This is a genomic window from Streptomyces sp. NPDC101132 (assembly GCF_044759225.1).
GTDB lineage: Bacteria > Actinomycetota > Actinomycetes > Streptomycetales > Streptomycetaceae > Streptomyces.
This window is the reverse complement of sequence record NZ_JBIVYX010000011.1, coordinates 1-113259: the sequence shown is the minus strand read 5'-3', so window position 1 is coordinate 113259 and position 113259 is coordinate 1. Positions and strand designations below refer to the sequence as shown.

Genomic DNA, 113259 nt, shown 5'->3' with positions numbered 1-113259 from the left:
TCCTCGCCGATCTGCGACTGCGTCATGTTGGCGAAGAACCGCAGCATGATGATCTGCCGCTCCCGGGGCGGGAGTTTGGCCAGCAGCGGCTTCAGCGACTCGCGGTACTCGACGCCCTCCAGCGCCGTGTCCTCGTACCCCAGGCGGTCGGCCAGCGAGCCCTCGCCGCCGTCGTCCTCGGGCGACGGCGAGTCCAGCGAGGACGCGGTGTACGCGTTCCCCACCGCGAGGCCGTCGACGACCTCCTCCTCCGACACCCCGAGCACGGCGGCCAGTTCGGTCACAGTCGGCGAGCGGTCCAGCTTCTGGGCCAGCTCGTCGCTCGCCTTGGTCAGGGCCAGGCGCAGCTCCTGGAGCCGCCGCGGGACGCGGACCGACCAGGAGGTGTCGCGGAAGAAGCGCTTGATCTCGCCCACGACGGTCGGCATCGCGAACGTGGGGAACTCCACGCCGCGTTCGCAGTCGAAGCGGTCGATGGCCTTGATCAGGCCGATCGTGCCGACCTGGACGATGTCCTCCATCGGCTCGTTCCGGCTGCGGAAGCGGGCCGCGGCGTACCGGACCAGCGGGAGGTTCAGCTCGATCAGGGTGTCGCGTACGTAGGCCCTTTCGGGGCTGTCCGCGTCGAGAACGGAGAGCCTCAGGAACAGGGAGCGGGAGAGGGTGCGGGTGTCGATGGCTTCCGAGCGGTCGAGCACGGCAGGAGCCTCGCTCTTGACGAGCGTAAGCACCTTGGAGCTGCCCTGTTCTGCGGACATGCCACCCCCTTGAGGTCGCGGACGGTCGCGTACGGCGCGCCCGTCGGAGGAACGCAGCCTCCACCTGAATACCGGAGGCGGGGCTGCGGCAAACGCGGTTCCAGCAGAATGTCACATGTCGGCAACACGCTGTAGCGCCAAGTCGACATATCTGTGCAGCAACAAAGGGGTGTGTGCCGGAACTGTCGGGAAAGGCGCCCCGCGATCTCCACCCGTTCTGATTACGCTTCGATCCGGTTTGCGGATCTGAGCCGGGCGAAGCTCCGGGCGAGCAGCCGGGACACGTGCATCTGCGAGACGCCGAGCTCCGCGCTGATCTGGGACTGCGTCAGGTTGTTGTAGTAGCGCAGGAGAAGGATCCGCTGCTCGCGCTCCGGCAGCTGGACGAGCAGGTGCCGTACGAGGTCCCGGTGCTCCACGCCGGCCAGCTCGGGGTCCTCGTACCCCAGCCGGTCCAGCAGTCCGGGCAGCCCGTCGCCCTCCTGGGCGGCCTCCAGGGAGGTGGCGTGGTACGAGCGTCCCGCCTCGATGCAGGACAGCACCTCCTCCTCGGTGATCCGCAGCCGTTCGGCGATCTCCGGGGTCGTGGGGGTGCGTCCGTGGGCCGTGGTGAGGTCCTCGGTGGCCGCGTTGACCTGGACCCACAGCTCGTGGAGCCGGCGCGGCACGTGCACGGTGCGGACGTTGTCCCGGAAGTACCGCTTGATCTCGCCGACGACGGTCGGCATCGCGAAGGTGGGGAACTGCACGCCCCGGTCCGGGTCGAACCGGTCGATGGCGTTGATCAGGCCGATGGTGCCGACCTGGACCACGTCCTCCATCGGCTCGTTGCGGCTGCGGAAGCGGGCGGCCGCGTACCGGACGAGCGGCAGGTTCGCCTCGATGAGGGCGCCGCGCACCCGGTGGTGCTCGGAACTGCCCGGTTCCAGGCACTTCAGCTGCCCGAAGAGCACCTGGGTGAGGGCCCTGGTGTCGGCGCCCCGGCTCTGGGTCCGCTCCCGGGCGGGGGGCTCGTCCTGCTGGGGCGGCACCTGAGGCGCAGTACTGGCCGACACGGTCACGCCACCCCTTCATGTCCACTCATCGATCAAAAGCGGTCATAGCATCACAAGAGATGTGCACTGTGTGCAAGCACCGTATATCGCCGTGTTGAGGGCAAGTTGGACATATCGGGAAGGGGGGACGCGGAAAGGCCCCCCACCCGTCGGATGGGGGGCCCGAAGTCCGGAAACCGCTTCAGCGTACGGGTTCAGCGCACCAGTTCGGTCATGAACTCGCCGATGCCCTGGGCGGCGTCCGAGATGCCCTGGAAGCCTATTTGGACGAAATCGGCGGCTTTGGCCGGCTGGGTGATGATCGTGTACAGCACGAAAACGACGAGGGCCCCCAAGATGATCTTCTTGGTGTCCATGATCGATTCGGCCTCCCCTGCCGCGCCCTGCGAAGTCGCGTGAGTCTATCGGGTCTGGTAATGGACCTCACCAGACCTTTAAGGACCAATGACCTGGCGGTCCAGGCCCTTTGCCGCCGCTTCTCGGGGTGTGACAGGAGCAGGATTGTTGACGAGCCCCCCGGTTCTGGCAGGAAACCGGAGGGTGGAGGGACAGGACCTCACTGCGGGGTCCGAGCCGCAAGCTTCCCCCCTGACTGCGGCCCGGACTGGCAGGTCCGTCCTCATCGGGGGGAGCGGCTTGTCCCCCCGATGCCGCTCCCTCCGTCCCCACGTCAGAAGGCCCCGGCCCCCAGGTCGGGGCCTTCTGCGCGTCTCGGGGAGGGCGGGAGGCCGGAGGGGCCGTCCGGGGGGGGGGCGTCCGCTACTCGAAGGCGCCCAGCAGGTTCAGCACCGGCGCCGCGGGCTCGACCACCGGCATCAGCTGGTCGGGGACGCTCATCAGCTGGTTCAGCTCGTTGAGCTTGTTCAGACCGCCGCCGATGTCCTGGACGGAGGGCGAGGCCTCGGCGGGCATGTCGGGTGCCGCGGTCGGGAGGAGTTCCTCGACCGGCAGGGGCGAGGCCGCGGCGGCGGGGGCGGCGAGGCCGGCCGCGGCGCCCGCGAGGGCGATGGCGGCCAGGATGCGCTGGGTCTTCGTCATGCCGTGACAACGCGGCGACGGGGTTCCCGGAAACGGAAGAGAGCCCCGATTCGTCCGAACCGGGGCTCTCGTTCACAGAGCGGTGGTGGAGGGATTTGAACCCCCGATGGGTTGCCCCATACTCGCTTTCGAGGCGAGCTCCTTCGGCCACTCGGACACACCACCGAGAGAGATCCTAGCCCACGATGGGGAGTGCTCCGCAACTTTGCCCGCCGTGGCCCTCCTCACGGCCCGCCAGGGTCCCCGTCCGTGCGGGTGGTGCCCGGGCTCAGCGGTCCCTGAAGAAGGCCGTGAGCCGAGTGGAGCACTCCTCGCCGAGCACTCCGGTGATCACCTCGGGGCGGTGGTTGAGCCGGCGGTCGCGGACCAGGTCCCAGAGCGAGCCGGCCGCCCCGGCCTTGTCGTCGGCCGCTCCGAAGACCACCCGGGCCACCCGCGACTGGACGAGCGCGCCCGCGCACATGACGCAGGGCTCCAGGGTCACGACGAGCGTGCACCCGTTCAGCCGCCACTCGCCGAGCCGTGCGGCCGCCCGCCGCAGGGCGAGCACCTCGGCGTGGGCGGTCGGATCCCCGGTCGCCTCGCGTTCGTTGTGCCCCGTCGCGAGTACGGAGCCGTCGGGTGCGAGTACGACGGCGCCGACCGGTACGTCACCGGTCAGCGCCGCCTTCGCGGCCTCTTCCAGGGCCTGGCGCATGGGTGCGCGCCAGGGGTCCCGCACGGGGTCGGGCCGGTCCTGCTGAGCGGGCACTATCGGACGGTCTCCAGCACCTCGGAGGCGCCGAGCGCGTCCGCGATCTCCGCGAGCGCGTCGGAACCGAAGGAGAACAGCTCGCGGGCGGAGACCCCGAGGTCGGCCAGGATCCCCGGGTCGCCGAGCGGTCCGGCCGGCACGGCCGGGGTGTCGGCGGACCCCTCGGCCGCCTCGTCCTCGTCGAAGCCGGCGGAGGGCTCCGGTTCGCCGTCCTCCGTGCCGTCGAGGTCGACGAGTTCGTCGAGGTCGTCGTCGGACGCCGGTTCACGGCCGAGCAGTTCGTCGGTCAGCAGGATCTCCCCGTACGAGCTGCGGGACGCGGCGGCCGCGTTCGACAGGAAGATGCGGGGGTCGTCCTCGCCGTCGACGCGGACGACGCCGAACCAGGAGTCCTCCTGCTCGATGAAGACGAGGACGGTGTCCTCGTCGGCCGAGGCTTCACGGGCCAGTTCAGTCAGATCGGACAGCGTCTCGACGTCGTCGAGATCCGTGTCGCTCGCTTCCCACCCGTCTTCGGTGCGCGCGAGCAGTGCGGCGAAGTACACCGTGACTCTCCCACTGGTCATAGGCGTGCCGGTTGGGGGTCCCCCCGGCCGGAGGTGGGGGAGGTGGAACGGCCGTCTCGCCGTTCTGTGCCCCGCCCAATCGGCATCGTGGCAGAAACGGCGGCTCTGCGAGAGGTCTTCCGCGCTTGCGTCGCGTGGCGCCGTCCGGGCCTCCGGCCGGATCAGGGCAGGTGGGGCGCGGCGAAGGGCCCCGGGAACGGGTCCGAACGGCGTGCGAAAACCTTTCGCCGGACGGCCCGGGGACGGCCCGCGGCGCGGTGCCGCACGGCGTGGCGGGGCAGGGCGCACCGGCGCGGCGGTGCCGGGCGCGCGGAGCGCGGGCGTACGGGTGGGCGTACGCACGGGCGTACGGGCGGGCCCAAGGGCAGGCGTACGGGACGATCGGCGCGGCGGTGCCGGGCGTACGGCCGCGGCGTCCCGCGCCTCACCAGCGGAAGGTGCGCATCCGCATCTGCTGGCGCATCCGGGCGGCGCGGGCCCGGCGCGGCTGGACGCGGTCCCGCAGTTCCCGGGCCTCGTGGAGCTCGCGGAGGAACTGGGCGCGCCGCTGTCTGCGCTGCGCGGCCGTCTCCTCCGGTTCCGCCTCCGCGGTTCCCCGGTCTTCCCTCAGTTGCTCGTCGGGCATCGGCACCACCCCGGGCTGGTCCGTCGTCCTCCTCCGCGACGCGAGGGAGACCCCCGGCTCCCACCTTCCCCCGGACAGCCCCGTTGATGCCAGTGCCGGAGAGCACTCGGCGGGCTTCCCGCCCGGTTACTGTTGGGTCCATGCGGATCCATGTCGTCGACCACCCGCTGGTGGCGCACAAACTCACCACCCTGCGCGACAAGCGCACGGACTCCCCGACCTTCCGGCGCCTCGCCGACGAGCTGGTCACCCTGCTCGCGTACGAGGCCACCCGCGACGTGCGCACCGAGCAGGCCGACATCGAGACCCCGGTCGCGCCGACCACGGGCGTGAAGCTGTCGACCCCGCGCCCGCTGATCGTCCCGATCCTGCGGGCCGGCCTGGGCATGCTCGACGGCATGGTCCGGCTGCTGCCGACCGCCGAGGTGGGCTTCATGGGCATGGTCCGCAACGAGGAGACCCTGGAGGCCTCCACGTACGCGACCCGGATGCCCGAGGACCTCTCCGGCCGCCAGGTGTACGTCGTCGACCCGATGCTGGCGACGGGCGGCACGCTGGTCGCGGCCATCCAGGAGCTGATCAAGCGGGGCGCCGACGACGTCACGGCCGTGGTGCTGCTGGCGGCCCCCGAGGGCATCGAGGTCATGGAGCGCGACCTGGCCGGCCAGCCGGTGACCGTCGTGACCGCCTCGGTCGACGAGCGGCTCAACGAGCACGGCTACATCGTGCCGGGCCTGGGCGACGCGGGCGACCGCATGTACGGCGCGGCCGAGTAGCCGTACCGTCCTGCCGTCCCGGTGCCCGTCAGGCGCGCCGGGACGGGTTCAGCACTTCCGGGAGGGCGCGGGAGCGGGGTGGGCCAGTGCGGCCAGGACCCGGTCCGCGTCCTCCTTCTTGCTGAGCTCCTTGAAGGCGGTGCCCAGGATCAGGTCGACGTCCGCGGTCTCGCGCGTGTCGGTCTGCTGGGTGACCCCGGCGAGCTGGGCGCCGAGCACGGAGTACATGGCCTTGTCGGTCTTGGGCGAGCCGAGCAGTATCCCGGTGCCGGCGACCTTCTTGTCGAAGGTGGCGGGCGCGTTGCCGACCTTGCCCACCCGGAAGCCGCGCTTGCGCAGCTCGTCGCCGACGGCCTTGGCGAGGCCGCTGCGCGGTGTGGCGTTGTAGACGTTGACCGTGATCTGGCCGGGCTTCGGCAGCGCGACGGCCGGGGCGGCGGAGGCGGCCGGTTTCCCGGGCCTGCCCGTCACGCAGTCCTCGGCGCGCCCGGCGGCGGTCTTCTTCTCGTCGCCCCTGAACACCCCGATGAGCTGCAGCGTCCCGTATCCGAGCAGGCCGAGGGCCAGTATCGAGCCGAGGAGTGCGAGCACGATCCGGCGGCGGCGCCGGGGGCGGCGCATGCGGGGGTATGCGGTACCCGTGACGCGGTACTTTCCGCCCATGCCTGGGGGAGTGAGCATGCTCATGGGCGCAGCGTAGTGCGACCCGGTGACGATGCCTACTAAATGATCTATGAATAGCCCAGGGCCGACCCGAAAGGATCAATCGGCCTGCTCGGAGGGGCGGACCGACGGGTTCCGGGGACGGCTGCCGGGCCGCTCAGCCCAGTTCGAGGACGCGCGCGTGCAGCACCTGGCGCTGCTGCAGGGCGGCGCGGACGGCGCGGTGCAGCCCGTCCTCCAGGTAGAGGTCGCCCTGCCACTTCACGACGTGCGCGAAGAGGTCGCCGTAGAACGTCGAGTCCTCCGCGAGGAGGGTCTCGAGGTCCAGCTGGCCCTTGGTGGTGACGAGCTGGTCGAGCCGTACCGGGCGCGGCGCGACGTCCGCCCACTGCCGGGTGCTTTCCCGTCCGTGGTCGGGGTAAGGCCGCCCGTTTCCGATGCGCTTGAAGATCACACGGAAAGCCTACCGGGCAAGTCCCTGCGGGCGCAGCCTCGGGACGTTGGTGCAAAGGTGGCGAATAGCGCTAATTCGGGAGTGATAGATGACGGGAAGCACCCCCTCGGCCGAGCCGGAGGCCACCCCGGGGCCGGCCGCGGAGATCGCCGCCGGGTACGCGTTCACCGGCCCCGCCCTCGACCTGGGCGCCCTGCTCTGGGACGGAGCCTGCCTGCCGGAGCACCAGATCCGCATCCCGCTGGCCATGCTGAACCGGCACGGACTGGTCGCGGGAGCCACCGGCACAGGCAAGACGAAGACCCTCCAGCTGATCGCCGAGCAGCTGTCCGCCAACGGGGTGCCCGTCTTCCTCGCCGACATCAAGGGCGACGTCTCGGGCGTCAGCGCCCCCGGCACCCCCAATGACAAGGTCGCCGAGCGCGCCCGCGACGTCGCCCAGGACTGGGAGCCCGCCGGCTGCCCCAGCGAGTTCTACTCGCTCGGGGGAATCGGGCCCGGCATCCCGGTCCGCGCGACGGTCACCAGCTTCGGCCCCGTGCTGCTCTCCAAGGTCCTCCAGCTCAACCAGACCCAGGAGCAGTCCCTCGGCCTGATCTTCCACTACGCCGACGCCAAGGGGCTGGAGCTGGTCGACCTCAAGGACCTGCGGGCCGTGGTCGCCTTCCTCGTCTCCGACCGCGGGAAGGCCGAGCTCAAGGGCATCGGGGGGCTCTCGACCGTCACCGCCGGGGTGATCCTGCGGGCGCTGACCGCCTTCGAGCAGCAGGGGGCGACGCAGTTCTTCGGCGAGCCGGAGTTCGACACCAGCGAGTTCCTGCGCACCGGCCCCGACGGCCGGGGCGTGGTCTCCGTACTGGAGCTGCCCGCCGTCCAGGACAAGCCGCAGCTCTTCTCGACCTTCCTGATGTGGCTGCTGGCCGACCTCTTCAACGACCTGCCGGAGGTCGGCGACCTGGACAGGCCCAAGCTCGTCTTCTTCTTCGACGAGGCGCACCTGCTCTTCAACGGCGCCTCCAAGGCCTTCCTGGAGTCGATCACGCAGACCGTGCGGCTGATCCGCTCCAAGGGCATCGGCGTCTTCTTCGTCACCCAGACCCCGAAGGACGTGCCGGGGGACGTGCTCGCCCAGCTCGGCAACCGGGTGCAGCACGCGCTGCGGGCCTTCACCCCGGACGACGCCAAGGCGCTGAAGGCCACGGTGAAGACCTTCCCGCACTCGCCGTACGACCTGGAGGAGCTTCTCACCGGGCTGGGCACCGGCGAGGCCGTGATCACCGTGCTGAGCGAGAAGGGCGCCCCGACACCGGTCGCCGCCACCCGGCTGCGCGCCCCGCGGTCGCTCATGGGGCCGGTCGACGCGGCGGCGCTCGACCAGGCGGTCAAGGCCTCGCTGCTGTGGTCGCGGTACGCCGAGGCCGTCGACCGGGAGTCGGCGTACGAGAAGATCAGCGCCGAGCAGGCCGCCGCCGAGGCCGCGGCGGAGGAGGCGGCCCGGGCGGCCGAGGAGGAGAAGCAGGCCAAGGCCGCGGCGCGGGCCGCTCCCAGGGCCCCGAAGGAGGACCGGTCGCTGGCCGAGCAGGTGGTCGGCAGCGGCCTCTTCCGCTCGCTGGCCCGCTCGGTCGGCACCCAGCTGGGCCGGGAGATCTCCCGGTCGATCTTCGGCACGGCACGCCGCAGGCGCTGACCGCGGTCGCTGACCGCGGTCGCCGGGCCGTAGTCGCCGGGCCGTACGGAAGGCCCCCGCCCGGTCACCAGGGCGGGGGCCCTTCCGTGTCCCTCACGGGCCGCCGGCCCGGTTACGCCGGCACCCGCCCCTTCCGCAGCGCCGACCCGTACGTCACGTCCGCCGTCAGCCGCCGCAGCTCCTCCGAGATCAGCTCGGCCGTCGTACGGATCTTCAGCGCCACCTTGCGGTCGGGCTGGCCCGGCACGCCCAGTGTGGCGAGCGCCCCGCCGGGCCGGTCGACGGATATCTCGCCGGCCTCCGTCGTCATCCGTACGCAGGTGATCACCGGCCCTTCCGTGACCACCCGCTCCACCCGCACCCCCAGCCGGTCGGCCAGCCAGCGCGCCAGCAGCTCCGCGCTCGGGTTGTCCGCCTCGCTCTCCACGGTGGCACCGGTCACCCGGTCCTGCCGCTGGTCGAGCGCGGCCGCCAGCAGCGAGCGCCAGGGCGTGAGCCGGGTCCAGGCCAGATCGGTGTCCCCGGGCGCGTACGAGGCGGCGCGGTGCTCCAGTACCGCCAGCGGGTCGAGGTTCGCGTACGCGTCGGTGATCCGGCGCTGCGCCAGGGCGCCCACCTCGTCCCGCGCCACGTCCGCGGGCGCGTCCGCGGGCCACCACGCCACCACCGGCGCGTCCGGCAGCAGCAGCGGCAGCACCACGGAGCCGGTGTGCGAGGTCAGCTCCCCGTGCAGCCGCAGCAGCACGATCTCGCCGCTGCCCGCGTCCGAGCCGACCCGCAGCTCGGCGTCCAGCCGGGTCTGGCGCAGCTTGTGGTGGCCGCGGGCGGTGCGCTTGATGACGGCGAGGATGCGACAGGGGTGTTCGCGCGATGCCTCGGAGGCCGCCTTGACCGCGTCGTACGCGTTCTCCTCGTCGGTGACCACGAGGAGGGTGAGGACCATGCCCAGGGTGGGGCTGCCGATGGCCTGGCGGGCCTGCAGCAGGGCGGCGTTGACCTTGCTTGACGTCGTATCGGTGAGTTCGGTCTTCATGATCTGGGAGTCTCGCAGCCCTAGGAGGCCGGCTTGGTGGTCTTGGCGGCTTTGGCGGCGGCCTTGGCCTGCTGTTTGTACGCGCGGACCTTCGCCAGCGACTCGGGTCCGGTGATGTCGGCCGCGGAGCGGTAGCAGTCCTTCTCCCCGTAGGGGCCGGCCGCCTCCTGCCAGCCGCGCGGCCGCACGCCGTACTGCTTGCCCAGCAGCGCGAGGAAGATCCGGGCCTTCTGGTCGCCGAACCCGGGCAGCTCCTTCAGCCGCGCGAGCAGGTCGGCCCCGCTGCCGGCGCCCTCCCAGACCGCCGCCGCGTCACCGTCGTAGTGCTCGACGAGGAACTGGCAGAGCTGCTGGATCCGCTTGGCCATCGAGCCCGGGTAGCGGTGCACGGCCGGCTTCTCCGACAGCAGCCCCGCGAAGGCGTCGGGGTCGTACGCGGCGATGGCGTGGGCGTCGAGGTCGTCCGCGCCCATCCGGGTGGCGATCGTGTACGGCCCGGAGAAGGCCCACTCCATGGGCACCTGCTGGTCCAGCAGCATCCCGGTCAGCGCGGCCAGCGGGCTGCGGCCGAGCAGGGCGTCCGCGTCGGGCTGCTGGGCCAGGTGGATCTGGATGTCCATAGCTCCATGTTCGACTGATTTCGGTTTCCACGCGCGGGAGGGGCGCCGGATGGCTAGCGTGTGAACCCGGACACACCCACCCATGGTGATCAAGCGAGACGGAGTCATGATCATGACGGCTTTCCCCGAAGGCACGCCGTGCTGGGCCGACGCCATGTTCAAGGACGTCGAAGGCGCCAAGGCGTTCTACGGCTCGGTGCTGGGCTGGACCTTCACCGAGGCCGCGACGGAGTACGGGGGCTACACGCAGGCCTACTCGGACGGCAAGGCGGTCGCGGCCGTCGTCCCGCCGATGCCGGGCCAGGAGGACGAGGCGCACTCGGCCTGGTGTCTCTACTTCGCCTCGCCGGACGTGGCGGCGACGGCGGAGAAGATCAAGGCCGCGGGCGGCGAGATGCTGATGGAGCCGATGCAGGTCGGCCCCTTCGGCTCGATGCTGCTGGCGAAGGAGCCGGGCGGCGCGGTCTTCGGCGTCTGGCAGGGCGGCGAGCACAAGGGCTTCGAGAAGCAGAACGAGCCCGGGGCCTTCGCGTGGGCCGAGGTCTTCTCGCGGGAGCCTGGCGGCACGGACGCCTTCCTGACGTCGGTCTTCTCGTACCGCAAGCAGAAGATGGCCGACGAGACCATGGACTACGCGGTCTTCGACCTGGGTGAGCAGCCGGTGCTGGGGCGGATGGAGATGGGCGACGACTTCCCGCCGCACATGCCCTCGTACATCTGCGTGTACTTCGCGGTCGACGACTGCGACGCGGCGGTCAAGAAGGCCACGGACCTCGGCGCGAAGCTCCAGTTCGGACCGATGAGCAGCCCGTTCGGCCGCTTCGCGGCCCTGACGGACCCGCAGGGGGCCAACTTCTCGGTCATCGACGTGAACACGACGGAGGGGGACATGCCGAACTTCACGGACGCGTAGGCGCCGCGCCGCCGCGGCCGCACCGCGGGCCGCCGCGCCGCGGGGCCGCTGTGCGGCACGCCGTGCCGCAGGGGCCGCGCCCGGGTCGTACGGACGACCCGGGCGCGGCCCGTCTCCGGCTGAAGCCGGACCTGCCGGTCAGAGCATGGGCTCGACGCGGACGACGCCCTTGGGGAACCCGGCGTCTCCCAGCACCCCGGGAACTCCTCGCAGGGTGAGCCGCCGCAGCGCCGGCAGCGTGGCGAGCGCGGACACGTCCGGTGCCTGGGCCGTCCTCGTGGGGCGCAGCCGCAGGGACCGGGCGCCCGGGAACAGCGCCGCGAGGGCGCCCGTCGGGCCGTCGTAACCCTCCACGTCCACGTGGGTGACCCAGGGCATGGCCGTGATGAAGGAGACGGCGGGGTTCGCCAGGTCCAGCGACTCCAGGGTGAGGTGCTTCAGGCGCGGCAGTCGGAGGGCATCCGCCTGCTCCAGGAACACGTCGCCGGGTACGCCCAGGTGCCGGAGTGCGGGCCAGCGGTTGAGGAAGTCGAGCCGTCCCGGGTTCTCCATGCTCAGTTCGCGCAGCCCCCGGTGCGGAGGGACGTCGGACAGCAGGGTGAGCGCGTCCCTGATCTCCAGGGTGCGCAGGCTTTCCAGGTCCTCCAGCGCGCTCAGGTCCAGCAGTCCGGTCGTCGCTTCCACCGCCAGGGCGACGAGGCCCGTGCCGACCACCCCGCCGAGGTCCTCGAAGTACGGGCAGCGGAGCACTTCGAGGACGCGCAGCCGGGGGAAGACCGGGCCGAGCCAGTCCAGGTCGGTGACGAGGTCGTTGTTCTCCAGGACGAGCGCGGTGACGGCCTCCGGCCGGGGGAGCCCCGCCATCAGCCGGGTCGGGTGGCTGCCGGTGAAGCCGACCGCGGACATCCGTACCGGCCCCAGCGCGCCCACCTGCCCCTCGTCCCCGACCTCGACCAGCCGCAGCCTGCCCAGCGGCGCCAGCACCTCGGCCACGTAGTCCTGCGGGTCGAACCGCGTCCACTCCTCTCCCAGTGCCCGGCGCACCCGGGCGTTGGCGGTGCCGACGAACGACTTGAGGTACGCGAGGGCGCCGTCCCCGCCGACGCGCTGCGCGGTCTGGATGGAGCGGACGGCCGTCAGGGGGGAGAGCCGGCCGGGCTCCGGCAGCAGGTCGAGCACCAGGGGCCCGATCTCGGCCAGTGCCTCCACCTCGTGGCGGGTGCGAGGCGGCACCAGGGACTGGGCGCGCGACTCCACCCGTTCCCTGGTGGCCGGCGGCAGCTCGGTGGCGTGCTGGAGGCAGGCGAGGGCCAGTGCGCGCAGGCGGCGCTCCAGCCGCGGCTCGCTGTCCGCCCGTTTGGTGATCGCCTCCAGCAACTGCGCCCGCTCGTCCGGCCGGGCGTGCGCGACGGCCATCCGGACCACGTCCTCCCACTTCTCGTCGTGGGCGTTGCGGACGATCAGCCCCAGGTCCAGGGACTCGACCGCGGCCTTGGCGCCCAGGAAGTCCTGGAAGGTGCGGTGCACGAAGTCGACGGTGTCCAGGGTGGGGGAGCGCAGGAGTCCGGTACGGGCGATCAGGTGGTTCAGCACCGTCGCGGCGTCGCCCTGGGCCGCCACCGCGTGCATGGCCTCGAGGGCCTCCTCGATCTTGGCGAGCGCGGTCTCCCTGCGCAGCTCCACCTGGTCGTTCCTGATCAGCCAGTAGGCCAGCTTCTGCAGGAGCTGGACGCTCTCCTTCTCGCTCAGCTCGATGCCCTCGGGGGCGATCACCTCGCGTTCCTGGTCCCGTCGGGTGATCAGCATCGAGAGGGCCGCCTGGTAGAGCTCCACCCGGTCGGACGGCAGCCGGCCGCGCCGGTCCCGGTGCAGCGCGCAGACCAGCGCGCACAGCAGGGGGGTGGTGGTGAGCAGGGCGAGGTCGCGCTTGACCCGCACCTTGTCCTTGAGGTCGGACTCCAGCGCGTCGAGGTGGGCCGAGACCTCCGGGTCCGTCGTGCCCGCCCGCGCCGCGGCGTGCCAGCGGGACACGAAGATCCCGACGTCCCGGCGGCCCATCGGGCGGACGGTCAGCTCCCGGAAGCCGGCCGCGAAGAGCCAGCCCTCGGCCACGGCGCTGGGCCGCGTGGTGACGACGAAGCGCGAGTGCCCGTACGCCGAGACCAGCTCCCGAAGCCAGTCCCCGGCCCGGTCCCGCAGCCCCTTCGGCACCTCGTCCAGGCCGTCGACGAGGACCAGGCCGCGCCCCTCGGAGAGCACCCGGTGCGCCCAGTCGGCGGGCTGGTAGGCGGCGAGGGAGCAGTTCACCGCGGCCAGGAAGCCCGCCGGGTCCGCGGGCAGGCCGCCGGTGCGCGCGAGGGTGCGCAGCGGCAGCACGAAGGCGATGCTGCCGCTCAGCTCGACCAGCGCGTCGGGGAGTTCGCCCTCGGCCGTCGCGCAGGCCAGCCACTGGAGCAGGGTCGTCTTCCCGCTTCCGGCCAGCCCCCTGACCAGGGTCCTGGACCGGCCGGCGAGGGCCCGCTCGGCCCGGTCCACGCGCTGTGAAGGGCCGTCGTGCCCGGCCAGCTCCAGGCTCAGGTACGCCGTGTCCAGCGGCCAGCTCGCGGCGGCCGGGCCGCGCAGGTCCAGGCCGACGATGGTGAGCCGGCCGTGGCGCTGGAGGAGGTAGTCGCGGTACCGCGCCTCGAAGGCCGCGTCGACCGCGTCCTGTCCCCCGCGCCCTTGGGGGTCGTACCGCTCCGCGGCCGCCCTGTTCCGCAGCTCCAGCACGTCCTCCACGAGGAGGCCCAGCACCGGGGCCAGCCGGGCGAGGGTGTCCTTGGTGGGAACGCGCCGGGAGTTGAAGGCCTGGCTCACGGTCGTCCTGCTCAGCCCGGAGCGGCGGGACAGTGCCGCCATGCCGAGCCCGCGCTTCAACCGGGCCACGTTCAGTACCTGTTGTAAGCGGCTCAGCGGATCCTCATCGGTCATCCGATCACCCGTCGTCCCCAAGGCCCGTGGTGTTCAAGGACGTTCATTCTCGTTCGCCCGAACGCCGCTGAACAGCCGAACCCGCAAGGTCGGGGGTGAGCCGGGACAACGGCTCGCACCCGGACCGCACATCGCGGCTCCGGTGACCCAACTCGCCGGAAGCGGAACCGACATGAACTCCACCACGCCCCTGCTGGCCGACGACACCCTGCTCGCCATGGCCGTCGTCATCGCGCTGCTGGTCTCCCTGCTGGCGGCCGTGGTCGCCGGCGTCCTGGCCCGCGCCGACGGCGCCACCCTCCCGGCGGCCGCCTCCCGCGCCGGCACCGCCTTCGCCGCCTCCCTGGCCCTGGCCACGGCCCTCGTGGCCCTCCTCAGGTGAGGGAGCCGGCCGGGGTCAGGAGGGCGTCCGCGACCGCCGTGCGTGCGTACAGGACCGAGCGGCCGCTGCGGTGGGCGGTGACCAGGCCCGCGTCCCGCAGGGCGGTCAGGTGCTGCGAGACGCCCGCCGGGGACAGGCCGCTGGACCTGGCCAGCTGCGTCGTCGAGGCCGGGGTGTCCAGCTCGGCGAGCAGCATCGTGCGGGAGCGCCCCAGTACGGCGGCCACCGCGTCCGTGGCGGTGGTGGCCCGGGGCTCCCACAGGTTGCCCACGCCGCGCGCCGGGTACGCGAGCTGCGGGGACTCCCCCGCGATCGAGCGGGTCAGCACCCGGGGCCAGGCGAACGCCGACGGCACCAGGAGCAGGCCGGAGCCGGGCTGGTCCCGGGTGAGCGAACACTGGCGGTGGACCAGGCCCAGGGTGCCGTCGTCCCACCGGACGGTCTCGTGCAGCTCGTTGAGCACGTGCGCGGCGCCGTGTTCGGCCACCTGCCGGGCGCGGTGGAAGACGTCGGCCTCCAGCAGCTGCCGGACCCGGGCCCAGTACGGGGCGAGGGCGAGCTCCCAGTACGCCTCGATCTCCGCGGCCACCTTCTCCAGGCCGGCGTCCGGTTCCTCGTACAGCAGCCGCATCCGCGGCGAGGAGGTGCCGAGTCTGTCCAGGTCGCGGCGCAGCTGCTCCGGCGTGCCGGCCCGCATCGCGGCGAGCTCGGCCGCCAGGGTGGGGAAGGGCGTGGCGGGCACCGGGTTGAGGAAGTCCGCGAGGTAGCCGCGGGGCGGGATGAGGTCCGACAGCCAGCCCGCGTCGAGCCCGGCGCGTGCCACGCGGGGGCGCACCTGGGCGGCCCAGCACTGGTGCAGCGGTGACGCCGCGGGGTCGCGGAGCAGGCGGAAGCTGGTGACGACCTCCCACATCGGGGACACCGCGAAGCGCATCTGCGCCAGGTCGGCGGCGGAGAAGTCGAGCAGGAACTCCATGCGCCGTGCCCCCCGTCCGGCCCGTGGCGGGCGCTCGCGGCCGGCGGCCGGACGCCCACGGGCCCGTTTGGATTCGGTCTGAGCTTAATCAATTCGCCTGCGGGCGTGCGGGGCGCAGGCTCCTCGCATGTTCTCGACCTTCCGCGGACTCCCGCCCACCGTCTGGACCGTCTTCGCCGGCTCGATCGTCAACCGGATCGGCTACCTCGTGACGCCGTTCCTCGTCTTCTTCCTGGCCGACCGCGGGGTGACCGGGGCCGGCGCGTCGTACGTCCTCGGCGCGCTCGGCGCCGGCAACCTCCTCGGCCCGGCCCTCGGCGGTGTGCTCGCCGACCGGTTCGGCCGCCGCCCGACCATGCTGCTGGGGCTGACCGCCGCGAGCACGGCGCAGGGCGCGCTGTTCGTCGCGCCCGGCGTGGTCACGATGGCCGCCGCCGCGCTGCTGCTCAGCGCGGCGGGTGCGGTGGTGGCACCGGCCGCGTACGCGCTGATGGCGGACACCGTGGACGCCGGGCGCCGGCGCGGGGCGTACGCGCTCTTCGGCTGGGGCGTGAACATCGGCACCGCCGTCGCGGGCGTCCTCGGCGGCTTCCTCGCGGAGCGCGGGTACTGGCTCCTCTTCGCCGTGGACATCGGCTCGATGCTGGTCTACGCGGCCATCGTGGCCACCCGGCTCGCCGAGCCGCCGCGCACGGTGAAGGCGGCGGACGGGGCCGGGTACGGCGTCGTCCTCCGCGACCGGCTCGCGCTGCTGCTGCTCGCGGTGCTCGGCGCGCAGCTCTTCGTCTACTCGCTCACCGAGGTCGCCCTGCCGCTCGCCGTCCGCGACAGCGGGCTGTCCCCGGCCGTGTACGGCGCGATGGCGGCGGTCAACGCGGTGCTGGTCGTGGCCCTGCAGCCGCTGGCCACCGCCCGGCTGGCCGGGCTGCCGCAGCTGCCGGTGCAGGCCGCGGGCGGGGTGCTGGTCGCGGCCGGCGTGGCGCTGACCGGGCTGGCCGACGGTGTCGTGGGGTACGCCCTGTCGGTGGTGGTCTGGTCGGTGGGCGAGCTGGTGGTGGCGGGGATCGCGGCCGCGGTGGTGGCCAACCTGGCGCCGGCTCACGCCCGCGGGCGCTACCAGGGCGCGTACAGCTGGGTCTGGGGCACGGCCCGCTTCGCCGCCCTGACCCTGGGCGTGGCCGTGTACACGGGCCTGAGCCCGGCGGCCCTGTGGTGGACGGCCCTCACGGTGGGCCTCGCGGCCTCCGCGTCCCTCCTGTCCCTGACCCCCCGCATCACCACCCGCCTCACCCACGACCTGGCGGCCTGACCCGCCCGGCGCGCCGGCCGGGAAGGCGGGAGCGGAAACGCCAGAGGGCCGGACCGCTTGCGCGGTCCGGCCCTCTGAGCTGGCGGAGGATACGAGATTCGAACTCGTGAGGGGTTGCCCCCAACACGCTTTCCAAATGTTCGTACGGGGGTCCGGCTGGGGTCGTGGGTGTCCTGACCTGCGGCGGAGCGTTCGGGGTGGCCCCGTCCGGACGGGCCCGGACGGGGGCGAATGAGACCAGAACTGAGACCAGCACCGCTGGCTGCTCTGCGGCGTGAGCTTGGCGAGCTGTTTTCGTTGGCTCGCGCTGCCTTCGGCCCTGAAGTGGCCGCAGCGCGATCCCGGCTGCCGGGGGAGCCTCTACTTTGGGTCGTAAGAGATGGTGCTTAGGCATGCGCGTCGAGCCCGAGGCGCTGGCTCCCGCCGCGTTTGGGCGCGGGCGTGGGTCACCGTCCGGCCGGCCCGTGGGGGCCTTTTGCCAGGCGGCGCAGGGAGTCGAAGGCCAGCATCCCGTGCGTTTCCACTACGATTCCGGTCGTTTGGGCCGCCTGCGAAGCCGTCCTGTCGAACATAATTGCTAGTCGGCTGCAGATCTTGACCGTCGACAGCTGCCGTAGTTCGTGGCCTGCCGGTGGACGGTACCAACTCAAGTACGTCAAAGCGTTCTCCTCGCCGCGTACGCGTTCCAGCAAGATGAAGCAGAGGGCGGGGGCGTCCTTGGTGGTCTGGTCGCCGGTCTGGGCGTTCAGTGCTGCGGCCGACCTGGCGAGGCTCACCAGCGCGTAGCCGGCCCGATCCGCGTCGAGCGCATAGCCGAGCCGGTCGTCTAGGGCGAGAGCTGCCAGACCGGCCGACGCCTGGGCTTCGCCTTCGTCTCTGAGTGAGATCGAGAACTCCACCAGGAACGCCCTGACGGCCCCGCGGTAGTCGACATAGTCCATCAGTCGAGGCGCAAGCCCCCGAGCGTAGGCGCTGGCCCGATGCTTTCCCTCCATGCGGAGCGCCCGCAGTAGGGACACCCGCGACTCCAGGACCTGGTGGCCGGTGCCCTTCACTGCCCCCGTGGCTGCCCAAACCGACTGGGGCGCTGCCAGGAAGCGGGGGAGCAAATAGGCGTCGCGATAGCCCTCGAGTGTCGTGGCCTTCTTCACCAGGCGCTCCCCGCCGGCCTGACCCACGAGTTCGTAGACCTTCTCAGCGGTTCCCTCCCGGTGCAGGTAGTCGACCACGGTTGCAGCGATAGATGGGTGCCGGCAGTAGACGCGGTTGCCAGCAAAGGTCACCGCAGCTTCCCGGCCGAGCGTCTGAAGGATCTTTCCGTCGGCGAAGACGGGGTCGAACCCCGCCATGGCCGCGATCACCGACCTGCTGGCCCCCCTGCCGAAGTTGCCGTCCTTGTCGAGTGTGTGCTGCATTACGCAGATCCCCCCGAAGACGTCGCCGAGATCGACGGAGTCGGTCAGCTTGATCTCGTGGAGCTTGCGCACCAGATCTTCCACGCGGGAACCCAGATCCGCCCCGTACCGGACGTCGAGAACCGCTCCGAAGAGTGTGTTGCTCTCAGCGGCCATGGCGTCTGCCGACGTCGCGAGTCGCTCCGCGATGGTGTCGACCTCTTGGTTCCCGTCCGACAGCAGTCCGAGCCCCTGCCAGGTCAGGGCGATGTTCCTGGCGTCATCGTCGGTGATGCCGTGGAATAGGACATCGTCGATCCACGGTTGCAGTGCCGAACCGGCGCCCTGCCACCACAGCCGGTCGTGACTGGCGAGCAGAAAGGCGATGCCCGACCCCTCGGTCGCCCACACATCCTTAGTGGCCGCCATGCTTTCCATGATCAGGTCAGCCTCGTCGACGCAGATGAGGGTCTTCCCTGCCGCACGGACATCGTTCAGCCACTCTTTGGTCAGCACCGGCGCACCGGGATCCCGCCACAGTACGTTCCACTCCGGCCGAGAGCCCGCCACCGCGTGCGCTACCTGCCGCAGAGCCAGGGACTTGCCCTCGCCAAGTGGACCGATGGCTACCGCACCGCCGCCACCGCCGACCCGCAAGCGCTCGACCACCTTCTGCTCCAGGAGGGCCGTTGAGCTGAGGACCGGCCAGCGGCCCGGTGCGGCGTCCGCCCACACTGGTTGGGTGCCCTCCGCGAAGGCTCCCGGCTGGTACGAGGCCGAGTCGACCAAAGTGCGCGGCACCCGGGAATACCCGAAGGGAGAAGAAGTCTCCTCGGTCTCTGTCTCGTCCCGATCCAACTGGTCCGTGAACAGCTCGTGTCCGTCGACTCCGAGGTAGAGGGTGAAGCCGGGTGCTCCCACGAATCTACCGATGGCGCCGCTCGTTACAGCGGCCGCATCCGTCTCATACGCCGCCCAGAGAACCTCGGCCTCCAGCAGATCGGCCTTGTCAAGGACCGTGCTGCTCAGGCTCTTCATGAAGCCATCGAGCCACCCGCTGTAGCCCACCACGAGTACGACCGCGTTGGTGAGCAGTTTCCTCAGTACATCGTCCAGCCCGGGGCGGTCAGAGGTGATCCTCGTCGGTACGTTGCTCGTCGCCCGGCCAGTCCAATAGCCGTGGATGTGCAGCACCGGCTGGGCGATGGCTTCCTTCAGCTGCTGCAGGGTGGGGGTGGTGTCGGTCGGGATGGGGATCGGGACCGCGGGCACGCCAGCCTGACCGAGGGCGAGCTCGATCAGCGGATCGAAGTTCGTAGTGATGATCGGGCCCCGCATCCGCCCGTTTAGTGATGCGAAGAATTTTGCGAATTGCCTGTAGCCGCGAGGAATGCGCCAGTTTCCCGTCTTCATGTACTCCCGGCAGAGCTCCTCGTCCCGGGCAACATCTGCCACGTTCTTCTCGAGCACGTCCGGGCACGCCTGGAGCACAGCCGTCCGGATTGCCCGCATGACCCTGTGCTCACCTGCCTGCCTGGTCAGCACCGCCGCTGCGTTCTGGTACTTGACGCCGGGGTCTTGGGCTTCTGCGACGGTCTCGTCGAACCTGGCCAGACCCCCCTCCGGCATGTGATCCCGGAAGATGTCCGTTAGCTGGGGGACGCTGGGGAGGACCTCACTGCTGATCCCCGAGCCGAAGACGGTGACAAGAGGACGATCGGCTTCCTCGGCCAAGACCTGGAGGCGGATCTTGAGGTCGGAGATGTCACCGAAGTCGATGGGATTCATGAACCGATCCAACCACTGCGGCTAGGGAAGTGTGCACCTCCCGTTGCGCCCTCCCGCCACACGAACGATTTCAAGCCACCCCTAAATGGCTTCAGTTCGCCGATCGACTAGAGGTGGCGACACCTATGATCGGCCCGTGTCCGGTCCGAGGCAGAGGGGACGCCACCATTGAGTCCGTTGCAGCTCGCCGTCACAGCGATCCTCACCGTCGTCGGCATCGCCCTGCAGATCTGGTCGTCCGCGCCGAGCCGGGCTGAGCGACAGTACGCCCTCCAACTCCCATCCGTCCTGCTGTACTCGCTTGCTGCGGCGCTCTTCCTGTTTTCGGTCTTCCCGGATTCGCTGACGGAAGGCAGGGCGCTGGGGTTCGGCCTCAGCGGCGCGGCCGGATTCGCTGCCTTCTTCATGCTGATCTCCTTCACCTGGCTCGCCAAGACCCGTCGACGGGACGAGCTGACTGCCCGATTGAAGAAGGCTCAGCGTGAGAACACCGCCCTGCGTAGGCAGTTGGCTGGTGAACGACCTTCGGGCGAAGGCCCGCGCCCGCTCGCACAGTCCACGCGGTTCGACGTCCCTCTGCGCGGCAGTAGACGGCACCGGATCGGAGTAGTTACCGGAAATCTTGCGAACGTGCTCGGCGTCGACGTGTGGGTCAATCCAGAGAACACCCGCATGGAGATGTCCCGCATCGACGAGCCGACCGTCTCCGCCGCGATCCGCTACCACGGGGGCCGTCGGGACGACGCCGGGCACCTGGTTGACGACGTGATCGCCAAGGAGCTTGGCGAACTGATGGACGGCCGGCCGTACGTGTCGGCGGGCCAAGTGCTGGTCACTGGGCCGGGCGAGTTGTTGGAGAGCCATCAGGTCCGGAGGATCGCGCATGTTGCTGGAGTCGAGGGAGAACCCGGCTCTGGCTACCGCCAGGTGATGGATCTGGCCCGGTGCGCCCGCAACATCCTGGTTGAGGTTGACCGGCTCGCCGAGGCTGGGGAGCCACTGCGCTCGGTCGTCCTGCCGCTGCTGGGAACTGGCGGAGGCAACAGCGATCTGCATCGCACCGTGGATACCCTGCTGGCGGCCACCGTGAGCTACTTCGAAGCCCATCCGACGTCACGCATCCGGATCGTCTATCTGCTGGCGTACACGGACATGCAAGAGGCCGTCTGCCGGACTGCTCTTGACGCGCGTCCCGAGCTCTCGACAGGGGTCTGAAGCCGCGTCTCGTCGCGGCGGCAGAGCCTTCGGCTGATCCGGTCGACATGGGCCGAAGCCGGGGGCATCACCTGAGTTCGTCGGAGCGGTCGGCTCGCTGCCCTGTGTGGCGCACCTGGGGCAGAAGACGGAGTTCGGCGAACTGCCATGGGGTCTTCGCGGCGGTGGTGAAGGCGGAGGGGCCTTCTGGGAGGTGGGTGAGGACGCCGAGGAGGAGGGTGTGGGAGACGGCCAGGAGGGGGCCGTAGCGCCCGGCGGTGTGGTGGAGGAAGGCGGCGCAGTGGCGGGCGCGGGTGTGGAGGTCGGTGAGGCTTTCGCCGTCTTCGCAGCGGAGGGTGGGGTTGGCGAGGCGGCGGGCTCGCCAGGCGCGGTAGGCCGGCGGGTAGGTCTCGGCTGTGCGGCCGAGGACGATGCTCGGGGCTCGCCATTCGGCGAGAAGGCCAGAGACGGCGACGATCGGCAGGCCCGTGAGGTGCGAGACGAGGGTGGCGGTCTGGCGGGCACGGGGGATCGGGCTGGTGACGATCGCGGTGATGCCCTCGGGGAGGGGGAGGGAGCGGCGTACCTGGTCGCGGCCCTCCTGTGTGAGGGCGGCCTCGTGCGGGGCGTGGTAGCCGGGGCGGTGGCCTTCGTAGGCGCCGTGGCGCATGAGCCAGATGTCAGCCAAGGATCCAGCCTCCGTCGACGCGCAGGGTCTGGCCGGTGATGAAGCTGGCGTTGTTGGTGGCGAGGAAGGCGACGGCGGCTGCGACGTCGTCCGGGCGGCCTCGGCGCTGGACGCACTGGCGGGCGAGCTGCCGGGCGGTCATGGCCTCCGGGTCGTCGACGACGGTGTCCTCGGCGGGGACGCGGATGGAGCCGGGGGCGACGCAGTTGGCGGTGATGCCGGCGGGGCCGAGTTCGCGGGCGAGGGCGCGAGTGAGTCCTTCGAGCCCGGCCTTGGCGCTGATGTAGCCGGACAGGTCGTGGCGGCCCGCCGTGGCGAGGACGGAGCCGATGGTGATGATCCGGCCCCAGCCGACGGCCGCCATGGAGGGGGTGAGCTCGTGGGCGAGGAGGTAGTGGCTGGTCAGGTTGATGGACAGGGCCTCGTCCCAGCGAGCCGGTGTCGTCTCCGTCCACGGTCGGCGGGGGTAGGCGCCGGCGTTGCTGACCAGGATGTCGATCGGGCCGAGCCGGTCGTGGGCCTGGTGGCAGAGGGCACGTACGGACTCGGAGTCTCGGAGGTCGGCTGCCAGGGGGATTGCGGTGCCGCCGCTGTCGGTGATGTGGGTGGCGAGCTCGGCCGCGGCTTTCTCCTCGTGAAGGTGCGCGAGGGCGATAGTGGCGCCGTCGGCGGCGAGGCGTCGGGCGATGGCCGAGCCGAGGCCGCCGGTGGCACCGGTGACCAAGGCGGTACGGCCGTTCAGGGGGCCGGGCATGGCGACTCCAGCGGGCAGAAGTAGGTGGTCGAGTCGAAGGCGGGGCTCATGGCCTCGGCGAGCCGGGCGAGGAGGACGAGCCGGTCCTCGGGGGCCAGGTCGGCCAGGTTGTAGACGCCGAGGACGCGCATGGCGAGGTAGGGGCGGAGCAGGTTCGCCAGGTCCTTGCCGGGCCAGAGACGGTCCGCGACCGGTTGTACGAGCTGGTTCCAGTACGCGGTCACGGCGGCTCGCCGGGGTGCCGAGAGGCGCGGGGTGTAGTCGATGTGGATGGTGCTGGTGGTGTGGTCGACTGCCGCTCGTCGGATCTCGGGGGTGTTGGCCGGGACGTGGGCGAAGGTGGCGGGGTGGTCGGCGAGGGCGGTCGGGTTGTACGTGGGTACGAGCCAGCCGCCGAGGGCGGAGGCGTACCAGAGGAAGTTGGCGAACTCGCCGGGGATGCTGTTCATACCGGCGGTGTCGTAGTCGAACCAGGCGAGCGGGTGGGCGAGGTTGACGTCGGTGGGGTCGCCCTGGGTGAGGGCCGCCCAGACCGGCTCGGCCGTGGCGAAGTGGGCGCGGAGCCAGCGGAGGGTGGCGGCCCAGTCCAGGCGGTGGCGGCGGCCGTTGATGTTCAGGGTGTAGGTGTCGAGGCGGGAGACGGGGATGTCGATGAGGCCGTCGGCGATCAGGAAGTCCTTGCCGGCGTAGTACGTGTCGAGTCGGCCGCCGGGTGCCGCGCGGTCCCAGTACAGCTTGCGGACGACGTGCGCCGGATCGGCCGGCCACGCCGTCGCGAAGATGACCTCGCGGTACACGGTCGTGAGTTGGGCCATGTAGGTGTGGAGGTCGCCGCGCGCCTCGTCCGTGTTGAGGAGGTCGAGCAGGAGGCCCTGGTCGGTGCCGCCGGGGAGGCGTTCGTACGCGAGGAGGCGGCCGCCCGGCACGCGCAGATGGGCGTGGAGGGCGGGGACGCGGTAGTGCCGGGCGAGGCGGGCGTGGCCGCGGATCTCCTCGCGGGCCTCGGCCGGGTCGCCGGTGTACTTCAGGAGCAGCGGGCGGCCGAGGAGGTCGACGGGGCAGAGCAGGTTGCAGGTGAAGCGCCGTACCGGACCGAGGCGAAGGGGAGGCTGAAAGGTCATTGCCTCACCCCGTTGAGCAGTTCGAGGCAGACCTGGGCCAGCGCGGCGGGCGGGAAAGCGTCCATGTGGATATTCGTGTCGGGGGCGATGGCGTCGCGGACGGGGCAGAGGTCGCCCTGGTGCATGCGGTTGGACAGGTCGGTGGCGACGGCGTGGTGGTGCGGCAGGCCGGTGCGCCACTTGCTGTGGCTGTGGCGCGCGTACAAACCGATGATGGGCGGGGAGCTTCCGTCCCGGCCGCGGGCCATCGCGGCGAGGTGGGTGAGGCCGGTGTCGTTGCCGACGATCAGGTGGCAGTGCGGGAAGAGATCGGCGAGGTGGTCGGCCGGCATCCCGTCGAGGTGGAGGACCTGCACGTGGCGCCGGGGAGCCTCCGCAGTGATGCGGAGGCTCCCGTCCGGGTTGCCGCCGATGAGTAGCAGACGGGCCTGGGCCTGTTGGGCCTCGGCGATGTGCTCGGCGAGGGTGATGTAGCGCTGGGCGGTGTAGTCCTTGCGCTCCGGCCAGCTGGTGGCGGTGATGGCGGCGAGGTTCAGGCCGCCGAGCCAGCCCACCGAGCGCAGTTCCTCCACGAGGTTGTTCGGTCCGGTCGCGAGGGTCGGAGCGAAGGGTGCCGTGGCGGGCAGGCGGATGCCGAGGCGTCGCTCCAGGGCCAGGTAGTGGCGGGCCGGCAGGGCCGGGTGGGCGCGGCCGCCGGTCGACCAACACGGTGGGGCGGCCGGGTCGAGCACCAGGCTGACCGCTGCCTCCGAGCCGTGTGCCTCGATGCCGGGGCGGTCTCCGATCACGGCCCGCCAGCCGCTGGGCGTGGTGGCCTGGGGCTGCCGGATCAGCCCGGTGCGGGCGATGAGCCCCGCGTACGGACCCACCGCCCGAACAGCCACGCGGACTGACCGCAGCCGCAGCCAGTCGAGGACCGAGCGGACACCCGACAGCGCGAGGAGGGTGTCGCCGAGCTTCCCCCCGAAGGCCACCACTACCTCACCGCACCCGCTCAGGCGGTGGACGAGCTCGGCGGAGGCGGCAAGCGGGAGTGGTGCGCCGATGGGAACGCTGTCGCGGTCGTACCCGAGCGGGGTGGTGTGCACGGCCCCGGTGGGGACGACCAGGGAACCGTGGTGGAACCGGATCCCCACCGGGGCGACCGCTGTCACGCCGCGCCCTCGATCGTGGTGAGCGAGACCAGCGGCAGACCGAGGTCGGTGAGCAGGTCGCGGGCTCCGCGCGTGGTGTCCTCCACCAGGCAGGCCGCCGCCAGCGGGACGGCGCCGGCCTCGCGAAGGCGGCGGGTGAGGTCGGCCAGGGTCCGGCCGGTGGTGATCTCGTCGTCCACGATGACGATGCGCTGTCCGGGGGCGATGCCGTACGCGAAGACGTCGGTGCGCATCGCGTGGGGCTCGCTGAAGCGGACCGCGCCGTCGAGGGGGAGGTGCAGCTTCCAGGCGATCTTGTACGGGAGGTGGGCGGCGCCGGCGAGGGAGACGGTCGGCAGGATGCCGCCGGCGTCCAGGCCGAGAAGGAAGTCCACGGAGCCGAGTCCGTCCGGCACCTGCTCCTGGAGCAGACGCCACAGGTCGGCCCCGGTGTTGGCGAGGGTGTCGGGGTGGACCGGGTTCTCCAGGCCGTCGAGGGAGTGGATGACGCGCTCGCGGCGGCTCGTGGCTCCGACGCTGAGCCGTTCGACAATCCGGGCGGAGAAGGACGGGACGGCGATGGTTTCGGGCATGGCGAAGCTCCTGTCGGATGGAGAAGGGAAGACGAAGGGGGAGGCCGTTCAGGCGGCGAGCTGGGCGGCGTACCAAGTGAGGAGCTGGTCGACCGCTGTGGTGACGGGCTTGAGAACGAGCTCGGTGTCGCCCTCGCACCAGGCACTGGCGATCTCGGCCAGGGAGGGCGCCGACACGGCGAGCAGGCCCGGCATACGGGAGGCCGCGGCGAGGATCCGGTCAGGGCCGGACTCCCACTGGTTGTGCTCGCGTAGGAGGAGGCGGCAGGCGAGCACAAGATGCTTGTAGAGCTGCCGCAGAGTGGCCGGGCCCGCGTCGGCGCGCAGTCGGCGCATGGTCAGGACGACCTGAGGGAGTTCATGGACGGCGGCGAACGCCAGCTCGTCTCGACCGATCGTCGGCAGTTCGAGGCCTGGTGCGGCGTGCAGAACGGGGCTGCCCTGCTGAAGTTGATGGAGGACGAACGCCAGGCGCGGGGTGAGGCGTCGGGCGGTCAGTTCGCCGGGCGTGACGAGGGTGGGACCGAGGGAGGCCGCACCGCTCAGAGCGGTCTGGTACTGCTCCAGGGCCTCGTGGACCCGGCCGATGGCCTCGTGCTCGGCGATCACGAGGAGGTCCAGGTCGGACCAGCCGGCGATCCAGCTGCCCTCGCCGGGGCTGCCGGTCAGGGCGGCGAGCCTTACGCCGGGGCCGTATGCCCGTACCGTGTCGGTGAAGTCGGCCGTCGCCGAGGCGACGGCGGCCGGCAGGCCCAGCCCGTACGGGGTGGCCACGCGCAGCGCCGTGGCGGCGGACGGGGCGGCGATGCGCCGGAGCCTGGCTCGAAGGGCGGCGATGCTGCCGGTGTTGTCGATCACGTGGTCGGCGATCGCGGCGACCTGGTGGGCACCACGGCTCATCTTGATCTCGTCCTTCGCGGCGACGGCCTGGGCCGGTGTCCCGGACCGCTCGACGCGTACGGCGAAGGAGGCGTCCAGGTAGACGATCTGGAGCGTGTCGCCCATGAGCTGCTTGAGCTCGGCGATCGAGGCATCGTCGTGGACGGACTCGATGGTGAACAGCCGCGTGTCGACGTGGGCGTCCGCGAAGCGGTTCAGCTCGCCGAGCAGCAGTTCGGCCTGCCGCCGGGCCGACAGCGCGTACGGGTCCGCAAGGCCCTCCCGGTGGGCCGCCTGCCGCAGCAGAAAGCCGATCTTGAGACGCTGGGCGCCGCACGTGCGCTGGACGAACTCGGCGCTGGTGCTCTTGCCGCACTCGCTCAACCCGCCGAAGGCGAGGACCCGGCGGAGGTGTCGGCTCGGCTTGATCTCTGCAGGGGCGGCGTCGTCCCGGCCGTACAACTTGAAGCGGGCCGGTATGGGAAGCCGCCGGTGGCCGGCGACGACGTCGGAGATCAGCGTGTCGAGGGCGGCGCACAGCTCTTCCCGCTGGATGTGCAGGGCGGGGACACGCCGACGGGCCAGCTCGTCCCGGGCTGCCGCCCGCTCGCTGTGCCAGATCCGCAGCGTCAGCACCGACAGGCGGTCGACGACGGAGGCGAGCGTCTCGGTGTGCAGCGGCGCGTCGGCGCGGCCCGCGTCGGCCAGCGAGCCGAGGACCTCGTCAGCCCGTTCGGCGAGCGCGTTGCGTTCGGCGTTGAGCTGGTCGATCTCGCGCTTGCAGTCGGCGACCTGGGCGGCGGAGAGTAAGGAGCTGCGCACCCGGTCCTCGGTGTGCCACAGGCGCCCGTTGACAGTGTGGAGCCGGGTGATGGCGTCGTCCAGGCGGTGACGGTCCTTGTCCTGAAGCGCGGCGATGGCGCGGGACAGGCCGGGCGGCAAAACCAGGGGCGGGGAGTTCTGGGTCATCGGGGACTCCCGTCAGTGAGTCGGGGGAGGCCGACGTGGCCGAGTACGTCGGCGTGGATGTCGTCCAGGGAGCGGTCCTCGCAGTCCACGACCGCGGTGTACGAGCCGTGGTCGGCTTGGTGGAGCAGGACCGTGTGCAGCGTCTTCTGGTAGGCCGGGTAGATCCCGGTCCAGGGGCTGCCCTCGCGGGCGCTGGTGATGGCGTAGCTGCGCTCGGCGTCGAGTGACGGGAGCAGGAGGATCGCGGTCTCTGCTGCGGTGGCGCGCGAACCGGAGATGCCCGTCACGGTCTTGAACGCCTCGCCGACCGTCAGCCCGTCCTTGACCACGCAGGTCGCGGTGGCCACGGCGAGGAGCATGGGCAGGCCCCGGTCGAGCAGGCCCGTGCGCCCGGCCTCGCGGGCGGCGGCCCGCTTGGCGTGGCCGACGAGCAGCATCTCGGTCAGCTCGACAGTCGTGGACGTCTCGAACCACCACCGGGCGTAGTCGCCGGCGGCCACCCGAGCCCACGGCTCGGGGTCGTGCTCGTGGACCGCGCCCAGCGGCTGGAAGCCGTCCCACCGCTCGGCCAGCCGCACCAGGTGGGTCGTCTTGCCCACGTTGTCAGGGCCGTTGAGGCTGACGAAGTCCGGGACCTGCGCCATCGTTCACGCCTCGCGGATCGGGGTGTCGAGGGCGGAGACGATCGCGTCCGTGTTGGCGGCGATGAAGTCGGCGAGCTCCGGTGGCATCAGGTTCAGCTCACGGACGGTCTGGCCGGTGAAGGGCACCCGGACCACCTCGTACCCGCCGCGCTCCGGCTTGGCGAACTCCGTCCCCGTCCGCGCGGCCAGGTCCATCGACTCCAGGCGCGCGGCGAAGATGTGCTGGACGCCGATGCCGCCTTCCAGCTCGTCGGTGATCAGGTGGACGAGCTCGGCGTGCTCCAGCTTGCCGCCCAGCTCCTCGAACACCTCCCGGTGCAGGGCCGCCTCGATGGTCGCGTCGTCCTCCTCGACGCCTCCGCCGACGGTCACCCAGTACGGCTCCCTGCCCGGCTTGGTGCGCTTGATGAGGACGAGCTCGTCGCCGTCGAGGAGGATGGCGCGGGCGTTGCGCTTGACGATGTCGGTCATGCCGTTTGCTCCTTCTGGTGGTGGTACAGGAGAGAACGGGCGGAGGGCCGCCTGGTGGCGATGGGCACCTCCCCGGCTCGGTGGACCCAGCATGGTGCAGGCCGGTGGCTGGGTGTGACGTACGGGTGCTGCAGCAATGCCGCACCACTGCTGAACAAGGCTGGCTACGCTGGGCGTTTCGGCGTTCCACCGGGTGACGGACAGGGGGTACGACGGTGGTCACGGTGCAGCGATGGTCCGGCCGGGAAGCCCGGTTGTTACGCGACGCCCTGCGTATGAGCCTGAGGGACTTCGCCGCCTACCTGGGCGTCAGCGACCGGACCGTGTCGAACTGGGAGGGCGGCGGGTCGAGTTATCAGCCGCGTGCTGAATCGCAGGCCGTCCTCGACACCGCGCTCGGCCGGGCTCCGGACGACGCGAAGGCTCGGTTTGCGGCGGCGCTCGGGACGAAGGGTTCTGCCCCGCCCGTCACGGGCCGGATCGAAGTCGACTCCCATAAATTCCTGCCGGTCTTCATCGGCGTCGAGCGCGCCGGCCAGCTCCGCACACACATGGCACCGAGCGCAGACGCCCAGTGGCTGGAGTCCTCCTCGGCCCGCGTGGACCACCCCGAAGCGCAGGACTGCGTCCTGTACGTCTTCGCGTGCGGGGTAGCCGTCTTCCATCTCGTCCAGCCGCACGAGCCCACCGCGCTCACCGACCTCGCCGTCTGGCGCTACCGCTCCTACGCCTCCGACCTGCCCTGGGCACGGGACAAGCTCCGCGACCTCCTGGACGAGGACCACACCCGCGTCCCCAACCCGGAGTACGTCCTCTCCCTGTACTGGCTCACCTCCGGCCCGTGGGCCGGAGACGCCCACGACACCGCCCTGCGTCTGCTGTCCACGCCGTCGGTCCTGGTCGACCGCGGAGCCCCGGGCGGCCCGGTGCCCCTGGACGGCGCGGTCGAGGCATCGCTCCTCGCCACCGGCTTCGACCACCCGGACATCGTGCCCTTCGGCGTACGGGGCGTCTCCACCGCCTACGCCGGCTGGTCCGGCGTCGCCTACGCCTCCCACTCCCGCGAGCGCAGCCTCACCATCGACGAGCTGATCACCTGCGAGCTGACCGTTCAGGCCCTGTGGTGCTTCACCCGCCAGATCCAGCAGATGATCGAGGACGGCCAAGACCCCTCCATGCCCGAGCAGTACGGCTGGCGCTTCCTGCGCGCCGCCTACTCCCGGCTCACCACCGCCCGAGCCCAGGAGACCGCGCAGCACGTCCTGATGCGGGAGGCCATCATGAAGACCAGCGGGCTGGCCGAACGGCTGCGCGCCGCACAGGACGCTCTACGCGAGAGCGTCGGCTGAGAACACGGGGCAGGAGAGACAGCGGATGGACATCGGCAGCGCCGCGCTGGTCGTGATCGACATGCAGAACGGCTTCGTGAACCACCACAGCCGCCACGCCGTTCCCGCAGTCTCCCACCTGGTCGCCCAGTGGTCCGCCGCGGGCCGACCTGTGATCTTCACCCGGTACTTCAACTACCCGGACAGCCCCTACGAGCGCTTCTTCCAGTGGCACCGACTCCAGGAACCACCCGAGACCGACATCGTCCCCGAGCTCGCCGAGGCTGCCGCCTACGCACACGCGATCATCGACAAGACCGGGTACACGCTCCTCACCCCAGAGGCCACCGAACTGATCCGCCGGGCCGGCTGGACCAACCTCGTCTTCTGCGGGATAGCCACCGAGAGCTGCGTCCTGAAGTCCGCCGCCGACGCCTTCGAGCACGGCTACGCGCCCTGGATCGTCACCGACGCCTGCGCCAGCGACGCCGGCCCCGACGTCCACGACGCCGGCCTCGTCGTTGCTCGCCGCCTGATAGGAACCGGCCAACTCGTCACCGCCGACTACGTGATCGGCCAACTCACTGCGTACGCCGGGGCCCCGGTGCTGGAATAGCCCCATGGCCGACACGCTGCACGACACCGACCTGATCATCATCGGCGGCGGCCCGGCCGGCTGTGCCGCCGCCCGCATGGCCGCCAGCGTCGGCATGCGCTCGACCCTGGTCGAACCGGACCGTCTGTGCCGCAACCTCTACCGGATCCCGGCCCTGAACAACGTCCTCGGCGGCTACACCAGCGGCCCCGAGCTGGCCGACTCCATCGTCGCGGAGCTGAAGAGCACGGAGCTGTGCCGTCTCGAACTCGGCAGGCGCGTCACCGAACTACGCGCCGATGACGACCAAGTGACCGTCACGGTCGACACCGGCGCCCGTCTCACCGCCCCGTACGCCATCGTCGCCACCGGCGTCGGCCCTCTCCAGCCCCGCGACGTCACCTGGATCACCGCCCCCGACGGCCTGACCCTGCCCCCGCTCTGGCAGGACGATGCCCAGGGGCGCACTCTCCTCGTCCTCGGCGGCGACCGCCCGATCGGCACCTTCCTGCGCGCCAACCCGACCACCGACACCCGCCTGCTCGTCGCGTACCCGGCGGCCGACGCGTACAAGATCGAGGAGATCCGCGAGGACCCCCGAGTCATACTCTTCCCCGTCGAGCACCTGACGCTGGATCTGACGGAAGGCGCCTTGGTATCAGCGGAGGTGGTGGGCCAGGACGGCGCACGGCAGACGATCACCGCGGATGCTGCCTACCTCAGCATCGGGAACGCGCCCACCGCCCCGTCCGGCGACCTGACTCGCGGTCCGGACGGATACTGCTTGCCTGCCGACCAGCACCCCCGCGTCATCGTGGCCGGCGACCTCCGCTCCGCCCGCTTCCAACGGATCATGACTGCCTTGGGCTCCGGCAGTGAGGCCGCGCTGCATGCCTACTACGCGGCCAGGGAACTACTGGCCAAGGGCTGAGACCGCACCAGCGCGCTCCGGCGGCGACGACCCCGGAAGGGAATCTCCACGACCAGCCGGAGCAAGGCGCTGGATACGGTCTTGCCGACGCCGAGGAGATGCACCGACGGCTTCCTCGCCTCGCATGGCTGCTTCTCGGACCGAGCGTCTAGATGTAGTCGAAGTACCGAATCCACCAATCGACTGGCTCCCCGGGGCGGTAGGTAGCCAGAGGACTCAGGCCGTCGTACGGCCGGGTGAGCAGACGCTCGGGGATCGGTACGTAGCCCAGGTCCGTGAGAGCACGTTCGACCCTCCGCAGGTCGGCGACGTCGAGCGCATCCGCCTCCATCGCCTCCTCGGTATCGAAGTAGACGCCCGGGTTCTCTGCGGCCACGACCGCCATCGATCCGAAGTTGCTCACCGAAACGACGATTCGCTCCCCGCATGCCGTGGCCTCCGCTGGCACCTCGACCCTGGCATGCAGGCTCGCGTCCTGCACCTGGCGATCGGCCGTGCAGCGGGTGTCGAAGTCCGCGTCAAGCCTGACCACCAGACGCTCGAACAGCGCTCGCGTCGCCGCATGGTCGTAGCCGGGGGGACGTTCCACCAGCTCCGGATCGTCCAGGCGATGAAGGAGGGCTTTCAGGTCGGCATCGCTGTACGTCATCCACCCATGATGGCGAAGCAGCCATAAGCAGCACAGCTCGGTCGCAGACCGTGGGGTGGGGCCGGCCGACCAGACGGCGGGGTACGGCCGGTGGCAGGGATTAATCCCGACCACCGGCCGCCGATTCTTTTATCTGGCGCCTTTTCTGTGTGATCAGCCCTCCGTGTCGGCGCCCGCAGTGACGATGGTCTCCAACCGGCCGTACTCCAGCATGTCCTCGTGGGTCATGAAGGGGATGAGGACCTTGCGGTGCGGGATGACGTACTTGAACAGCAGCTCGGCCAGCTTCAGCACGGCCGCCTCTGCTTCGGCCCCGGCCTCTGGGTTGTGAACGTGGGCTCCGGCGGCCTGGAGTTCTTCGGCGGTTGCGCCACGGATGATGGCCTGCTCCTCCTCAGTGAAGAGGCGGCCATCGAGGCGGCGGAAGACCAGGGAATCAGCCGGGCCCTTGAAATCCATGTCGAATAGCAGCGCCATGACGTGGGGGCGAGGGGTGGAGTTGGGCATATGGACTCTCCTCAAGAGGGACGGGGTGAATACCGATGCATTCATGGTCCAGAGAATCGCCGGTTAGGCTAACCGGCGGTTGTCGTTTATGTTCGTCGGCTCGGTTTTTACGGTTCAGTGATGTCGCGGAGAAATGTGCGCGAGCCTGGCTCCGATGTGGGCGGGGCTCCCTGGCGTGGAGACGGCGCGGGCGCCGCTGGCTCGCCGGCCCTGGGAGTTCTGGGGATCAGCGGGGAGGTCGGCCATCCGCCGCAGCCGCCACACGAGCACGTCGCTCATGCGCTCCGCTGTGTCCAGCTCCCGTCGGGCAGCTGCCTGAGCGAGTAGGGCGGTGGGGTTGTGGCCGGCGGTTCGGGCTTCGTCGAGGGTGGCTGCGAGGGTGGGCCAGCCGGGTTCGGCGAGGATCCGGTCGGCCAGTTCGGGCAGGGCGTGGCGTACGGCGGTGGCGTGGTGGCGCTGCCAGGAGAGGGCCAGGCGGCTGCCCCGCTGGTGGAACAGGGCCATGGGGTGCCCGGCGGCGGACGGGTAGGCGGCACGGAGGTGTTCGGCCGCCTGCTGGGCGGCTTCGGCCTGCTGGGCGTGCTGTTTCCTGGCGTGCCAGTGCGCGGCGGCGGCGATCAGGAAGAACAGCATGTCGATGGCCATCGCGGTGGTGGCGCCATCCTCGCCTCGGCCGAGGGCCGGGCCGCTGTGGACGAGGTCGCGTGCGGCTTGGCGCAGAGCGTGGTCGTGGCCGCGTGCGGCGCGGATGTGGGAGCGAGAGGCGCGTTCGAACGCGGTGGCGGCGGCCTGGAGTTCGCGGCGGGTGTGGGCGGCGGAGGTCTGGGCGAGGGCGTCGAGGACTTCGCTGGCGGCGGCGACCTGCGCGGCGATGACGCCGTCGTCGCCGTGGTCGATGACGAGCAGTGCCTGCCAGGCGGCGCTGGTGGCACGCCGGCGTGCGGACGCGGGCCCGGTCACCTGGGGCAAGGCCGACTGCTGGGCGGGGTCGTCCGAGGCCGGAGTCCAGCGTTCGCGGATGCGGGGCAGGGAGAGATCCGGGGCGAGCTTGGAGCCGGAGTAGAAGACCGGCTCGCCCTTGGCGTTGCGGTCGCCGGGGAGGGCGACGGTGTAGCCGAGGTTGTCGCCCGACGGCGCGACGCGGCGCCGGATGAGCAGGCCGGCTGTGGTGAGGCGGTCGAAGAACTCCTCTTCGCTTGCCGCGCCGGCCACCGAGCGGCGGACAGCCTCGCGCAGTTCCTCACGCGGGGTGTGCTGCTGTCCCCGGCGTTCGGCTTTGTGGCGCTCGGCGCTCGTGGGGCGCTTGGCGGCGGTGCCATCGCCTGGTGTGATCCGGCGCAGGCCGTAGTCCGCTTCGATGAGGCGGGCCTCGGTCTGTGCGCGGCGGGCCTCGTTGTGTAGGCGGGGCCGTCGGCCGTCGTCGCGGACCAGGGTGGCGATGATGTGGATGTGGTCGTCGGCGTGGCGGACGGCGGCCCACCGGCAGGCGGCGTCGTCGCCGTCGGGGGCGATGCCGGTGGCGGCGACCATGCGGCGGGCGATGGCGGCCCAGTCGTCGTCGGACAGGATCGGGTCTTCGGGGCTGGCGCGTACGGACAGGTGCCACACGTGCTTCTTGGGGCGCCGGCCGACGGGCAGGGCGTTGACAGGCTGGTCGAGCAGCCGCTGAAGCTGCCCGTAGGTGGCCTGCGGGTCACGGCCGGGATCCGGGGTGAGCGGGTCGAAGGCGGCCACTAGATGGGGGTCGGTGTGCTCCTCATGGGTGCCGGGGCCGTACAGGTAGCGGATCAGCCCGATCGTCTCGCTGCCGCGCTTGTGAATACGGGGGATCACGCAGCGGCACCGCCGTCCCGGTGGGCGAGCAGAGCATCGGCGGCATCCTCCACGCGACGGGCTGCGCTTAGGACGGCCTGGGCGGTGGCGTCGAGGTGGGGTGCGTCGGCGCCAGAGTTGAGGGCCTTGGCGACCTGGTTGAACAGGCCGTGGATGCGACCCAGGTGCCGACGCGCGGTGAACAGTTCGTTGATGACTTCCCGTTCGGTGGCGATCTCGGCGGCGGTGCGGGTCAGGTCGAGGGCAGCCTTGTCGACGGCGTAGGCGAGGAAGGCGGCGTTGGTCATCTGGCACTGGGCGGCTGCGTCGGTGAAGCGCTTGTACTCGGCGTCGTTCATGCGGCAGCTGGGCTGGTGCAGGCGCTTGCGGGGCTTCGGCTGACGGGCGCGCTGACGCCGCCGCGAAAGGGGCTCGGTCTGCTGTCCCCCTCCTGGCTGCGGTCCGCCCTCGGCCGCAGCCTGTCGGTCCGGCGCCCCCTGGCGCAGGACCGGTACCGCCATCCCTGGGGCGGGACCTCCGGGAGCATTGCTCCCGGTACAACTTGCTCCGCCTGGTGCTGGGGTGTTGGTCGGCTGCTGCTGGGGAGTAGCGGGTTCGTGGTGGGCATCGTGCACTGGATTTCCCTCTCAGGTCATCGCTGCGGCGAGTAGTTGCGGTTTCGGGGATCAGGCACCTGTGCGCGTGGCCCCGAGCTGGGACTTGAATGCGCGGACGACTCGGCCTGCGTCGTTGCTGGCGACGCTGTAGCCGGCGTCGCGCACGGCGTCCTCCACTCGGTCGCGTCCGACGCTGCCGGTCTCCTCGTACATGCGGCGGGCAAACTGGAGGATGACTTCGTCGGGGGCGCTGGACTTGCGACCGGACCGCTTCGGCTTCGGCGTGGGGCGCTTGGCTGGTGGGGTGTGTGAGCCGCTGCCCGTGGATGGCGGAACGGCCTCTTGCGGGCGGGCCGCCCGATTCGGGCGGGCTGTTGTTTTCGGGCCGGAGCTGGCGGTGGGATCCGGGCGGGCAGATCGCGGGCGGGGTTCCTCGTCGCCCGGATCTGATGGGTGCGGGCGGGGGCGGTCTTCTGCCCGTCCGTCGCCGCCCGCCCGCTCGTCGGCGTCTGCCCGGGAGTGGTCGGGCTGTGCTGCGGGCTGCCCGGCGGGCGGGGCCCAGCGCTCGGGCAGGCCGATGGTGGCCAGAGCAGCTGCTTGGCGGCGGGTGGCGAGCTGGCGCAGTAGCTGCTCGTTGCGGCGCGGGTCGGCGTCGATGCCGGAGCGGGCGAGGGCCTTGGAAAGGCGGCGAACGATGCGCCGGCCCGCCCGCCCGGTCCGCTGCTCGGGCGTCATCTCGGCGAGGCGGGCGGCCAGCGCGACAGCCCTGTGCGTAGCCCGGTCGTGGATGATCTGGGCGGCGCCCTGGTCCTGCTCGACGATCCCCAGGCGCGCGAGCAGCCGCTCGCGGGCCTGCCGTGTGAGGACGGCTGCGAGCCCGCGGGAGGCGGCGTCGGGGGTCCGCTGGCGGAGCTCGATGCCCATGGCCAGGTGCCACAACACGGCGGCCATCACCGGGCCGGTGAAGGCACGCACGGTGCCGCCGACCGGGCCGGCCTCGGCATAGGCGGGGATGGTCTGCATGGCGGTGATCACCCAGACCAGGACTCCGGGCAGGCCGGCCGCCTGCCGCGGTCCGTGCAGGTTCTGGCGGGCCATCAGGGCCATTGAGAACAGGGCGAGCTCGGCGGCGGCGAACATCGCGGCGCGCTCGGCGGTGTTGCGCATGTCGAGGTAGTGGGCGGCGAACCGCCAGCTGGTGTCAGCGCTGTACGCGGTGCACACGAGCGCCGCCACGGTCGCAGTGACGACTGCGGCCGAGAGGCGCCGCTTCCGATCGTGGGTGCGGTGTTGGCTGCGTCGCGGCCTCAGCAGGCCCGCGAGCAGTGCGCCGGCGGCGACGGCCAGGACGGCCACGGGCAGGAGCGGACCATCGGTGAACGGGAGCGAAGCGGTGGCGAGCATGTCGGTTATGGCAGGGGGCATGTACGGGGTTACTCCGGGGAGAGTGAGAAGGCGATCACGGCGTTCACGGATGGGGGCGTACACGCGGGCCCCCTTCTAAAGGGGGCCCCGCGCGTGATCGCTTGGGTGCGTGTACGGCGTGGACGCCCATGTGATCGCTCTACCTGCGGTTTTGCGGTGAGCGTGAGCGCTGTGAGCGGTTCACGGCGGTCTGCGGGCGCGAGGGCCGCGTGGACGGTTGCGTGAACGCTTTCAAGGGTTCGGTGCGGGGCTCAGCCGACGGCGGTGAGGTGGCGGGCGGAGGCGTAGTAGCGAGCCTGCTGGCCGCCTCCGGCCCCTCCGGCGATGCCCTCTGCCTTGTTGGCCAGACCGTCGTCGACGAGGCGACTGAGGTGTCGTCGCGCCTTCTCGATGTCGGCGCGTTCGGGGTCGCCGCCGCCGATGAGGATGGTCGCCAGCTCGCGTGCGCTCAGCCCGTTGGGGGCGTTGCGCAGCAGGGCGGCGGGGTCCTTGGTGGGGTCGACGGTGGTGGTGCCTCGCACGTGGTCGTGGGTGACGTCCAGCGGGCCGACTTCACCGGTGGAGGTCTTGAGGTGGTGCAAGGTGACCGCGGGGTCGCCTGCCCGGCCGGTGACGAACAGGACGCTGCCTGCGCCGGAGGTGAACCAGGTGGAGCCGTAGACCTGGTCGAGGCTGGGGCGCTGTCCGCGTGGCGCGTCGGCGGTGGCCTTCCGCTGGTGGTGCAGCTCCATGATCTCCACGCCGTTGCGAATAGCGCGCATGCGGGCGTTGTGGAAGGCGACCGCGAGGCTGTCGTCGACCATCGTGCTGACCGCGTCCTTGAGGCTGTCGATCACGATGGTGTCGGCCTGGTGGGCGGCGGCAAGGTCGGCGAGGAGGTCGGGCTCCTTGTCGAGGGTGGCGGGCAGCGGACCTTCCCAGACCACGAGCCGCTCGCGCAGGATCTTCTCGTCGGTGGGGAAGACGCGGCGAGCCATGGCCTTGGCGATCTGCTTGGGGCGGTCCATCGCCAGGTAGAGCACGCGCCTGCTGGGGGCGACGGGCATCTCCAGGACGGTCTCCTGCAGGCCGATGCGGGCGAAGATCACCTGATGGGCCAGGGTCGTCTTGCCGACGCCCGGAGCGCCGACGATCATCAGACTCTCGCCAGAGGCCCAGACGGTCTTCTCGCGGGTGCCCCACAGGGGCTCGGTGTCCGCGCCGCTCTCTTTGACGAACGACCATCCGTTGGTGGCGAAGCGGGACAGCCGTCCCTGTCCCGAGGCGAGTGCGCGCTCGCGTTCGGCGCGTACTTCCGCTTCGACCTCGCTGCGGATCGCCTCGGGATCAGCGCCGGGTTCCTGGGCCTGCTGGAGGGTCCGTACAGCGGAGGTCATCAGGCGGCGTAGGTCGGCCTTCGCGCGGACGATCTCCGCGTGGTGCTCGGCGCTGCCGGTGCCGTAGGGCGCGTCGGCGAGCTGGAACACATAGGTGGGACCGCCGACCCGTTGCAGATCGCCTTGCTGCTGGAGCAGTTCGGTGAGGACGATCGGGTCGGTCGGCTTGTCCTCGCGGTGCTGGGTAAGGAGCGCGCGCCAGATGGTCTCGTGCGCGGGCCGGTAAAAGGCGTCGTCGCCGAGGACGGGCCGGACCGCGTCGATGACGTCGGCTTTGTGCATGCAGGCGCCAAGGACCGCGCGCTCGGCGTCCAGGTTGAACGGAGGTTCCGTCGGGGTGGGACCTTCGTCGAAGTGGGATGGCGTCTGGGTTGGCAGGGTCGTACCCTGGGTCACGGAGCTCCTCATCCGGCAGGCCATTACGGGGCGGCAACCCCGGCCTCCGGTTTCGATCGTTCAGGGATGGATGGTTGTGCGGTGGAGCCTCTACTTCGGCCCCGGTGTTCGTAGCACCGGGGCCGCTTGCGTGTGCGGATCCGTCCGCTGCTGTACGGCGGACTACGACCATAGCCGAGATTTTCGGCAGCGCAACGCCTTGCATTTCACTCCGCAACGATGTTTAGTTGTGGATGCTGGCCCCAGTGGACCCGTTGTCGCGTGAAGGGAGGTGCGAGTGAGCGGTGAGGAAGGTGCGGAGCGCGCCGGCCCCGGTCGTCCGATGCCGGAGGAGCACGTCGCCGCACGCATCAAGCTGGAGCGCGAGGTCCGCGGTTGGAGCACGGTGAAGCTCGCCGAGGAGATGGCCGCCGTCGGCCATCCGATCAACCAGTCGGCGATCTGGCGCATCGAGAGCGGCAAACCCCGTCGCAGGGTCAACCTCGACGAGGCGCTCGGCTTCTGCAAGGTCTTCGACATCACCATGCAGGACCTGACGGGGCCGCCAGGAGAGCTGGCCACGCCCCGCATTCGTGAGCTTGTCCGTGAGTACGTCCAGATGACGCGGGAGTACCACCAACTGCGAGCGGCGATCGACCGGAACCAGATGCACCTGCACGAGATCGACATGGAACTCAATGCATACGGGGACAAGGGCCCCGAGCAGAGAGGACAGGTCGACGAACTCCTCCGCCTCGAAGAACGGGCCCTGCAGAGGAGCCTGCACCCATCGCGGGCGCACCTGCGAAACCAGGGGCAGCCACCCACCGGCGAATAGTCGGCTGCTGCCCCTTTCACGGCGCTACGAACGCCGAGAACCCCCACGCCCGGCGACATCCGTCGCCGACGATCATCCGCCGACCCATCCATCCCTGAACGACGCCACCGGCCAGGCCGACGGGAGTTGCCGCTCCCGCGACGCCGCGATGCCGGCGGGAGGAGTACCCCATGCCGCAGCCTGCGCTGCCCATTTCCCAGATAGCCCAGCTCCTGGACGTCCCCGAAGACGCCCTGCGCACCTTGATGGTCGAGCGGCGATCCGCCGGCGACACGACCCTGGTCGCCCTCACCGTTGCCGAGGCAGCTCGCCGGATCGGCATCGGCCGCACCAAGCTGTACGAGTACGTCTCCTCCGGCGAGATCGCCTCGGTCAAGATCGGCAGCTTGCGCCGCATCCCAGCGGAGGCGGTGAACGACTTCCTGGCCCGCCGACTGTCGGCGTCCGACTTCGGGGCCGCCGCGTGACGCGAGACTCCGCACCGAAGTCCCGCCAGCCCAACGGCGCCTCGTCCATCTACCTCGGTAAGGACGGCCGGTGGCACGGCCGTGTCACCGTCGGCGTCAAGGACGACGGCACCCCGGACCGGCGCCACGTCAGCCGCAAGACCCGCCCCGAGGTCACCAAGGTCGTCCGGGAGCTGGAGCGCCAGCGCGACAAGGGCGCCGTCCGCAAGGCCGGCCAGTCCTGGACCGTGAAGACCTGGCTCACCCACTGGGTCGAGAACATCGCCGCCGCGCACGTCTCGGAGAACACCATCGACGGCTACCGCGTCGCGGTGAACCACCACCTCATCCCCGGCCTGGGCGCCCACCGCCTGGAGAAGCTCGACCCCGAACACCTGGAGCGCTTCTACAAGAAGATGCAGGACAACGGCAGCGCCGCCGGCACCGCCCACCAGGCGCACCGCACCCTCCGTACCGCGCTCAACGAAGCCGTGCGCCGTGGGCACGCCGTCCGGAATCCGGCGACGATCGCGAAGGCCCCGCGCCTCGAAGAGGACGAAGTCGAGCCGTACTCGGTCGAGGAGGTCCAACGCCTCCTGGCGGAGGCGGGGAAGCACCGCAACGCGGCCCGCTGGGTCATCGCCTTGGCGCTCGGACTCCGTCAGGGCGAGGTCCTCGGCATGCAGTGGACCGACATCGACTTCGAGCTCGGAGTCATCCGCGTCCGACGAGGCCGCCTCCGGCCCCGCTACGAGCACGGCTGCGGTAACCGCTGCGGGCGCAAGCCCGGCCACTGCCCGCAGAAGATCAACGTCCGGCGCGAGACCAAGAGCGTGAAGTCACGAGCCGGTCAGCGGCCCATCGGCGTTCCGGACGAGCTGATGGCCCTGCTCCGACGGCACAAGGAGGAGCAGGGCCGAGAGCGCGCTCTCGCTCGTGACCTCTGGACGGAGAAGGAGTACGTCTTCACCTCGCCGGTCGGCGAACCCCTGAACCCGAACACCGACTTCCACCGGTGGAAGGACCTGCTGAAGGCTGCGGGGGTTCGCGACGGCCGCCTTCACGACGCCCGACACACGGCGGCCACGGTCCTGCTCATCCTCGGGATCTCCGATGCCGTCGTCGACAGCATCATGGGCTGGGAGCCTGGCAAGTCCGCACGGATGCGCCGCCGCTACCAGCACATGACCGGCCCCGTCCTGCAGCAGACTGCTGCCAAGATCGGAGCCCTGCTCTGGGCCGTGCCTGCGGACGCCGCGGAGGAGGTCGGCTCCCGTGCCGCCGTGCGCTCCGGCCCTGCCTCGGTCGACTCAGCTGTCTACCTCGCTGACCTTGGCGGCCGACGCCTGGCCTTCGCCGCCCGCGAGCTCGCGGAGCAAGTGATTGCGCAATGGAGCGAGGACCGGCCAGGCCAGGCGGCACAGGTCGAGGAGATGGGGCGGGAACACTGGGAGGCCGAGGCGGGAGGTGGAGCCCAGCTCATCCGCCATGAGGTTCCCGACCGCCGAATGGTGCACCACGCTCATGCCGTGTTCCTGACGGGAGGCGAACGGCTCAACGTCGGGAGTCCTGCCCGATGGTCGACTTGGGCCTGGGACTTCGAGCCTGATCTGTACACGGACCTGCCAGTCCGCTGGCACACTTCTCGTCGGCCAGGCCAGGAGATCGAGGCCCACGTGCGTGGCACGGACGAGAGCGCGGTCTCGTCGGCCTACGGGGAGGCGTGCGCACAGGCTGTGGACCGGGCGCGTAATCCCGCCACGTACGGCGATGGGCAAAGTTAGCGGCCCGCAGCGCGGACGAACGCGCTGCGAAGGAGAGCAATGGAGGCCCCACGGCATGAAGTACAAGAACGAAGCCGAGATCATGCGCGCGCTCGGGATCGACACATGGAGGCATCTCTCCAAGGAGAAAGCGGTCAGGTTCGCGGCCATGATGCCTGACATGGACACCGAAGTGGCCATGAAGATCGTCGAACAGTTCCCCGAGTTCAGGAAGTTCGCCACGGATGCCTTCGGAGCCATCGAGAAGGCCCACGAGGCCACTCTCGCGGACGGCAGGCATAGCCTGGATCAGGTCTACCAGGCCCTCCGGGAGAACCGGGTGATCTTCGAGCGAGAACTCCACAAAGGCGACCTGACCTGGGAGCAGAGGAAGCACCTCCTCGAACTCATCCAGGAAACGGCAAGACTTGCTTCTCAGAAGGACACTGAGCACAAGCGTCACGTGGATGGTCTGCTGAAGAAGACCATGCTCGGTGTCGGATCCGCGCTCGTTCTGGGTGTGGTCTTCGTTGGAGGCCGGATCCTGGCGCAGGGCAGGGAAGAACCCGATGACTCCGGGGAGTCGTGACCCGGTGGGCGGCGCCGGCCCGTGATCTAGGTGACCGTCTCGTCGACGGGGCTGCGCTGGGCTATGCCCCTGCTGTGCGCGGGGGCGTTGTCAGTGGTGTGCGTCAGACTTGGAAGACGGCACACACCCGTGTCGGCCGTCTGTCTACGCCTCTCACTCCTCTGCACCCGCAAGGAACGGTCATGGCACATCTGCACAAGCAGTTCGACGACCTGCTCACCCTGATCAACGTAGAACCCGACGTCCTCGCGGCGACGCGCGAACGTCTCGTGTTGGCCCGCACGTTGGCTGAGAAGCATCCCGAGGGCCGTACGTCCTACAGCTCGGGTTCGATCCCCGTTGGCACACACGTTCAGCCGCACGGGGGAGCCGTCAGCGACGGGGACGGCGGGATCATCCTGGACCGTGTCCGGCACCCGGAGCTTGGTCCTGACGGCGAAGGGGAGGCCCCGCACGCCGTCACCGACGAACTTGTCGCGTTCATCGGTCCGAAGCTCCGCGACCCGGAGCGCACCCCGTCATACCCCAAAGCGCGAGTGTGCAAGTCCAGGCGGGGCCTCAAGATTCATTTCGGTGCTCCGGTTAACGGCACGGATGTCACGGTTGATCTCATCGTGGCGCTGCGCCGCCGCGATGGGCGCGGACTATGGATCCCCGACCTGGAGCGGGCCCAGGGCTCCAAGAAGGCATGGAGTGCCAGCGACCCCCAGGGCCACGTGGAGCTGTTGACATCCGGCGCCGACACCCTGCGGCGCACTCGGCGCCGCGCCATCCGCATCCTCAAGGCGTGGAATGCTCAGGCAACGAAGCCAGGCTTTTCCTCACACCAACTCTCCGTGTGGGCATATGAGTTCGTCGAGCCGCGAATGGGCCTCGTCGGCGCGGTCCACGCGGTGCTGCGGGAGGCCGCCCTGCGCCTCCAGCGTGGCGAGCCGACCAAGGATCCGCGCTCCGTCTCGCCCGACCTCAAGCCGCTGATCCCCGACGCGGACGCGGAGCGGCGGCTGCGGGTCGCCGCCGACAAGCTCGCGAAGGCCATAGCTGACCCCGACGACATCGACACGGTGGCGGAGGTCTTGGAGCAGCTCTTCCCCAAGACGATGCGTGAACGAGAGCGCGCCTTCTCCGCCGCCTCCACTCCCCTGAGCACCACCGCCAGCCTCGGTTTCGCCGGCGCGAGTCTGCTCCTTCCGAAGACGCGTTCGTGGAGGGAGGACGTGTCCGTTGAGCGGTGACCGGCGTCCCGCGCGCCGTCCTTGGTTCGCCCGTCCCGTGGCCCGCGACAAGTTGTTGACCGGGATGAGCTCAACGGGGCTCGACGTGCGCGAGGTGGACAGGCCCGCCGACTTCGCGTCCGGTTTCACTGTCCAGGTCTACCCGCACGTGCAGATCCTGCCCTCGCACAGTCTCCGTATCGTCTTCGCTCCCGGCGATCCGGCATTCCCCCGCGTCCACGCACGCGGACCCGACTGTCCCGCCCACCGCAACTCCGACGGCTCCCTTTGCCTCTGGTACCCGAAGGACGCCCCCTCGCGCCGCTGGTCGCCCGGGGACGGCGGGCGACTCCTCGTCGCGATCATCGTCCGCCATCTGCGCTGGGAGTCTGCCTATCGCTCCACCGGCGTCTGGCCGGGCTTCGAAGCACCCCACGGCCTCGGTTCACCGGGCCTCGACGAACAGGACCACATCATTGGCTGACGCGATCAAGGCATTCGGCCCCTACGCCGCCGTTCTGGCCGCAATCGTGACCGGCCTCGTCCTCGGCGTCCAGGCGCGGATTATCCGCCGCGCCCAACTGCGCGAGCGGAAGCAGGAACTGTTCGCGAGCGCGTATGAAGTGAGCATCCAGTACGCGGAGATGGCCTATGCCGTGCGTCGTCGCCGAGCGGACGTCGCCGCCGAGGAGCGGGTCCGTCTGTCGGAGCAGCTGCGGGAGATCCAGTCCAGACTGACCTGGCACGAGGCGTGGGTCCGTTTCGAGGCTCCGGAGGTGGGCGCAGCGTATGACGAACTCGTCGCCCGTACCCGGACGGTGGCCGGGCAGAGCATGAAGGACGCGTGGCGCTCGGCCCCAGCAGCGGACGACACGGCGATGGTGATCCCGACGTCGGTCGTCGACCTGCGGGCGCTGGCGGATGTCCGCGAGCGATACATGACCGCAGTGGAAGCGCACCTTCGCCCCCGGGGCCGGTCCCGCCGCCTCCTCTCGCGCCCGCGCCGCGCCCTGCCGCCTTCTCCCGTGCCCGCTCCCCCGCCCGGTACTGGCCCTGGACCCACGTGATCACCGACGCCCTCGAACGGCTCGATTCAGAGTGTCAATTCGTCGAATACATCGTCCGGCAGCGTCTTGATGTACGCGATGCGTGCACGGATGGCTGCCTCGAGATTGGCCAACGACAAGCTCACCGAGGGCTCGATGAAGTGTTCGCTGCCCGCCTCGGCGGTGAGTAGCGCAGCAGCGTCGTAGTTGCCCTCTTTGACCATGCGCTCGAAGAAGATCTTGTACCGTCCTATGTACGACGCTCCCTCGAAGATTGGGTCCGGCGGAAACGGCATGTTCTTGGGCAACTCGACCTTTGTCAATGATTTCGGCGCGCGTTCTACGAGCATGATGAAACCGAACCAGGGCTTCAACTTGCCGAATAGGCCGCGCTCTGCGGCCATCTTGGAGTCGGCCGCGAGCCCGAGGGCTTCCTCCGTCCGGTTGTTGAAGTTGTTGCTGAACGAGGGGCCTCGCTGGGACTTGAACTCCAGCGCCGCGATCAGGGAGCCGCGGTAGAGCACCAGGAGATCCCAGTTCTTCGCCGGTCGAAAGTACGCTGGCAGATGGTTGTGACCGGTCGTGCGCACCTCAAGGCTGATGTCAGGATCGGCGCGCCAGATCTTCGCCACGACTTCCTGCATCGCGTCCATCTGCTTGCCGCCGGTGACGGCTGCGCGATTGCCGGTGTCCTTCACCCCGGTCGCTTGCCCCTGCTTCGCGGCCTGTAGATCCAGGCCCTTCCAGTAACCGAGAACAGCGGCGCGCCAGGTCTCGACAGGTGTCAGGTCGCTCATGGCCCCCTCTTCTTCTATCTGGATATTCAGATGCTGCCGACGGGCAGCCCGTACGCTTCTTCGGCCGCACGCGTCGCAGCCGCCCTGTCGCCAGCGCGGAACGCGTCACGGAGCCTGGAGGCGATGTCGTCGGGGATCGCTTCGGGGCGCGGAACGGCGATCTTCCGCAGGTACTGCGCCTGGAATCGCAGAGTGCCGCCACGCATCTTCACGCCGTAGGCACTCACGAAGGCTTCTGCGATCCGGGACAGCAGCAACCCGCCAAGCACTTCCATGTCCCACGACGACGAGACGATGTAGTACAGGTTGTGGTGCGGGTAGTAGCCACCCGGCTCCAGCACCGGCGTGATCTGGGCTTTCATGTCCTGAAGAAGTAGCTTCGGCTGTTCGGCGAGGCCCGGGTAGACCTTGTCGATCGTGCGGTGCCAGGTGTTCGGGTTCTTCCTCGCGACGAAGCGCTTCTTGACGTTCGGGTGCGACGCAAGCGCGTCCGCGAACTTCGGGTAGTCCGCGAGATCCACGAGCCTGCCTTCGTCGTCCCACGGGTTCAGCAGCATCTTCGAAGGCGTTGTGAGACGACCTGCGCGAATGTCGTCGGCCATGACGATGGGTGTCAGCCGATCTTGCTCGACGTCGATGGCAGCGTCTGAGCTGACGATGTAGGCCCTGTCGGCTCCGGTCGCGACCCCAATGCTGATCTTCGTCGTGCCGTCGGCTTCTAGCGTCGGGAAATTCTCCTGCAGGTGCTCCAGCAGCTTGATGGTGTGAGGGGATCCCGCGGGCCAGAAGTCGTCGGTCTCGAACCAGTTGGGCAGGCGTGCACCCTCCCAACCCTGGCCTGAAGCCTCCTCCGCCGTGCCCCGCACGAACGCCAGGGCCTCACTCGCGGAGGCCGCTCCGAATGCGGCAGTAGTGTCGATGAACGTGGAGCTGCCCTGCTCGGAGTTGGCCAGTACCGTGATCGCCGGATAGGCCGAGACCTCTGCTTCAAATGCGTCCACGTCGTGCAGCTGCCACACAGACTCGACCGCGTAGCGTGAGGTCACGAGACCCCGCAGGTGCTTCCCGTAGGCGTTCCGCATCCAACGGTCCGCGCAGATGAAGCCAACCTTCCCGCCCCTTGCGAGCATGGACAGCGAACGCTCGTAGAAGCCGACGTAAATGTCCGCCCGTCCACGCATCGTCCGCCATGTCTTGCGGTAGGCGGCCTCGGTCTCATCATCGAGATCCTCGGTGCGGATGTACGGCGGGTTGCCGATCACGAAATCGACATCCGTCGGTACCTCGTCGAGAAGGAAGTCGCCGTGACGCACCCAGCCTGCAGACAGGGCTCGGGCCTCTGTGGGACTTGCCCCAGCGGCTTGGAGCATGTCTGCCGACTTCTTCCGGCAGGTCGCGACATGCTCGTGCTGGAGATCGAGACCGTACAGACAGTCAGCCAGCGCCGACAGCTCCGTGCCATGGAGCTTCGCAGACTCGAGCAGTCGCTCCAGTACGGGGACGAAAAACGCTCCGGATCCGATCGACGGCTCAACGAGCTTCATCCGGGTGAGGTCCTTGTTTGCCGTATAGCCGACCAGATCAAGAATCGTCTCGACGACCCATCGACGGGTGAAGACCTCGCCGTACTCGACTTCGTCGGGGGCAGCTGCAGCCATGGGTTCCTCTCGTCATGGCTCACTGCACGAGCCCTCACCTCAAGGCTATCGGTGGGCACGACCGCCAGAGGACTCCCGCAACTACTCGGTTTCGTGGCTCCACGGCGGCTCGTCGAAGCTCTCCTCCATGATCAGCAGAGTCCAGCCTCCTTGGGCGCCTCCGGCAGCAGGCACGTGACGCAGCAGGGCAGCCGCCGGCTGATCAACCTCGGACTCACTCGCACCACAGGCGCGGTCGCGCAGGTTCATGACCGTCCGCTCGCGCCAACTGAGACCAAAACTGAGACCACGCAATGACGAAGGGCCCGGCCGCTGAGCGGTCGGACCCTTCGTTTGCCCTGGTGGGCGGCTGCGGAGGATACGAGATTCGAACTCGTGAGGGGTTGCCCCCAACACGCTTTCCAAGCGTGCGCCCTAGGCCTCTAGGCGAATCCTCCGCCGCAAACAATACAAGACGTTGAGGGGTGCTAGCGAACGTGATCGGCGACGGGGGTTCCCGAGGGGGAGCGGGGTCGATCGCCGGGCCTTCCATCCGCTACGCTGGCCCCAGCCCCTCACGTGGCGCTATCTCACCCAACTCCCCCAGGGCCGGAAGGCAGCAAGGGTAAGTGGGCTCTGGCGGGTGCGTGAGGGGCGCTTTGCGTTCCGGGCGGGGTACGGGTGCGCGTTGCGGGGCGGATGCCGGTTCCGGTGGGTGGCGCGGGTGTGGGCGCGGCTCGGCCGCTGGGCCGCGGGCCGGGGGATGCGGCGGCGCCCGGTTGTCGGCGGGCCCGGATAACCTCGTAAACGTGTCGTCCCTTGCGCTGTACCGCCGCTATCGCCCCGAGTCGTTCGCCGAGGTCATCGGGCAGGAGCATGTCACTGCACCGCTGATGCAGGCCCTGCGGAACAACCGGGTCAATCACGCGTACCTGTTCTCCGGGCCGCGCGGCTGTGGCAAGACGACCAGCGCGCGCATCCTCGCCAGGTGCCTCAACTGTGAGCAAGGTCCCACCCCCACGCCCTGCGGGGAGTGCCAGTCCTGCCGGGACCTGGCCAGGAACGGCCCGGGCTCGATCGACGTGATCGAGATCGACGCCGCGTCCCACGGTGGTGTCGACGACGCCCGTGACCTGCGGGAGAAGGCCTTCTTCGGGCCCGCCTCCAGCCGGTACAAGATCTACATCATCGACGAGGCCCACATGGTCACGTCGGCGGGCTTCAACGCGCTGCTCAAGGTGGTCGAGGAGCCGCCGGAGCACCTCAAGTTCATCTTCGCCACGACCGAGCCCGAGAAGGTCATCGGGACCATCCGGTCGCGCACCCACCACTACCCCTTCCGCCTCGTGCCGCCCGGCACCCTGCGCGAGTACCTCGGCGAGGTGTGCGGGCGGGAGGGCATCCCGGTCGAGGACGGCGTGCTGCCGCTGGTCGTGCGGGCCGGCGCGGGTTCCGTGCGTGACTCGATGTCCGTCATGGACCAGCTGCTGGCCGGCGCGGCGGAGGACGGTGTGACGTACGCCATGGCGACGTCCCTCCTCGGGTACACGGACGGCTCGCTGCTCGACTCGGTGGTGGACGCCTTCGCCGCCGGGGACGGCGCGGCCGCCTTCGAGGTCGTCGACCGGGTGATCGAGGGCGGCAACGACCCGCGCCGGTTCGTCGCCGACCTGCTGGAGCGGCTGCGCGACCTGGTGATCCTCGCCGCCGTGCCCGACGCGGGCGAGAAGGGGCTCATCGACGCCCCCGCCGACGTCGTGGAGCGGATGCAGGCCCAGGCCTCCGTCTTCGGTGCCGCCGAGCTGAGCCGCGCGGCGGACCTGGTGAACGCGGGGCTGACCGAGATGCGCGGGGCCACCTCGCCCCGGCTCCAGCTCGAACTGATCTGCGCCCGGGTGCTGCTGCCCGCGGCGTACGACGACGAGCGCTCCGTACAGGCCCGCCTCGACCGCCTGGAGCGCGGCGGTGCCGCCCTCGCCGCGGCGGCCGGTGCCCTGCCCGGCGGCCCGGCCGTGGGCCCGGCCATGGGGTACGTCCCCGGGCCCGAGGCCCACCAGATGGCTCCGGTCGCGCCCGGTGGCGGTGCCGCCGCGGCCCGTGCGGCGGTACGCGGCTCCGGTGCCGCGCCCACTCCGGCCCCCGCCGCGCCCACCCCCGCCCCCGCCGCGGAGGTCCCGGCCGCCGCTCCGCCCGCGCACGCCGCCCCCGAAGCTCCGGCCACCCCGCCGCAGCCCCAGCACCAGCCGCAGCCGCAGGCCGCCGCGCCCGGCGCCTGGCCGGGCGCCGCCCAGCCCGGCTCCGGCCTGCCCGCGTCCCCGACGGCCCCGGCGACTCCGGCCGCGCCCGCCCCCGCGGCACCCGCCGCCCCCCAGCGGGGCGCCTGGCCCAGCGCGGCACAGCCGGGCTCCGGCGTCCCCGCCCCGGCCCAGCCCGCACCCGCCCCCGCTCCGCAGCAGGCTCCGGCGCAGCCCCAGGCCGCGTCCCAGTCCGCCGCCCCGGCGCAGCCCTCGCCCGGCATGGCGCAGGGCGCCGGCCAGGTCCAGGCGATGTGGCCCGGCATCCTGGAGGCGGTCAAGAACCGCCGCCGTTTCACGTGGATCCTGCTCAGCCAGAACGCGCAGGTCACCGGCTTCGACGGCACGACGCTCCAGCTCGGCTTCCCGAACCCGGGCGCGCGCGACAACTTCTCCAGCAGCGGCAGCGAGGACGTGCTCAAGCAGGTCCTCGCCGAACAGTTCCAGGTGAACTGGAAGATCGACGCCGTGGTCGGCGGCGCCCCCGCCGGCGGCCCGGGCCTGGCGGCCGGGGCCCCGTACGGCGCGCCGTCCGCGCCCGTACAGCCGCAGGCGTACGCCCCCGCCCCGGCGGCGCCCGCTCCCCCGGCCGCGCCGTACCAGTCCCCGGCGGCCCAGCCGCCCGCGGCCGAGCCGCCCCGTGCCCACCAGCCCCCCGCCCCCGCGCCGGTCGCCCCCGAGGACGACGTGCCGGAGGAGGACGACCCGGACCTGGTCGAGAGCGCCCTCACGGGTCACGACCTGATCGTGCGGGAGCTCGGGGCCACGGTGGTGGAGGAATATACGAACGAGTAGGGCGGCCTCCTTGGGTGCCCGCACAAAGATCTCCAGGCCAGGCGGGCTAGGCTGCACCCCGTGAAGGTCCTCGTCATCGGCGGCGGCGCCCGCGAACACGCCCTGTGCCGCTCTCTGTCCCTCGACCCCGCTGTCACCGCGATCCACTGCGCCCCCGGCAACGCCGGGATCGCGGAGGTGGCGGAACTCCACCCGGTCGACGCCCTCGACGGCGCCGACGTGACGCGGCTGGCCACCGAGCTGGCGGCCGACCTGGTCGTCGTAGGCCCGGAGGCGCCGCTGGTGGCCGGGGTCGCCGACGCCCTCCGCGCGGCCGGCATCCCGGTCTTCGGCCCGTCCGGGGAGGCGGCGCAGCTGGAGGGCTCCAAGGCCTTCGCCAAGGACGTGATGGCCGCCGCCGGCGTCCCGACCGCCCGCAGCTACGTCTGCACCACGCCGGAGGAGATCGACGAGGCGCTGGACGCCTTCGGCGCCCCGTACGTCGTGAAGGACGACGGCCTGGCCGCCGGCAAGGGCGTGGTCGTCACCTCCGACCTCGCCGCCGCCCGCGACCACGCCCTCGCCTGCGACCGCGTGGTCATCGAGGAGTACCTGGACGGGCCCGAGGTCTCGCTCTTCGCGATCACCGACGGCACCACCGTCCTGCCGCTCCAGCCCGCGCAGGACTTCAAGCGTGCCCTGGACGGCGACGAGGGCCCGAACACCGGCGGCATGGGCGCCTACTCCCCGCTGCCGTGGGCCGACCCGAAGCTGGTCGAGGAGGTCATGGAGACGGTCCTCCAGCCGACCGTCGACGAGCTGCGCCGCCGCGGCACCCCCTTCTCCGGCCTGCTGTACGCCGGACTGGCGATCACCAGCCGCGGGATCCGGGTCATCGAGTTCAACGCCCGCTTCGGCGACCCCGAGACGCAGGTGGTCCTGGCCCGCCTCAAGACCCCGCTGGCGAGCGTGCTGCTGAACGCCGCGAAGGGCACCCTCGACGCCGAGCCGCCGCTGAACTGGCGCCCGGACGCGGCCGTCACCGTGGTCGTCGCCTCGCACAACTACCCCGGCACCCCGCGCACCGGAGACCCGATCGAGGGCCTCGCCGAGGTCGCCGCCGAGGACGGCCCCGAGGCGTACGTGCTCCACGCCGGCACCCGTCAGGAGGGCGACGCGGTCGTCAGCGCGGGCGGCCGCGTGCTGTCCGTGACCGCGACCGGATCCGATCTGGCGCAGGCGCGCGAGCGGGCGTATAAGGCCGTCGCCCGGATCCGGCTCGACGGCTCGCAGCACCGCACCGACATCGCGGAAAAGGCCGCCGAAGGCCGCTGATTCCACCGCCGCCCCCGCTGAGCAGGGGTTCGGACGACTGAGGGCCCGGCCCGCGCGACGCGCGGGCCGGGCCCTTCCGTACGACAGCATCAGGCCGCCTTCGAACGCACCCACCTTTACCCAAAGCCATTCCATCGGGTGAGCGATCCCCTATCCGGCTGACGCGGGCCGAAGCCCCAACTAGGGTGCCGCGCAGGCGTTCCGGCACTTGGCCCACCGGCATTGCGATGTCGGTGACGGGTGCCAGAGTGGGGGAGTGAGCAAAGTCGCCGCAGGGCAGAGGGGGTGACGTCCGGCCGTGTCCGGAACCGCTTTGGGTATCGAAATGGGCGCGCAGTCGGCGCGCCTCCGCGCCGTCTCCGTGCTGCGCCTGCGCGGCCGGGCGATGGGCGCCGCGCTGCTGCCGGCCGCCGTCGCGGTGGTGCTGGTGGCCGCGCGGGCCACGGGCCGGCTGGCCGGGGACCCCTGGCCCGCCGTGACGCTCGTGGTGTGCGGGGTCGCGGCGCTGGTGCTGCTGCTCGCCGGGGTCTTCGCGGCCGTGGTGCTGCGGGCCAGTCCGGCGACGACGCCGACCGTCCCGCTCTCCGAGGCCGCCGCGCCCGACCTCTACCGCCTGGTGCGGGACCTGGCCGAGCGGCTGGAGGTGCCCGCCCCCTCCGCCATAGCGCTGACGCCGGACTGCGACAGCTGGCTGGAGGACCGTACGCACGCCACGCACCGCCGCGGCATATCCGGTGATCCCCCGCCGCGTGACGCGGACGCGGGCTTCGGCACCGCGCCCGTGCTGGTCATCGGCTCCCCCTTCCTCTGGTGGATGCGGGTGGCGGAGCTGCGGGCCGTGCTGGCCCCGGTGGTCGCGGGCACGGGCCCGTCGGCCCAGGTGGACATAGCCGCAGCCCGGCGGTTCGTCCGCGGCCTGGACGCGGCGGTCGCCGTCGGACAGCGGCGCGGGCTCGGGTACGTCGCCTGGCTCGGCCGGCTGCTGCTGCGGCTGTGCCGGGACGACGCGGCCGAGATGGAGCGCGGCGTCGCCACGGCGGCCTCCGAGCGTGCACAGGCTGTGGACTACGGACTGAGGATCGTCGCCCAGGAGCAGGTCGGCCTCGCCTACGCGGGCTGGGACCGGCTGCTGACCCGCGTCGCGCTGCCCGCCTGGCGGCTGGGCCGCTGGCCCTCCCGGCTGGACGCGGGTGTGGTCTCCGCCCTCACCGAGCTGTCCCGGCGCGACCGGCTGGCCGAGGGGTTCACCTCGCGGCTGGGCGAGCGCCCCGCGTGCGACCTGCTGGAGGAGCCGGGCGTGGTCGACGAGGCCGCCTCGCTGCTGGCCGCGCGGCTCTTCCACGGCGGACCCGCCGAGCCGGGCCCGGACTGGTCCCCGGTGGACTGGGCGGCGTACCCGGAGGAGGTCGTGGACCGCAAGTGGCGCGTCGAGGCGGCCCGGCTGCACCGCGCCCTGGACGCCCTCGCCCTCCCGGGCGGCGGCGGGTACGCCCCGCAGGACGCCCCCGGCACGCACGCTCCCGGCCCGGACCCCGCCGGCCCGGCCCCCGACCCGCTGCGGGCCGTGGTCACCGCCGGCTCCCGCGCCGCCGCGCCCGGCCCCACCCTGGAGCGGGTGCTCGCGTACCTCTCCGACGGCGAGGGCGACGCGCTGGCCGGCCGGATCGCGGCCGACGTGGCCCGCGAGGAGCTCGCCCCGGGCGAGGCCGAGCGGCCCAACGCCCCGGACGCCCTGCCGCTCTTCCCGCTCCAGCCGCCCCGCAGCGGCCGGGACCTGCTGGCCGACCACGTGACCGCGATGGTCTGCTGCGCGGCCGTCGACACCGCGGGCGCCGCTCCCGGCCTCGACTGGCTGGACGGCCCCGCCCTCCTGGTGGACGGCGAGCGCCGCAACGACCTCTCCCCGCGGGTGCTCTCCCTCGTGGAGGACGGTGACCCGGAGCCGCTGCGGTCCTGGCTGGCCGAACTCGGCGTGCGCGCCGAGAAGCCCGTACGCCTGGTCTGACCCGGCCCGTTCGGCCCCCTGAGCTGCCCGAACGGGCCGCGCCGGAGATCCGTCACGCGCGCCGGGGCCGCCACCTCAACCGGACTCCCATGTTCCGTTCACGTCAATTCGCGACGAACGGTGACGGTGTGCGTGCGTTATGTGATGTGCTGGGACCAGTCGTGGACAGCGGACCACGTGCCCGGCACTCCCCCGGCCCCCGCCGGAGGCAGGCCCGGGCGCCGTCGGGGGAGCGAGGGAGGGGAGCAGCGGTATGGGTGGTGCGGACCAGATCCGGCGGTGGGAGTCGGGTGCCCTCGCGCACGCGGTGTCGGACCCCTTCGGGCAAGGCCCGCTTCCCTGGCTCCGGGGCAGCGAGCTGTACTTCGGCGACACCGGACAGGTCGTCCCCTGGTACGTCGACCCCGCGGCCCCGGGCCGGCTCGGCGACCAGGTCCCCGCCGCCCCCGCCCGTACGGGCGGCCCCCGGACGGCCGACGACGTCCACCGGCAGATCAAGGGCTTCACGTCCACCGGCGCGGTCGCCCCCGGCGAGGCCATCGACTTCCACATCACCGTCGACCCGCCCCAGCAGTTCTCCGTCGACGTCTACCGCATCGGTCACTACGGCGGCGACGGCGCGGCCAAGATCACCACCAGCCCCCGGCTGTCCGGCATCGTCCAGCCCGCCCCGCTGACCGCCGACCGCACCGTCTCCTGCCACCACTGGTGGCTCTCCTGGCGCCTCCAGGTCCCCTCGTACTGGAACCTCGGCGCGTACGTCGCCGTGCTGACCACCGCCGACGGCTACCGCTCCCACATCCCCTTCACGGTCCGCGACAGCCACCCGGCCGACCTGCTCCTGCTGCTCCCGGACGTCACCTGGCAGGCCTACAACCTCTACCCCGAGGACGGCCGCACGGGCGCCAGCCTCTACCACGCCTGGGACGAGCAGGGCCGCCTGCTGGGCGAGCGGGAGGCGGCCACCACGGTCTCCTTCGACCGCCCGTACGCGGGCGCCGGCCTCCCGCTCCACGTCGGACACGCCTACGACTTCATCCGCTGGGCCGAGCGGTACGGCTACGACCTCGCGTACGCCGACGCCCGCGACCTGCACGCGGGCCGGGTGGACCCCACCCGCTACCGAGGGCTGGTCTTCCCGGGCCACGACGAATACTGGTCCGTCCCCATGCGCCGCACCGCCGAGCGGGCCCGCGACCACGGCACCTCGCTCGTCTTCCTGTCCGCCAACACCATGTACTGGCAGGTGGAGCTGTCCCCCTCCGCCTCCGGCGTCCCGGACCGCCTGCTGACCTGCCGAAAACGCCGAGGCCCCGGCCGCCCCGCCCTCTGGCGCGAGATGGACCGGCCGGAACAGCAGCTCCTCGGCATCCAGTACGCCGGCCGCGTCCCCGAACCGGCCCCGCTGGTCGTCCGCAACGCCGGCCACTGGCTCTGGGACTCCACCGGCGCGGGGGACGGCGACGAGATCGACGGCCTGGTCGCGGGCGAGGCCGACCGCTACTTCCCCCGCACCCAGCTCCCCGAGCACGAGGGCCGCATCCTCCTCGCCCACTCGCCCTACCGCGACGGTGACGGCGTCCTGCGCCACCAGGAGACCTCCCTGTACCGCGCGCCCAGCGGGGCCCTGGTCTTCGCCTCGGGAACCTTCGCCTGGTCGCCGGCGCTCGACCGCCCGGGCCACGTCGACGAACGGGTGCAGCGCGCCACCGCCAACCTCCTCGACCGGATCTGCAAGCGCGACTGACCGACGGGCTCCCGCCGGACCGCCCCCTGTCCAAGATCACGGCCAGGTGAGCGAGAATCGGAGTGCTTCATACAGAACCACAGGGAGACACCGTGTCCGGATTCGTCGAAAAGCCCGAGCCGGTTCAGGTTCCGGGCCTCCTCCACCTCCACACCGGCAAGGTGCGCGAGCTCTACCGCAACGAGGCGGGCGACCTCGTGATGGTGGCCAGCGACCGCATCTCGGCGTACGACTGGGTGCTCCCCACCGAGATCCCGGACAAGGGCCGCGTGCTGACGCAGCTCTCCCTCTGGTGGTTCGACCAGCTGGCCGACCTCGTCCCGAACCACGTCATCAGCACCGAGCTGCCCGAGGGCGCGCCCGCCGACTGGGCCGGCCGCACCCTGATCTGCAAGTCGCTCGACATGGTCCCGGTCGAGTGCGTGGCCCGCGGCTACCTCACCGGCTCGGGCCTCGCCGAGTACGAGCAGACCCGCACGGTCTGCGGACTCGGCCTCCCCGAGGGCCTCGTGGACGGCTCCGAGCTGCCCGCCCCGATCTTCACCCCGGCCACCAAGGCCGAGGTCGGCGAGCACGACGAGAACGTCTCGTACGAGGAGGTCGCCCGCCAGGTCGGCGCCGAGACCGCGGCGCTGCTGCGCCAGACGACGCTCGCCGTCTACGGCCGCGCCCGCGACATCGCGCGCGAGCGCGGGATCATCCTGGCCGACACCAAGTTCGAGTTCGGCTTCGACGGCGAGACCCTGATCGCCGCCGACGAGGTGCTCACCCCGGACTCCTCCCGATTCTGGCCGGCCGACCAGTGGCAGCCTGGCCGCGCGCAGCCCTCGTACGACAAGCAGTTCGTCCGGGACTGGCTGACCTCGGCGGAGTCGGGCTGGGACCGCAAGAGCGAGCAGCCCCCGCCGGCCCTGCCGCAGCACGTCGTGGACGCCACCCGCGCGAAGTACATCGAGGCGTACGAGCTGCTCACCGGCACCCCCTGGCAGCACTGAGCCACCGCCCCGCCGGCCCGGCCCCCACGCGGGAGCCGGGCCGGCGCCGGCGTACGCCCCGCTGGACCCGGTGCCTCCGGCGAACCCGCCGAATGCGCCGAACCCGCCGAACCGGAAAAACGCGGAAGGCCCGGTCTGATGACCGGGCCTTCCTTCACGAGCGGACGACGAGATTCGAACTCGCGACCCTCACCTTGGCAAGGTGATGCTCTACCAACTGAGCCACGTCCGCATGCGCCGTAGCGCGGGACCCACTATACCCAACCTTTGAGGCGGGCGAGACGCACGGCCGCGTGCCGGTTCTCGGCTCCCAGCTTCGCGGCCGCCGACGAGAGGTAGTTGCGCACGGTCCCGGCCGACAGTGCGGCCCGTTCCGCGATCTCCGCAACCGGTGCGCCGTCCGCCGCGAGTTCGAGCACCTCGGCCTCCCGCGCGGTCAGCGGCGAGTCCCCCGCGCTGATCGCGTCGGCCGCCAACTCCGGGTCCACGTACCGGCCTCCGGCCTGCACGGTCCTGATGATCTCGGCCAGCTGCCGGGCCGACACGGTCTTCGGCACGAAGGCCCGCACCCCGGCCGCCAGGGCCCGCTTCAGGTACCCGGGACGCCCGTGACTGGTCACGATCATGGTCCGGCAGTCCGGGAGTTCGGCCCGCAGCGATGTGGCCACGCTCACACCGTCCGCCCCGGGCATCTGCAGGTCCAGCACGGCCACGTCGGGCCGGTGCGCGCGGGCCATCGCCAGCGCCTCCGGCCCCGAGGCGGCCTCGGCCACCACCAGCAGGTCGTCCTCCAGTCCCAGCAGCGCCGCGAGCGCACCCCTGATCAGGTGCTCGTCGTCGGCCAGCAGTACGCGTACGGGCGTCACGCCCCCACCCCTTCCCCGGCGACGGCCACCGCCGGAACCACGGCCGTCAGCCGGAACCGTCCCCCGGCCACCGGCCCCGCGTCCAGCGTGCCGCCCAGCGCGGCCAGCCGTTCCCGCAGCCCGGCGAGCCCCGAACCCGGCGGGCCCGCGGGTGTCCCGGGCGCCCCGTCGTTCTCGACCGCCAGCACCACGCGGCCGCCCTCGGCGGGCCCGCCGGTGAGCCGTATCAGGCAGTCCCGCGCGTCCCCGTGCCGCAGCACGTTCGTGGTGGCCTCCCGTACGACCCAGCCCAGCGCGGACTGCACCTCGGCGGGGAGCCCGTCCGCGCCGCCGACCACCCGGCAGGCGATGCCGGCGGCCGCCAGCACCCCGCGGGCGCCCTCCAGCTCCACGGCCAGGTCCGCCTCGCGGTAGCCGCGCACCACGTCCCGGACCTCCCGCTGCGACTCGCGCGCGATGCGCTGCACCTCGACCATCTGGTCCACCGCCTCCGGCCGCTCCCGCCGGGCCAGTTGCACCGCCAGCTCGCTCTTGAGGGCGATCACCGCGAGGTTCCGGCCCAGCACGTCGTGCAGGTCCCGCCCGAAGCGCAGCCGCTCTTCCGCGACCGCGAGCCGGGCCCGCAGCTCCCGCGACCGGTCCAGCTCCCACACCACCCGCAGCAGCCAGGAGGAGAAGCCCGAGGTGAGGGCGAACAGCAGCCCCGTGCCCAGCACCCCGGCCGCGTATCCGGCCGACTCCGGACCCCGGCCCGTGGCCAGCGCGGTGCCCGCCGTGAACGCGGCCGCGCCCAGCACGAGGCACGCCATGTCCCGTACCCGGCGCAGCATCAGCACCAGCGCGCCGATCCCGAAGCCGACCGGCCCGACCACCAGCGAGGGCAGCACCTCGGTGTCCGAGACGTGCCCGGCCGCCGCCAGCCCGAAGAGGAGCGGCACGCCCGCGCCGCTCAGCGCGGCCAGGCCGAGGGCCGTCCGCACCGGGCGCGCGCGTCGGCCCGCCGCCCAGGCCAGCGCCCGCGAGGCGAGGACGCCGCAGAGCAGCGCGTGGCCGCAGACGAACAGCCCGAGCCCGGTGCCCACCGGGGTGAACCCCAGCCGGCCGCCCACCGCGGCCCCGACGACCGTCAGCACTTCGAGCACGCAGAAGCCGTAGTACGACCAGCGCGTGTAGAGCTCGACCTTGGCCGCGTTGCCGCGCCCGTCCCACCAGCCCGTCAGCCTGGACATCCCCTGCGTTCCCCCTTCCGCGCCGGTCCGGCCCGCGGACCGGGCGCCCGCCGCCCCGTACGTCAGCGCCGCGGCTCCCAGCGGAACCACCGACCCAGTGCCGACACGGTGATGATCGCCCACACGACCGTCAGCACGCCCGCCTGGAACAGGTCCCCCGCGGCATCCGTGCCCACCCAGCCCGCCCGTACGAACTCCATCACCCCGCTGAAGGGCAGCAGTTCGCAGAGATCGCCGACCCGCCCGGGCAACGCCTCCCGCGGGGTCATCATCCCCGAGCCGAGGACGGTGACGAGGAAGAGCGGCAGGGTGGTGAGCCCCGCGCTCTCGACGGTCCGCGTCACGGCGGAGGTGAGCGCGGACAGCCCGGCCATCAGCGGTACGGCGGCCAGCACGCCCAGCAGCAGGAGCTCGGGCCGCTCGGGCGCGGGCACCTCCAGCACCACGACCCCGCCGGCCGTCAGCAGGGCGCACTGCACGAGGGCGATCACGGCGGCCGGCAGCGCGGCCCCCGCGAGGATCTCGGGGTCGGTCGCCTCGCCGGTACGCAGCCGCTTGAGCACCAGCTCCTCGCGGCGGGCGGTGTAGGTGGCGACCAGGCCCATGTGGACGACGAGCAGCAGGGTCATGCCGGTGCCGCCGATGAGGGTGGCCGCGCCGGCCCCCATGGGGAGGTCGTCCGACGGCATCCCGTCGAGCGCCGAGCGCAGCACGAAGAGCATCAGCGCGGGCATGAGGAGGGCCATGAACAGCCCGTTGCGGTTGCGCAGCAGGAGGGTCAGCTCGGCCCGGCCCAGGGCGCCGAGCCGGGCGGGGCTGACGGCACCGAGGGCGGGGCGGTCCTGCGGGGTGCCGGACCCGCCCGTGCCGTGGAACCCGTGCCGGAGCATCCACGCGGCGGCCCGGCGGCCCCTGCCGCCGGCCTCCTCGGTGCCGCCGGCCTTCCCGGTGGTGCGGACGGTGCTCATCGGACGGCCTCCGGGGTGCTCGCGGCGATGTCGAGGAACGCCTCCTCCAGGGAGGCGGAGCGGGCGTCGAGCCGGTCCAGCGCGACGCCGGAGTCCTCCGCCCAGCGCAGGAGTTCGGCGAGGGTCTGCTGGAGCGTGGCCGTACGGATCTCCACGCGGGGCCCGTCGGCCGCGGCCCGCAGCGCCAGCGGCAGCCGGGCGGCCGGCACCCCTTCGGGCAGCCGGAACCTGATGCGGGCCGGGCGGGCCGCGGTGACCTCGTCGGGCGTGCCGGACAGCACGAGTTCGCCCGCGTGCAGGATGCCCAGGCGGTCGGCGAGCTGTTCGGCCTCCTCCAGGTAGTGGGTGGTGAGCAGCACGGTGGTGCCCTCGTCGCGCAGTTCGCGGACCAGGGCCCAGGTGTCGCGGCGGCCCTCGGGGTCCATGCCGGTGGTCGGCTCGTCGAGGAAGAGCACCTCGGGCCGGCCGAGCAGGGCGAGCGCGAGGTCGAGCCGGCGGCGTTCGCCCCCGGAAAGCTGCTTCACCCGTACGTCGGCCCGGGCGGCGAGTCCGACCCGCTCCAGCACCTCCGTACGGCGCCGGGCACCGGCGGGTCCGCGGGCGGCGGAGGTGACGCCGGCCCACATCCGGACCGTCTCGGTGACCGTGAGGTCGGAGGGGAAGCCGCCGTCCTGGAGCATCACGCCGGTGCGCGGCCGGACCTCGGCCCGGCGGCTCCAGGGGTCGAGGCCGAGGACGCGGACCCGCCCGCCGGCGGGCCGGGCCAGGCCTTCGAGGAGTTCGACGGTGGAGGTCTTGCCGGCACCGTTGGTGCCGAGGAGGGCGAAGACCTCGCCGCGTGCCACGGCGAAGGAGACGCCCCGGACGGCCTCGAAGCCGCCCGCGTACGAGCGGCGCAGCCGCTCGGCGGTGATGACGTGCTCGTCGGTTGGGGTCATGCCTCCAGGCTTCCGGCGCCCCGGGCAACCGGGCAGTGCGCGCTGTCACGGCCTCCGATGACATTTGTCATCGGAGCCGCGGAAGCGGAGCGCGGGGGAGGACCGGAGGCGGAGGACCGGAGGCGGAGGTGCCGGGAACGACGGGGAAAACGCAGAAGGCCCGGTCTGATGACCGGGCCTTCTTTCACGAGCGGACGACGAGATTCGAACTCGCGACCCTCACCTTGGCAAGGTGATGCTCTACCAACTGAGCCACGTCCGCATGCTTCCGATCGGCTTTCACCGGTCGGTGCGAGCACCACTCTACCTGATCCACCGGAGTGGTTGGCAAAGCGATGCAGAGCGGGTGACAGGAATCGCACACTGCGCCTTCCCCCTGGAAGGGGGATGTTCTGCTACTGAACTACACCCGCACGACCTTCGAGGCTTTGACCTGCGGTCTTGCCCCTCGGCGTGATCCACACACTAGCGGATCCCGGGGGGTGCTTGGCAAATCCGTTCCGGGCCGCCGGTCCGCCGGTCCACGAAGGACCCGTGGACCGGCGGACCGGAAGGTCAGTGCGCCTCGCTGTACGCCTCGTAGACCTTCTTGGGGATCCGGCCCCGCGGGGGCACGTCGAGCTGGTTCGAGCGGGCCCACGCGCGGACGACCGCCGGGTCGGGTGCGAGGGAGGTGTGCTTGAAGGTCTTGCCCGAGCGGGCCTGCCGCCGGCCGGCCGCCACGTAAGGCGCCAGGCTCTTGCGCAGTTTCTTCGCGTTCGCAAGATTGAGGTCGATCTCGTACGACTTACCGTCCAGTCCGAAGACGACCGTTTCCGCCGCTTCTCCGCCATCGATGTCGTCGGAGATCGTGACTACTACGCGCTGCGCCACGGATATCGGCCCCTTCGTGTCCCAACACCGCGTTGACGTGCGGTGATGAAGACTGTATGGATGTTTCGGAACAATACGTCTTTACCGGGGAATCCCCGGGGATTCCTTTGTACCGCGATTCGCAATGAAGTGGGAAGCCCAGTTAATTGTCTCCGCGTGTCCCACCGCAATCCCGGACGCGGGGTTTTCCGGGCGATTTTGTGAAGTGTTGGTGCGCCCGAAACCCGTCACGGGAACGGCGCCGTGATCTGCGCGTGATCGGGCCAAGGGATATCTACCCGCGTAGAAATTTCGGGCGGGTACGCTGAAGGAACCGCCGCACCAACCACCTTTCGGGAGTGCCAGTGGCACGCGTCGTAGTCGACGTCATGCTCAAGCCGGAGATCCTCGACCCCCAGGGCCAGGCGGTGCAGCGTGCACTGCCGCGCCTGGGCTTCGAGGGCATCGCCGACGTCCGCCAGGGGAAGCGCTTCGAGCTCGAGGTGGAGGGACCGGTCGACCAGGCCGCCCTCGACCGCATCCACGAGATGGCCGAAACGTTCCTCGCCAACACCGTCATCGAAGACTTCACCGTGAAGGTCGAGGCCTGACGGTGACCACTCGCATCGGAGTCGTCACGTTCCCCGGAACGCTCGACGACCGTGACTCGCTCCGTGCCGTCCGCCTCGCGGGCGCCGAGCCGGTCTCGCTGTGGCACCGCGACAAGGACCTCCACCAGGTCGACGCGGTCGTCCTCGCGGGCGGCTTCTCCTACGGCGACTACCTCCGGGCGGGAGCCATCTCCCGCTTCTCGCCGGTCATGGAGACGATCATCGAGCAGGCCAGGGCGGGCATGCCCGTCCTCGGCATCTGCAACGGCTTCCAGATCCTCACCGAGGCCCACCTGCTGCCGGGCGCCATGCTCCGCAACAACCACCTGCACTTCATCTGCCGCGACCAGAAGCTGCGCGTCGAGAACGCCCAGACCGCCTGGACCGGCGACTACGAGCAGGGCGAGGAGATCTCGGTCCCCCTCAAGAACATGGACGGCCGCTACGTCGCCGACCAGCGCACCCTGGACGAACTGGAGGCCGAGGGCCGAGTGGCCTTCCGGTACCTCGTCCGCGGCGAAGCCGCTGATGGGTACGGCAACCCGAACGGGTCGCTGAACGACATCGCCGGCATCACCAACGCGGCGGGCAACGTCGTCGGCCTGATGCCGCACCCCGAGCACGCGGTCGACCCCCACGTCGGAACCGGCCGCACGGACGGCCTGGGCTTCTTCACGTCCGTCCTGAAGACCCTGGTGAGTGCCTCATGACCCTCGACACCGTCAAGAACGCGACCGAGACCCCCGACGCGTCCCAGCCGTGGAAGGAGCTCGGCCTCAAGGAGGACGAGTACGCCCGGATCCGCGAGATCCTGGGCCGCCGTCCCACGGGTGCCGAGCTCGCCATGTACTCGGTCATGTGGTCCGAGCACTGCTCGTACAAGAGCAGCAAGGTCCACCTGAAGCAGTTCGGCGAGAAGGCCCCGCAGAACGACGCCATGCTCGTCGGCATCGGCGAGAACGCCGGCGTCGTCGACGTGGGCCAGGGCTACGCGGTCACCTTCAAGGTCGAGTCGCACAACCACCCCTCGTACATCGAGCCCTACCAGGGCGCGGCCACCGGCGTCGGCGGCATCGTCCGCGACATCCTCGCCATGGGCGCCCGCCCGGTCGCCGTCGTCGACCCGCTGCGCTTCGGCGCCGCGGACCACCCCGACACCAAGCGCGTCCTGCCGGGCGTGGTCGCGGGCATCGGCGGCTACGGCAACTGCCTGGGCCTGCCCAACATCGGCGGCGAGGTCGTCTTCGACTCCTGCTACCAGGGCAACCCGCTGGTCAACGCCGGCTGCATCGGCGTCATGAAGCACGAGGACATCCACCTCGCCAAGGCCTCCGGCCCGGGCAACAAGGTCATCCTCTACGGCGCCCGCACCGGCGGCGACGGCATCGGCGGCGTCTCGGTCCTCGCGTCCGAGACCTTCGACGACACCAAGCCCACCAAGCGCCCCGCCGTCCAGGTCGGCGACCCCTTCCAGGAGAAGCTCCTCATCGAGTGCACCCTGGAGATCTTCAAGGAGAAGCTGGTCGCGGGCATCCAGGACCTCGGCGGCGCCGGCCTGTCCTGCGCCACCTCCGAGCTGGCCTCGGCCGGTTCCGGCGGCATGCGGGTCGAGCTGGACACCGTCCCGCTGCGCGACGCGACGCTCTCGCCCGAGGAGATCCTCATGAGCGAGTCGCAGGAGCGCATGTGCGCGATCGTCGAGCCGCAGCACGTCGACCGCTTCATGGAGATCTGCGAGAAGTGGGACGTCATCGCCACCGTCATCGGTGAGGTGACCGACGGCGAGCGCCTGGAGATCTTCTGGCACGGCGAGCAGATCGTGGACGTGCCCCCGGGCACCGTCGCCCACGAGGGCCCGGTCTACCACCGCCCGTACGCCCGTCCCGACTGGCAGGACGCCCTCCAGGCCGACGACGCGAACAAGCTGCCCCGCCCGCAGACCTCCGCCGAGCTCCGCGAGCAGGTCCTGGCCCTGATCTCGTCGCCGAACCAGGCGTCGAAGTCCTGGGTCACCGACCAGTACGACCGCTTCGTGCAGGGCAACACCGTCCTGGCGCAGCCCGAGGACGCCGGCATGGTCCGCATCGACGAGGAGACCAACCTCGGCGTGGCCATGGCGACCGACGGCAACGGCCGGTACGCCAAGCTCGACCCGTACACCGGCGCGCAGCTGGCCCTCGCGGAGGCGTACCGCAACGTCGCCGCCACGGGTGCCAAGCCGCTGGCCATCTCCGACTGCCTGAACTTCGGCTCGCCCGAGGACCCGGCCGTCATGTGGCAGTTCGCCGAGGCCACCCGCGGTCTCGCGGACGGCTGTCTGGAGCTGGGCACCCCGGTGACCGGCGGCAACGTCTCCCTCTACAACCAGACGGGCGACACCGCGATCCACCCGACCCCGGTCGTGGCGGTCCTCGGTGTGATCGACGACGTCACCCGCCGCACGCCGATGGCGTTCAAGGAGGAGGGCCAGCTGCTGTACCTCCTCGGCGACACCCGCGAGGAGCTCGGCGGCTCGGCCTGGTCCCAGGTCGTCCACGACCACCTCGGCGGCCTGCCCCCGAAGGTGGACCTGGGCCGCGAGAAGCTGCTCGGCGAGATCCTGATCTCCGCCTCCCGCGACGGCATGATCGACGCTGCGCACGACCTGTCGGACGGCGGCGTCGTCCAGGCGCTCACCGAGTCCTGCCTGCGCGGCGGGAACGGCGCCCGCGTGGTCGTGCCCGAGGGGCTGGACGCGTTCACCTTCCTCTTCTCCGAGTCGGCGGGCCGGGCCATCGTGTCCGTCCCCCGCAGCGAGGAGCTCCGCTTCACCGACATGTGCGGCGCCCGGGGCCTCCCGGCGACCCGCATCGGTGTCGTGGACGGCGACGCGATCGAGGTCCAGGGCGAGTTCGCCATCCCGCTGGCCGAGCTGCGCGAGGCCCACGAGGCGACCATCCCGGCGCTGCTCGCGTAACGCCGGTCCGGTACCGCACCCGGCCCGAGCGGTCGTAGCGATTCCGTTGCCCCCGCGGCCCTTCTGGGCCGCGGGGGCGCTTCGCATACTGGCGACGTGAGTGACCACGTCAAGTTCCTGCCGCCCGCCGCGATACCCGAGGGCGGCGCCGCCACCTGGTCCGCCGAGGACGCCGAGCGCTGGCGCGCGGCCCGGCCCCAGGCGGTCTTCGCCCCGATCGCCGGAGCGTGGCTGCTGAGTGTCCTCATCGTGGTCGCGATGGTGCTGACGTTCTGGAACGAGCCCGAGGACGCGACGCGCGGCACCCTCTGGGAGGGCTACCCGGACACCGTCCTGCTGTTCAGCCTGCCGCTGTGCCACTGGCTCCAGCCCCGGATGGCCCTGGCCTTCGCATTCCTGATCGGTGGCCTCCTCCTGGTGGCCCCGCCCGACTTCCGGGCCGGGGACACCCCGTTCCTGGTGGGCTTCTGTCTCACGGTGCTCCTCACAGCCTGGGTGGGCGTGGGGGCCTGGCTCCGCCTGCGGGCCCGTCGGCGTCAGGGGGAGCTGGCCCTGGCGGCCGCGGGAGACCTGCGCGCACCCGTACCCGAGGGGCTGCCGAAGTCCCACTTCCGCCGGGGCCTGCGGCCCCTGGTGTTCGGGGTGCCGTTCTGCCTCACCGCCGTGGTGATGCTCGCCTGGGCACTGGTGGCGGACCTCGGTGCGGCCGCGGAGCACCCGTACGACGCGGTCGGCCAGCAGATGCTGGCCCTTGCGCTGCTCGCCGTGGGCATGCCGCTGGTCGGGCTGGGGATCTCCCGGTGGCGGGCGGCCCGCGCGCTGCACCGGGGACCACAGCCCGTACTCCGCGCGGGGGTCCACCGCGAGACCCTGGAGTACGCCTGGATCGTCCCCGACGCGGCAGACCCCGCGGGCAGGCCGCTGATCGCCTACCGGCACCTCTACGCGGACCACGAGGAGACCCACCGCGTCCTGGCGAGTGGCTCGGAGAACCGCCTGCGCGAGGAGCACCACGACATCAACCAGTTCTCCGAGCCCTACGAGGTCCTGCTGTACGGCGTTCCGCGCGAGGGGGCCGAAGTGGTCCTGGAGCACGCCGTCTACGCGAGCGGCGGCCGCATCGTCGCGGAGGTCACGGCCGTACCCCTCAGCTCCCGTGAGCGCTGCACGCTGTACGGGTGGCAGCCGGCCGGCACCTCGTACACCCTGGAGCGCCGGGCCGAGGACGCCGCCCGCCGCGAGCGGAACTCCTCCTCCGACGGCGGCGGCTCCGGCTGCGGGTCCTCCGGGGACTCCTGCGGGAGCAGTTGCGGCAGCAGTTGCGGCGGTGGCTGCGGCGGCGGTGACTGATCGGGCAGACTCGCGGACATGGCACCCAAGACGCGCAGCTACGACCCGGCGAAGACCAGGGCGGCGGTGCTCGCCCAGTTCCGGCACGTCGCCGAGGCGGTGGACCGCCTGACGGAGGAGCAGCTCGCCGCGGACGCGGGCGTCGGGGAGTGGACCGTGCGCGACCTCGCCGAGCACATCGCCTGGGCCGTCGGCTCGCTGGCCGGGGCCGCGGGCCTGCCCCCGGCGGAGAAGGCCGAAGTCACCGTGCGGAACTGGCCGTTCACCACCGAGCCCATCGCGGACCGGATCGTGGGCGCGCACCGCGGGGACGAACCGCTGGACCTCGGGGAGCTGTACGCGCGGACCGGCGAGCGCCTCACCGAGCTGCTGGGCGTGCTGCCCGGCGACCGGCTGCTCGCGCTCTGGATCGGCGGCATGTCCGTGGCGGACTTCGTCGTGACCAGGACCGTGGAGCTGGTCGTCCACACCGACGACCTCAACCGCGCCCTGGGCCTGTCCGTGCCGCTCGACCGCCAGGCGCTGGCCACCTGCGTACGGGTGCTCGCCGACGCCCTCGCGGCCAAGGCACCCGGCGGCTCCGTCGAGGTGCGCGTGCCGCCCTTCGCCGTGGTCCAGTGCGTCGAGGGCCCCCGGCACACCCGCGGTACGCCGCCCAACGTGGTGGAGACGGACCCGCTCACCTGGCTCCGGCTGGCCACCGGCCGCACCGGCTGGGCGGCGGCGGTCGCCGACGCGGCGGTCAGCGCGAGCGGCGAGCGGGCCGACCTGAGCGGCGTCCTGCCGGTGATGAGCTGAGCCGCACCGTGCGCCCGGTCCCCGAACAGGGGTGATTCCAGGGCGCATCCGGCACAACCGGGCGTGCTGCGGGGCGGATCCGGAACGGATCCGGGAATCGGCGGATCCAGGGGAACCGGTCCGCCGTCCGCCACGTCAGAGCGGCATGCGTACCCATCACGTCATCACCGCGGCCCTCGCCGCGTCCCTGGCCCTGACGGCCTGCGGTGCCACCGAGACCGCCGGCACGGCCCCGGGCGGCAAGGGCGTGTCCGGAGTCAAGTGGACCGTCGAAACCCTCGACAACGACGGCAAGCGTGAGGCGGCGCCCGCGGGTGCGGGCGCCCACCTCCTGATCGAAGACGGCAAGGTGCGGGGCAACAACGGCTGCGCCGACTTCTCCGCCCCGGCCGAGGCCGACGGCAACAGCCTCACCGTGAAGGAGGCCGAGGTCACCGACATCGGCTGCGACCCGACCGCCATGAAGTTCGGCGAGGCCTTCCAGAAGCTGATCACGGGCAAGCTGACCACCGTGGTCGCCGGCGACCGGCTGACCCTCACCACCGCGGGCGGTGACAAGATCACCCTGACCTCGAAGCCCGAGACGCTCACCCCGCTCAACGGCACCCGCTGGACGGTCGACTCGCTGGTCCAGGGCGAGGCCGTGACCTCCGTCCCGCAGGACGCGAACGGCAAGGCCTGGTTCGTGATCGGCAAGGACGGCGCGGTCCAGGGCAATCTCGGCTGCAACAACTTCACCAGCAAGGCGACCGCGGCCGGCGGCGAGGTGACCTTCGGTCCGCTCGCGTCGACGCGGATGGCCTGCACCGGCCCCGCCGGCGAGGTGGAGAAGGCGGTCTCGGCCGTCCTGAAGGGCAAGGTCGCGTACTCCGTCGAGAGCGGCGCGCTGACGCTGACCGCCCCGAACGGCAAGGGCCTGCGCGCCACCGCCCAGCCGGCCGCCTCCTAGGGGCCCGCACGCGTCCCGTACCGGCCCCGGGTGGGCCGGGGCCGGTGCGGGACCCACTCCCCTCGGGGGGACACGGCTCAGTACGGGAGCAGCCCGGCGTCGGTGCGCTCCCAAGCGGTCCTCAGCTCCACCAGCAGGTCGGGCCGCAGCGCGGCCCGGTCCGCCTGCTCGCGCACGTCCGCGGAGAGGTCGAAGAGCTGGTCGCGGCCGCTCTTGCCGCGGTAGTACTTCCAGTCGCCGCGGCGCAGCGCCCGCTCGCCCCGCACCCGCCAGAACAGGTCCCGCTCGGGCAGCTCCTCGCCGCGCAGCAGGTAGCCCGCCAGGCTCGTGCCGTCCAGCGGGTACGCCGGGTGCGGCCGGGCCCCGGCCACCTCCAGCAGGGTGGCGGTCCAGTCCGGCGTGAACACCGGCTCGTGGCTGATCTGGGCCCCGTCCAGGCGGGCCGGCCAGCGCACGATCGTCGGGACGCGGATGCCGCCCTCCTGGAGCGAGCCCTTGTTCCCGGCCAGCGGCCAGTTGTACGAGAAGCGCTCGCCGCCGTTGTCGCTGGCGAAGAAGACCAGCGTGTCCCGCTCCTGCCCGGACCGCTTCAGGGCCTTCAGCACCTCGCCGACCGACCGGTCGAGGTCCTCGACCAGCTCCTTGTACTTCTCGACCGAGCCGCCGTCCTGGTGCCACAGCGCCCGGTTGTCGCCGGCCTTGATCCGGCGGGCGATCCCGGCCGCCTCGGTCTCGTCGCCCTCGGCGATCCAGGGCCAGTGGGGGGTCGTGAAGTTCAGGTTGAGCAGCCAGGGCCGGTCGTGGTCGCGGCCGATGTACTCGCTCGCCCGCTCGGTGAGGATCCGCGTGTAGTAGCGCAGGTCCTTGTACTCGGCGTCGCCCTCGTAGAGGTCGTACTCGCCGGTGTTGCTCAGCTTGGAGTAGTACTCCAGGGCCCCGCCGAAGTTGCCGAAGAACTCGTCCCAGCCGGACCGGGTGGGGCTGTAGTCGGGCAGGTGGCCGCAGTGCCACTTGCCGATCAGCGCGGTCGCGTAGCCGGAGTCCCGCAGCAGCGAGGCCAGCGTCGGGTGGGTGGGCTCCAGGCCCGCCGACCGGTCGGCGATCGGCTCGGCCAGCCCGCCCTTGGTACGGCCCGGGAAGCGGCCGGTGTAGAGGCTGAAGCGGGTCGGGGAGCAGGTCGCGGAGCCCGAGTAGGCGTCGGTGAACCGCACGCCCTGCCGGGCCAGCCGGTCCAGGTTCGGGGTGCGGATGTGGCTGGATCCGTACGAGGAGAGGTCCGCCCAGCCGAGGTCGTCGCCCAGGATGAACAGGATGTTGGGCCGCCGGGAGTGGCTTCCGCGGGCGGCGCGGAAGGCGTGCTCGGCAGGGGCCCCGCCGGCCGCGGGGGAGGCCTCGGCGGCACCCGCGGGGGAGGCCCCGGCGAGGCCCGCGGCGGCCGCCGCACCGGCGGTGACGGCACCGCCGAAGGCGCGTCGGGACAAGGGGGAAGCGGAACGGGAATCGGAACGGTGGTCGGAGGAAGACACAAGTGCTCCAGGGCGCAGCCGGCCGGCCCCTCGGCCGGGTGGCGCGCGGGACGGCGCGCGGCGGCCCCGGACAGGGCTGGGCGGAGAAGAAAGGGAAAAGGGAAAAGAGTTGTGACTACGCGGAGCAGCGACAGATGGCGCTCGCGACACGGACCAGGTCCACGTGCCGGCGCTCGACGAGGGTGACGACTCGGTCACCGAGGGGCTGCATGGAGCGAGAGCCTCCACGAATTCCCTTGTAGATGTCAACAAACGATCCGAATACCGAGACGGAGGGGTTCCGTCACCCTCTGTGCTGTGAGATTTCCCGGCCCTCCCCAATTCGGACCAGTGGTCGACGTCGCCTAGACTCGGTGTCGTGCCTCGTGGTGATGGACGACTCAACCACGACCTGCTCCCCGGCGAGAAGGGCCCCCAGGACGCTTGCGGCGTCTTCGGTGTCTGGGCTCCGGGTGAAGAGGTCGCCAAGCTCACCTACTTCGGACTGTATGCACTGCAGCACCGTGGACAGGAGTCCGCGGGCATCGCTGTGAGCAACGGTTCCCAGATCCTCGTCTTCAAGGACATGGGCCTCGTGTCCCAGGTCTTCGACGAAACCTCCCTCGGCTCCCTCCAGGGCCATATCGCGGTCGGTCACGCCCGTTACTCGACCACCGGTGCCTCGGTGTGGGAGAACGCGCAGCCCACCTTCCGTGCCACCGCCCACGGCTCCATTGCCCTGGGTCACAACGGCAACCTGGTGAACACCGCGGAGCTGGCCGAGATGGTCGCGGACCTGCCGCGCCAGGACGGCCGCGCCACCCAGGTGGCGGCGACCAACGACACCGACCTGGTCACGGCCCTGCTGGCCGGACAGGTCGATGCCGACGGCAAGCCGCTGACCATCGAGGAATCCGCGGCCGTGGTCCTGCCCAAGGTCCGTGGAGCCTTCTCCCTCGTCTTCATGGACGAGAACACCCTGTACTGCGCCCGTGACCCGCAGGGCATCCGCCCGCTGGTCCTGGGCCGCCTGGAGCGCGGCTGGGTCGTCGCCTCCGAGACCGCCGCACTCGACATCTGCGGTGCCAGCTTCGTCCGCGAGGTCGAGCCGGGTGAGATCGTCGCCATCGACGAGAACGGTCTCCGTACGTCCCGATTCGCTGAAGCGAAGCCCAAGGGCTGCGTCTTCGAGTACGTGTACCTGGCCCGCCCGGACACGGACATCGCCGGCCGGAACGTGTACCTCTCGCGTGTCGAGATGGGCCGCCGCCTGGCCCAGGAAGCGCCGGTCGAGGCCGACCTGGTGATAGCGACGCCGGAGTCGGGCACCCCCGCCGCCGTCGGCTACGCCGAGGCCAGCGGCATTCCGTACGGCTCCGGCCTGGTGAAGAACGCCTACGTCGGCCGGACCTTCATCCAGCCGTCGCAGACCATCCGCCAGCTGGGCATCCGCCTGAAGCTCAACCCGCTCAAGGAAGTCATCCGGGGCAAGCGCCTGGTGGTCGTCGACGACTCGATCGTCCGCGGCAACACCCAGCGCGCGCTCGTGAAGATGCTCCGCGAGGCCGGTGCGGCCGAGGTCCACATCCGGATCTCCTCCCCGCCGGTGAAGTGGCCGTGCTTCTTCGGCATCGACTTCGCCACCCGTGCGGAGCTGATCGCCAACGGCATGTCGATCGACGAGATCGGCAAGTCCCTGGGTGCCGACTCCCTCGCGTACATCTCGCTCGACGCGATGATCGAGGCGACGACGATCCAGAAGCCGAACCTCTGCCGCGCCTGCTTCGACGGCGAGTACCCGATGGAGCTGCCCGACCCGGAGCTCCTGGGCAAGCAACTGCTGGAGACCGAGCTGGCGGGCGGCGCCGACGCCGCCGACGCGCTCCGTCGCCCGTAACCCCTCACGCAGTACGACACGAAAGCTCTCAACCCCATGTCTGCTGAGTCCTTTGAGCCTGCTTCGCAGGCGGGCACCGGTGCCAGCTACGCGTCCGCGGGCGTCGACATCGAAGCGGGCGACCGCGCCGTCGAGCTGATGAAGGAGTGGGTGAAGAAGACGCAGCGCCCCGAGGTCCTCGGCGGCCTCGGCGGTTTCGCCGGCCTCTTCGACGCCTCCGCCCTCAAGCGCTACGAGCGCCCGCTGCTCGCCTCGGCCACCGACGGCGTCGGCACCAAGGTCGACATCGCCCGCCAGATGGGCGTGTACGACACCATCGGCCACGACCTGGTCGCGATGGTCATGGACGACATCGTCGTCTGTGGTGCCGAGCCGCTGTTCATGACCGACTACATCTGCGTGGGCAAGGTCCACCCGGAGCGGGTCGCGTCGATCGTCAAGGGCATCGCCGAGGGCTGCGTCCTGGCCGGATGCGCCCTCGTGGGCGGCGAGACCGCCGAGCACCCGGGCCTCCTGGGGCCGGACGACTTCGACGTCGCCGGCGCCGGCACGGGCGTGGTCGAGTACGACCGCCTGCTGGGCGCGGATCGCATCCGTACGGGGGACGCGGTCATCGCCATGGCGTCCTCCGGCCTTCACTCGAACGGGTACTCGCTGGTCCGGCACGTGCTCTTCGACCGGGCCGGGCTGTCCCTGGACCGCGAGGTCCCGGAGTTCGGCCGGACCCTCGGCGAGGAGCTGCTGGAGCCGACCAAGATCTACTCGCTGGACTGCCTGGCGCTCACCCGGACCTCCGAGGTGCACGCGTTCTCGCACATCACCGGCGGTGGCCTGGCCGCGAACCTGGCCCGGGTCATCCCGGACCACCTGCACGCCACGGTCGACCGTTCGACCTGGACGCCGGGCGCGGTCTTCGACCTCGTCGGCAAGGCGGGCCGGGTCGAGCAACTGGAGCTGGAGAAGACCCTGAACATGGGCGTCGGCATGATGGCCGTCCTGCCCCAGGAGTCGGTGGAGGTCGCGCTGGCGACGCTGGCCGACCGGGGCGTCGACGCCTGGGTCGCCGGTGAGATCGTCGAGCGCGGCGAGCACGCCGAGGGCGCGACCCTGACCGGCACCTACGCGAGCTGAGCAGCACGAAAACCCGGTCCGGGGTTCGCCCTGGACCGGGTTTGGTGTTGTGGTCCCTGCCGGCGGGGGAACCGCCGGCCGACCGGATGCGTCAAGCGCCGCGACGCTGCGACGACGGGTCGGACTCCTCGTCCTCGTCATCGTCGTCGTTGTACAGATCCGCGTAGCGGGCGTACGGGTCGTCGTCCTCGTCGTCGTCCTCGAACGGCTCGCCGTTAGGCGGCTGGTTCGAAACCGGCTGCGAAGTCGATGCGCCCAGCTCGTTGGCCAGACGCGACAGGTCAGTCCCGCCGCTGTTGTACTTCAGCTGGCGGGCGACCTTCGTCTGCTTGGCCTTGGCCCGGCCGCGCCCCATGGCTCGACCCCCTCGGTGACGGGGCTCGACGGCCCCAGAGTCTTGACACGCGTTCATGATTCGGAACGGACTCCCCGTGGAGAGACCGTGTCCGTAGGGCTTTAACGGTACCTGTTTCCGCGGCCATACGGTACGTCGCCCGCATGACGTGCCTCGGAGCAGTGCCGGCGAGGCGCCCCGTACTCGCTGGTCAGCTGCGATTTTAGCCCCTAATTGCGGGCCGACCCGCCGAAGTGCAGTGAGTCTTGTCTCGCTGCACCCCGGCGGGCCGCACGGTTGCCCGTTTTCAGGCCTTTACGCCGTACGGGCGGCGCGGGCCTCCGCCATGCGCTGCTCGGCGATCCGGTCGGACGCCGCGGCCGGCGGGATGCCGTCGGCCTTCGCGCGAGCAAAGATCTCCAGGGTGGTGTCGAAGATCTTGGTCGCCTGGATCTTGCACCGGTCGAAGTCGAAGCCGTGCAGCTCGTCCGCCACCTGGATCACGCCGCCGGCGTTGACCACGTAGTCCGGGGCGTAGAGGATGCCGCGGTCCTCCAGGTCCTTCTCGATGCCCGGGTGCGCGAGCTGGTTGTTGGCCGCGCCGCAGACGATCTTCGCGGTGAGCACGGGGACCGAGTCGTCGTTCAGGGCGCCGCCCAGCGCGCACGGGGCGTAGATGTCCAGGCCCTCGGTGCGGATCAGGGCGTCGGTGTCGGCGACGGCCGTGACCTGCGGGTGCTTGTCGACGATGCGCTGCACGGACTCCTGGCGGACGTCCGTGATGACGACCTCGGCGCCGTCCTCCAGCAGGTGCTCGACCAGGTAGTGGCCGACCTTGCCGACGCCCACGACGCCGACCTTGCGGCCGCGGAGGGTCGGGTCGCCCCACAGGTGCTGGGCGCTGGCGCGCATGCCCTGGAAGACGCCGTACGCGGTCAGCACGGAGGAGTCGCCGGCGCCGCCGTTCTCGGGGGAGCGGCCGGTCGCCCAGCGGGTCGCGCGGGCCACGACGTCCATGTCGGCGACGAAGGTGCCGACGTCGCAGGCGGTCACGTACCGGCCGCCGAGGGACTCGACGAACCGGCCGTAGGCCAGCAGGAGTTCCTCGGTCTTGATGACGTCCGGGTCGCCGATGATCACGGCCTTGCCGCCGCCGAGGCCGAGGCCGGCCATGGCGTTCTTGTACGACATGCCGCGCGAGAGGTTCAGCGCGTCGCGGACGGCCTCCTCGTCGGAGGCGTACGCGTGGAAGCGGGTGCCGCCGAGGGCCGGGCCCAGCGCGGTGGAGTGGATGGCGATGACGGCCTTCAGGCCCGTGGCGCGGTCCTGGCACAGCACGACTTGCTCGTGGCCGCCCTGCTCCGTGCGGAACAGGGTGTGCAGGACGCCGTCGGTCATTTCGGTCACGGTGGTGACTCCCATGGAAGAGATGCGGCGGGGGCCCTCCTGCGGGTGGGGAGGGCGTGTGAGAGCAGGGTAAGTCCAAAGGGGTGCCCCGAAGGGCCCAGTGCCGAGGATCACCCTCTCCCGGAGTACCGGAGTAGCCGGGGCGGGCAGCGGGGAGGAGGTGGGGGTGACCGAATCCTCCGAGCGCAGGGCACCTTCCGCGCGGTCGGCGCTGACCGTCCCGTACGCCTCCTACCTGCGCGTGTACGAGCCCCTCGCGGCCTTCGACGAGCCCGAGCGCAGCCACTGGGCGGAGTACGCCCGGCGCGGCGAGATCCCCACGTACCAGGACGAACTCCGCCGGAGCCTGGCGGACTTGGTGCCGGTGCCGCCGGTCGGGGTGCCGGTGCACGAGAGCGCGGACGCCTTCGTGGAGCGGATCGGCGGGACGCTGCTGGTGTGTCCGTGGCGGACCAGGCTGCGGGGCTGGCTGGCGCTGGAGGAGCTGGGCCGTGGGGGCACCTCCCAGGCCGGAGGCTCCGGGGGAGCGTTCCCGGCGCCGGTGCTGGACGCGGCGCTGCCCCCGGTGGTGCGGCTCCAGGCGCTCGCGGACTTCGAGCGGTGGCGGGAGCGGCACCCGGACGCGCGGCCGTGGATCCGGACCGCGGTGTGGCAGGTGCCACTGCGCTGGTTCGTGCTTTTCGCGGACGATGAGCGCGAGTACGTTCCCGGGGAGCGGCTGCGGTACCGGGCGCCGATGGTCCAGGGCCGGCGGCGGCTGGCCCTGGCGCTGCGGGTGCTGCGCCGGGCGGAGGGCTACGGACCGCTGGCCGAGGCCCTGGTCGACGTCGGGAAGTGGCTGGAGGAGTTCCACCCGCGCTCGATGCTCGAACTGGACTACGGCGGCCTGGTCCACGCCCTGCCGAAGGCGAAGCTGGCGGCCGACCGGTCGGCGGCCGACCTGGCGGCCGGGATCGCCGCCCTGCGGGACGGCGACGAGCGGACGGCGGAGGAGCGGTACGAGCTGCTGGGCGAGCGCTGGCGCTCGGTTCGGGAACGACTCTTCGCCAACTAGTGACTTCCGCCACGGAATCAGAGATCGTTTACAGGCTTCGGGTCCTTGGGTCGGGACCTACGTCCCGATCCGGGCCATTGGCTCAAGCGTGACGGACCGCACTAACCACACCCTTGCGCCGTTCCCCTACCCTCGTGCCAAAATAGGACAAGGAGTCCGGGGAGGGTTCCTTCCGTCCAAGTAAGGGCGGAATGCTCGGTATTGCACTCTATGGGGGGTCGAGTGGCTCCCGATCGCTGTGTGACTGATCGTCACTGTGGGGTGACTGTCCGTTATGGGCGGGTCCGGCGTCTTCCGTCTTGGATGAACACCTCAGAGGGCAATTCCATCGGTTTGGCCGACGTGGCTGGACAGATGGTGTAGTTGTAGTGCCGAGGACAAGCCGTTCGTCCTATAACCGACTCGGCCCGCGTATGTCCATTTCGGGCAACGCGGGCCAAGGTGCAGAATTTAGAGGAAAGAACCGAGATGGTTCGGTTCTCCCGAGGAGGCCGCTCATGACCGCTCGCACCCCTGATGCCGAGCCGCTGCTGACCCCGGCTGAGGTTGCCACGATGTTCCGCGTGGACCCGAAGACGGTCACCCGCTGGGCCAAGGCTGGCAAGCTCACGTCCATCCGCACCCTGGGTGGGCACCGCCGTTACCGCGAGGCTGAGGTCCGCGCCCTGCTTGCGGGAATTCCGCAGCAGCGCAGCGAGGCCTGAGTTTCGGCAGCACCCCGTATTGCCGGGTCCTAATCGGGTCCCCCAACCCGATTAACCCACACAGCTCCATACGACAGGACTTGCCCCAACAGGTCCTCAGCCCCTGCTCGGCAGGGTGCGAAGTCGTCGGATCGCGCTGGACTCCGCCGGGTCCAGCGCGATCTTTTTTGTGCCCGGCGCCGGCTGCCGCCCTGAGGTGCAATTGCACATATAAAATGGACGGCGTGTAGGGGGGCCATAAATAAGAGGGTTCCGAAAACTCGTCTGGTGACACCTGTCACACTGGTCCACTCTTGTCATCCCGGCAATGCACCCGTAAAGGGACTCCTCGGGTGAGACCGGTCATGCGAACGGGCGACTTTTCGCCCCGCCTGTCGGAATTGGTCATTCCACTTTCGGGTGACAGCCAAACCCGCAAACTCGAACACGAGACCGGAGTGTCCCTGGAGTGCGCGCACACGAAGAAGCCCGCATCCAGGGGATGCGGGCTTCTTCGATGAGGCGATCCTGACGGGACTTGAACCCGCGACCTCCACCTTGACAGGGTGGCGAGCTAACCAACTGCTCCACAGGACCTCGTTGCGGCCGAGTGCTCGGCTGCGAATCAGACTGTACAGCAGTTCCCGGGGTGCGGTCGAACCCGCTCCCCGCGGGGTCCCGGCCCGGACTCCGGCCGGGGGCCGGGCGGGGAGCGGTCAGGGAGCGGTCAGGGCGCCGCGGCGTCGATGGCCTTCACGATCCGCTTGTCCGAGACGGGGTACGCCGTGCCGAGCGCGTGGGCGAAGTAGCTCACCCGCAGCTCCTCGATCATCCAGCGGATGTCCAGCACCTCCTGCGGCACCGGTCGCCCCTGCGGCAGCTGTTCCAGCAGCCAGGCGTACTCGTCCTGCATCTCGTGGACCTTCTCCATGCGGGTGGTGTCCCGCTGCACGCCCGTGGGCATCTGCTGGAGGCGCCGGTCCACGGCCACCAGGTAGCGCATCAGGTCGGGCAGCCGCCCGACGCCGGTGAGCGTCACGAAGCCGGCCGGCACGAGGGCCGCCAGCTGCGTCCTGACGTCCTGGACGTTGTTCAGCAGGGCCAGGCTGTTCGTGGCCTTCAGGCGGCGCTCACAGGCCTGCCAGGCGGCCAGGATCTGCCTGACCTGGGAGACCGTGCGGACGGTCAGCTCCACGAGGTCGGCGCGCACCTTGTCGTAGAGCTTCCGGAAGGACTCCTCGTCCCAGGCCGGGCCCCCGTGGTCGGCGATCAGCCGGTCGGCGGCGGCCGTGGCGCAGTCGTCGAAGAGGGCCTGGACGGAGCCGTGCGGGTTCCGGGAGAGCGCGAGCTTGTCCTGGTTGCCGAGCCGGTCCGAGGCGAACTTCGCGGGGTTCACCGGAATGTTCAGCATGATCAGCTTCCGGGTGCCCCGCCACATCGCCTGGCGCTGCTCCGCCTCGGTGTCGAAGAGCCGGACCGCGACGGTGTCGCCCTCGTCCACCAGGGCCGGGTACGCCTTGACCGGCTGGCCGGCCCGCCGGGTCTCGAACACCCTGGTCAGCGTGCCGATCGTCCAGTCCGTCAGCCCGGTCCGCTCCACGGACTCGCCGCCGGAGCGCTCGGCCGTGGCCGCGGCGGCCTTGGAGAGGGCCTGGCGGGCCTTGGGCCGAAGGGTCAGGCGCAGGGCCTCCAGGTCCTTGTCCTCGGCGATCCTGCGGCGCCGCTCGTCGACGATCCGGAAGGTGATCTTGAGGTGGTCCGGGATCCGCGTGAGGTCGAAGTCCTCGGCGGTCACCGGGACGCCCACCATCCGCTGGAGCTCCCGCGCCAGGGCGGCCGTCAGCGGCTCCTGCGGCGCCTGGTGGCGGCCGGAGCCCGACGGGAACGCGGTGTCGAGGAAGCGGCCGGCGAAGTTCGGCGCCGGCACGTAGTGGCGCCGGATCGGCTTGGGCAGCGAGCGGATCAGCTCGGTGACGACCTCCTCGCGAAGGCCGGGGATCTGCCAGTCGAAGCCCTGGTCCGTCACCTGGTTGAGCACCTGGAGCGGAATGTGGACGGTCACGCCGTCCGCGTCCGCGCCCGGCTCGAACTGGTAGGTGACCTTGAACTTCAGGTCTCCCTGGCGCCAGGAGTCGGGATAGTCGTCCTTCGTGACCCCGGCGGCCTTCTCCGTGAGGAGCATCTCCCGTTCGAAATCCAGGAGTTCGGGTTCGTCGCGGCGCTTGTGCTTCCACCACGAGTCGAAATGGGCGCCGGATACGACGTGTTCCGGGATGCGCTGGTCGTAGAAATCGAAGAGCGTCTCGTCGTCCACGAGAATGTCGCGGCGCCGCGCCCGGTGCTCCAACTCCTCCACTTCCGTGAGGAGTTTGCGGTTGTCGGAGAAGAATTTGTGATGCGTGCGCCAGTCGCCCTCGACGAGCGCGTTGCGGATGAACAGCTCCCGCGAGACCTCGGGGTCGATCTTCCCGTAGTTGATTTTCCGCTGGGCGACGATCGGCACGCCGTACAGCGTCACCCGCTCGTACGCCATGACGGCCGCCTGGTCCTTCTCCCAGTGCGGCTCGCTGTACGTGCGCTTGATCAGGTGCTGCGCGAGGGGCTCGACCCACTCGGGCTCGACCTTGGCGTTGACCCGGGCCCACAGCCGCGAGGTCTCCACCAGCTCGGCCGACATCACGAACTTCGGCTGCTTCTTGAACAGCGCCGAGCCGGGGAAGATCGCGAACTTGGCCGACCGGGCGCCGAGGTACTCGTTCTTGTCGGTGTCCTTGAGGCCGATGTGCGACAGCAGGCCCGCCAGCAGCGAGACGTGGACGTGCTGCTCGGGGGCGTCGGCCTCGTTGACGTGGATGCCCATGGTCTTGGCGACCGTACGCAGCTGCGAGTAGATGTCCTGCCACTCGCGGATCCGCAGGAAGTTCAGGTACTCCTGCTTGCACATCCGGCGGAAGGCGGACGAGCCGCGCTCCTTCTGCTGCTCGCGGACGTACCGCCACAGGTTCAGGAAGGCCAGGAAGTCGCTGGTCTCGTCCTTGAAGCGGGCGTGCTGCTGGTCGGCCTGGGTCTGCTTGTCCGAGGGCCGCTCGCGCGGGTCCTGGATCGACAGGGCGGCCGCGATGACCATGACCTCGCGGACGCAGTTGTTCTTGTCGGCCTCGACGACCATCCGGGCCAGCCGGGGGTCCACCGGCAGCTGGGAGAGCTTCCGCCCGAGCGGGGTGAGCCGCTTCTTCGGGTCCTTCTGGGCCGGGTCGAGCGCGCCCAGCTCCTGGAGCAGCTGGACGCCGTCGCGGATGTTGCGGTGGTCCGGCGGGTCGATGAAGGGGAACTTCTCGATCTCGCCCAGGCCGGCCGCGGTCATCTGCAGGATGACCGACGCGAGGTTGGTGCGGAGGATCTCGGCGTCCGTGAACTCCGGGCGGGCGTTGAAGTCGTCCTCCGAGTACAGCCGGATGCAGATGCCGTCGGAGGTACGGCCGCAGCGGCCCTTGCGCTGGTTGGCGCTGGCCTGGCTGATCCGCTCGATCGGCAGCCGCTGCACCTTCGTGCGGTGGCTGTACCGGGAGATGCGGGCCGTGCCCGGGTCGATCACGTACTTGATGCCCGGCACGGTGAGGGAGGTCTCGGCGACGTTGGTCGCCAGGACGATCCGGCGGCCGGTGTGCTGCTGGAAGACCCGGTGCTGCTCGGCGTGCGAGAGCCGTGCGTACAGGGGGAGTACCTCGGTGCTCTGCCAGGCGGCGCCTCCGGCGCGGGGGAGCTTCAGCTTGTTGAGGGCGTCCGCGGTGTCGCGGATCTCGCGCTCGCCGGAGAGGAAGACCAGGATGTCGCCCGGCCCCTCCGCCTGGAGCTCGTCGACGGCGTCGCAGATGGCGGTGATCTGGTCCCGGTCGGACTCCTCGGAGTCCTCCTCCAGGAGCGGGCGGTAGCGCACCTCGACCGGGTACGTACGGCCGCTGACCTCGACGATCGGGGCGTCCCCGAAGTGGCGGGAGAAGCGCTCCGGGTCGATCGTCGCGGAGGTGATCACGACCTTGAGGTCGGGGCGCCTGGGGAGCAGCTGGGCGAGGTAGCCGAGCAGGAAGTCGATGTTGAGGCTGCGCTCGTGGGCCTCGTCGATGATGATCGTGTCGTAGGCGCGCAGCTCGCGGTCCGTCTGGATCTCGGCGAGCAGGATGCCGTCCGTCATCAGCTTCACGAAGGTCGCGTCCGGGTCGACCTGGTCCGTGAACCGGACCTTCCAGCCGACCGTCTCGCCGAGCTCGGTCTTCAGCTCCTCGGCGATCCGCTCCGCGACCGTGCGCGCCGCGATCCGGCGCGGCTGCGTGTGCCCGATCATGCCGCGCAGGCCCCGGCCCAGCTCCATGCAGATCTTGGGGATCTGCGTGGTCTTGCCGGATCCGGTCTCGCCCGCGACGATCACGACCTGGTGGTCGCGTATCGCCTCGGCGATCTCGTCTTTCTTCTGACTGACCGGGAGCGTCTCCGGATACGTGATCTCCGGCCGCCGCGCGGCACGCGCGGCCACCCGCTCGGCGGCCTTCGCGGCCTCGGCGGCGATCTCGTCGATGACCGCCTGGCGTGCCTCCGGCTTGCGGATGCGCCGCGCGCCCTCGAGACGGCGGCCGAGGCGGTGCGCGTCGCGGAGCGGGAGCTCCGCGAGCAAGGTCTGGAGGGCGGCGAAGGAAGTAGACATACCTGATCGAGGATCTCACCGATGCCCTCCGGGTGGCGAACCCATTTCAGAGGGCGGGACGTACCATTTCGGGACGAGTTCTCCCGTCATCATCCCCTCGCGAAAGGCCCGAGCCCCCCGCATGCCCTCTCCCGCCGCCAAGCCGCTGCTGATCTCCGCCGGGGTCGCGCTCGCCGCCGTCACCCTGGGTCTGGTCTCCTGGCAGGCCACCGAGCGCACGGAAGGGTCCGCCGAGGGCCCCGCCGCCTCCGCCTCCGCCCCGGCCACCGCCGGCGGCGAGCAGCCCTCCCCCCAGACCCGGGAGCTGCTGAAGCTGGCGCGCCGGGACCGGGCCGACGGCCTGGCCCAGGGCAGCGTCACCGCGCCGGTCGTGATGATCGAGTACGCCGACTTCAAGTGCGGGTACTGCGGGAAGTTCGCCCGGGACACCGAGCCGGAGCTGGTCCGCAAGTACGTGGAGGACGGCACCCTGCGCATCGAGTGGCGCAACTACCCGATCTTCGGTGCCGACTCCGAGGCCGCGGCCAAGGCGGCCTGGGCGGCCGGCCGGCAGGGCCGCTTCTGGCAGTTCCACGCGGCGGCCTACGCCGAGGGCAGCAAGGAGAAGGGCTTCGGCGACGCCCGCCTGGTGGAGCTGGCGGAGCAGGCCGGGGTCCCCGACCTGGACCGCTTCTCGGCGGACATGAAGGGGGAGGCCGCCCAGCTGGCCCTGCAGAAGGACCAGGACGAGGCGTACCGCCTCGGGGTGTCCTCCACCCCCTCCTTCCTGATCGGCGGGCACCCGGTCGCGGGCGCCCAGTCGGCGGAGGCCTTCGTCCAGGCCATCGAGAAGGCGAAGGCGGAGGCGGCGCGCCAGTCGGCCGTCGGACAGCAGGAGAACGCCAAGCCGGGCACCGCGGAGTAGTCGTGGAGATCGGCTACCTGGCCGCCTTCCTCGGCGGTCTGCTCGCGCTGCTCTCGCCGTGCAGCGCCCTGCTGCTGCCGGCCTTCTTCGCGTACTCGATCGACTCCGCCTCGCGCCTGCTGGCGCGGACCGGGATCTTCTACGCCGGCCTGGCCACCACCCTCGTGCCGCTGGGCGCCGCCGGCTCCTTCGCCGGGCGCTTCTTCCACGGCCACCGCGACCAGCTGGTCCTCTTCGGCGGCTGGCTGATCGTCGCGCTGGGCCTCGCCCAGATCCTCGGCCTCGGCTTCGCCCCGCGCCGCCTGGCGGAGCTGTCGGGGAGGATCCGCCCCACCACCGCCGTCTCCGTGTACGCGCTGGGCGCCGTCTACGGGCTGGCCGGGTTCTGCGCCGGCCCGATCCTGGGCAGCGTGCTGACGGTGGCCGCGGTCAGCGGCAGTCCGGTCTACGGCGGTCTGCTGCTCGCCGTCTACGCGCTCGGGATGGCCGTACCGCTCTTCCTGCTGGCCCTGCTCTGGGAGCGGTTCGAGCTCGGGCGGCGGCGCTGGCTGCGCGGGCGGACCCTGTCGGCGGGGCGGTTCCGGCTGCACACCACCTCGCTGCTGTCCGGGCTGTTCTTCATCGTGCTGGGCGCGCTGTTCCTGGCGTACGACGGGGCGAGCGCCCTGCCCGGGCTGCTGGACGTGGACGACTCGTACGCCGTGGAGCAGGGGGTGCGCGGCTTCGCGGACGCGGTGCCGGACTGGCTGCTGCTGGGCGTCGTGGCGGCCGGCGCGCTCGTGGTGGGTCTGGTGCGCTGGCGGCGGGCGGCCCGTGCCGGGGCCGCTGCCGGCTCCCGGGGGGAGTAGCCCGTTGACCGGTTCCCCTCCGGGGGAGTCCGGGCAACGCGAAAGGCCCCGTCCGGGGACGGGGCCTTCCAGTGGTGGCTGGGGCCGGGGTCGAACCGGCGACCTATCGCTTTTCAGGCGATCGCTCGTACCAACTGAGCTACCCAGCCTAGGGGTCTCCCCAGCTCGAAGAGCGAGGGGAAGAGGACTCTTGCGAGCCTCAGCGATCCTGACGGGACTTGAACCCGCGACCTCCACCTTGACAGGGTGGCGAGCTAACCAACTGCTCCACAGGACCATGTTTGTACGAGATTACTCTCGCACAGGGTACAGCGTGCCCCCAACGGGATTCGAACCCGTGCTACCGCCTTGAAAGGGCGGCGTCCTGGGCCACTAGACGATGAGGGCTAAGGGCCCACCTGGGCGCTTCTCAGCGCGTCGGGGACGTGAGAAGCATATGGGATGGGAGGAGGTATCGCCAAAACGGTTTCCCCCGAGGGGGGAACGGCCGGTCCGCGGGGGAGAATGGCGGGGTGCTGGAGATGACGCGTGAGGAGTTCGAGGAGCTCGTCGCGGAGGCCCTGGACCGGATCCCGCCGGAGCTCACCCGGCTGATGGACAACGTCGCCGTGTTCGTCGAGGACGAGCCGCCGGCCGACGACCCCGAGCTGCTCGGCCTGTACGAGGGCACCCCGCTGACCGACCGCGGCGAGTGGTACGCCGGGGTGCTGCCCGACCGCATCACGATCTACCGGAACCCGACGCTGCGGATCTGCGAGACGCGCGAGGACGTGGTCGAGGAGACCGAGGTGACCGTCGTCCACGAGATCGCCCACCACTTCGGCATCGACGACGACCGGCTGCACGCCCTGGGGTACGGGTGACCCGGCCCGTACCGGGTGCGGAGGCCATCGACCCGGACGTCGACCTGCACGTGCCGGCCCACCGGGCCGAGCGGCTCGGCCCGGTGCTGGCCGTCGTGGCCGCGGGTGGTGCGCTGGGGGCGCTCGCACGGTACGCGGTGGCGCTCGCCTGGCCCGCCGCGCCGGGGGCCTTCCCCTGGGGGACCTTCGGGGTCAACGTCCTGGGGTGCGCGCTGATCGGGGTGCTGATGGCGCTGGTCGGTGAGGGGGGCCGGCGGGCGCACCCGCTGGTGCGGCCGTTCCTGGGCGTGGGGGTGCTCGGGGGGTTCACCACCTTCTCGACCTATGCCCTGGAGTTCTCGCGGCTGCTGGACGCGGGCGGGGCGGGCACGGCGCTGGCCTACGCGGGGGCGACCCTGGGCGGGGCGCTCGGCGCGGTGTGGCTCGCGGCCTCCGTGACGCGGCTGCTGGTGCGGCGGTGGCCGTCGGCTCCGGCGGTGCGGCCGTGAGCGCCGGGGCCGGGACCTGGGTGCTGGTCGCGGTGGGCGGGGCGGTGGGGGCGCCGCTGCGCTATCTGACGGACCGTGCGGTGCAGGCCAGGCACGATTCGGTGTTCCCCTGGGGCACGTTCACGGTGAACGCCGTGGGGTCGCTGGTGCTGGGGGTGCTGACCGGGGCGGTGCTCGCGGGGCGGGCCGGCGGTGCGCTCCAGGCGCTGCTGGGCACCGGGCTGTGCGGGGCGCTCACGACGTACTCGACCTTCTCGTACGAGACCCTGCGGCTCGCGGAGCGCGGGTGGCGGTTCCTCGCGGCGGCGAACGCGGCGGCTTCGGTGCTGGTGGCGCTGGGCGGCGTACACCTCGGGCTGGAGCTGGCGGAGCAGCTGGCGGCGTAGGGGCGGCGCGGGGTGCGGGGCGTATGTGCGTCCGTACGCGTGTCCCTGACGGGGTGACGGGAGTTGGGCACATTGACCCGCCTGACCCCCGTTCCGGAGGTGCGCCGTGCGCCAGTTCCCCACTCCCGTACGACTGGTCGTCGCCGCCCTCGCGGTCGCGGCGTCCGCGGGCTGCATGAGTGTGGGCGACGACTCGGGCGGGCCCGCGCCGAAGTCGTCCGCCGACCGGCGCGAGGCGGCGGCCGAGCCGGACGGCGGTGCCGGGTACGGGCAGGGCGGCCGGGGTCGGGGCGCGGGGCACTCCGGGAAGGGCGGCAAGGAGGCCGACGGCGGCAAGGCCGCCGAGGACGGCAAGGTTCCGGCCGGCGCGACCCCCAGCCCGGGTGCCGGGGCCTCGGCGGGCGCGGGTGCGGGCGCGGCGGGCGGTGCGGGGGCGCCCGGCGGCGCGACCCCGTCCGGCTCGGCCGGGCCCGGGCCCGGTACGGGGAGCCAGGAGCCGGAGCCGGGGGGCGGCAGCGGCGGTGCCGAGCCCACGCCGACGGTCGAGACGCCGCCGCCGAGCCCGGACCCGGAGCCGTCCCCGGAGCCCAGCTCGCCCGAGCCGTCGTCGGAGAGCCAGCCCCAGGCGGCGGCGGAACGCTCTGTTCCGCTGGCGGAGCCGGCGGCATCGCCGCAGGTCGCGCCCGCATGAGTCAGATCAAGTTGCCATCAGGGGGGTGAGGTGCGTATGGTTATAGATCGTTTGATCCCATTGCCCGGCGCCGAACCCGAAGAGCGCCGTGTGGCGCGTACTCTCCCTTGCCGTGGCTGACCGCATTGAGGCGGTCGTTTTGCGATTCACGGAGTTTGGGCGCGTGCCGAGACTCCGGAAGGTTTTCGCATTCGCATGTCCATTTCCAGTTCTGACCGTGCCGTCATGCCCGAGAACGACTCGGTGGAGGCCGTCGAGACCCACGAGACCGTAGAGGTCGACGCGGTCATCGAGGCCTACGAGGCCGACGTCGCCGACGTGACGGTCGAAGAGGTCTCCGACGAGACCGCCGAGCCCACCATCACCTTCGCGGACCTCGGTCTGCCGGAGGGCGTCGTGCGCAAGCTCGGCCAGAACGGCGTCACGACCCCCTTCCCGATCCAGGCCGCGACCATCCCGGACGCGCTGGCGGGCAAGGACATCCTCGGCCGCGGCCGCACCGGCTCCGGCAAGACCCTCTCCTTCGGCCTCCCGCTGCTGGCGACCCTCGCGGGCGGCCAGACCGAGCGGAAGAAGCCGCGCGGCGTCATCCTCACCCCGACGCGTGAGCTCGCGATGCAGGTCGCGGACGCCCTCCAGCCCTACGGCGACGTGCTCGGCCTGAAGATGAAGGTCGTCTGCGGCGGTACGTCCATGGGCAACCAGATCTACGCCCTGGAGCGCGGCGTCGACATCCTCGTCGCCACCCCGGGCCGCCTGCGCGACGTCATCAACCGCGGCGCCTGCTCCCTGGAGCAGGTCCAGGTCGCCGTCCTCGACGAGGCCGACCAGATGGCCGACCTGGGCTTCCTGCCCGAGGTCACCGAGCTGCTCGACCAGATCCCGACCGGCGGCCAGCGTCTGCTCTTCTCCGCGACGCTGGAGAACGAGATCGACACGCTGGTCAAGCGCTACCTGGTGAACCCGATCACGCACGAGGTCGACCCGTCGGCCGGCGCGGTCACCACCATGACCCACCACGTCCTCGTCGTGAAGCCGAAGGACAAGGCCCCGGTCACCGCCGCCATCGCCGCCCGCAAGGGCCGCACCATCATCTTCGTCCGCACCCAGCTGGGCGCCGACCGCGTCGCCGAGCAGCTGCGCGACGCCGGTGTGAAGGCGGACGCGCTGCACGGCGGCATGACCCAGGGCGCCCGTACCCGGACCCTGGCCGACTTCAAGGACGGTTACGTCAACGTCCTGGTCGCCACCGACGTCGCCGCCCGCGGCATCCACGTCGACGGCATCGACCTGGTCCTGAACGTGGACCCGGCCGGTGACCACAAGGACTACCTGCACCGCTCGGGCCGTACCGCCCGTGCCGGCCGCTCCGGCGTCGTGGTCTCCCTGGCCCTGCCGCACCAGCGCCGCCAGATCTTCCGCCTGATGGAGGACGCGGGCGTCGACGCCTCGCGCCACATCGTCGGCGGCGCCGGCGCCTTCGACCCCGAGGTCGCCGAGATCACCGGAGCCCGGTCGCTGACCGAGGTCCAGGCCGACTCCGCCAACAACGCCGCCAAGCAGGCCGAGCGCGAGGTCGCCGACCTCACCCGCCAGCTGGAGCGCGTCACCAAGCGCGCCGCCGAGCTGCGCGAGGAGGCCGAGCGCCTGGTCGCCCGTGCCGCCCGCGAGCGCGGCGAGGACCCGGAGGCCGCGGTGGCCGAGGCCGCCGAGGCGGCCGAGGCCGAGCTGGCGGCGGCCGTCGCCGAGCAGCCGGCGGTCGAGGAGCGCGAGCGCCGCGACGAGCGCGGCAACTTCGAGCGCCGCAACGACCGGGGCTTCGAGCGTCGTGACGACCGCGGTGACCGTGGCGGCTTCCGCCGTGACGACCGGGGCGACCGCGGTGGCTTCCGCCGTGACGACCGCGGTGACCGGGGCGACCGTGGCGGCTTCAACCGTGACCGCAACGACCGTGGCGGCTTCGAGCGTCGTGACGACCGCGGTGACCGTGGCGGCTTCCGCCGTGACGACCGCGGCGACCGCGGTGGCTTCAACCGTGACCGCAACGACCGCGGTGGCTTCGAGCGCCGTGACGACCGCGGTGGCTTCAACCGCGACCGCAACGACCGCGGCGGCTTCGAGCGCCGTGACGACCGCGGTGGCTTCAACCGTGACCGCAACGACCGTGGCGGCTTCGAGCGCCGTGACGACCGTGGCGGCTTCAACCGCGACCGCGGCGACCGCGGCGGCTTCGAGCGCCGTGACCACCGTGGCGGCAGCGACCGTCCGTTCAACCGCGACCGCCGCGACGACCGTCCCTCGGGCGGCTTCCGCTCCGGCGGCGGCGACCGCCCGTACGGCCGCCGCGACGACCACCGCCCCTCCGGCTCCGGCTCCTTCGGCGGCGGCCGCCGCGACGACAAGCCCCGCTGGAAGCGCAACGGCTGATCCGCAGCCCGGCTGACCGACTGACGGACAGGGCCCGTACGACACCCCGGTGTCGCACGGGCCCTGTCCGCGTTTTGAACGGGCTCGAAACGACCTTCTGCCCGGACATACGCGCTGGTAGGCTCCCCGGACTTGCAGTGGGGGGCTACGGCAAGACCCCGGCGCTCGCCGGGCACCGCGTGTGGGGGGAGACCTGCGCGGCCCGTCTCCCCACGTGTCCACATCCGGGGGAGGAACCCGTTGTTCCGTCTGCGTACCGCCGCGGCCGTCACGGCCCTGGCGGCCTTGGTCACCACCGTCCCGCTCACCACAGCCCCGGCCGTCGCCGCCGCGCCCGGCCCGCCCGCCGAACTCGTCGTACCGCCACGCCTCTACGGGGACGCTCCGGCGGCACAGCTCCGGGCCGTCGGGTCGACGGGCTTCCTCCGCGGTGGCGACCGCGGCATGGTGTGGACCCGCTACGACGGCACGGACGGCACGCCCGTCGACCTCCGGGGCGCGACGAGCGTCTACGGCACGGGCACGGACGTCGTCGGGTTCGCCTACCCGGGCCCGGCGGGCACGCCCGGGCGGATCGTCCTGCGGGACATGACCAGCGGTGCGGAGGAGACCCTTACGGTGCCCGCCGGGCAACGGCTCCTGGGCGTCTTCGACCGCGGCCTGCTCACCGAGGTCGGCATCGACACCCGCAGGAACGTCCTCCACCGCATCACGCTGGAGGACGGGGTGCAGAAGGACGTGCCCGTGAGCGGCCTGCCCGACACGGATTCCATGGTCAGGGGCGTCAACGGCCACGGGGCGCTGCTCCACGTGCGGCAGACGGACGGGACCCGCTGGCTGGCCTGGCTGGACGACCGGGGCACGGCGCACCGCCTGGACGCACCGTCCGGCACGGGGACGTACTTCGCACTGCGCGGGGACTGGGTGATCAGCTGGGCCGGCAGCGACATCCGGGTCCTGGACACGCGGGACCTGACCAAGCCCGCGCGGGTGGTCCCGGAGATCCCCGACACCGTGAACGCCGTCGGCGTGGCCGGCGGCGAGCTCCTGATGGCCGTCAAGGGACCGCGGGTCGTGGCCGTACCGCTGGCGGGCGGCGGTTCCCCGCGCACCCTCTTCACCAACGCGGGGCCTGCGGTGGCCGGCAACGACGGACGCGTGCTCGTGCCCCGGCGGGGCGACGGTCCGGACGTCTCGGTCCAGGAGCTGGTCGCGGACGCCGCGGGCAAGGCGGTGCCCGGCCGCTCGTGGCGGGTGCCGCCCGTCGCCATGGACGTCGTACGGATGACGCTGGAGAACGGGCGGCTCCACACCGCCGGTTCCCTCCCGTGGACCGGCCGCACCCAGACGCTGAGCCGGCTCGACCTCCTGGCGGACGGGGAGCTGAAGCCCGGTCAGTGGGAGGACCGCGAGACGCAAGAGGGGCTCGTCCCCGCCTGCACTCCGGCGGACTGCCCCGAGCTCCTGGCGCCGGGTGACGGACGGCTCGTCACCGCCGACGGGTACACGCTCAGGCTGAAGGAGCCGGACGGCCGGCGGGAGAGCCGTTCCGAGGACGGCGTGGAGATCGACCCGCGGAGCGTCCGGGCCGTCGCCGGGCACGCCGCCTACGCCGTGAGCGCGCCGTTCCTCAACGAGATCCGGTCCGTGGACCTGGACGCCTTCGGCGGCTGGACCGGGAGGATCAAGGCGGCCTCCGGCCAGCCCTTCGCCCTCGCGGGCGCGGTCCTGTGGACCGCCGACTGGTCGGACACCGTCAAGGCGGTGGACCTGCGCACCGGGAAGACCCTGGCGGCGCGGGTGCCGCTCGGCCACTGCGGACTGGAGGAGCTGGACGCCCGGGGCACCTCCCTCTACTGGAAGTGCGCCGGGGCCGCCGGGGTGTACGACACGGCCACCAGGACGTCGGTGCGGCTGCCGGCACACCGCAGCGCCCGCCTGGGCGACGGGTTCATCGGGTGGGAGCAGGGCGGGGTCCTGAAGCTCACCGACCTGCGCGGCGGCACCGGGACCCGGACCATCGGCCGGCCGGCCCGGATCCAGCCCGGCCAGGGCTGGTCGGTGGACGCCTCCGCAGGCCTGATCGCGTACGCGGACGCCGCGGGCGCCGTGCACGTCGTGCCGTCCGGGGTGCCGGCGGCGCCGCTGTCGGTCCTCGACGCCAAGGCCGCGAGCCACTTCGAGTGGTCCGGGAGCCCGGAGCAGCGGGTCTTCTCGTGGTGGCTGAGCCGGCCGGCCGCCGGCTGGAGGCTGACGATCCGCAGCAAGACCACGGGTGCGGTGGTCCGCACGTACGACGGGGGTGCGGCGCGTTCGCTGGTCCGGGTGCTGTGGGACGGCCAGGACACCTCCGGCCGGCTCGTCCGGAACGGCACGTACACGTGGACGCTGACCGCCACGCCCGCCGACGGGCAGGGGCCGGCCCTCACCGCCACCGGGTCGACCACGCTCTCCTACGCGGCCGAGGTCCGACGGGACCACGCCGGACAGGACGGGCTCGGAGACCTGCTGACCCTGAACTCCTCCGGCGGCCTCACCTTCCACCGCGGCAACGGTGCCGGAGGCTTCGCCGGAAAGCTCTCCGGGGCGGGCTGGCCGCTGACGTCGCGACCGGTACCCTTCGGGGACCTGGACGGCGACCGGTGCAACGACCTGCTGGTCCGCAACGCGGCCGGCGAGTTGCGCGCGTACCTGCCCTGGTGCGGGCAGGCGGTGACGCCGGCCACGCGCTCGCGTGCCATCGGCACCGGCTGGGGCCAGTACGACGTGCTGACCTCGCCCGGGGACCTGACCGGTGACGGGCGGGCGGACCTGGTGGTCCGGAAGACCTCGACCGGCGACGTGTACCTGTACGCGGCGAACGGCACCGGCGCCTTCAGGCCCGCGGTCCGCATCCAGCTCAACTGGAAGCTGTACCGCTCCGTCTTCGGCGCGGGCGACCTCAACGGCGACGGCGTCGGCGACCTGCTGGCCGTGGACGGCAACAACGCCGTCTGGCGGTACGACGGCGTGGCCACCGGCACGGTGAAGCCGCGCGTCCGGGTGAAGGACAACGGCTGGGCGGCGGGCCGCAACGCCTTCGTCGGCGTCGGCGACGTCACCGGCGACGGCCGCCCGGACGTGGTCTCCCGCAACGCCGCGGGCGACCTCCTGCTGAACAAGGGCACGAGCACGGCGGGCCTCTCCGCCACGACGAGGATCACCACCGGCTTCGGTGCGTACAAGGGACTGTTCTGACATGCACGACCGTGAGGGAAGAGAGGCGCGCGTGCGCGCACGAGTGAAGCGGCTGGGCGCGGCGGGAGTGACCGCGGTGGCCCTGGTCGCCGGCCTCCTGTCGGGCGCGGGCCCGGCGGGGGCCGCGGAGCCGGTGATGCCGGGCTGGCTCGTTCCGCTGATGAGCCAGGAGGTGGGTGACGGGCGCGCGAGGTACTGCTCCGCCGTGCAGGTCGGCCCCGGCCGCGTCGCGGCGGCACCCGGCTGCTTCACCGGGCGAGAGTCCGAGAAGCACATGCTGGCGTGGTTCGGGTCGGACGACGGCGACTGGGAGGGGGCCACGTACTACCCGCGCTACCGGATCCATCCGCAGTACGACCCCGCCACCGGCCGCGCGGCGTTCGCCGTGGCGCAGGCAGGCGAGTACGAGCGCACGGCGCCGGTGCTCGCCTCCGCTGCCGACGGCGCCCTCTACGCCGCGGGCACCCAGGCGTCCTTCTTCTCCTGGACGGGGTCCGACCCGGCCGAGATCCGCACGCCGCATACCGAGCGGGCGGTCGTGAAGTCGGCCGCCGACTGCGCGGCCCTGCTGGGCCGGCCGCTCGCGTCGGGCACCCTGTGCACCTCGCCCGCCCCCGGTGCCGCCGAGGTGCCACGGTCCGAGCGGTGCGTGGGCGACGCGGGCGGCGCGCTGGTGGCGGGCGGCAAGGTCATCGGGATCTCCGCGACGCCGAGTACGGGCTGCGCCTCGTCCCGGGTGCGTCTGTACACGAGTGTGCGTGCCCACCGTTCGACGCTCGTGGAGTGGGGGCGCGACAGCGAGATCCGCACTTTCGGCGACCAGGCGGGTGGGGTGGTGGCCCGCGAGGGGACGTCCTTCCAGGGGCTCGTCGACTTCTGCGGCACCTCGAACCGCCGGAGCCGTGACTGCGGCGTGGACAGCAACGGTTCCACCGAGGACTACGCGAAGGCGTTCCCGCTGCTGACCGCGCTCGGCGACGCCGACGGGGACGGCATCGGCGAGCTGCTGGCACGGCGTACCGACGGAAACCTGTACCGGATGGAGCCGATCTTCTGCTCTTCCCTGTCCTCGTGCGGCAAGGTGCTCCTCGGCTCGAACTTCGGCATCTACAACACCCTCCTCGCCCCCCGCGACCTCTCCGGCGACGGTTACAACGACCTCGTCGGGCGGGACTCCGCGGGGGTGCTGTGGCTGCACCGCGGGACCGCCGACGGGAAGTTCCCCTCGCGGGCGCGGATCGGCAGCGGTTGGGGGCAGTACACCGCCATCGCCGGGCGGGGCGACTACTCGGGTGACGGCCGGTCGGATCTGGTGGCCCGGGACTCCGCCGGGACGCTCTGGCTGTTCCGCGGGAACGGGGCCGGCGGGTTCTCCGGGGCGACCCGGATCGGCGGTGGCTGGAACGCGTACAACGCCGTCGTCGGCAGCGGCGACATCGACGCCGACGGCCGCCAGGACATCGTGACGCGTACGCCGGCGGGCGCGGCGTACGTCTACAACGCGGACGGCAAGGGCAACTTCCTGCCCCGCAAGCAGTGGGCCACGACCCAGTGGAAGAACTACCTCCGCATCGGCTGACGCAGCTCACCCCTGATAGTCGATCGGCTGACCGGCGGTGTCCGGCTATGCTCAGGGGTGAGCACGCCGTGGGCCATTAGCTCAATTGGCAGAGCAGCGGACTTTTAATCCGTTGGTTGTCGGTTCGAGTCCGACATGGCCTACCGCTCGGCGGTCCCTCCGCGGGACGCCGCGAAGCGCCCCGTCCGGGTTTCCCGGGCGGGGCGCTTCCGTGTGTTCATCCGTGTGTTCAGAGGTGGTCCAGCAGGACCGAAACGTGGCTGTGGGCCGGGTCCTTGACGGCGGTGAGGAGCGTCACCGGGCCGTCGGCGGCGAGGGCGCGCAGGCGGGCGAGGGCCTCCGCGGCCTCGGGGGCGGCGAGTTCGGCCGCGTACCGGGCGCGGAACTCGGTGTCGGTCAGGCCGCCCGCGTGGAACTCCTTGCGGAGTTCGCCGGACGGGGTGAGCTCCTTGGGCCACTCGTCCACCCGGGCGTCCGCCTTCGACACGCCGCGCGGCCACAGGCGGTCGACGAGGACGCGGGTGCCGTCCCCGTCGGTGGGCGGGTCGTAGACGCGGGCGACTCGGATCCCGCTGCTCCGGCTCATGGGGCCAGGGTGGGGGACGGGCCGGCCGGCGGCCAGTTCGCCAGCAGCGTGTCGAGGGCGTCGATCATCCGGGCCCAGGAGGCGTCCAGGTCGCGGGCCGCGTGGAAGGCGGCGGCGGCCTCCAGGGCGGCGAAGCCGTGGAAGGTGCTGCGGAGCAGCCGGACCGCGTCGGTCCGGTCGGGCTCGCCGAGCCCGTAGCCGCGGATCATCGCGTACGTGTACTCGACCATCCGCCCGTGCCCCGGCGAGGCGGCCAGCACCTCGGCGGACAGCTCCAGCTGGGTGGCGGCGTAGCGGCCGGGACGGCCGACGGCGTACGAGCGGTAGGCGTGGGCGAAGCCGGTGAGGGCGGCCTTCCCGGCGCGCCCGGCGACGGCCGCGCCGAGGAGGTCCGCGAACTCGGCCGCGCAGCGCACGGCGAGGCGGGTGCGCAGGTCCTGGAGGTTCCGCACGTGCGAGTACAGGCTCGCGTCCTTCACGCCGAAGCCGCGCGCGAGGGCGGAGACAGTGACGCCGCCCAGCCCCGCGGTGTCGGCCAGCTCGGCGGCGGCCTCGACGACGCGGTCGGCGGTCAGTCCTGCTCGGGGCATGTTCTCCCTAATCGAATTAATGGTTTGCCTAGAGGGTCTAGGAAGATTAGCGTGCCGGACATGAAGGCGCTCACCGAATCCGACATCCGCGGCTCGTTCATCAACTGCTCCAAGGGCGAGGCCCAGCGCCTGCCCATCCCCCGCGACCTGGCAGAACGCCCCTGGGACGACCTCGACTTCCTCGGCTGGCGGGACCTCTCCGCGCCCGACCGCAGCTACCTCGTCACCGAGCGGGCGGGCCGGCCGGTCGGCATCACGCTGCGCTTCCCCTCCGTGAAGCGCGGCTTCCTGCACCGCAGCATGTGCACCTTCTGCCTGACCACCCACCCCGGTTCCGGCGTCTCCCTGATGACCGCCCGCAAGTCCGGGCGCGAGGGCCGCGAGGGCAACTCCGTCGGCGTCTACATCTGCACGGACCTCGACTGCTCCCTCTACGTGCGGGGCAGGAAGCAGCCCGAGCCCGGCGGCCGCTTCGAGGAGACGCTGACCGTGGAGCAGCAGGTCGAGCGGATGAAGGGGAACCTGGACGCCTTCCTCGCCAAGCTCTGACGGGCGGCGGGGCGGCGGGCGCGGCGACGCGCGGGGCGCCCCTGCAACGACGAAGGCCCGGATCCAGAAGGATCCGGGCCTCGTGCTGAGTAGCGGGGACAGGATTTGAACCTGCGACCTCTGGGTTATGAGCCCAGCGAGCTACCGAGCTGCTCCACCCCGCGTCGGTGACTCCAGCTTACGCCATTCCGGGGGGTGCTCCGCGCCATTTGATTCCCGGGGGGCTTCCGGGGGGTTCCGGCGCCGGCCGCGGGCCGCCGGCGCGTCGGCCCGCGCGACGCCGGCGGACCGGGCGGCGACACCCGTTCGGCCCCGCCCGCTCGCCGTGCGGCCGCCCCGCCCGCAGCCTTGGGAGGCGGGGCGGCGGCGGCCCGTACCGCGGGCGCGAGCGGGGACCGGTCAGGGAGGGACGTGGTGGGGCTGGGGCAGCGAGGAGGATCCTCCCGGGGGGCCGGGAGAGCCGGCCGGGCCCGGAGCCGCACCGGTGACGGCAACGGCAGACGCTTCGCGCGGACCTTCCTGCGCGTGCTCCCCGCACTCCTGATCGTCCTGGGTCTGGGCTTCGACGTCCTGACCCCGCCCAGCTTCACGGGCGCGCCCTTCTTCACCGCGGCACCTCTGATCGCCGCCCCGCTCTTCGCGTTCTCCACCACCCTGCTCACCGGCGCGACCGCCGCTCTGGCCGTGCTCATGCTCCAGCTCCGCAACGGCAGCTCCGGCAAGGTCGAGGCGGTCACCGAGCTGGTGACCGTCTTCACCGTCGCGGTCCTGGCGCTGCTGATCAACCGCGTGGTCCGGCGCAGCGGCGCGCAGCTCGCCTCCGCGCGCGGCGTGGCCGAGGTCGCCCAGCGCGCGGTGCTGCCCACCCCCGCCGGACGCATCGGCGGACTGCACGTCTCCGCCCGCTACGAGGCCGCCGACGCCGACGCGTTCATCGGCGGGGACCTGTACGCCGTCCAGGACACCCCGTACGGCGTCCGCCTCGCGGTCGGGGACGTACGCGGCAAGGGGCTCGGCGCGGTCGAGGCGGTGGCGGTGGTGCTCGGCGCCTTCCGCGAGGCGGCCGAACGCGAACCCACCCTGGAGGGTGTGGCCCGGCGGGTGGAGCGGGCCCTGGCCCGGGAGGGCACCCGGCGCGACAGCCTCGACTCCGTCGAGGGCTTCACCACCTGCGTACTGGCCGAGGTCTCCCCGGACGGCGGCACGCTCCGCGTGGTCAACCGGGGGCACCCCGAGCCGCTGCTGCTGCGCGCCGACGGGAAGCTGGAGGTGCTGGCCCCCGCGGAGGCCGCCCTGCCGCTGGGCATGGGCGAGCTGGGGGACGGGCGGTACCGGGCGGACGCGTGGCCCTTCCCCGCCGGCTCGACGCTGCTGCTCTACACCGACGGGCTCTCCGAGGCCCGGGACGCCGCGGGCGCCTTCTACGAGCCGGCCGAACGGCTGCGCGGACGGATCTTCCCCGGGCCGGAGGAACTGCTGGCCGGCCTGATCGCCGATGTGCGGCGGCACACCGGTGGCGGCGCCACGGACGACATGGCGCTGCTCGCGGTCGTCCGCCCGACGCCGGGTCAGGCCGTGCGCCGGAGGTCCGTCACCGCCGCACGGCGCCGCTGAGCGCGTCCGGCCGGACACGCAACGTAAGCGAAGCAGGTGGGGGCGTCGGTTGGTTGACGGCCCATCAGGGTACGGAAGTGGCCGGAGTGGCGATGTCTGCGCAGGCGTCTCGCCCGACTCTGTCGCTCGATGCGGCATTTGCCCTGGCCAACGCCGGTCACGGAATGGCTGGTTGATGTGAAGGATCAAGTAAGGGAGCTTGGAATCACTCCCTGTTGTCTATTACCGTTCGATAACGCAGCGCGGCTGTCCAGGCCGTCGCAAGTGACGGCACCGTGCGCGTGCGCGCCGAATCCCGTGAGGGAACCGGGGAACCACCAACTTGGGGTGAATCGGGTCGTTCTGACCCGTAGGAGACCTTCCTGCTCCGAACCCGTCAGCTAACCCGGTAGGCCAGAAGGAAGGAAAGGAGCGCCCCCGTGGCGTCCAGCAGGCCTGCCCCCGAAGCCCCCGGTTCCATCGAGACGGACTCGCCCTACCCGGGCGGAACCGGTGCCGGGGCCTGGGGCGAGTGGAACCCCACCGAGGACTCCGCCCGTCCGGCCGGCGGCCGCCACCGCGTCGCCAAGCAGCGCGGCGGACTCGCGCGCAGCTCCACGGTCCTCGGCGTCGGCATCATCGCCGCCGTCGGCGCCACCGGCATGGCCACCGCACAGGACAAGCCCCCGGTCGCGATATCCATACCCTCGCTGCTCCCCGACGACGAGGCGGACGCGGCGCGGGAGACCACCCCCATCGAGGCGCCCCTCACCAACGCGGGCGTCACCCCCGAGCAGGCCGCGGCCGGCACCGACGCCGGCGAGGCCCTGCGCAACCGCATCCTCCAGCAGGCGGAGTCCCAGGCGGACGCGGCCGTCGCCCAGGAGAAGGAGGCGGCCCAGCGCGCCGCCGAGCAGGCCGCCGCCGCGAAGGCGAAGGCCGAGCGGGAGGCGGCGGACAAGAAGGCCGCCGAAGCGCGCAAGGCCGCCGAGGCCGCGGCGAAGGCGGCCGCGGAGGCCAAGGCGGAGGCGGAGCGCCTGGCCAAGCTGGCCGGCCAGTACGCACTGCCCACCTCCTCGTACACGCTGACCTCGCACTACGGCGACTCCGGCTCGATGTGGTCCTCCGGCCACCACACCGGCCTGGACTTCGCCGCGCCGACGGGCACCCCCGTCAAGGCCGTGCACGGCGGAAAGATCATCTCGGCGGGCTGGTCCGGCGCGTACGGCTACCGCATCGTCCTCCGGCTGGAGGACGGCACGGAGGTCTGGTACTGCCACCTGTCCTCGATGTCCGTCACCTCGGGCACCGTCACCACCGGCGAGACCATCGGCCGCGTCGGCGCCACCGGCAACGTCACGGGCGCCCATCTCCACCTGGAGGTGCGGACCGGCGGAGCGACGGTGGACCCGCTGGCATGGCTGCGGGGCAAGGGCCTGACGGTCTGACGACGGCGGGGTACGGGGCCACGGCGCCGTCCGCCGGGTACGGGCCCACCGCGTCCACGGCGTACGGCCCCACCGCGTCCACCGCGTGCGCCGCGCCCCGCATCGCCGGTACGAACAGCGGGTCCCGGCGCCCCCGGGCCCGTACCCCGAGCCAGGCCAGCACCCCGAAGACCGGCACCATCACGGTCGCGTACACGACGTAGAAGCCGTACTCGCCGAACTCCGACGAGCTGTTCCACAGGGCGTGCGTCGCCATCGCCAGCGCCAGCCCGGCCAGGGGCAGCCCGACGCGCCGCCACCGCCCGGCCGCGAAGGCCGCCCAGCAGAAGCCGAGCCCGGTCCACACGGTGAACAGCGGGTGCGCGAACGGGGACATCACCACCCGTACGAAGAAGGTCGCGGCCGTCACCGAGTCCAGCAGCGAGGTGCCGCTGCCGAGGTCCTCGCCGAAGGCGTTGCCGAGGTAGAGGATGTTCTCGGTGAAGGCGAAGCCCGTGGCGGTGAACCCGGCCACCACGATCGCGTCGGTGATCCCGGTGAACCGCCGCCCGCGGAAGAGGAAGACCAGCAGCAGCGCGGCGGCCTTCGCGCACTCCTCCACCACCGGGGCGATGGCGATCGAGCCGAGCTGGTCGGCGTCGTGCGGGTCCAGGGTCGCGGCCGCTATCCACCGGGTCGCGAAGCTGTTGGCCACTATGGCGATGAGCGCCGCGGCGCACGCCCCCCAGGCGAAGACGAACAGGTGCTGCGGCCAGGGCCCCGGCTTCGTCCGGTCCAGCCAGTGGAACACCGCCATCAGCGGTGGCACCGGCAGGACGGCGAGGCCGAGGCCGACGAGGAAGCCCTGGGTGCCGGTCTGCTCACGTACGAGGGCGAGGATCAGCACTCCGGCGACCGCGAGCAGCCCGATGGACGCGCGAGACAGGACCCGGAACACGCCACGACAGTAGCGATCCGGACGCGTACCGGAGGGCTGGTTTTCAGTTCTCGGTGCGCCGGAACAGCAGGTCGTGTACGACGTGGCCCTTGTCCAGGCCCTGTCCCTCGAAGCGGGTGAGCGGCCGGAACTCCGGGCGCGGCGCGTACCCGCCGTCCGGCTGGGTGTTCTCGAAGTCCGGGTGCGCGCTGAGCACTTCGAGCATCTGCTCGGCGTACTCCTCCCAGTCCGTGGCGCAGTGCAGGATCGCGCCCGGCGCGAGGCGGGTGGCGGCGAGCGTGAGGAACTCGGGCTGGATCAGCCGGCGCTTGTGGTGGCGCTTCTTGGGCCACGGGTCCGGGAAGTACACGCGCATCCCGGCGAGGGCGGCCGGGGCCAGCATCTCGCGGAGCAGGATGATCGCGTCGCCGTTGGCGACCCGGATGTTGGTCAGGCCGTTGCGCTCGGCGAGGCCGAGCAGGTTGCCCTGGCCGGGGGTGTGCACGTCGACGGCGAGGATGCCGGTGCCGGGGTCGTCGGCGCCCATCTGCGCGGTCGCCTCGCCCATGCCGAAGCCGATCTCCAGGACCACCGGCAGGCCGTCGAACATCTTGTCGAGGTCGAGGACCTCGCGGCCGTCGATGTCGAGGCCCCAGGTGCCCCAGAGGCGGCGGAGCGCGTCCTCCTGGCTCGTGGTCACCCTGCTCCGGCGCGGCTGGAAGCTGCGGATGCGCCGCTCGTGGTGCGAGCCCGCCGGGTCGGGGGCGGGACCGTCCGGGAAGCGGGGCTGGTGGCGCCACACCGGAGGGGGCTTGGGCTGGGGGTTCAGGGACTCAGACACAGTGCCGCCAATTCTACGGCGGCCGGCCCGTCCGGCATCCCGGCTACGGCGCCAGTGCCGCCAGCGCCCGCCGGGCCACCTCCCGTCCGATCGGCAGCGAGGCCGTCGCGGCCGGCGAGGGGGCGTTGAGCACGTGGACCGTACGCGGCGCCTCGCGGATCAGGAAGTCGTCGACCAGCGTCCCGTCCCGCAGCACCGCCTGGGCCCGCACCCCCGCCGAGGCCGGGGTGAGGTCGTCCTCCGTGACCGCCGGCAGCAGCCGCCGGACCGCCTGCGTGAAGGCGCCCTTCGACAGGGAGCGGTGGATCTCCCCCGCGCCGTACCGCCAGTGGCGCGCGGCCACCCGCCACATCCCGGGCCAGGCCGCGGTGGACGCCATGTCCCGCGGGCGCACCGCCCCCCACGAGTACCCCTCGCGGGCCAGTGCCGGCACCGCGTTCGGCCCGACGTGGACGCCGCCCCCGATCCCCCGCGTCAGGTGCACCCCGAGGAACGGGAAGGCCGGGTCGGGCACGGGATAGACCAGTCCCCGCACCAGCGAGGGCCGCGTCAGGTCGTAGTACTCCCCCCGGAACGGGATGATCCGCACCGCCGGGTCGTCCCCGGCCAGCCGGGCCACCCGGTCGCACTGCAGGCCCGCGCAGTTCACCAGCGCCTTCGCCCGCACCACCGTGCCGTCGGCCGTGCGCACCGCCACGCCCGACGCGCGGCGCCCGATGAGGTCCACCGCCGAGCCGTACCGGATCTCCGCCCCCGAGGCCTGGGCGAGCCGCTCCGCCACGGCGCCGTAGTCGCAGATCCCGGTCGTGCCGACGTGGATGGCGGCCAGGCCGCGCACCTCGGGCTCGTGGTCCGCGATCTGCGCGGGCCCCAGCTCCCTGACCGGGATCGCGTTCTCCCGGCCGCGCTGGACCAGGGCGTGCAGCCGCGGCAGCTCCGAGCGGTCGGTCGCGACGATCAGCTTGCCCGTCACCTCGTGCGGGATGTCGTGCTCCGCGCAGAACTTGACCATCTCCGAGGCGCCCTGCACCGCGAACCGCGCCTTGAGCGACCCCGGGCGGTAGTAGATCCCGCTGTGGATCACCCCGCTGTTGCGGCCGGTCTGGTGACGGGCCGGGCCCGCCTCCTTCTCCAGCACCACGACCCGCGTCCCCGGCGCGAGCCGCGACAGGGCGTACGCGGTCGACAGCCCGACGATCCCACCGCCGACCACCACCACATCGCAGTGCACGCGCTCCATGCCACCTCCCACCCCGATACTGCACCCCCCGACTGACATCCGGGTCACACGGGCGCCACCAGCAGCGGTCGCGCCCGCTCCCTGAGCTCCGCCACGCGCGGCTCGTCGCCGTACGGCTCCAGCCGGTGCAGCAGGTCGCGCACGTACTCCGTGGTGCGGGCGGAGGAGATCCGCCCGGCGACCTCGACGGCCCGGGTGCCCTGGGCGCAGGCCGCGTCCAGGTTGCCGGACTCCAGCTCGGCGACGGCGCTCACGACCAGGCGTAAGCCGTGCGAGCGGACGTACTCCTCGGTGGGCCGGGACAGGGCCTGCTCGGTGAACCGGCGGACCTGACGCGGCAGTTTGAGGTCGCGGTAGCATTCCGCCGCATCCGCCGCGAAGCGGTCGTACGAGTAGAAACCCAGCCAGGACGGGTCGGCGTCGCCCTCCCGCGCCCGCTCCAGCCAGCCCTCGGCGGCCCGCAGCGCGGCGCCCGCGGCCGCCGAGTCGCCGGCCTTGGCGTGGGCCCGCGCCTCGACCAGCCGGAAGAAGCTCATCGTGCGGGAGGTCGCCAGGCCGCGGTTGCGCTCGATGGCCGCCTGGGCGAGGTCCACGCCCTCGTCGGCGAAGTCGCGGTAGGTGGCCTGGAGGGACATCGAGGCCAGCACGTACCCGCCCAGGGGGACGTCGGCCGCCGCCCGGGCGAGCCGGAGCGCCTGGATGTAGTACCGCTGGGCGGCCTCCTGCTGGCCGGTGTCGAAGGCCATCCACCCGGCCAGCCGGGTGAGTTCGGCGGTCGCGCCGAAGAGCGCGCGGCCGACCTCGTCGGAGTACGAGCCGAGCAGCAGCGGCGCCGCGTCGACGCGCAGGCACTCCGGCACCATCGAGGAGCGCCAGTCGCCCCCGCCGTACTTGGAGTCCCAGCGCCGGGCGTCCTCGGCGGCCTCGCGGAGCTTGGCCACGTCGCTGTGGCCGACGCGCTGCGGCGAGGCGTCGAGCGCGGGGCCGGTGGGCGCCGGACCGGTGGGCGCGGTGCGTTCCGTCCGCTCGGTCCGGCCCTCGGTACGGTCGCCCCGCGTCGGTGCGCCGGCTCCCGCGGGGGTGCCGGGCCCCGACCCGGCCGCGGGCGGACCGGAGGTCCCGGCGGCGGTGAAACCGGCGGCGCCGAACCCGGCCTTGGCGGTCCCGGACGCCGTGCCGCCGGACGACGTGGTCCCGGACGCCGTGCCGCCGGACGACGCGGTCCCGGACGCCCCCGGCGCCGCGGCGGTGCCCGTGCCCCCCGGTGCGCTCCCGGCCGCCCCCGGCGCCTCCCTGGCCACCGAGCTGTCCGCGGGCGTTATCAGCCACCGCGAGGCGGGCATCGCGTACGCCGACACGGCGAACGACCCCGCCAGCGACTGCCAGATCCCGCCACCGCCCCGGCGGCCCGCGAGGTCCAGCCGGTACAGGTCCGTGGCCGACCGCACCGCGGCCGCCACGTCCCGCGGGAAGGCCAGGCCGACCTCGGGCGCCGGGTCGGCGTCCGCCAGCCCGATCTCGTGCAGCGGCACCGGCCGGCCCAGCTTCGCGCCGATCGCGGCCGCGATCAGATGGGGCGCGGCGCCCTGCGGCACCATGCCCTTGGAGACCCACCGGGCCACCGAGGTCTTGTCGTAACGAAGCGTCAGGCCGCGCTGCGCGCCCAGGTCGTTGACCCGTCGCGCCAGTCCGGCGTTGCTGATACCCGCGAGGGCGAGGACGGTGCCGAGCTTCTCGTTCGGCTCGCGGAGCTCCCTGGACATGCGCCACCCCTCACGCAGACGGCCGCCGGGGCATAGGCACCCGGCATTCGTAAACCCAGCGTAGTTCGCCGCATCCCAAGCGTTAAGGGCCCGAGTTCCACATGGCGGGATTGTTGTCCGTACCTTCGGCGTTGGCCGGGGCGCGTCCGTCCCGCGCTCCGGTCTCCCGTGCTCCGCCCGTGTGGCCGTGCGCCCGTGCGTGCGCTCTGCCCCGGCTCCTGACCGGACGTTTCCATGTGGGGTGCGTGGGTCGGCCCGCTGCGTGGAACCGGTGGGCCGGGGGACACCGCCGCCTCAATCCCCGCGGGTGGCGGACCGGTCCGGGAGGCGGACCGCGCCTCCCGGGCCGCGCCCCGCCGTCACGCGGGCACCGCCCGTACCGTCCGGCACGGAAACGGCGCGGAAAAGAATGGCTGAATCCGACCTATGGAACGGTTGGAACGGAACGCCAAATACCGCATGACCGGGGCGTGTTCGTTTGCATGTGCGCCCCCCATGACACCTCTCGCGCGCCCTTCTCGTGGCAGCATGGACCCGAACTTGTCCACAGTCTGTGGAGGCGGGTCGATGCGGTGGTTGGTGGGCTGGAGCAGTATCGCCGCAAGCTTCGGCACGGCCGGGCGCCTGGCCGACACCGTGCGCGGCGGCCTGGCCGACTCCGATGACGCCCCCGAGGACGCCGCCCGCACCCTCCACCCCGTCGGCGCCCAGCTCCTGTGGGGCGATCCCGACCCCCTCTGGGCGGTGGGCGACTGGCGCCCCGACGAGATCCGCACCGTCGTCGCCGACCCGGCCGACCCCTTCACCCGCCTCGCCGTCCTCGGCTGCTGCGGCGCCACCGACGAGGAGCTCCGCCGGGGCCTGTACGCCGCCCGCGGCGGCGCCCTGCGCCACCTGACGGCCTGGCCCGGCAGCTACACCGCCGTCGTGCAGGCCGGCCGCCGGATCACGGTGGTCGGCGACCTCGCCGGGGCGCGGCCCGTCTTCTACACGCCCTGGGCCAACGGCACCGCCTTCGCCACCGCCGCCCTCCCGCTGGCCGACCTCATCGAGGCCCAGCTCGACATCGGGCACCTGGCGGCCCTGCTGGCCTGCCCCGACAGCCCCGAGGCGCTGGGCGACGGGACCCCGTACGTCGGCGTGCGGCGGATCCCGCCCGGCCACGCGCTGATCCTGCGGGAGGGCTCGCGGGAGATCACGGGGTACGAGCCGGTCGCCTCCCTCGCCGTCGCCGCGCCCCAGGCCGACCCGGACCGGGCGGTCGAGGGCGTACGGGAGGCGCTCGTCGAAGCCGTGCGCGCCAGGCTCACCGCCCCGAGGCACGCCCCGGACACCCTTCCGTACGATCCCGGGCCCGTCCCGGGCATGGGGCCGGCCGAGCGGCGGGCGGCCCGCGGCGCCCCCGCGCCCGGCATCGGCGCCGACCTCTCCGGCGGCAGCGCCTCCGCGACCCTGGCGCTGCTGGCCGCCGGCCTGCCCGGGGTGCCCGGCACCGTGCTCGGCCACGGCACGGGTGCGGGCGAGCGGCTGCTGGCCGTCACCTTCAACGACCTGGCCACGCCCCAGGGCCACGAGGCCGAGCTGGAGCGGGCCCGCGCCATCGCCACCAACCCGCGCCTGCACCACGTCGTGGTCGCGGCGGCCGAGGAGGCCCTCCCGTACGCGGAGCTGGACGGACCCCTCACCGACGAACCGGGACCCTCCCTGGTCAGCGCCGCCCGGCACCGCCGCCGGCTCGCCGCCGGCAGCGCGGACCACCTCGTCGGCCACGGCGCCCGGCAGGTCCTGGACGCCCACCCGGCCCGGCTGGCGGACCTGCTGCTGGACCGGCAGCGGCGGCACCTGGTCAGGCCGGTGGCCGCGCTGGCCCGTACGGAGCGGCAGTCCCTCGCGGTGCCGCTGACGGTCTACCTGGCGGCCCGGCGGCTCTCGCGTACGACGTACATGTCCGGGATCCGCGACGCCGCCTCCCGGCTGCGCGGGCACAGCTTCGACGACCCGGGCGGCGTGGTCGCCTCCTCGCTGGCCGCGCTGACCTGGTCCCGGCCGGGCCCGGCGGCGCGCTGGCTCACCGGTGAGGCGCTGGCGGAGGTGTCGATCCGGCTGGAGGCCGCGGCCGGCCGCCCGCCGCTGTCGCTGCGGCCGGGGGAGGCCAGGGCGCGTGCGGCGCTGGCCCGGCACGCGGCCGACCACCGGGTCTTCGAGCAGGCGGTGGAGGTGCGCAGCCAGCGGCTGCACGCCCCGTTCCTGGACAACCAGGTGGTACGGGCCGCCCGTGCCCTCCCCGAGGCGCTGCGGGTCCAGCCGGGTGCCCGGGCCTCGGTCCTGCGGGCGGTGCTGGCGGGCACGGGCGTGCGGGAACTGCCCCCGGGCTGGGGCGCGGTGGCCGGCGACAACCCGGCGGCCCGGGCCGGCCTGCGGTGGGCCCTGGACGAGCTGCTGGACCTCTTCTCGGCACCGCTGCTGGCGGACGCCGGGCTGGTGGAGGCGCGGGTGGTCCAGCGGGCGCTGGTCGAGGCGGCGGACGGGGCGCCGGTGCCGCTGGACGGGCTGGCGGACCTGGTCTCGACGGAGCTGTGGCTCCGTCGCCTCCTGGCGCGGCGGGGCACGTGCTGGACCGGTACGTCCACGCCGCGCCGCCGAGCGGTCCCGACCGGCGTCCCCACCCGCCCGGCCCTCCCCGACCCCGCGGGCCTCCCCCACCCCCGGTAACCCCCCACCCGCCCCCACCAACCGCCGCCCCCACCCCACCCCGGACGCGGCCCACGGCCCCGTGCGGCCCACGGCCCCGTGCGGCCCACGGCCCCGTGCGGCCTACGGCCCCTGTGCTGGCCCCAGCCTTCGTGAGGGCCCCAGCCTTCGTGCGGGCCACGGTCCCCGTGCGGGCCACAGCCTTCGTGCGGCCTACGGCCCCGTGCGGCCTACGGCCCCTGTGCTGGCCGCAGGCTTCGTGCTGGCCGCAGGCTTCGTGCTGGCCGCAGGCTTCGTGCGGGCCGCGGGCCCGGGCGGGGGCCGGGGCGGAGCTCCGGTTTCGGGAAGGGGCGGGGTGGGGAAACGGCTCCGCGCAGCGGCAACGGCCCGCACCACCACCTACCCGCAGCAGGCCCGCCGCCGGCGCCCGCAGCGGAACCCCGACCGGTACCCCACGGCCTAGCGGCAGGTGATCGTGGCCCCCGCCCAGTCCGCCAGCATCAGGCGCCCGCGCCACTCCTCGCGCTCCACCACCAGCCGGAGGGACTCGCGCCCCCGCAGCGGGACCTCGACCGGTACCGCCGCGTCGCCCACGGCCATCGCGGGGGAGCGCCACAGGCGCGCACCGTCCGCCCAGACCGAGAACCGCAGCGTCCCCAGCCCCATCGACATGTCGTCCACCCCGACCCGCGCGGAGAAGGACGTACAGGGCCGGTTCAGATCGACGGTCACCGCCGACTTCGAGTGGACGGTGATGCCGTGGGCGTAGTCCCGGCCCCCGATCGCGAGGCCCCACCGCTGCCAGACCCAGCTGCTCCGCGCGGTCCGCAGCTCGGGACCGGAATGGTCCCCGAAGACCGACTGCCGCAGGGACACCAGCTCGTACGACCGCGGCGCGGCCTCCGGCGGCTTCGACGAGGGCCGGGGCGACGGCTTCGGCGACGGCTTCGCAGAGGGTTTCGGCGAAGGCTTCGGTGACGCCGGAGCCTTCGGCGGCTTCGGCGAGGGCGCCCGGGAGGGAGCTGCGGGGGCCGAGGGTCTGGGGGACGCCGGTGGCTCCGGCGAAGCGGGCGGCACCACCACCCGCATCCGCGGCGGCGCGGCGGACGGCTCCGGCGAGGGCGCGGCGGCCGGCGGCTCCGGTTCGTCCGGCACCACCGGCGCGGCCGCACGGGGCGCCGGCTTCGCACCGGCCTGGGGCTCCGAGTCGTCCCCGGCGAAGGCGAACACCACTCCCGCGGCGGTCGCGACGGCGAGCCCCGCGGCGATCGCGGCCTTGGCCGGCAGCCCGAGCCCCTCGGATGCGGCCCCGGCACCCACGCCGGACCCACCGGCCCCCGCACCACCACCGGCCGCACCGGCCCCACCCGAGGCACCCGCGACACCGGAAGCACCCACGGACCCGGCAGTACCGGCAGCGCCCGCCGCCCCCGCCCCCGCCGCCGAGCCTCCCGTGGCAGCGGCGGCCGCACCCGCGCCCGCGGCTCCCACCGCGCCGCCCGCGACCACGCCGGCCGCCTTGACCGCGTACCCGGCGGCGAACCACCCGATGACCGCGACCGGCAGCAGCGCCGGGATGCCGGCGTTGACGTCCTTCAGCTCACCGGCGGCCAGCCGGCACCGCGCGCACTCCTCGAGGTGTTTGCGCAGGCCCCTCTCCGCCCGCACCCGCAGCCCGCCGCGGGCGTACGCGCCGAGCCGGTCCGCGTACCTGGCGCAGTCGCCGCCCTCGGTCAGCGCGGCGCTCACATGGGCCTGGAGGTACGCCTGCTTGAGGCCTTCCCGGGCCCGGCTCGCCAGTACGGCCGTGGCGTTGGGCGTCAGCCCGAACAGCGGCGCGACCGCGCTGGGGGAGGCCTCCTCCACGGTGGTGTGCCACAGCACCGCCTGCCACCGCTCGGGCAGGCTCCGGAAGGCCCGCATGGCGAGCGACTGCTCGGCGTCGTGCATCGCGCGCACGTCGGCGCCCAGGTCCAGCGTGTCCCCGGGACCCCCGGTGCCCGGCGCGCCCTGCGCGGCCTGTTCGGCGAACAGCGCGAAGTCCTCGACCAGCTGCTCGCGCCTGGCGCTCTTCGTCCATCCGGCCGCCACCCGCCGCACGGTGGTCAGCAGGTAGGCGCGTACGGCCTGGTCGGGACCGGCCCCGCCGCGCACCGCCTGCAGGGTGCGCGCGAACACCTCGGCCGTCAGGTCGTCGGCGGTGTGCGCGTCCCGGCAGCAGGTGCGCGCGTACCGGCGCACCGCGTCCGCGTGCCGGCGGAACAGCTCTTCGTACGCGCCGTCGTCGCCGCCGCGCATCCGCGCGATCAAGTCTCCGTCGGACGGCGGGAGTTCCGCGGCCGTGGCGCCGCTGCCGCCGCCGCGCTGAGTGGGGACCTGGCGGGCGGGCAGCTCCTCGGCGCCCACCTCGCTGCCGCCGCCGAGTGACTCGTCCCGACCGTCAACACTCATCGCGGAAGCCCCCGAACGACACATTCCGACCCGTACACCGAGCCAGCGTGTCACACGGGGGCCTCCCTCAGGACCGTGATGCCCGCCATCCACCCGTCCGGGCACACTTCGGCGGAACGCCGCACCGGTCATCACTCGTTCGAGTGGGTACGCGTCCTACGGTCGGCCCGTCACCCACCCGGGCCGACCCGGTCGGAGAAGGGGCGGAACCCAGGACGCCGCCCCGCGCCGGACGAAGGCCGACCCGCGTCCTACGCGGGCGGATCCCCGTCCTACGCAGGCCCCGCCCCACGCGGGCGGATGCCCGTCCTACGCGGGCGGATCCCCGCCCCACGCGGGCGGACCCCCGCCCCACGCGGGCCGGGCCCCCGCCCACCCTCACTCCCCGCGCGAGCGCAGCCCCTCCAGCAGGATGTCCAGCAGTCGCGCGGACGCCGCGGCCTGCTGCGCCGGGTCGGGCAGCGCGGGCGCCGCCGTGGCGATCACCAGCAGCACGTCCGCCACCGTGACGTCGGTCCGCAGTTCGCCCGCGGCACGCGCCCGGTCGACCAGCCGCCCGACGACCTCCAGCAGCGCACCCGCACCCGCGTCGTCCGCCACGTCGTCGGCGGCACCCCGCGGCGCGACGACCCGCGCCTCGGCCGCACCGGCACCGCCGCCGACGCCGTCCAGCGCACCCCGCTGCTGCGGTACGCGCGCCTCGTCCGCGCCCTCACCGGTCTCCGCGCCCGCGCCGTCCTCGACGCGGACCCGCAGCACCTGGGGCGGCAGCAGCCGGCCCGCACCCGAGGCGACCGAGGTCCGCAGGAAGCGCGACAGCGCCTGCCACGGCTCCTCCTCCTGCCCCAGCGCGGTGCGCGCCTGCTCGGTCAGCCGGGCGGTCTCCTCCTCGGCGATCCGCCGCACCAGTACGTCCTTGCTCGGGAAACGGCGGTAGACGGTGCCCACGCCGACCCGGGCGCGCCGGGCCACGTCCTCCATCGGAGCGCCGTACCCCAGCTCCCCGAACACCTCGCGCGCGGCGCGCAGCACGTGTTCCAGGTTGCGCTGGGCGTCCACCCGCAGCGGCGTCGAGCGTCCTATCTGCGACGCGCCGCCCGGGCCCGTACCACCTGCGATCAGGCGTCCGGCACCCTCGGTCGAGACGGCCGTCGCAGACCCATGGAAATCGGAAATGTTCATATGTTTCCCCCGGTAATCATTCGTCTCCCCCCGGAGACTCCCCGCCTGTGCGCCGGGAGGGCCACGGTCATCTGAGCCCCGGCCGACACCCCGGCGAGTTACGAACATAGTTGAGCCAGAGTCAATTCAGAAGAGGGGGCTCCGCTCGGAGCGACGCCCGATCGGAGCATTCACCCCCACTTTTCCGTTTCCGACTCCTCCATTCTGCCTGTTCTCCCGCGCTGACCTGCGAACCTTCCCGCCGTACACCCCTTGTTCAGAGCCCGTCACGGGGATGACCTTCGGTCACACAATCTGCCGGGCCTGTGGACAAAGTCCCGGCCACGTTGCGTCATGGGATGGTGAAGGCTGCATACACCCGGGGAACCGGCCCCGGCACCCCGTCCCGAACGCGCGTCCTCGTCGTCGGCGGCGGCTATGTCGGCATGTACACGGCGCTGACCCTCCAGCGGAAGCTGAGAGACGACGAGGCGGAGATCACCGTCGTCACCCCAGAGCCGTACATGACGTATCAGCCCTTCCTCCCGGAAGCGGCCGCCGGCTCGATCTCCCCACGCCACGTCGTCGTGCCGCTGCGCCGGGTCCTCGACAAATGCCGGATCGTCATCGGCGAGGTCCAGCGCATCGACCACTCCAAGCGCACCGCCACCCTCACCACCCTCGCCACCGAGGACGAGGGCACGGGCGCGGTGGAGATGGAGTACGACGAACTCGTCCTGGCCCCGGGCTCGATCTCCCGTGCCCTCCCGGTCCCCGGCCTCGCCGACTACGGCATCGGCTTCAAGACCGTGGAGGAGGCCATCGGCCTGCGCAACCACGTCATCGAGCAGATGGACATCGCCTCCTCCACCCGCGACCCCGCCGTCCGCGACGCCGCGCTCACCTTCGTCTTCGTCGGCGGCGGGTACGCCGGCGTGGAGGCGCTCGGCGAGCTGGAGAACATGGCCCGCTACGCCACGCGCTACTACCACAACGTCAAACCCGAGGACATGCGCTGGGTGCTGGTCGAGGCCAGCGACCGGATCCTCCCCGAGGTCGGGCCCGAGATGGGCCGGTACACGATCCGCGAGCTCCGCCGCCGCAACATCGACCTCCGCCTGGAGACCCGCCTGGAGTCCTGCGTGGACCGCGTCGCCGTACTCAGCGACGGCGCGCGCTTCCCCACGCGTACGGTCGTCTGGACCGCGGGCGTCAAGCCGCACCCCGTACTCGCCGCCACCGACCTCCCGAGGAACGAGCGCGGCCGCCTCAAGTGCACCGCCCGGCTGACGGTCGACGGCGTCGAGAACGCCTGGGCCGCCGGCGACGCGGCCGCCGTGCCGGACGTCACCGCCGAGGAGCCGGGCCGCGAATGCGCCCCCAACGCCCAGCACGCCGTCCGCCAGGCCAAGGTCCTCGCCGAGAACCTCATCGCCTCGCTGCGCGGGCAGCCGCTCCAGGACTACGCCCACAAGTACGCGGGCTCCGTGGCCTCCCTCGGCCTGCACCAGGGCGTCGCCCACGTGTACGGGCGCAAGCTCAAGGGCTACCCGGCCTGGCTGATGCACCGCGTGTACCACCTCAGCCGCGTCCCCACCTTCAACCGCAAGATGCGGGTGCTCGCCGAATGGACGCTGGCCGGCCTCTTCACGAGGGAGATCGTCTCCCTCGGCTCGCTGGAGCACCCCCGCGCCGAGTTCGAGATCGCAGCCGGCGGACGCTCGCGCCCCGACCCGATGGACCTCACGGCCGACTCCTCCCCCGACGCGGGGCGGCCCGCGGCGGAACCCGGCGGGGAACCGGCCGGCGCCCCGGGGGCCGACCAGACCGGCAAGGCGGCCAAGGCGGCCGCGGCCCCGGCCGGCGACGCCACCGCGGCTCCCGCCCCGGACACCACACCGGCCCAGGAGCCCTCCCCGGCCCGGGACACCACCCCGGACCCAGCCCCCGACCCGACCCCGGGCCCAGCCCCCGACCCAGCCCCCGACCCAGCCCCGAAGTCCGCCCCGGACCCGGGACCATCGGCCCCGAAGAACGGGAACGACTGATCCGGACCGTCCGGTCGGCCACACTGGACGTGTGACCATAGGTGGGCTCACACCTGCACAGAGTGATCGACGCCCAGCGACGGCCGGCCACCCCCTGGGGGCACTCCCCCAGCCCCCGCCCGGGGCCACCCCTCCCGGCGGCGGCCGGGAGAGGCCGCAGACAGCGACCACATGCGACACCACGAGGCTTGAACGCAGTGAACTTCACGCGCTGGAGCGCCCGCTTTCCCGGCACGCAGCGGCGCGCCGCGGCACGGACCGAGCACGCGGCCGCCCAGGCCAAGCGCGGCGAAGGCTCCGTGCCCGCGGCCCGCGGCCGCACCCAGGACCCCACGGGTAAGGACCCGACCGCGGGCGAGGGCCCGGCACCCGGCCGCGACGCGCCGCCCGCAGACCTCACCGTCTGCGGCACGGCCGCCACCGCCGGCGCCCCGGGCACCGCGGGCACCGCGCTCCTCACCGTCCCCTCCCTCGACGAGCTGTCCGTCCGGGAGGTGCTCGGCCGCCTCCCCTCCCTCGTCGCGCTCGTCTACGGCCCCGACCACCGCACCGCGTACGTCAACGACGCGTACGCTGCCGGATTCGGCCCCCGCCCCCTCGGCGCCCCGGCCCGCGAGGCCCTCCCCGAGCTCGCCGAACTCGGCCTGCTCCCCCTCCTCGACCAGGTGCTGCGCAGCGGCAAGCCCCGTACGGTCAAGAACCGCAAGGCGCCCGACGGCACCTCGTACACCGTCACCTGCACCCCGGTCACCGGCATCGGCACCGAGCCCGGCACCACCTCGGAGGACGACCCCGAGGACCGGGGAGACCGGGGGGAGAGGGGCGCCGGCGTCCTGGTCCACCTCGCGGACGTCAGCGACCACGCCGAGGCCGTCGAGCGCCTGCGCGCCAGCGAGCGCCGCCAGCGCGAGGCCGCCGTCACCCTCCAGCGCTCCCTGCTCCCGCAGGAGCTCGAACAGCCCGACGACCTGCGCATCGCCGCCACCTACCAGCCCGGCGGCACCGAGGCGGCGGTCGGCGGCGACTGGTACGACGTCATCACCCTCGGCGCCGGCCGCACCGCCCTCGTCATCGGCGACGTCATGGGCCGCGGCGTACGCGCCGCCGCCGTCATGGGCCAGCTGCGCACCGCGGTCCGCGCGTACGCCCGCCTCGACCTGCCCCCGCACGAGGTGCTCCAGCTGCTCGACGGCCTCGCCGCCGAGATCGACGCCAGCCAGATCGCCACCTGCGTCTACGCCGTCCACGACCCGAACGAGGGACGGCTCGTCTACGCCTCGGCCGGCCACCTGCCGATCCTGGTCCGCGACGAGGACGGCACGGTGCGCCGCGCCGCCGACCACACCGGACCGCCCCTCGGCACCGGCGGCTGGCTCCACTCCTCCGGCACCATCGCGCTCGGCCCCGGTTCCACCGCCGTCCTCTATACGGACGGCCTGGTGGAGCGCAGGGGAGAGGACATCGACGAGGGCGTCGCCGCGCTGGAACGCGCCCTGTCCGGTGCCAAGGGCACCCCCCAGGTGATCTGCGACCGCCTGATGCGCGCCCTCGGTGTCGGCGCGGACCACGACGACGACGTGGCGGTCCTGGTCCTCCAGCACCCCACCCGCACCGGCCCGGACGCCGAGCTCTTCCACAACGCCGCCCTGGAACTCCTCGGCGGCGTGGAGGCGGCCCCGCGGGCCCGCGCCTTCGCCCAGGGCGTGCTCGCCTCCTGGCGCTTCCCGGTCGAGCTGTGCGACCTCGGGGTGCTGGCCGCGAGCGAGCTGGTCGCGAACTCCCTCCAGCACGGCACGCCGCCCATGCGGCTGCGCCTCCGCCGGACCGACCGCCGGCTGATCATCGAGGTCACCGACGGGGACGACCACCTGCCCCGGCGCCGCCGCGCCGAACCGGCCGACGAGGCCGGCCGCGGCATCTCGATCGTGGCGACCATCGCCTCCTCGTGGGGCTCGCGCCGCACACCCGGCGGGGGCAAGGCCGTCTGGTGCGAGTTCGCGCTGCCGGACGAGTGACACCCGTACGCCGCCCGGGCGGCCGGGAGCGGACACGAAGCGGGCCCCCGCACCGTCAGGGTGCGGGGGCCCGCGTACGTCATCGGTACCGATCCGCCTACGCGGAATCACGCAGGCGCCGGCGGCCCGGCGCGCCCGGTCAGGCGGCGACCGGCTCGGCGGCCGGGGTGTGGGAGGCCACCACCCGGCTCTGCACGGCCAGGGACGGGTTGTCCTGGACCGGCGTGAGCTGCCTACCCAGCCGCAGGGCGAGCCATGCGATGCCCAGCGAGACCAGGATGAAGATCCCGATATAGAGCATCGGCAGCCCGGCGCCCAGCGGCACGCCCAGCGGGCCCAGGGCCAGCGCCATCTGCTTCACCAGGGCGAAGGCGGAGTTGTACTGCCCCACGGACCCCTCCGGCGCCAGATCGGCCACCAGCGGGGCGACGGTCGGCGACAGCATCGCCTCGCCGATGCCGAAGAGGGCGTACGTCGTCACGAACGCGGCGGCGGCCATGGTGGCGCTGCCGTGCCCGAGCCCGGAGAAGCCCGCGATCACCCAGGCGGCGGTCCAGATCAGGCCGACCAGCGCGATGACCCGGCTCCGCCGGCGCTTCTCCACCAGCCGCAGCACGGCGAACTGCGCCACGACGATCGCGCCGGTGTTGGCGGCCAGGGCGAAGCCGAGGGTGGAGGGGGAGATGCCGGCGGCCTCGGTGCCGAAGGCGGCCAGGCCCGACTCGAACTGTCCGTAGCAGGCGAAGAAGAGGACAAAGCCCAGCACGCACAGCTGCACCATCGCCTTGTGGCGCAGCAGCCGCTGCCAGCCGCCCTTGGCGCCGTCGTCCTTCGGGACGGAGCCCTTCAGGGCGGGCGCGTGCGGCAGCCGGACGGTGGCGATGATCCCGGCCAGCACCAGGAACATCACGGCCTCGATGGAGAAGAGGAGGACGAAGCTGCCCGGGTGGTTCTCGTCCACGATCTGGCCGCCGAGCAGGCCGCCGATGCCCAGGCCCAGGTTCTGCATGAAGAACTGGAGGGCGAAGGCGCGGGTGCGGGTGGCCGTGGTGGAGCACCAGACGATCATGGTCGCCAGCGCGGGCTGCATCGCGGCCTGCCCGGCGCCGAGCGCCAGCGCGGACAGCAGGATCGGCACCACACCGGTGGACAGGCCGAGGGACAGGGCGCCCAGGGAGGCGACGACCGCGGAGCCGATGACCACCGGCGACGGACCGCGTCGGTCGATGGCGCGGCCGACGAAGGGGAGCGCCACGAGGGCGCCCAGGGCGAACGCGATGAACGCGCACGTGGCCCACATGGAGCCAAGACCTCGCACCTGCGCCACGTAGATGTAGAGGAACGGAACCGTGAAGCCGATGCCGAACGCCGTCAGTGCGTTGCCGGCCTGGATCCGCCGCATCGCAGCGCCCATCACCCTGGTCACTTTTCACCTGCCCTAGTTCTGTCGTGAAGACTTCAACTCTAAAGTTCGACGCTTAACTGTACACATCGAAGGAGTTAGACGCCAACGGGGGCGTGTCATACTTCGCGACATGGGTGACACCCCCGACACAACGGGCCTCAACGGGATCGGCGAGCCGACCCTCGACGAGCAGATCGCCGTGTACCAGCGCGAGTTCCAGGACCTCGACCCCCAGGTCGAGAAGGTCGTCTCGGCACTCCAGCGCGTGAACCGCCGGATGAACGTCGCGTACGGGCGCCAGACCGCCGCCCTGGGCATCAGCAACGCGGAGTGGGAGGTCCTCAAGGCCCTCGTCCTCTCCGGCGCGCCCTACCGGATGGGCCCGAGCGAGCTCGCCAAGCAGCTGGGCCTCACGCCGGCTGCGATGACCCACCGGATCGACCGGATGACGGCGGAGGGTCTGGTGACGCGGGAGCGCGACGAGACCAACCGCGTACGCGTGATCGTCGAGCTGACCGACGAGGGCCGCAGCAAGTGGCTCGACGCGATGCGCATGGCGACGGTCTTCGAGGAGGAGCTCCTCCAGGACCTCTCCACGGCGGAGCGGGGCGTCCTCGGCGACATGCTGACCCGCCTGCTCGCCCGTGTGGAGGAGACCCAGGCCCGGGGCTGATCCCGGGAGGACCCGGGGTTGACACGACCCCCACGGGTCCGTAAGGTTCTTCGAGTTGTCACGGGGCCGGAACGGTTCTGCGACAACGGATCCCGCCGCCACGTTGCGGCAACCCAACTCAGCACGATCTCCCACCGGGAGTGAATTCGGCATGCCCGAATTACTTTCGAAGACTCGATTTCGAGTCGCCCGGGAAATCCGCTAGAGTTCGGGAGCCGGAAGGGCCCAACAGCCCGGAAGGTGAAACCCGCTGACTGGGAGTCAGGCCCGAAAGAGTCTGATAGAGTCGGAAACGCCGAAAGGGAAAAGCGCCGGAAACGCCGCTGGAACCGGAAAG

At 72.0% G+C, this 113259-nt stretch carries 95 protein-coding genes, 11 tRNA genes, 1 other RNA gene, 2 pseudogenes and 1 riboswitch (1 of these 110 only partly in view); of the genes and pseudogenes, 49 read left to right on the top strand and 60 right to left on the bottom strand.

Annotated features, from left to right (window positions below):
* From ACIQUR_RS24990 to ACIQUR_RS24955, 8 genes are all read right to left on the bottom strand, one after another.
* Window positions 1-758: the 5' portion of an RNA polymerase sigma factor SigF gene (locus ACIQUR_RS24990; protein WP_399944415.1), read on the bottom strand. It extends 82 nt beyond the left edge of the window; only the first 758 of its 840 coding nucleotides appear in the window; the start codon lies at window positions 756-758; its stop codon lies beyond the left edge, outside the window.
* A 221-nt stretch (window positions 759-979) separates the two neighbouring features.
* Window positions 980-1813 carry an RNA polymerase sigma factor SigF gene (locus ACIQUR_RS24985; protein ID WP_403668191.1) on the bottom strand — a complete coding sequence of 278 codons (834 nt, stop codon included), beginning with the start codon at window positions 1811-1813 and terminating at the stop codon, window positions 980-982.
* Between the two features lie 194 nt (window positions 1814-2007).
* Window positions 2008-2169: a hypothetical protein gene (locus ACIQUR_RS24980; RefSeq protein WP_403668189.1), complete on the bottom strand. Its 162-nt coding sequence runs from the start codon at window positions 2167-2169 to the stop codon at window positions 2008-2010.
* 403 nt (window positions 2170-2572) lie between these two features.
* Window positions 2573-2851: a hypothetical protein gene (locus ACIQUR_RS24975; protein ID WP_403668186.1), complete on the bottom strand. Its 279-nt coding sequence runs from the start codon at window positions 2849-2851 to the stop codon at window positions 2573-2575.
* Between the two features lie 80 nt (window positions 2852-2931).
* A tRNA-Ser gene (locus ACIQUR_RS24970) sits at window positions 2932-3016 on the bottom strand.
* 103 nt (window positions 3017-3119) lie between these two features.
* On the bottom strand, window positions 3120-3548 hold the full coding sequence (gene tadA, locus ACIQUR_RS24965; protein ID WP_403668552.1) for a tRNA adenosine(34) deaminase TadA: 429 nt from the start codon (window positions 3546-3548) through the stop codon (window positions 3120-3122).
* A 53-nt stretch (window positions 3549-3601) separates the two neighbouring features.
* Complete coding sequence (locus ACIQUR_RS24960; RefSeq protein WP_403668183.1) at window positions 3602-4150, bottom strand: hypothetical protein; 549 nt, start codon at window positions 4148-4150, stop codon at window positions 3602-3604.
* A gap of 445 nt (window positions 4151-4595) precedes the next feature.
* Window positions 4596-4796 (bottom strand): hypothetical protein, encoded by a 201-nt coding sequence (locus ACIQUR_RS24955; RefSeq protein ID WP_403668180.1) that lies wholly within the window; start codon window positions 4794-4796, stop codon window positions 4596-4598.
* Window positions 4797-4936: 140 nt separating this feature from the next.
* On the opposite strand from ACIQUR_RS24955, the gene upp reads away from it, so the two are divergent.
* Window positions 4937-5572 carry a uracil phosphoribosyltransferase gene (gene upp, locus ACIQUR_RS24950; protein WP_365042905.1) on the top strand — a complete coding sequence of 212 codons (636 nt, stop codon included), beginning with the start codon at window positions 4937-4939 and terminating at the stop codon, window positions 5570-5572.
* A gap of 48 nt (window positions 5573-5620) precedes the next feature.
* Here upp and ACIQUR_RS24945 read toward each other — a convergent pair whose 3' ends face one another.
* Together ACIQUR_RS24945 and ACIQUR_RS24940 are read right to left on the bottom strand one after the other, a co-directional pair.
* Entirely contained in the window at window positions 5621-6259 is a 639-nt protein-coding gene (locus tag ACIQUR_RS24945; RefSeq protein WP_403668176.1) for a LytR C-terminal domain-containing protein, read from the bottom strand.
* A gap of 133 nt (window positions 6260-6392) precedes the next feature.
* Complete coding sequence (locus ACIQUR_RS24940) at window positions 6393-6689, bottom strand: type II toxin-antitoxin system VapB family antitoxin (RefSeq protein ID WP_003955420.1); 297 nt, start codon at window positions 6687-6689, stop codon at window positions 6393-6395.
* Between the two features lie 88 nt (window positions 6690-6777).
* Between ACIQUR_RS24940 and ACIQUR_RS24935 the strand changes: the two genes are divergently transcribed.
* On the top strand, window positions 6778-8376 hold the full coding sequence (locus ACIQUR_RS24935) for a helicase HerA-like domain-containing protein (RefSeq protein ID WP_403668173.1): 1599 nt from the start codon (window positions 6778-6780) through the stop codon (window positions 8374-8376).
* A gap of 112 nt (window positions 8377-8488) precedes the next feature.
* Here the strand turns inward: ACIQUR_RS24935 and opcA are convergent, their stop codons facing one another.
* Window positions 8489-9409 (bottom strand): glucose-6-phosphate dehydrogenase assembly protein OpcA, encoded by a 921-nt coding sequence (opcA, locus tag ACIQUR_RS24930; protein WP_403668170.1) that lies wholly within the window; start codon window positions 9407-9409, stop codon window positions 8489-8491.
* A 20-nt stretch (window positions 9410-9429) separates the two neighbouring features.
* The gene (locus ACIQUR_RS24925; protein WP_403668167.1) at window positions 9430-10029 is read right to left on the bottom strand and encodes an HhH-GPD-type base excision DNA repair protein; all 600 of its coding nucleotides are present in this window, start codon (window positions 10027-10029) and stop codon (window positions 9430-9432) included.
* Window positions 10030-10141: 112 nt separating this feature from the next.
* On the opposite strand from ACIQUR_RS24925, the gene ACIQUR_RS24920 reads away from it, so the two are divergent.
* Window positions 10142-10942, top strand: a complete 801-nt coding sequence (locus ACIQUR_RS24920; protein ID WP_403668549.1) for a VOC family protein — start codon at window positions 10142-10144, stop codon at window positions 10940-10942.
* A gap of 138 nt (window positions 10943-11080) precedes the next feature.
* On the opposite strand, the gene ACIQUR_RS24915 is transcribed toward ACIQUR_RS24920, so the two are convergent.
* Window positions 11081-13912 (bottom strand): NACHT domain-containing protein, encoded by a 2832-nt coding sequence (locus ACIQUR_RS24915; RefSeq protein WP_403668164.1) that lies wholly within the window; start codon window positions 13910-13912, stop codon window positions 11081-11083.
* Window positions 13913-14084: 172 nt separating this feature from the next.
* On the opposite strand from ACIQUR_RS24915, the gene ACIQUR_RS24910 reads away from it, so the two are divergent.
* A complete protein-coding gene (locus tag ACIQUR_RS24910; RefSeq protein ID WP_403668161.1) occupies window positions 14085-14294 on the top strand; it encodes a hypothetical protein in 210 nt (69 codons plus the stop codon).
* Here the strand turns inward: ACIQUR_RS24910 and ACIQUR_RS24905 are convergent.
* Window positions 14287-15270, bottom strand: a complete 984-nt coding sequence (locus ACIQUR_RS24905; RefSeq protein WP_403668158.1) for a DUF5937 family protein — start codon at window positions 15268-15270, stop codon at window positions 14287-14289. The genes ACIQUR_RS24910 and ACIQUR_RS24905 overlap by 8 nt on opposite strands.
* A 127-nt stretch (window positions 15271-15397) precedes the next feature.
* On the opposite strand from ACIQUR_RS24905, the gene ACIQUR_RS24900 reads away from it, so the two are divergent.
* A complete protein-coding gene (locus tag ACIQUR_RS24900) occupies window positions 15398-16579 on the top strand; it encodes an MFS transporter (protein WP_403668155.1) in 1182 nt (393 codons plus the stop codon).
* A 446-nt stretch (window positions 16580-17025) separates the two neighbouring features.
* Here the strand turns inward: ACIQUR_RS24900 and ACIQUR_RS24895 are convergent, their stop codons facing one another.
* The gene (locus ACIQUR_RS24895; RefSeq protein ID WP_403668152.1) at window positions 17026-19761 is read right to left on the bottom strand and encodes an SIR2 family protein; all 2736 of its coding nucleotides are present in this window, start codon (window positions 19759-19761) and stop codon (window positions 17026-17028) included.
* Between the two features lie 177 nt (window positions 19762-19938).
* On the opposite strand from ACIQUR_RS24895, the gene ACIQUR_RS24890 reads away from it, so the two are divergent.
* Window positions 19939-20976 carry a macro domain-containing protein gene (locus ACIQUR_RS24890; protein ID WP_403668149.1) on the top strand — a complete coding sequence of 346 codons (1038 nt, stop codon included), beginning with the start codon at window positions 19939-19941 and terminating at the stop codon, window positions 20974-20976.
* A 67-nt stretch (window positions 20977-21043) separates the two neighbouring features.
* Here ACIQUR_RS24890 and ACIQUR_RS24885 read toward each other — a convergent pair whose 3' ends face one another.
* From ACIQUR_RS24885 to ACIQUR_RS24850, 8 genes are read right to left on the bottom strand one after another with little or no spacing between them, the layout of a single operon-like run.
* Window positions 21044-21643 (bottom strand): histidine phosphatase family protein, encoded by a 600-nt coding sequence (locus ACIQUR_RS24885; protein ID WP_403668146.1) that lies wholly within the window; start codon window positions 21641-21643, stop codon window positions 21044-21046.
* Window positions 21636-22397 carry an SDR family NAD(P)-dependent oxidoreductase gene (locus tag ACIQUR_RS24880; RefSeq protein WP_150161224.1) on the bottom strand — a complete coding sequence of 254 codons (762 nt, stop codon included), beginning with the start codon at window positions 22395-22397 and terminating at the stop codon, window positions 21636-21638. The genes ACIQUR_RS24885 and ACIQUR_RS24880 overlap by 8 nt, the downstream gene beginning before the upstream one ends.
* A complete protein-coding gene (locus ACIQUR_RS24875; RefSeq protein ID WP_403668142.1) occupies window positions 22382-23518 on the bottom strand; it encodes a hypothetical protein in 1137 nt (378 codons plus the stop codon). Before ACIQUR_RS24875 ends, ACIQUR_RS24880 begins: the two co-directional genes overlap by 16 nt.
* A complete protein-coding gene (locus tag ACIQUR_RS24870) occupies window positions 23515-24672 on the bottom strand; it encodes a glycosyltransferase family 9 protein (RefSeq protein ID WP_403668139.1) in 1158 nt (385 codons plus the stop codon). The genes ACIQUR_RS24875 and ACIQUR_RS24870 overlap by 4 nt, the downstream gene beginning before the upstream one ends.
* Window positions 24669-25244: a phosphoribosyltransferase family protein gene (locus ACIQUR_RS24865; RefSeq protein WP_150161227.1), complete on the bottom strand. Its 576-nt coding sequence runs from the start codon at window positions 25242-25244 to the stop codon at window positions 24669-24671. Before ACIQUR_RS24865 ends, ACIQUR_RS24870 begins: the two co-directional genes overlap by 4 nt.
* Window positions 25245-25292: 48 nt before the next feature.
* On the bottom strand, window positions 25293-27092 hold the full coding sequence (locus tag ACIQUR_RS24860) for a DUF4254 domain-containing protein (RefSeq protein WP_403668136.1): 1800 nt from the start codon (window positions 27090-27092) through the stop codon (window positions 25293-25295).
* Window positions 27089-27736, bottom strand: coding sequence for a hypothetical protein (locus ACIQUR_RS24855; protein WP_403668133.1), 648 nt, complete (start codon window positions 27734-27736; stop codon window positions 27089-27091). Before ACIQUR_RS24855 ends, ACIQUR_RS24860 begins: the two co-directional genes overlap by 4 nt.
* 3 nt (window positions 27737-27739) lie before the next feature.
* Window positions 27740-28207: an NUDIX domain-containing protein gene (locus ACIQUR_RS24850; protein WP_403668130.1), complete on the bottom strand. Its 468-nt coding sequence runs from the start codon at window positions 28205-28207 to the stop codon at window positions 27740-27742.
* Between the two features lie 275 nt (window positions 28208-28482).
* Here ACIQUR_RS24850 and ACIQUR_RS24845 point away from each other — a divergent pair, with 275 nt between their 5' ends.
* Genes ACIQUR_RS24845 through ACIQUR_RS24835 form a run of 3 tightly spaced genes read left to right on the top strand, consistent with a single transcriptional unit; the run spans window position 28483 to window position 31061 of the window.
* On the top strand, window positions 28483-29556 hold the full coding sequence (locus ACIQUR_RS24845) for a helix-turn-helix domain-containing protein (RefSeq protein WP_403668128.1): 1074 nt from the start codon (window positions 28483-28485) through the stop codon (window positions 29554-29556).
* A gap of 25 nt (window positions 29557-29581) precedes the next feature.
* On the top strand, window positions 29582-30151 hold the full coding sequence (locus tag ACIQUR_RS24840; RefSeq protein ID WP_403668125.1) for an isochorismatase family cysteine hydrolase: 570 nt from the start codon (window positions 29582-29584) through the stop codon (window positions 30149-30151).
* Between the two features lie 4 nt (window positions 30152-30155).
* Complete coding sequence (locus ACIQUR_RS24835) at window positions 30156-31061, top strand: FAD-dependent oxidoreductase (protein ID WP_403668122.1); 906 nt, start codon at window positions 30156-30158, stop codon at window positions 31059-31061.
* A 148-nt stretch (window positions 31062-31209) separates the two neighbouring features.
* Here ACIQUR_RS24835 and ACIQUR_RS24830 read toward each other — a convergent pair whose 3' ends face one another.
* From ACIQUR_RS24830 to ACIQUR_RS24805, 6 genes are all read right to left on the bottom strand, one after another.
* The gene (locus tag ACIQUR_RS24830; protein WP_150161233.1) at window positions 31210-31710 is read right to left on the bottom strand and encodes a hypothetical protein; all 501 of its coding nucleotides are present in this window, start codon (window positions 31708-31710) and stop codon (window positions 31210-31212) included.
* A gap of 153 nt (window positions 31711-31863) precedes the next feature.
* Window positions 31864-32217, bottom strand: a complete 354-nt coding sequence (locus ACIQUR_RS24825) for a hypothetical protein (protein WP_150161234.1) — start codon at window positions 32215-32217, stop codon at window positions 31864-31866.
* Window positions 32218-32331: 114 nt separating this feature from the next.
* Window positions 32332-34050: a mobilization protein gene (locus tag ACIQUR_RS24820; protein WP_403668118.1), complete on the bottom strand. Its 1719-nt coding sequence runs from the start codon at window positions 34048-34050 to the stop codon at window positions 32332-32334.
* The gene (locus tag ACIQUR_RS24815; protein ID WP_403668114.1) at window positions 34047-34388 is read right to left on the bottom strand and encodes a plasmid mobilization relaxosome protein MobC; all 342 of its coding nucleotides are present in this window, start codon (window positions 34386-34388) and stop codon (window positions 34047-34049) included. Before ACIQUR_RS24815 ends, ACIQUR_RS24820 begins: the two co-directional genes overlap by 4 nt.
* 327 nt (window positions 34389-34715) lie before the next feature.
* The gene (locus ACIQUR_RS24810) at window positions 34716-36071 is read right to left on the bottom strand and encodes a hypothetical protein (RefSeq protein WP_403668111.1); all 1356 of its coding nucleotides are present in this window, start codon (window positions 36069-36071) and stop codon (window positions 34716-34718) included.
* Between the two features lie 251 nt (window positions 36072-36322).
* Window positions 36323-37843, bottom strand: a complete 1521-nt coding sequence (locus tag ACIQUR_RS24805) for a DnaB-like helicase N-terminal domain-containing protein (RefSeq protein ID WP_403668108.1) — start codon at window positions 37841-37843, stop codon at window positions 36323-36325.
* A gap of 322 nt (window positions 37844-38165) precedes the next feature.
* Between ACIQUR_RS24805 and ACIQUR_RS24800 the strand changes: the two genes are divergently transcribed.
* The 7 genes from ACIQUR_RS24800 to ACIQUR_RS24770 all read left to right on the top strand — a co-directional run bounded on the left by ACIQUR_RS24800 (window position 38166) and on the right by ACIQUR_RS24770 (window position 43739).
* Window positions 38166-38660 (top strand): helix-turn-helix transcriptional regulator, encoded by a 495-nt coding sequence (locus ACIQUR_RS24800; RefSeq protein ID WP_403668547.1) that lies wholly within the window; start codon window positions 38166-38168, stop codon window positions 38658-38660.
* A gap of 170 nt (window positions 38661-38830) precedes the next feature.
* Window positions 38831-39127 carry a helix-turn-helix domain-containing protein gene (locus tag ACIQUR_RS24795; RefSeq protein ID WP_399988516.1) on the top strand — a complete coding sequence of 99 codons (297 nt, stop codon included), beginning with the start codon at window positions 38831-38833 and terminating at the stop codon, window positions 39125-39127.
* A complete protein-coding gene (locus ACIQUR_RS24790; protein WP_403668105.1) occupies window positions 39124-40890 on the top strand; it encodes a tyrosine-type recombinase/integrase in 1767 nt (588 codons plus the stop codon). The genes ACIQUR_RS24795 and ACIQUR_RS24790 overlap by 4 nt, the downstream gene beginning before the upstream one ends.
* Before the next feature lie 55 nt (window positions 40891-40945).
* Window positions 40946-41458: a hypothetical protein gene (locus ACIQUR_RS24785; protein WP_403668103.1), complete on the top strand. Its 513-nt coding sequence runs from the start codon at window positions 40946-40948 to the stop codon at window positions 41456-41458.
* Window positions 41459-41640: 182 nt separating this feature from the next.
* Entirely contained in the window at window positions 41641-42693 is a 1053-nt protein-coding gene (locus ACIQUR_RS24780) for a hypothetical protein (RefSeq protein WP_403668100.1), read from the top strand.
* A 37-nt stretch (window positions 42694-42730) separates the two neighbouring features.
* On the top strand, window positions 42731-43156 hold the full coding sequence (locus ACIQUR_RS24775) for a hypothetical protein (protein WP_403668097.1): 426 nt from the start codon (window positions 42731-42733) through the stop codon (window positions 43154-43156).
* Window positions 43149-43739, top strand: coding sequence for a hypothetical protein (locus tag ACIQUR_RS24770; protein ID WP_403668095.1), 591 nt, complete (start codon window positions 43149-43151; stop codon window positions 43737-43739). Before ACIQUR_RS24775 ends, ACIQUR_RS24770 begins: the two co-directional genes overlap by 8 nt.
* A gap of 26 nt (window positions 43740-43765) precedes the next feature.
* Here ACIQUR_RS24770 and ACIQUR_RS24765 read toward each other — a convergent pair whose 3' ends face one another.
* From ACIQUR_RS24765 to ACIQUR_RS24750, 4 genes are all read right to left on the bottom strand, one after another.
* Window positions 43766-44515: a PaeR7I family type II restriction endonuclease gene (locus tag ACIQUR_RS24765; protein ID WP_200719248.1), complete on the bottom strand. Its 750-nt coding sequence runs from the start codon at window positions 44513-44515 to the stop codon at window positions 43766-43768.
* 26 nt (window positions 44516-44541) lie between these two features.
* Window positions 44542-46173 carry an Eco57I restriction-modification methylase domain-containing protein gene (locus ACIQUR_RS24760; RefSeq protein ID WP_403668090.1) on the bottom strand — a complete coding sequence of 544 codons (1632 nt, stop codon included), beginning with the start codon at window positions 46171-46173 and terminating at the stop codon, window positions 44542-44544.
* 81 nt (window positions 46174-46254) lie between these two features.
* On the bottom strand, window positions 46255-46422 hold the full coding sequence (locus tag ACIQUR_RS24755; RefSeq protein ID WP_403668087.1) for a hypothetical protein: 168 nt from the start codon (window positions 46420-46422) through the stop codon (window positions 46255-46257).
* Between the two features lie 103 nt (window positions 46423-46525).
* Window positions 46526-46610, bottom strand: a tRNA-Ser gene (locus ACIQUR_RS24750).
* Window positions 46611-46718: 108 nt separating this feature from the next.
* Here ACIQUR_RS24750 and ffs point away from each other — a divergent pair.
* The 6 genes from ffs (at window position 46719) to ACIQUR_RS24720 (ending at window position 55302) form a co-directional block, all read left to right on the top strand.
* Window positions 46719-46817: signal recognition particle sRNA small type (ffs, locus tag ACIQUR_RS24745), an RNA gene on the top strand.
* A gap of 144 nt (window positions 46818-46961) precedes the next feature.
* On the top strand, window positions 46962-49241 hold the full coding sequence (locus tag ACIQUR_RS24740; protein ID WP_403668084.1) for a DNA polymerase III subunit gamma and tau: 2280 nt from the start codon (window positions 46962-46964) through the stop codon (window positions 49239-49241).
* A 60-nt stretch (window positions 49242-49301) separates the two neighbouring features.
* Window positions 49302-50555 (top strand): phosphoribosylamine--glycine ligase, encoded by a 1254-nt coding sequence (gene purD / locus ACIQUR_RS24735; RefSeq protein WP_403668081.1) that lies wholly within the window; start codon window positions 49302-49304, stop codon window positions 50553-50555.
* Between the two features lie 325 nt (window positions 50556-50880).
* Window positions 50881-52560: a hypothetical protein gene (locus tag ACIQUR_RS24730; protein ID WP_403668078.1), complete on the top strand. Its 1680-nt coding sequence runs from the start codon at window positions 50881-50883 to the stop codon at window positions 52558-52560.
* A 253-nt stretch (window positions 52561-52813) separates the two neighbouring features.
* The gene (locus ACIQUR_RS24725) at window positions 52814-54307 is read left to right on the top strand and encodes a N,N-dimethylformamidase beta subunit family domain-containing protein (protein WP_403668076.1); all 1494 of its coding nucleotides are present in this window, start codon (window positions 52814-52816) and stop codon (window positions 54305-54307) included.
* 92 nt (window positions 54308-54399) lie between these two features.
* The gene (locus ACIQUR_RS24720; RefSeq protein ID WP_403668074.1) at window positions 54400-55302 is read left to right on the top strand and encodes a phosphoribosylaminoimidazolesuccinocarboxamide synthase; all 903 of its coding nucleotides are present in this window, start codon (window positions 54400-54402) and stop codon (window positions 55300-55302) included.
* 159 nt (window positions 55303-55461) lie between these two features.
* Here the strand turns inward: ACIQUR_RS24720 and ACIQUR_RS24715 are convergent.
* The 8 genes from ACIQUR_RS24715 to ACIQUR_RS24680 all read right to left on the bottom strand — a co-directional run bounded on the left by ACIQUR_RS24715 (window position 55462) and on the right by ACIQUR_RS24680 (window position 60176).
* Window positions 55462-55534: transfer RNA gene (locus ACIQUR_RS24715), tRNA-Gly, on the bottom strand.
* Between the two features lie 22 nt (window positions 55535-55556).
* Window positions 55557-56168, bottom strand: a complete 612-nt coding sequence (locus tag ACIQUR_RS24710) for a response regulator (RefSeq protein WP_403668071.1) — start codon at window positions 56166-56168, stop codon at window positions 55557-55559.
* Window positions 56165-57397, bottom strand: coding sequence for a sensor histidine kinase (locus tag ACIQUR_RS24705; protein ID WP_403668068.1), 1233 nt, complete (start codon window positions 57395-57397; stop codon window positions 56165-56167). Before ACIQUR_RS24705 ends, ACIQUR_RS24710 begins: the two co-directional genes overlap by 4 nt.
* Before the next feature lie 62 nt (window positions 57398-57459).
* Window positions 57460-58365 carry an ABC transporter permease gene (locus ACIQUR_RS24700; RefSeq protein WP_403668064.1) on the bottom strand — a complete coding sequence of 302 codons (906 nt, stop codon included), beginning with the start codon at window positions 58363-58365 and terminating at the stop codon, window positions 57460-57462.
* Window positions 58362-59303, bottom strand: coding sequence for an ABC transporter ATP-binding protein (locus ACIQUR_RS24695; RefSeq protein ID WP_403668061.1), 942 nt, complete (start codon window positions 59301-59303; stop codon window positions 58362-58364). Before ACIQUR_RS24695 ends, ACIQUR_RS24700 begins: the two co-directional genes overlap by 4 nt.
* Window positions 59304-59492: 189 nt before the next feature.
* Window positions 59493-59565 (bottom strand) — tRNA-Gly (locus ACIQUR_RS24690).
* Window positions 59566-59644: 79 nt separating this feature from the next.
* Window positions 59645-59716 (bottom strand) — tRNA-Gly (locus ACIQUR_RS24685).
* A 142-nt stretch (window positions 59717-59858) separates the two neighbouring features.
* The gene (locus ACIQUR_RS24680) at window positions 59859-60176 is read right to left on the bottom strand and encodes an Lsr2 family protein (protein ID WP_403668059.1); all 318 of its coding nucleotides are present in this window, start codon (window positions 60174-60176) and stop codon (window positions 59859-59861) included.
* Between the two features lie 344 nt (window positions 60177-60520).
* Between ACIQUR_RS24680 and purS the strand changes: the two genes are divergently transcribed.
* The 6 genes from purS (at window position 60521) to ACIQUR_RS24650 (ending at window position 66819) form a co-directional block, all read left to right on the top strand.
* Window positions 60521-60766 carry a phosphoribosylformylglycinamidine synthase subunit PurS gene (gene purS / locus ACIQUR_RS24675; RefSeq protein WP_352197884.1) on the top strand — a complete coding sequence of 82 codons (246 nt, stop codon included), beginning with the start codon at window positions 60521-60523 and terminating at the stop codon, window positions 60764-60766.
* Between the two features lie 2 nt (window positions 60767-60768).
* On the top strand, window positions 60769-61476 hold the full coding sequence (gene purQ, locus ACIQUR_RS24670; protein ID WP_403668056.1) for a phosphoribosylformylglycinamidine synthase subunit PurQ: 708 nt from the start codon (window positions 60769-60771) through the stop codon (window positions 61474-61476).
* A complete protein-coding gene (gene purL / locus ACIQUR_RS24665) occupies window positions 61473-63722 on the top strand; it encodes a phosphoribosylformylglycinamidine synthase subunit PurL (protein WP_403668054.1) in 2250 nt (749 codons plus the stop codon). The genes purQ and purL overlap by 4 nt, the downstream gene beginning before the upstream one ends.
* A 96-nt stretch (window positions 63723-63818) precedes the next feature.
* Window positions 63819-65072, top strand: coding sequence for a hypothetical protein (locus tag ACIQUR_RS24660; protein WP_403668051.1), 1254 nt, complete (start codon window positions 63819-63821; stop codon window positions 65070-65072).
* A gap of 18 nt (window positions 65073-65090) precedes the next feature.
* A complete protein-coding gene (locus tag ACIQUR_RS24655) occupies window positions 65091-65870 on the top strand; it encodes a sterol carrier family protein (protein WP_403668048.1) in 780 nt (259 codons plus the stop codon).
* Between the two features lie 145 nt (window positions 65871-66015).
* The gene (locus ACIQUR_RS24650) at window positions 66016-66819 is read left to right on the top strand and encodes an META domain-containing protein (RefSeq protein WP_403668046.1); all 804 of its coding nucleotides are present in this window, start codon (window positions 66016-66018) and stop codon (window positions 66817-66819) included.
* Between the two features lie 77 nt (window positions 66820-66896).
* Here ACIQUR_RS24650 and ACIQUR_RS24645 read toward each other — a convergent pair whose 3' ends face one another.
* Both ACIQUR_RS24645 and ACIQUR_RS24640 read right to left on the bottom strand, forming a co-directional pair.
* On the bottom strand, window positions 66897-68300 hold the full coding sequence (locus tag ACIQUR_RS24645) for a sulfatase-like hydrolase/transferase (RefSeq protein ID WP_403668043.1): 1404 nt from the start codon (window positions 68298-68300) through the stop codon (window positions 66897-66899).
* 160 nt (window positions 68301-68460) lie between these two features.
* A complete protein-coding gene (locus ACIQUR_RS24640; RefSeq protein ID WP_399944495.1) occupies window positions 68461-68556 on the bottom strand; it encodes a putative leader peptide in 96 nt (31 codons plus the stop codon).
* A 147-nt stretch (window positions 68557-68703) separates the two neighbouring features.
* On the opposite strand from ACIQUR_RS24640, the gene purF reads away from it, so the two are divergent.
* Window positions 68704-70221, top strand: a complete 1518-nt coding sequence (gene purF, locus ACIQUR_RS24635) for an amidophosphoribosyltransferase (protein WP_403668040.1) — start codon at window positions 68704-68706, stop codon at window positions 70219-70221.
* Between the two features lie 36 nt (window positions 70222-70257).
* Window positions 70258-71352, top strand: a complete 1095-nt coding sequence (purM, locus tag ACIQUR_RS24630; RefSeq protein WP_403668037.1) for a phosphoribosylformylglycinamidine cyclo-ligase — start codon at window positions 70258-70260, stop codon at window positions 71350-71352.
* A 91-nt stretch (window positions 71353-71443) separates the two neighbouring features.
* On the opposite strand, the gene ACIQUR_RS24625 is transcribed toward purM, so the two are convergent.
* Window positions 71444-71707, bottom strand: a complete 264-nt coding sequence (locus ACIQUR_RS24625) for a DUF3073 domain-containing protein (protein ID WP_403668034.1) — start codon at window positions 71705-71707, stop codon at window positions 71444-71446.
* Window positions 71708-72001: 294 nt separating this feature from the next.
* Window positions 72002-73108, bottom strand: coding sequence for a Leu/Phe/Val dehydrogenase (locus tag ACIQUR_RS24620; protein WP_403668032.1), 1107 nt, complete (start codon window positions 73106-73108; stop codon window positions 72002-72004).
* Window positions 73109-73259: 151 nt separating this feature from the next.
* Here ACIQUR_RS24620 and ACIQUR_RS24615 point away from each other — a divergent pair, with 151 nt between their 5' ends.
* Both ACIQUR_RS24615 and bldC read left to right on the top strand, forming a co-directional pair.
* Window positions 73260-74147 (top strand): hypothetical protein, encoded by an 888-nt coding sequence (locus tag ACIQUR_RS24615; protein ID WP_403668029.1) that lies wholly within the window; start codon window positions 73260-73262, stop codon window positions 74145-74147.
* A gap of 497 nt (window positions 74148-74644) precedes the next feature.
* Window positions 74645-74851: a developmental transcriptional regulator BldC gene (bldC, locus tag ACIQUR_RS24610; protein ID WP_003949541.1), complete on the top strand. Its 207-nt coding sequence runs from the start codon at window positions 74645-74647 to the stop codon at window positions 74849-74851.
* A gap of 502 nt (window positions 74852-75353) precedes the next feature.
* Here bldC and ACIQUR_RS24605 read toward each other — a convergent pair.
* Window positions 75354-75427: transfer RNA gene (locus ACIQUR_RS24605), tRNA-Asp, on the bottom strand.
* A gap of 130 nt (window positions 75428-75557) precedes the next feature.
* Window positions 75558-79529, bottom strand: a complete 3972-nt coding sequence (gene hrpA, locus ACIQUR_RS24600; protein ID WP_403668026.1) for an ATP-dependent RNA helicase HrpA — start codon at window positions 79527-79529, stop codon at window positions 75558-75560.
* Between the two features lie 121 nt (window positions 79530-79650).
* Between hrpA and ACIQUR_RS24595 the strand changes: the two genes are divergently transcribed.
* Together ACIQUR_RS24595 and ACIQUR_RS24590 are read left to right on the top strand one after the other, a co-directional pair.
* Window positions 79651-80433: a DsbA family protein gene (locus ACIQUR_RS24595; RefSeq protein WP_403668023.1), complete on the top strand. Its 783-nt coding sequence runs from the start codon at window positions 79651-79653 to the stop codon at window positions 80431-80433.
* Window positions 80434-80435: 2 nt separating this feature from the next.
* The gene (locus ACIQUR_RS24590; RefSeq protein WP_403668020.1) at window positions 80436-81281 is read left to right on the top strand and encodes a cytochrome c biogenesis CcdA family protein; all 846 of its coding nucleotides are present in this window, start codon (window positions 80436-80438) and stop codon (window positions 81279-81281) included.
* 72 nt (window positions 81282-81353) lie between these two features.
* Here ACIQUR_RS24590 and ACIQUR_RS24585 read toward each other — a convergent pair.
* The 3 genes from ACIQUR_RS24585 to ACIQUR_RS24575 all read right to left on the bottom strand — a co-directional run bounded on the left by ACIQUR_RS24585 (window position 81354) and on the right by ACIQUR_RS24575 (window position 81668).
* A tRNA-Phe gene (locus ACIQUR_RS24585) sits at window positions 81354-81430 on the bottom strand.
* A 54-nt stretch (window positions 81431-81484) separates the two neighbouring features.
* A tRNA-Asp gene (locus ACIQUR_RS24580) sits at window positions 81485-81558 on the bottom strand.
* A 37-nt stretch (window positions 81559-81595) separates the two neighbouring features.
* Window positions 81596-81668 (bottom strand) — tRNA-Glu (locus ACIQUR_RS24575).
* Between the two features lie 125 nt (window positions 81669-81793).
* Here ACIQUR_RS24575 and ACIQUR_RS24570 point away from each other — a divergent pair.
* The 8 genes from ACIQUR_RS24570 to ACIQUR_RS24535 all read left to right on the top strand — a co-directional run bounded on the left by ACIQUR_RS24570 (window position 81794) and on the right by ACIQUR_RS24535 (window position 91095).
* On the top strand, window positions 81794-82144 hold the full coding sequence (locus ACIQUR_RS24570) for a metallopeptidase family protein (protein ID WP_399944519.1): 351 nt from the start codon (window positions 81794-81796) through the stop codon (window positions 82142-82144).
* Entirely contained in the window at window positions 82141-82632 is a 492-nt protein-coding gene (locus ACIQUR_RS24565; protein ID WP_403668017.1) for a fluoride efflux transporter FluC, read from the top strand. The genes ACIQUR_RS24570 and ACIQUR_RS24565 overlap by 4 nt, the downstream gene beginning before the upstream one ends.
* Window positions 82629-83018, top strand: coding sequence for a fluoride efflux transporter CrcB (gene crcB / locus ACIQUR_RS24560; protein WP_403668014.1), 390 nt, complete (start codon window positions 82629-82631; stop codon window positions 83016-83018). Before ACIQUR_RS24565 ends, crcB begins: the two co-directional genes overlap by 4 nt.
* A gap of 106 nt (window positions 83019-83124) precedes the next feature.
* Complete coding sequence (locus tag ACIQUR_RS24555) at window positions 83125-83709, top strand: hypothetical protein (RefSeq protein ID WP_403668011.1); 585 nt, start codon at window positions 83125-83127, stop codon at window positions 83707-83709.
* 195 nt (window positions 83710-83904) lie between these two features.
* Complete coding sequence (locus ACIQUR_RS24550) at window positions 83905-86136, top strand: DEAD/DEAH box helicase (protein ID WP_403668008.1); 2232 nt, start codon at window positions 83905-83907, stop codon at window positions 86134-86136.
* A 240-nt stretch (window positions 86137-86376) separates the two neighbouring features.
* On the top strand, window positions 86377-89373 hold the full coding sequence (locus ACIQUR_RS24545; RefSeq protein WP_403668005.1) for an FG-GAP-like repeat-containing protein: 2997 nt from the start codon (window positions 86377-86379) through the stop codon (window positions 89371-89373).
* A gap of 31 nt (window positions 89374-89404) precedes the next feature.
* Complete coding sequence (locus ACIQUR_RS24540) at window positions 89405-90952, top strand: FG-GAP-like repeat-containing protein (protein ID WP_403668001.1); 1548 nt, start codon at window positions 89405-89407, stop codon at window positions 90950-90952.
* A 70-nt stretch (window positions 90953-91022) separates the two neighbouring features.
* Window positions 91023-91095: transfer RNA gene (locus ACIQUR_RS24535), tRNA-Lys, on the top strand.
* An 86-nt stretch (window positions 91096-91181) separates the two neighbouring features.
* On the opposite strand, the gene ACIQUR_RS24530 is transcribed toward ACIQUR_RS24535, so the two are convergent.
* Together ACIQUR_RS24530 and ACIQUR_RS24525 are read right to left on the bottom strand one after the other, a co-directional pair.
* A complete protein-coding gene (locus tag ACIQUR_RS24530) occupies window positions 91182-91538 on the bottom strand; it encodes a DUF488 domain-containing protein (protein WP_403667998.1) in 357 nt (118 codons plus the stop codon).
* A complete protein-coding gene (locus tag ACIQUR_RS24525) occupies window positions 91535-92128 on the bottom strand; it encodes a TetR/AcrR family transcriptional regulator (protein ID WP_403667995.1) in 594 nt (197 codons plus the stop codon). Before ACIQUR_RS24525 ends, ACIQUR_RS24530 begins: the two co-directional genes overlap by 4 nt.
* Window positions 92129-92188: 60 nt before the next feature.
* On the opposite strand from ACIQUR_RS24525, the gene ACIQUR_RS24520 reads away from it, so the two are divergent.
* Window positions 92189-92677, top strand: coding sequence for an FBP domain-containing protein (locus tag ACIQUR_RS24520; protein WP_403667992.1), 489 nt, complete (start codon window positions 92189-92191; stop codon window positions 92675-92677).
* Window positions 92678-92767: 90 nt separating this feature from the next.
* Here the strand turns inward: ACIQUR_RS24520 and ACIQUR_RS24515 are convergent.
* Window positions 92768-92841 (bottom strand) — tRNA-Met (locus tag ACIQUR_RS24515).
* Window positions 92842-93097: 256 nt separating this feature from the next.
* Here ACIQUR_RS24515 and ACIQUR_RS24510 point away from each other — a divergent pair.
* Both ACIQUR_RS24510 and ACIQUR_RS24505 read left to right on the top strand, forming a co-directional pair.
* Window positions 93098-94291, top strand: coding sequence for a PP2C family protein-serine/threonine phosphatase (locus ACIQUR_RS24510; RefSeq protein ID WP_403668544.1), 1194 nt, complete (start codon window positions 93098-93100; stop codon window positions 94289-94291).
* Between the two features lie 276 nt (window positions 94292-94567).
* A riboswitch (cyclic di-AMP (ydaO/yuaA leader) is annotated at window positions 94568-94701 on the top strand.
* 9 nt (window positions 94702-94710) lie between these two features.
* Window positions 94711-95718: a peptidoglycan DD-metalloendopeptidase family protein gene (locus tag ACIQUR_RS24505; protein ID WP_403667989.1), complete on the top strand. Its 1008-nt coding sequence runs from the start codon at window positions 94711-94713 to the stop codon at window positions 95716-95718.
* Between the two features lie 127 nt (window positions 95719-95845).
* On the opposite strand, the pseudogene ACIQUR_RS24500 reads toward ACIQUR_RS24505, so the two are convergent.
* The 4 genes and pseudogenes from ACIQUR_RS24500 to ACIQUR_RS24485 all read right to left on the bottom strand — a co-directional run.
* Window positions 95846-96655, bottom strand: a pseudogene (locus ACIQUR_RS24500) (PrsW family intramembrane metalloprotease); the annotation flags it as partial.
* Window positions 96656-96698: 43 nt separating this feature from the next.
* On the bottom strand, window positions 96699-97475 hold the full coding sequence (trmB, locus tag ACIQUR_RS24495) for a tRNA (guanosine(46)-N7)-methyltransferase TrmB (protein ID WP_399944552.1): 777 nt from the start codon (window positions 97473-97475) through the stop codon (window positions 96699-96701).
* Window positions 97476-97518: 43 nt separating this feature from the next.
* Window positions 97519-98715 carry an L-2-hydroxyglutarate oxidase gene (gene lhgO, locus ACIQUR_RS24490; protein ID WP_403667986.1) on the bottom strand — a complete coding sequence of 399 codons (1197 nt, stop codon included), beginning with the start codon at window positions 98713-98715 and terminating at the stop codon, window positions 97519-97521.
* 44 nt (window positions 98716-98759) lie between these two features.
* Window positions 98760-100478 carry a sporulation protein gene (locus ACIQUR_RS24485; protein ID WP_403667983.1) on the bottom strand — a complete coding sequence of 573 codons (1719 nt, stop codon included), beginning with the start codon at window positions 100476-100478 and terminating at the stop codon, window positions 98760-98762.
* A 567-nt stretch (window positions 100479-101045) separates the two neighbouring features.
* On the opposite strand from ACIQUR_RS24485, the gene ACIQUR_RS24480 reads away from it, so the two are divergent.
* Window positions 101046-103190, top strand: coding sequence for an asparagine synthase-related protein (locus ACIQUR_RS24480; protein WP_403667980.1), 2145 nt, complete (start codon window positions 101046-101048; stop codon window positions 103188-103190).
* A gap of 438 nt (window positions 103191-103628) precedes the next feature.
* Here the strand turns inward: ACIQUR_RS24480 and ACIQUR_RS24475 are convergent, their stop codons facing one another.
* Window positions 103629-105620: a sigma-70 family RNA polymerase sigma factor gene (locus ACIQUR_RS24475; RefSeq protein ID WP_403667977.1), complete on the bottom strand. Its 1992-nt coding sequence runs from the start codon at window positions 105618-105620 to the stop codon at window positions 103629-103631.
* A 378-nt stretch (window positions 105621-105998) separates the two neighbouring features.
* A complete protein-coding gene (locus ACIQUR_RS24470; protein ID WP_403667975.1) occupies window positions 105999-106802 on the bottom strand; it encodes a TetR/AcrR family transcriptional regulator in 804 nt (267 codons plus the stop codon).
* Window positions 106803-107140: 338 nt separating this feature from the next.
* Between ACIQUR_RS24470 and ACIQUR_RS24465 the strand changes: the two are divergent.
* Together ACIQUR_RS24465 and ACIQUR_RS24460 are read left to right on the top strand one after the other, a co-directional pair.
* Window positions 107141-108517: pseudogene (locus tag ACIQUR_RS24465) on the top strand (NAD(P)/FAD-dependent oxidoreductase); the annotation flags it as partial.
* A 509-nt stretch (window positions 108518-109026) separates the two neighbouring features.
* Entirely contained in the window at window positions 109027-110844 is a 1818-nt protein-coding gene (locus ACIQUR_RS24460; RefSeq protein ID WP_403668542.1) for a SpoIIE family protein phosphatase, read from the top strand.
* 139 nt (window positions 110845-110983) lie between these two features.
* On the opposite strand, the gene ACIQUR_RS24455 is transcribed toward ACIQUR_RS24460, so the two are convergent.
* Window positions 110984-112258 carry an MFS transporter gene (locus ACIQUR_RS24455; RefSeq protein WP_403667972.1) on the bottom strand — a complete coding sequence of 425 codons (1275 nt, stop codon included), beginning with the start codon at window positions 112256-112258 and terminating at the stop codon, window positions 110984-110986.
* A gap of 121 nt (window positions 112259-112379) precedes the next feature.
* On the opposite strand from ACIQUR_RS24455, the gene ACIQUR_RS24450 reads away from it, so the two are divergent.
* Window positions 112380-112922, top strand: a complete 543-nt coding sequence (locus ACIQUR_RS24450) for a MarR family winged helix-turn-helix transcriptional regulator (RefSeq protein ID WP_403667969.1) — start codon at window positions 112380-112382, stop codon at window positions 112920-112922.
* Window positions 112923-113259 lie beyond the last annotated feature (337 nt).

Coding starts and splice junctions, on each gene's coding strand:
- ACIQUR_RS24980 (WP_403668189.1), bottom strand. CDS start 2,169: ATGGACACCAAGAAGATCATCTTGGGGGCCCTCGTCGTTTTCGTGCTG.
- ACIQUR_RS24975 (WP_403668186.1), bottom strand. CDS start 2,851: ATGACGAAGACCCAGCGCATCCTGGCCGCCATCGCCCTCGCGGGCGCC.
- tadA (WP_403668552.1), bottom strand. CDS start 3,548: ATGCGCCAGGCCCTGGAAGAGGCCGCGAAGGCGGCGCTGACCGGTGAC.
- ACIQUR_RS24955 (WP_403668180.1), bottom strand. CDS start 4,796: ATGCCCGACGAGCAACTGAGGGAAGACCGGGGAACCGCGGAGGCGGAA.
- upp (WP_365042905.1), top strand. CDS start 4,937: ATGCGGATCCATGTCGTCGACCACCCGCTGGTGGCGCACAAACTCACC.
- ACIQUR_RS24945 (WP_403668176.1), bottom strand. CDS start 6,259: ATGAGCATGCTCACTCCCCCAGGCATGGGCGGAAAGTACCGCGTCACG.
- ACIQUR_RS24935 (WP_403668173.1), top strand. CDS start 6,778: ATGACGGGAAGCACCCCCTCGGCCGAGCCGGAGGCCACCCCGGGGCCG.
- opcA (WP_403668170.1), bottom strand. CDS start 9,409: ATGAAGACCGAACTCACCGATACGACGTCAAGCAAGGTCAACGCCGCC.
- ACIQUR_RS24925 (WP_403668167.1), bottom strand. CDS start 10,029: ATGGACATCCAGATCCACCTGGCCCAGCAGCCCGACGCGGACGCCCTG.
- ACIQUR_RS24920 (WP_403668549.1), top strand. CDS start 10,142: ATGACGGCTTTCCCCGAAGGCACGCCGTGCTGGGCCGACGCCATGTTC.
- ACIQUR_RS24915 (WP_403668164.1), bottom strand. CDS start 13,912: ATGACCGATGAGGATCCGCTGAGCCGCTTACAACAGGTACTGAACGTG.
- ACIQUR_RS24910 (WP_403668161.1), top strand. CDS start 14,085: ATGAACTCCACCACGCCCCTGCTGGCCGACGACACCCTGCTCGCCATG.
- ACIQUR_RS24905 (WP_403668158.1), bottom strand. CDS start 15,270: ATGGAGTTCCTGCTCGACTTCTCCGCCGCCGACCTGGCGCAGATGCGC.
- ACIQUR_RS24900 (WP_403668155.1), top strand. CDS start 15,398: ATGTTCTCGACCTTCCGCGGACTCCCGCCCACCGTCTGGACCGTCTTC.
- ACIQUR_RS24895 (WP_403668152.1), bottom strand. CDS start 19,761: ATGAATCCCATCGACTTCGGTGACATCTCCGACCTCAAGATCCGCCTC.
- ACIQUR_RS24880 (WP_150161224.1), bottom strand. CDS start 22,397: ATGCCCGGCCCCCTGAACGGCCGTACCGCCTTGGTCACCGGTGCCACC.
- ACIQUR_RS24875 (WP_403668142.1), bottom strand. CDS start 23,518: ATGACCTTTCAGCCTCCCCTTCGCCTCGGTCCGGTACGGCGCTTCACC.
- ACIQUR_RS24865 (WP_150161227.1), bottom strand. CDS start 25,244: ATGCCCGAAACCATCGCCGTCCCGTCCTTCTCCGCCCGGATTGTCGAA.
- ACIQUR_RS24860 (WP_403668136.1), bottom strand. CDS start 27,092: ATGACCCAGAACTCCCCGCCCCTGGTTTTGCCGCCCGGCCTGTCCCGC.
- ACIQUR_RS24855 (WP_403668133.1), bottom strand. CDS start 27,736: ATGGCGCAGGTCCCGGACTTCGTCAGCCTCAACGGCCCTGACAACGTG.
- ACIQUR_RS24850 (WP_403668130.1), bottom strand. CDS start 28,207: ATGACCGACATCGTCAAGCGCAACGCCCGCGCCATCCTCCTCGACGGC.
- ACIQUR_RS24845 (WP_403668128.1), top strand. CDS start 28,483: ATGAGCCTGAGGGACTTCGCCGCCTACCTGGGCGTCAGCGACCGGACC.
- ACIQUR_RS24840 (WP_403668125.1), top strand. CDS start 29,582: ATGGACATCGGCAGCGCCGCGCTGGTCGTGATCGACATGCAGAACGGC.
- ACIQUR_RS24835 (WP_403668122.1), top strand. CDS start 30,156: ATGGCCGACACGCTGCACGACACCGACCTGATCATCATCGGCGGCGGC.
- ACIQUR_RS24830 (WP_150161233.1), bottom strand. CDS start 31,710: ATGACGTACAGCGATGCCGACCTGAAAGCCCTCCTTCATCGCCTGGAC.
- ACIQUR_RS24825 (WP_150161234.1), bottom strand. CDS start 32,217: ATGCCCAACTCCACCCCTCGCCCCCACGTCATGGCGCTGCTATTCGAC.
- ACIQUR_RS24815 (WP_403668114.1), bottom strand. CDS start 34,388: ATGAACGACGCCGAGTACAAGCGCTTCACCGACGCAGCCGCCCAGTGC.
- ACIQUR_RS24810 (WP_403668111.1), bottom strand. CDS start 36,071: ATGCCCCCTGCCATAACCGACATGCTCGCCACCGCTTCGCTCCCGTTC.
- ACIQUR_RS24800 (WP_403668547.1), top strand. CDS start 38,166: ATGCCGGAGGAGCACGTCGCCGCACGCATCAAGCTGGAGCGCGAGGTC.
- ACIQUR_RS24795 (WP_399988516.1), top strand. CDS start 38,831: ATGCCGCAGCCTGCGCTGCCCATTTCCCAGATAGCCCAGCTCCTGGAC.
- ACIQUR_RS24785 (WP_403668103.1), top strand. CDS start 40,946: ATGAAGTACAAGAACGAAGCCGAGATCATGCGCGCGCTCGGGATCGAC.
- ACIQUR_RS24780 (WP_403668100.1), top strand. CDS start 41,641: ATGGCACATCTGCACAAGCAGTTCGACGACCTGCTCACCCTGATCAAC.
- ACIQUR_RS24765 (WP_200719248.1), bottom strand. CDS start 44,515: ATGAGCGACCTGACACCTGTCGAGACCTGGCGCGCCGCTGTTCTCGGT.
- ACIQUR_RS24760 (WP_403668090.1), bottom strand. CDS start 46,173: ATGGCTGCAGCTGCCCCCGACGAAGTCGAGTACGGCGAGGTCTTCACC.
- ACIQUR_RS24755 (WP_403668087.1), bottom strand. CDS start 46,422: ATGAACCTGCGCGACCGCGCCTGTGGTGCGAGTGAGTCCGAGGTTGAT.
- ACIQUR_RS24730 (WP_403668078.1), top strand. CDS start 50,881: ATGGGCGCGCAGTCGGCGCGCCTCCGCGCCGTCTCCGTGCTGCGCCTG.
- ACIQUR_RS24725 (WP_403668076.1), top strand. CDS start 52,814: ATGGGTGGTGCGGACCAGATCCGGCGGTGGGAGTCGGGTGCCCTCGCG.
- ACIQUR_RS24705 (WP_403668068.1), bottom strand. CDS start 57,397: ATGTCCAGGCTGACGGGCTGGTGGGACGGGCGCGGCAACGCGGCCAAG.
- ACIQUR_RS24700 (WP_403668064.1), bottom strand. CDS start 58,365: ATGAGCACCGTCCGCACCACCGGGAAGGCCGGCGGCACCGAGGAGGCC.
- ACIQUR_RS24695 (WP_403668061.1), bottom strand. CDS start 59,303: ATGACCCCAACCGACGAGCACGTCATCACCGCCGAGCGGCTGCGCCGC.
- purL (WP_403668054.1), top strand. CDS start 61,473: ATGACCCTCGACACCGTCAAGAACGCGACCGAGACCCCCGACGCGTCC.
- ACIQUR_RS24655 (WP_403668048.1), top strand. CDS start 65,091: ATGGCACCCAAGACGCGCAGCTACGACCCGGCGAAGACCAGGGCGGCG.
- ACIQUR_RS24650 (WP_403668046.1), top strand. CDS start 66,016: ATGCGTACCCATCACGTCATCACCGCGGCCCTCGCCGCGTCCCTGGCC.
- ACIQUR_RS24640 (WP_399944495.1), bottom strand. CDS start 68,556: ATGCAGCCCCTCGGTGACCGAGTCGTCACCCTCGTCGAGCGCCGGCAC.
- purM (WP_403668037.1), top strand. CDS start 70,258: ATGTCTGCTGAGTCCTTTGAGCCTGCTTCGCAGGCGGGCACCGGTGCC.
- ACIQUR_RS24625 (WP_403668034.1), bottom strand. CDS start 71,707: ATGGGGCGCGGCCGGGCCAAGGCCAAGCAGACGAAGGTCGCCCGCCAG.
- ACIQUR_RS24620 (WP_403668032.1), bottom strand. CDS start 73,108: ATGGGAGTCACCACCGTGACCGAAATGACCGACGGCGTCCTGCACACC.
- bldC (WP_003949541.1), top strand. CDS start 74,645: ATGACCGCTCGCACCCCTGATGCCGAGCCGCTGCTGACCCCGGCTGAG.
- hrpA (WP_403668026.1), bottom strand. CDS start 79,529: ATGTCTACTTCCTTCGCCGCCCTCCAGACCTTGCTCGCGGAGCTCCCG.
- ACIQUR_RS24595 (WP_403668023.1), top strand. CDS start 79,651: ATGCCCTCTCCCGCCGCCAAGCCGCTGCTGATCTCCGCCGGGGTCGCG.
- ACIQUR_RS24550 (WP_403668008.1), top strand. CDS start 83,905: ATGTCCATTTCCAGTTCTGACCGTGCCGTCATGCCCGAGAACGACTCG.
- ACIQUR_RS24530 (WP_403667998.1), bottom strand. CDS start 91,538: ATGAGCCGGAGCAGCGGGATCCGAGTCGCCCGCGTCTACGACCCGCCC.
- ACIQUR_RS24525 (WP_403667995.1), bottom strand. CDS start 92,128: ATGCCCCGAGCAGGACTGACCGCCGACCGCGTCGTCGAGGCCGCCGCC.
- ACIQUR_RS24520 (WP_403667992.1), top strand. CDS start 92,189: ATGAAGGCGCTCACCGAATCCGACATCCGCGGCTCGTTCATCAACTGC.
- lhgO (WP_403667986.1), bottom strand. CDS start 98,715: ATGGAGCGCGTGCACTGCGATGTGGTGGTGGTCGGCGGTGGGATCGTC.
- ACIQUR_RS24485 (WP_403667983.1), bottom strand. CDS start 100,478: ATGTCCAGGGAGCTCCGCGAGCCGAACGAGAAGCTCGGCACCGTCCTC.
- ACIQUR_RS24480 (WP_403667980.1), top strand. CDS start 101,046: ATGCGGTGGTTGGTGGGCTGGAGCAGTATCGCCGCAAGCTTCGGCACG.
- ACIQUR_RS24475 (WP_403667977.1), bottom strand. CDS start 105,620: ATGAGTGTTGACGGTCGGGACGAGTCACTCGGCGGCGGCAGCGAGGTG.
- ACIQUR_RS24470 (WP_403667975.1), bottom strand. CDS start 106,802: ATGAACATTTCCGATTTCCATGGGTCTGCGACGGCCGTCTCGACCGAG.
- ACIQUR_RS24455 (WP_403667972.1), bottom strand. CDS start 112,258: ATGGGCGCTGCGATGCGGCGGATCCAGGCCGGCAACGCACTGACGGCG.
- ACIQUR_RS24450 (WP_403667969.1), top strand. CDS start 112,380: ATGGGTGACACCCCCGACACAACGGGCCTCAACGGGATCGGCGAGCCG.